At 64.6% G+C, this 111,609-nt stretch carries 108 protein-coding genes and 2 tRNA genes (2 of these 110 only partly in view); 54 read left to right on the top strand and 56 right to left on the bottom strand.

Features of this window, described 5'->3' with window-relative positions:
• The 5 genes from ACOYW5_RS19875 to ACOYW5_RS19855 form a co-directional block, all read right to left on the bottom strand.
• Positions 1 to 683, bottom strand: partial view of an outer membrane protein gene (locus tag ACOYW5_RS19875; protein ID WP_423066610.1) — the 5' portion only. The gene continues 472 nt to the left of window position 1, outside the view; only the first 683 of its 1,155 coding nucleotides appear in the window; it begins with the start codon at positions 681 to 683; its stop codon lies beyond the left edge, outside the window.
• Between the two features lie 391 nt (positions 684 to 1,074).
• On the bottom strand, positions 1,075 to 2,670 hold the full coding sequence (locus tag ACOYW5_RS19870; protein ID WP_423066609.1) for a peptide chain release factor 3: 1,596 nt from the start codon (positions 2,668 to 2,670) through the stop codon (positions 1,075 to 1,077).
• 121 nt (positions 2,671 to 2,791) lie between these two features.
• Positions 2,792 to 3,415, bottom strand: coding sequence for a hypothetical protein (locus ACOYW5_RS19865; RefSeq protein ID WP_423066608.1), 624 nt, complete (start codon positions 3,413 to 3,415; stop codon positions 2,792 to 2,794).
• Positions 3,416 to 3,588: 173 nt separating this feature from the next.
• Positions 3,589 to 4,260 carry an outer membrane protein gene (locus ACOYW5_RS19860; protein ID WP_423066607.1) on the bottom strand — a complete coding sequence of 224 codons (672 nt, stop codon included), beginning with the start codon at positions 4,258 to 4,260 and terminating at the stop codon, positions 3,589 to 3,591.
• A gap of 195 nt (positions 4,261 to 4,455) precedes the next feature.
• Positions 4,456 to 4,959 carry a winged helix-turn-helix transcriptional regulator gene (locus ACOYW5_RS19855; RefSeq protein WP_423069513.1) on the bottom strand — a complete coding sequence of 168 codons (504 nt, stop codon included), beginning with the start codon at positions 4,957 to 4,959 and terminating at the stop codon, positions 4,456 to 4,458.
• A gap of 125 nt (positions 4,960 to 5,084) precedes the next feature.
• Between ACOYW5_RS19855 and ACOYW5_RS19850 the strand changes: the two genes are divergently transcribed.
• Positions 5,085 to 5,630 (top strand): dihydrofolate reductase family protein, encoded by a 546-nt coding sequence (locus ACOYW5_RS19850; RefSeq protein WP_423066606.1) that lies wholly within the window; start codon positions 5,085 to 5,087, stop codon positions 5,628 to 5,630.
• 378 nt (positions 5,631 to 6,008) lie between these two features.
• On the opposite strand, the gene ACOYW5_RS19845 is transcribed toward ACOYW5_RS19850, so the two are convergent.
• The 5 genes from ACOYW5_RS19845 to cpdR form a co-directional block, all read right to left on the bottom strand.
• Positions 6,009 to 6,686, bottom strand: a complete 678-nt coding sequence (locus ACOYW5_RS19845) for an outer membrane protein (protein WP_423066605.1) — start codon at positions 6,684 to 6,686, stop codon at positions 6,009 to 6,011.
• 248 nt (positions 6,687 to 6,934) lie between these two features.
• Positions 6,935 to 7,630, bottom strand: a complete 696-nt coding sequence (locus ACOYW5_RS19840; protein WP_423066604.1) for an outer membrane protein — start codon at positions 7,628 to 7,630, stop codon at positions 6,935 to 6,937.
• A gap of 362 nt (positions 7,631 to 7,992) precedes the next feature.
• Positions 7,993 to 8,067, bottom strand: a tRNA-Val gene (locus ACOYW5_RS19835).
• Positions 8,068 to 8,149: 82 nt separating this feature from the next.
• A tRNA-Val gene (locus tag ACOYW5_RS19830) sits at positions 8,150 to 8,224 on the bottom strand.
• Between the two features lie 130 nt (positions 8,225 to 8,354).
• Positions 8,355 to 8,714 carry a cell cycle two-component system response regulator CpdR gene (cpdR, locus tag ACOYW5_RS19825; RefSeq protein ID WP_423069512.1) on the bottom strand — a complete coding sequence of 120 codons (360 nt, stop codon included), beginning with the start codon at positions 8,712 to 8,714 and terminating at the stop codon, positions 8,355 to 8,357.
• A gap of 244 nt (positions 8,715 to 8,958) precedes the next feature.
• On the opposite strand from cpdR, the gene ACOYW5_RS19820 reads away from it, so the two are divergent.
• From ACOYW5_RS19820 to ACOYW5_RS19810, 3 genes are all read left to right on the top strand, one after another.
• Positions 8,959 to 9,801 (top strand): N-formylglutamate amidohydrolase, encoded by an 843-nt coding sequence (locus tag ACOYW5_RS19820; protein ID WP_423069511.1) that lies wholly within the window; start codon positions 8,959 to 8,961, stop codon positions 9,799 to 9,801.
• Between the two features lie 441 nt (positions 9,802 to 10,242).
• Positions 10,243 to 11,049 (top strand): histidinol-phosphatase, encoded by an 807-nt coding sequence (gene hisN, locus ACOYW5_RS19815; RefSeq protein WP_423066603.1) that lies wholly within the window; start codon positions 10,243 to 10,245, stop codon positions 11,047 to 11,049.
• Between the two features lie 2 nt (positions 11,050 to 11,051).
• On the top strand, positions 11,052 to 11,393 hold the full coding sequence (locus ACOYW5_RS19810) for a hypothetical protein (RefSeq protein WP_423066602.1): 342 nt from the start codon (positions 11,052 to 11,054) through the stop codon (positions 11,391 to 11,393).
• Between the two features lie 3 nt (positions 11,394 to 11,396).
• Here the strand turns inward: ACOYW5_RS19810 and ACOYW5_RS19805 are convergent, their stop codons facing one another.
• Entirely contained in the window at positions 11,397 to 12,371 is a 975-nt protein-coding gene (locus tag ACOYW5_RS19805; protein ID WP_423066601.1) for an alpha/beta fold hydrolase, read from the bottom strand.
• Positions 12,372 to 12,779: 408 nt separating this feature from the next.
• Here ACOYW5_RS19805 and ACOYW5_RS19800 point away from each other — a divergent pair, with 408 nt between their 5' ends.
• The 3 genes from ACOYW5_RS19800 (at position 12,780) to ACOYW5_RS19790 (ending at position 14,726) form a co-directional block, all read left to right on the top strand.
• Positions 12,780 to 13,235, top strand: coding sequence for an Hsp20 family protein (locus ACOYW5_RS19800; protein WP_423066600.1), 456 nt, complete (start codon positions 12,780 to 12,782; stop codon positions 13,233 to 13,235).
• Positions 13,236 to 13,414: 179 nt separating this feature from the next.
• A complete protein-coding gene (locus ACOYW5_RS19795) occupies positions 13,415 to 13,804 on the top strand; it encodes a DUF4087 domain-containing protein (RefSeq protein ID WP_423066599.1) in 390 nt (129 codons plus the stop codon).
• Positions 13,805 to 13,946: 142 nt separating this feature from the next.
• The gene (locus ACOYW5_RS19790; protein ID WP_423066598.1) at positions 13,947 to 14,726 is read left to right on the top strand and encodes a DUF4239 domain-containing protein; all 780 of its coding nucleotides are present in this window, start codon (positions 13,947 to 13,949) and stop codon (positions 14,724 to 14,726) included.
• A gap of 10 nt (positions 14,727 to 14,736) precedes the next feature.
• Here the strand turns inward: ACOYW5_RS19790 and ACOYW5_RS19785 are convergent, their stop codons facing one another.
• On the bottom strand, positions 14,737 to 15,243 hold the full coding sequence (locus ACOYW5_RS19785) for a cupin domain-containing protein (protein ID WP_423066597.1): 507 nt from the start codon (positions 15,241 to 15,243) through the stop codon (positions 14,737 to 14,739).
• A 713-nt stretch (positions 15,244 to 15,956) separates the two neighbouring features.
• On the opposite strand from ACOYW5_RS19785, the gene gltB reads away from it, so the two are divergent.
• Genes gltB through ACOYW5_RS19770 form a run of 3 tightly spaced genes read left to right on the top strand, consistent with a single transcriptional unit; the run spans position 15,957 to position 22,379 of the window.
• Positions 15,957 to 20,597 (top strand): glutamate synthase large subunit, encoded by a 4,641-nt coding sequence (gltB, locus tag ACOYW5_RS19780; RefSeq protein ID WP_423069510.1) that lies wholly within the window; start codon positions 15,957 to 15,959, stop codon positions 20,595 to 20,597.
• Positions 20,594 to 20,950, top strand: coding sequence for a hypothetical protein (locus ACOYW5_RS19775; RefSeq protein WP_423066596.1), 357 nt, complete (start codon positions 20,594 to 20,596; stop codon positions 20,948 to 20,950). Before gltB ends, ACOYW5_RS19775 begins: the two co-directional genes overlap by 4 nt.
• Positions 20,951 to 20,960: 10 nt before the next feature.
• Positions 20,961 to 22,379, top strand: a complete 1,419-nt coding sequence (locus ACOYW5_RS19770; RefSeq protein ID WP_423066595.1) for a glutamate synthase subunit beta — start codon at positions 20,961 to 20,963, stop codon at positions 22,377 to 22,379.
• 92 nt (positions 22,380 to 22,471) lie between these two features.
• Here the strand turns inward: ACOYW5_RS19770 and ACOYW5_RS19765 are convergent, their stop codons facing one another.
• Positions 22,472 to 22,885, bottom strand: coding sequence for an organic hydroperoxide resistance protein (locus ACOYW5_RS19765; RefSeq protein WP_423066594.1), 414 nt, complete (start codon positions 22,883 to 22,885; stop codon positions 22,472 to 22,474).
• Between the two features lie 152 nt (positions 22,886 to 23,037).
• On the opposite strand from ACOYW5_RS19765, the gene ACOYW5_RS19760 reads away from it, so the two are divergent.
• Complete coding sequence (locus ACOYW5_RS19760; protein WP_423066593.1) at positions 23,038 to 23,496, top strand: MarR family winged helix-turn-helix transcriptional regulator; 459 nt, start codon at positions 23,038 to 23,040, stop codon at positions 23,494 to 23,496.
• Here ACOYW5_RS19760 and ACOYW5_RS19755 read toward each other — a convergent pair.
• Complete coding sequence (locus ACOYW5_RS19755) at positions 23,493 to 24,512, bottom strand: GlxA family transcriptional regulator (RefSeq protein ID WP_423066592.1); 1,020 nt, start codon at positions 24,510 to 24,512, stop codon at positions 23,493 to 23,495. The genes ACOYW5_RS19760 and ACOYW5_RS19755 overlap by 4 nt on opposite strands.
• Positions 24,513 to 24,636: 124 nt before the next feature.
• On the opposite strand from ACOYW5_RS19755, the gene ACOYW5_RS19750 reads away from it, so the two are divergent.
• Positions 24,637 to 25,074 carry a carboxymuconolactone decarboxylase family protein gene (locus tag ACOYW5_RS19750; protein WP_423066591.1) on the top strand — a complete coding sequence of 146 codons (438 nt, stop codon included), beginning with the start codon at positions 24,637 to 24,639 and terminating at the stop codon, positions 25,072 to 25,074.
• A 33-nt stretch (positions 25,075 to 25,107) separates the two neighbouring features.
• On the opposite strand, the gene ACOYW5_RS19745 is transcribed toward ACOYW5_RS19750, so the two are convergent.
• Genes ACOYW5_RS19745 through galE form a run of 3 tightly spaced genes read right to left on the bottom strand, consistent with a single transcriptional unit; the run spans position 25,108 to position 28,607 of the window.
• Positions 25,108 to 26,346, bottom strand: a complete 1,239-nt coding sequence (locus ACOYW5_RS19745) for a DUF459 domain-containing protein (protein WP_423066590.1) — start codon at positions 26,344 to 26,346, stop codon at positions 25,108 to 25,110.
• A 53-nt stretch (positions 26,347 to 26,399) separates the two neighbouring features.
• A complete protein-coding gene (locus ACOYW5_RS19740) occupies positions 26,400 to 27,611 on the bottom strand; it encodes a lytic murein transglycosylase (RefSeq protein ID WP_423066589.1) in 1,212 nt (403 codons plus the stop codon).
• 9 nt (positions 27,612 to 27,620) lie between these two features.
• The gene (gene galE, locus ACOYW5_RS19735; RefSeq protein WP_423066588.1) at positions 27,621 to 28,607 is read right to left on the bottom strand and encodes a UDP-glucose 4-epimerase GalE; all 987 of its coding nucleotides are present in this window, start codon (positions 28,605 to 28,607) and stop codon (positions 27,621 to 27,623) included.
• A gap of 93 nt (positions 28,608 to 28,700) precedes the next feature.
• Here galE and galU point away from each other — a divergent pair, with 93 nt between their 5' ends.
• The gene (galU, locus tag ACOYW5_RS19730; RefSeq protein ID WP_423066587.1) at positions 28,701 to 29,570 is read left to right on the top strand and encodes a UTP--glucose-1-phosphate uridylyltransferase GalU; all 870 of its coding nucleotides are present in this window, start codon (positions 28,701 to 28,703) and stop codon (positions 29,568 to 29,570) included.
• On the opposite strand, the gene ACOYW5_RS19725 is transcribed toward galU, so the two are convergent.
• From ACOYW5_RS19725 to ACOYW5_RS19715, 3 genes are all read right to left on the bottom strand, one after another.
• Complete coding sequence (locus tag ACOYW5_RS19725; protein ID WP_423066586.1) at positions 29,567 to 30,820, bottom strand: outer membrane beta-barrel protein; 1,254 nt, start codon at positions 30,818 to 30,820, stop codon at positions 29,567 to 29,569. The two genes, galU and ACOYW5_RS19725, sit on opposite strands and share 4 nt — an antisense overlap.
• A gap of 70 nt (positions 30,821 to 30,890) precedes the next feature.
• The gene (locus ACOYW5_RS19720; protein ID WP_423066585.1) at positions 30,891 to 31,337 is read right to left on the bottom strand and encodes an NfeD family protein; all 447 of its coding nucleotides are present in this window, start codon (positions 31,335 to 31,337) and stop codon (positions 30,891 to 30,893) included.
• Positions 31,338 to 31,361: 24 nt separating this feature from the next.
• Positions 31,362 to 32,339: an SPFH domain-containing protein gene (locus tag ACOYW5_RS19715; RefSeq protein WP_423066584.1), complete on the bottom strand. Its 978-nt coding sequence runs from the start codon at positions 32,337 to 32,339 to the stop codon at positions 31,362 to 31,364.
• A 159-nt stretch (positions 32,340 to 32,498) separates the two neighbouring features.
• Here ACOYW5_RS19715 and ACOYW5_RS19710 point away from each other — a divergent pair, with 159 nt between their 5' ends.
• Together ACOYW5_RS19710 and ligD (ACOYW5_RS19705) are read left to right on the top strand one after the other, a co-directional pair.
• Positions 32,499 to 33,365: a Ku protein gene (locus ACOYW5_RS19710; RefSeq protein WP_423066583.1), complete on the top strand. Its 867-nt coding sequence runs from the start codon at positions 32,499 to 32,501 to the stop codon at positions 33,363 to 33,365.
• 3 nt (positions 33,366 to 33,368) lie between these two features.
• The gene (ligD, locus tag ACOYW5_RS19705; protein WP_423066582.1) at positions 33,369 to 35,945 is read left to right on the top strand and encodes a DNA ligase D; all 2,577 of its coding nucleotides are present in this window, start codon (positions 33,369 to 33,371) and stop codon (positions 35,943 to 35,945) included.
• Between the two features lie 4 nt (positions 35,946 to 35,949).
• On the opposite strand, the gene hemH is transcribed toward ligD (ACOYW5_RS19705), so the two are convergent.
• The 3 genes from hemH to ACOYW5_RS19690 all read right to left on the bottom strand — a co-directional run bounded on the left by hemH (position 35,950) and on the right by ACOYW5_RS19690 (position 39,717).
• Entirely contained in the window at positions 35,950 to 36,969 is a 1,020-nt protein-coding gene (gene hemH / locus ACOYW5_RS19700) for a ferrochelatase (RefSeq protein ID WP_423066581.1), read from the bottom strand.
• An 84-nt stretch (positions 36,970 to 37,053) separates the two neighbouring features.
• Positions 37,054 to 38,787, bottom strand: coding sequence for a DUF1007 family protein (locus ACOYW5_RS19695; RefSeq protein WP_423066580.1), 1,734 nt, complete (start codon positions 38,785 to 38,787; stop codon positions 37,054 to 37,056).
• 30 nt (positions 38,788 to 38,817) lie between these two features.
• Positions 38,818 to 39,717 (bottom strand): LysR family transcriptional regulator, encoded by a 900-nt coding sequence (locus ACOYW5_RS19690; protein WP_423066579.1) that lies wholly within the window; start codon positions 39,715 to 39,717, stop codon positions 38,818 to 38,820.
• A gap of 112 nt (positions 39,718 to 39,829) precedes the next feature.
• On the opposite strand from ACOYW5_RS19690, the gene ACOYW5_RS19685 reads away from it, so the two are divergent.
• Entirely contained in the window at positions 39,830 to 40,297 is a 468-nt protein-coding gene (locus ACOYW5_RS19685) for a hypothetical protein (protein WP_423066578.1), read from the top strand.
• Between the two features lie 10 nt (positions 40,298 to 40,307).
• Here ACOYW5_RS19685 and modB read toward each other — a convergent pair whose 3' ends face one another.
• From modB to eda, 4 genes are all read right to left on the bottom strand, one after another.
• Positions 40,308 to 40,997 carry a molybdate ABC transporter permease subunit gene (gene modB, locus ACOYW5_RS19680; protein ID WP_423066577.1) on the bottom strand — a complete coding sequence of 230 codons (690 nt, stop codon included), beginning with the start codon at positions 40,995 to 40,997 and terminating at the stop codon, positions 40,308 to 40,310.
• Positions 40,998 to 41,009: 12 nt separating this feature from the next.
• On the bottom strand, positions 41,010 to 41,762 hold the full coding sequence (modA, locus tag ACOYW5_RS19675; RefSeq protein ID WP_423066576.1) for a molybdate ABC transporter substrate-binding protein: 753 nt from the start codon (positions 41,760 to 41,762) through the stop codon (positions 41,010 to 41,012).
• A gap of 67 nt (positions 41,763 to 41,829) precedes the next feature.
• Positions 41,830 to 42,198 carry a winged helix-turn-helix domain-containing protein gene (locus ACOYW5_RS19670; protein WP_423066575.1) on the bottom strand — a complete coding sequence of 123 codons (369 nt, stop codon included), beginning with the start codon at positions 42,196 to 42,198 and terminating at the stop codon, positions 41,830 to 41,832.
• A 181-nt stretch (positions 42,199 to 42,379) separates the two neighbouring features.
• Positions 42,380 to 43,015 carry a bifunctional 4-hydroxy-2-oxoglutarate aldolase/2-dehydro-3-deoxy-phosphogluconate aldolase gene (gene eda / locus ACOYW5_RS19665; protein ID WP_423069509.1) on the bottom strand — a complete coding sequence of 212 codons (636 nt, stop codon included), beginning with the start codon at positions 43,013 to 43,015 and terminating at the stop codon, positions 42,380 to 42,382.
• 141 nt (positions 43,016 to 43,156) lie between these two features.
• Here eda and nadA point away from each other — a divergent pair, with 141 nt between their 5' ends.
• Positions 43,157 to 44,212, top strand: coding sequence for a quinolinate synthase NadA (gene nadA, locus ACOYW5_RS19660; protein WP_423069508.1), 1,056 nt, complete (start codon positions 43,157 to 43,159; stop codon positions 44,210 to 44,212).
• Positions 44,213 to 44,243: 31 nt separating this feature from the next.
• On the opposite strand, the gene ACOYW5_RS19655 is transcribed toward nadA, so the two are convergent.
• Positions 44,244 to 45,038: a hypothetical protein gene (locus ACOYW5_RS19655; RefSeq protein WP_423066574.1), complete on the bottom strand. Its 795-nt coding sequence runs from the start codon at positions 45,036 to 45,038 to the stop codon at positions 44,244 to 44,246.
• A gap of 208 nt (positions 45,039 to 45,246) precedes the next feature.
• Here ACOYW5_RS19655 and ACOYW5_RS19650 point away from each other — a divergent pair, with 208 nt between their 5' ends.
• On the top strand, positions 45,247 to 45,618 hold the full coding sequence (locus tag ACOYW5_RS19650) for a YegP family protein (protein ID WP_423066573.1): 372 nt from the start codon (positions 45,247 to 45,249) through the stop codon (positions 45,616 to 45,618).
• A gap of 117 nt (positions 45,619 to 45,735) precedes the next feature.
• The gene (locus ACOYW5_RS19645; RefSeq protein WP_423066572.1) at positions 45,736 to 47,325 is read left to right on the top strand and encodes an L-aspartate oxidase; all 1,590 of its coding nucleotides are present in this window, start codon (positions 45,736 to 45,738) and stop codon (positions 47,323 to 47,325) included.
• Here the strand turns inward: ACOYW5_RS19645 and ACOYW5_RS19640 are convergent, their stop codons facing one another.
• The 3 genes from ACOYW5_RS19640 to ACOYW5_RS19630 form a co-directional block, all read right to left on the bottom strand.
• A complete protein-coding gene (locus tag ACOYW5_RS19640; protein WP_423066571.1) occupies positions 47,326 to 48,210 on the bottom strand; it encodes a c-type cytochrome in 885 nt (294 codons plus the stop codon).
• A 74-nt stretch (positions 48,211 to 48,284) separates the two neighbouring features.
• Positions 48,285 to 49,280: a carbohydrate kinase family protein gene (locus ACOYW5_RS19635; protein WP_423066570.1), complete on the bottom strand. Its 996-nt coding sequence runs from the start codon at positions 49,278 to 49,280 to the stop codon at positions 48,285 to 48,287.
• Positions 49,281 to 49,403: 123 nt separating this feature from the next.
• Positions 49,404 to 50,318, bottom strand: coding sequence for a helix-turn-helix domain-containing protein (locus tag ACOYW5_RS19630; protein WP_423066569.1), 915 nt, complete (start codon positions 50,316 to 50,318; stop codon positions 49,404 to 49,406).
• An 85-nt stretch (positions 50,319 to 50,403) separates the two neighbouring features.
• On the opposite strand from ACOYW5_RS19630, the gene ACOYW5_RS19625 reads away from it, so the two are divergent.
• From ACOYW5_RS19625 to ACOYW5_RS19600, 6 genes are all read left to right on the top strand, one after another.
• Positions 50,404 to 51,684, top strand: a complete 1,281-nt coding sequence (locus ACOYW5_RS19625; RefSeq protein WP_423066568.1) for an ABC transporter substrate-binding protein — start codon at positions 50,404 to 50,406, stop codon at positions 51,682 to 51,684.
• Between the two features lie 110 nt (positions 51,685 to 51,794).
• Positions 51,795 to 52,679: a carbohydrate ABC transporter permease gene (locus tag ACOYW5_RS19620; RefSeq protein WP_423066567.1), complete on the top strand. Its 885-nt coding sequence runs from the start codon at positions 51,795 to 51,797 to the stop codon at positions 52,677 to 52,679.
• Positions 52,676 to 53,548: a carbohydrate ABC transporter permease gene (locus tag ACOYW5_RS19615; protein ID WP_423066566.1), complete on the top strand. Its 873-nt coding sequence runs from the start codon at positions 52,676 to 52,678 to the stop codon at positions 53,546 to 53,548. The genes ACOYW5_RS19620 and ACOYW5_RS19615 overlap by 4 nt, the downstream gene beginning before the upstream one ends.
• 70 nt (positions 53,549 to 53,618) lie before the next feature.
• Complete coding sequence (locus ACOYW5_RS19610; RefSeq protein WP_423066565.1) at positions 53,619 to 55,628, top strand: aldo/keto reductase; 2,010 nt, start codon at positions 53,619 to 53,621, stop codon at positions 55,626 to 55,628.
• Between the two features lie 276 nt (positions 55,629 to 55,904).
• Positions 55,905 to 56,510: a TRAP transporter small permease subunit gene (locus ACOYW5_RS19605; RefSeq protein ID WP_423066564.1), complete on the top strand. Its 606-nt coding sequence runs from the start codon at positions 55,905 to 55,907 to the stop codon at positions 56,508 to 56,510.
• The gene (locus ACOYW5_RS19600) at positions 56,507 to 57,997 is read left to right on the top strand and encodes a TRAP transporter large permease (protein WP_423066563.1); all 1,491 of its coding nucleotides are present in this window, start codon (positions 56,507 to 56,509) and stop codon (positions 57,995 to 57,997) included. Before ACOYW5_RS19605 ends, ACOYW5_RS19600 begins: the two co-directional genes overlap by 4 nt.
• Before the next feature lie 105 nt (positions 57,998 to 58,102).
• Here ACOYW5_RS19600 and ACOYW5_RS19595 read toward each other — a convergent pair whose 3' ends face one another.
• Positions 58,103 to 59,206: a TRAP transporter substrate-binding protein gene (locus ACOYW5_RS19595; protein ID WP_423066562.1), complete on the bottom strand. Its 1,104-nt coding sequence runs from the start codon at positions 59,204 to 59,206 to the stop codon at positions 58,103 to 58,105.
• A gap of 214 nt (positions 59,207 to 59,420) precedes the next feature.
• On the opposite strand from ACOYW5_RS19595, the gene ACOYW5_RS19590 reads away from it, so the two are divergent.
• Genes ACOYW5_RS19590 through ACOYW5_RS19580 form a run of 3 tightly spaced genes read left to right on the top strand, consistent with a single transcriptional unit; the run spans position 59,421 to position 61,131 of the window.
• Positions 59,421 to 59,813, top strand: coding sequence for a hypothetical protein (locus ACOYW5_RS19590; RefSeq protein ID WP_423066561.1), 393 nt, complete (start codon positions 59,421 to 59,423; stop codon positions 59,811 to 59,813).
• A gap of 17 nt (positions 59,814 to 59,830) precedes the next feature.
• Positions 59,831 to 60,337, top strand: coding sequence for a sigma-70 family RNA polymerase sigma factor (locus ACOYW5_RS19585; RefSeq protein ID WP_423066560.1), 507 nt, complete (start codon positions 59,831 to 59,833; stop codon positions 60,335 to 60,337).
• Complete coding sequence (locus ACOYW5_RS19580) at positions 60,334 to 61,131, top strand: anti-sigma factor family protein (protein ID WP_423066559.1); 798 nt, start codon at positions 60,334 to 60,336, stop codon at positions 61,129 to 61,131. The genes ACOYW5_RS19585 and ACOYW5_RS19580 overlap by 4 nt, the downstream gene beginning before the upstream one ends.
• A 4-nt stretch (positions 61,132 to 61,135) precedes the next feature.
• Here ACOYW5_RS19580 and ACOYW5_RS19575 read toward each other — a convergent pair whose 3' ends face one another.
• The 3 genes from ACOYW5_RS19575 to ACOYW5_RS19565 all read right to left on the bottom strand — a co-directional run bounded on the left by ACOYW5_RS19575 (position 61,136) and on the right by ACOYW5_RS19565 (position 66,612).
• Complete coding sequence (locus ACOYW5_RS19575; protein ID WP_423069507.1) at positions 61,136 to 62,299, bottom strand: alpha-hydroxy acid oxidase; 1,164 nt, start codon at positions 62,297 to 62,299, stop codon at positions 61,136 to 61,138.
• Positions 62,300 to 62,354: 55 nt separating this feature from the next.
• Positions 62,355 to 63,527, bottom strand: a complete 1,173-nt coding sequence (locus tag ACOYW5_RS19570) for an alpha-hydroxy acid oxidase (RefSeq protein WP_423066558.1) — start codon at positions 63,525 to 63,527, stop codon at positions 62,355 to 62,357.
• A gap of 496 nt (positions 63,528 to 64,023) precedes the next feature.
• The gene (locus ACOYW5_RS19565; RefSeq protein ID WP_423066557.1) at positions 64,024 to 66,612 is read right to left on the bottom strand and encodes a heavy metal translocating P-type ATPase; all 2,589 of its coding nucleotides are present in this window, start codon (positions 66,610 to 66,612) and stop codon (positions 64,024 to 64,026) included.
• A gap of 82 nt (positions 66,613 to 66,694) precedes the next feature.
• Here ACOYW5_RS19565 and cueR point away from each other — a divergent pair, with 82 nt between their 5' ends.
• Entirely contained in the window at positions 66,695 to 67,120 is a 426-nt protein-coding gene (gene cueR, locus ACOYW5_RS19560) for a Cu(I)-responsive transcriptional regulator (RefSeq protein WP_423066556.1), read from the top strand.
• A complete protein-coding gene (locus tag ACOYW5_RS19555; protein WP_423066555.1) occupies positions 67,107 to 67,502 on the top strand; it encodes a GNAT family N-acetyltransferase in 396 nt (131 codons plus the stop codon). The genes cueR and ACOYW5_RS19555 overlap by 14 nt, the downstream gene beginning before the upstream one ends.
• 152 nt (positions 67,503 to 67,654) lie before the next feature.
• Here the strand turns inward: ACOYW5_RS19555 and ACOYW5_RS19550 are convergent, their stop codons facing one another.
• On the bottom strand, positions 67,655 to 69,127 hold the full coding sequence (locus tag ACOYW5_RS19550; protein ID WP_423066554.1) for an NAD-dependent succinate-semialdehyde dehydrogenase: 1,473 nt from the start codon (positions 69,125 to 69,127) through the stop codon (positions 67,655 to 67,657).
• Between the two features lie 115 nt (positions 69,128 to 69,242).
• Here ACOYW5_RS19550 and ACOYW5_RS19545 point away from each other — a divergent pair, with 115 nt between their 5' ends.
• The gene (locus tag ACOYW5_RS19545) at positions 69,243 to 70,151 is read left to right on the top strand and encodes an SMP-30/gluconolactonase/LRE family protein (RefSeq protein ID WP_423066553.1); all 909 of its coding nucleotides are present in this window, start codon (positions 69,243 to 69,245) and stop codon (positions 70,149 to 70,151) included.
• Between the two features lie 79 nt (positions 70,152 to 70,230).
• On the opposite strand, the gene ACOYW5_RS19540 is transcribed toward ACOYW5_RS19545, so the two are convergent.
• From ACOYW5_RS19540 to ACOYW5_RS19525, 4 genes are all read right to left on the bottom strand, one after another.
• Positions 70,231 to 70,452 carry a hypothetical protein gene (locus ACOYW5_RS19540; protein WP_423066552.1) on the bottom strand — a complete coding sequence of 74 codons (222 nt, stop codon included), beginning with the start codon at positions 70,450 to 70,452 and terminating at the stop codon, positions 70,231 to 70,233.
• Between the two features lie 164 nt (positions 70,453 to 70,616).
• Positions 70,617 to 71,015 (bottom strand): nucleoside diphosphate kinase regulator, encoded by a 399-nt coding sequence (gene rnk / locus ACOYW5_RS19535; RefSeq protein WP_423066551.1) that lies wholly within the window; start codon positions 71,013 to 71,015, stop codon positions 70,617 to 70,619.
• 273 nt (positions 71,016 to 71,288) lie between these two features.
• Positions 71,289 to 71,567, bottom strand: coding sequence for an acylphosphatase (locus ACOYW5_RS19530; protein ID WP_423066550.1), 279 nt, complete (start codon positions 71,565 to 71,567; stop codon positions 71,289 to 71,291).
• Entirely contained in the window at positions 71,567 to 73,120 is a 1,554-nt protein-coding gene (locus tag ACOYW5_RS19525) for a UxaA family hydrolase (RefSeq protein WP_423066549.1), read from the bottom strand. Before ACOYW5_RS19525 ends, ACOYW5_RS19530 begins: the two co-directional genes overlap by 1 nt.
• Positions 73,121 to 73,265: 145 nt before the next feature.
• Between ACOYW5_RS19525 and ACOYW5_RS19520 the strand changes: the two genes are divergently transcribed.
• The 11 genes from ACOYW5_RS19520 (at position 73,266) to ACOYW5_RS19470 (ending at position 83,391) form a co-directional block, all read left to right on the top strand.
• Positions 73,266 to 74,021 (top strand): GntR family transcriptional regulator, encoded by a 756-nt coding sequence (locus tag ACOYW5_RS19520; protein WP_423066548.1) that lies wholly within the window; start codon positions 73,266 to 73,268, stop codon positions 74,019 to 74,021.
• Positions 74,022 to 74,051: 30 nt separating this feature from the next.
• Positions 74,052 to 74,483: an RbsD/FucU family protein gene (locus tag ACOYW5_RS19515; RefSeq protein WP_423066547.1), complete on the top strand. Its 432-nt coding sequence runs from the start codon at positions 74,052 to 74,054 to the stop codon at positions 74,481 to 74,483.
• Positions 74,484 to 74,566: 83 nt separating this feature from the next.
• The gene (locus ACOYW5_RS19510) at positions 74,567 to 75,418 is read left to right on the top strand and encodes a fumarylacetoacetate hydrolase family protein (protein WP_423066546.1); all 852 of its coding nucleotides are present in this window, start codon (positions 74,567 to 74,569) and stop codon (positions 75,416 to 75,418) included.
• 139 nt (positions 75,419 to 75,557) lie between these two features.
• Positions 75,558 to 75,731: a hypothetical protein gene (locus ACOYW5_RS19505; RefSeq protein ID WP_423066545.1), complete on the top strand. Its 174-nt coding sequence runs from the start codon at positions 75,558 to 75,560 to the stop codon at positions 75,729 to 75,731.
• Positions 75,732 to 75,736: 5 nt separating this feature from the next.
• Positions 75,737 to 76,348 (top strand): disulfide bond formation protein B, encoded by a 612-nt coding sequence (locus tag ACOYW5_RS19500; protein WP_423066544.1) that lies wholly within the window; start codon positions 75,737 to 75,739, stop codon positions 76,346 to 76,348.
• A 45-nt stretch (positions 76,349 to 76,393) separates the two neighbouring features.
• The gene (gene chrA / locus ACOYW5_RS19495; RefSeq protein ID WP_423069506.1) at positions 76,394 to 77,557 is read left to right on the top strand and encodes a chromate efflux transporter; all 1,164 of its coding nucleotides are present in this window, start codon (positions 76,394 to 76,396) and stop codon (positions 77,555 to 77,557) included.
• Positions 77,558 to 77,805: 248 nt separating this feature from the next.
• Positions 77,806 to 78,549, top strand: a complete 744-nt coding sequence (locus ACOYW5_RS19490) for a FadR/GntR family transcriptional regulator (RefSeq protein ID WP_423066543.1) — start codon at positions 77,806 to 77,808, stop codon at positions 78,547 to 78,549.
• Between the two features lie 165 nt (positions 78,550 to 78,714).
• Positions 78,715 to 79,797 (top strand): sugar ABC transporter substrate-binding protein, encoded by a 1,083-nt coding sequence (locus ACOYW5_RS19485; protein ID WP_423069505.1) that lies wholly within the window; start codon positions 78,715 to 78,717, stop codon positions 79,795 to 79,797.
• Between the two features lie 67 nt (positions 79,798 to 79,864).
• Positions 79,865 to 81,409 (top strand): sugar ABC transporter ATP-binding protein, encoded by a 1,545-nt coding sequence (locus ACOYW5_RS19480; protein WP_423066542.1) that lies wholly within the window; start codon positions 79,865 to 79,867, stop codon positions 81,407 to 81,409.
• Positions 81,406 to 82,404 (top strand): ABC transporter permease, encoded by a 999-nt coding sequence (locus ACOYW5_RS19475; protein WP_423066541.1) that lies wholly within the window; start codon positions 81,406 to 81,408, stop codon positions 82,402 to 82,404. The genes ACOYW5_RS19480 and ACOYW5_RS19475 overlap by 4 nt, the downstream gene beginning before the upstream one ends.
• A gap of 9 nt (positions 82,405 to 82,413) precedes the next feature.
• Positions 82,414 to 83,391: an ABC transporter permease gene (locus ACOYW5_RS19470; RefSeq protein ID WP_423066540.1), complete on the top strand. Its 978-nt coding sequence runs from the start codon at positions 82,414 to 82,416 to the stop codon at positions 83,389 to 83,391.
• A 104-nt stretch (positions 83,392 to 83,495) separates the two neighbouring features.
• Here the strand turns inward: ACOYW5_RS19470 and ACOYW5_RS19465 are convergent, their stop codons facing one another.
• The gene (locus ACOYW5_RS19465) at positions 83,496 to 83,870 is read right to left on the bottom strand and encodes a RidA family protein (RefSeq protein ID WP_423069504.1); all 375 of its coding nucleotides are present in this window, start codon (positions 83,868 to 83,870) and stop codon (positions 83,496 to 83,498) included.
• Between the two features lie 307 nt (positions 83,871 to 84,177).
• Here ACOYW5_RS19465 and ACOYW5_RS19460 point away from each other — a divergent pair, with 307 nt between their 5' ends.
• From ACOYW5_RS19460 to ACOYW5_RS19440, 5 genes are all read left to right on the top strand, one after another.
• Positions 84,178 to 84,879, top strand: coding sequence for a DedA family protein (locus tag ACOYW5_RS19460; protein ID WP_423066539.1), 702 nt, complete (start codon positions 84,178 to 84,180; stop codon positions 84,877 to 84,879).
• A gap of 107 nt (positions 84,880 to 84,986) precedes the next feature.
• Positions 84,987 to 85,631: a DedA family protein gene (locus ACOYW5_RS19455; protein ID WP_423066538.1), complete on the top strand. Its 645-nt coding sequence runs from the start codon at positions 84,987 to 84,989 to the stop codon at positions 85,629 to 85,631.
• A gap of 53 nt (positions 85,632 to 85,684) precedes the next feature.
• Entirely contained in the window at positions 85,685 to 86,260 is a 576-nt protein-coding gene (locus ACOYW5_RS19450) for a tetratricopeptide repeat protein (protein WP_423066537.1), read from the top strand.
• A gap of 84 nt (positions 86,261 to 86,344) precedes the next feature.
• Positions 86,345 to 86,638, top strand: coding sequence for a GNAT family N-acetyltransferase (locus ACOYW5_RS19445; protein WP_423066536.1), 294 nt, complete (start codon positions 86,345 to 86,347; stop codon positions 86,636 to 86,638).
• Between the two features lie 120 nt (positions 86,639 to 86,758).
• The gene (locus tag ACOYW5_RS19440) at positions 86,759 to 87,769 is read left to right on the top strand and encodes a L,D-transpeptidase family protein (RefSeq protein WP_423066535.1); all 1,011 of its coding nucleotides are present in this window, start codon (positions 86,759 to 86,761) and stop codon (positions 87,767 to 87,769) included.
• A 33-nt stretch (positions 87,770 to 87,802) separates the two neighbouring features.
• Here ACOYW5_RS19440 and ACOYW5_RS19435 read toward each other — a convergent pair whose 3' ends face one another.
• Positions 87,803 to 88,411: an alpha/beta hydrolase gene (locus ACOYW5_RS19435; protein ID WP_423066534.1), complete on the bottom strand. Its 609-nt coding sequence runs from the start codon at positions 88,409 to 88,411 to the stop codon at positions 87,803 to 87,805.
• A complete protein-coding gene (locus ACOYW5_RS19430) occupies positions 88,412 to 89,356 on the bottom strand; it encodes a VOC family protein (protein ID WP_423066533.1) in 945 nt (314 codons plus the stop codon).
• A gap of 202 nt (positions 89,357 to 89,558) precedes the next feature.
• Here ACOYW5_RS19430 and ACOYW5_RS19425 point away from each other — a divergent pair, with 202 nt between their 5' ends.
• Positions 89,559 to 90,332: a siderophore-interacting protein gene (locus ACOYW5_RS19425; protein WP_423066532.1), complete on the top strand. Its 774-nt coding sequence runs from the start codon at positions 89,559 to 89,561 to the stop codon at positions 90,330 to 90,332.
• A 76-nt stretch (positions 90,333 to 90,408) separates the two neighbouring features.
• Here the strand turns inward: ACOYW5_RS19425 and ACOYW5_RS19420 are convergent, their stop codons facing one another.
• Positions 90,409 to 91,170, bottom strand: coding sequence for a TIM barrel protein (locus ACOYW5_RS19420; protein WP_423066531.1), 762 nt, complete (start codon positions 91,168 to 91,170; stop codon positions 90,409 to 90,411).
• 15 nt (positions 91,171 to 91,185) lie between these two features.
• Entirely contained in the window at positions 91,186 to 92,493 is a 1,308-nt protein-coding gene (gene pncB, locus ACOYW5_RS19415; protein WP_423066530.1) for a nicotinate phosphoribosyltransferase, read from the bottom strand.
• Positions 92,494 to 92,667: 174 nt separating this feature from the next.
• Here pncB and ACOYW5_RS19410 point away from each other — a divergent pair, with 174 nt between their 5' ends.
• The 4 genes from ACOYW5_RS19410 to ACOYW5_RS19395 all read left to right on the top strand — a co-directional run bounded on the left by ACOYW5_RS19410 (position 92,668) and on the right by ACOYW5_RS19395 (position 97,851).
• A complete protein-coding gene (locus tag ACOYW5_RS19410) occupies positions 92,668 to 93,438 on the top strand; it encodes an SDR family NAD(P)-dependent oxidoreductase (RefSeq protein WP_423066529.1) in 771 nt (256 codons plus the stop codon).
• Complete coding sequence (locus tag ACOYW5_RS19405; RefSeq protein WP_423066528.1) at positions 93,435 to 95,150, top strand: DUF6311 domain-containing protein; 1,716 nt, start codon at positions 93,435 to 93,437, stop codon at positions 95,148 to 95,150. The genes ACOYW5_RS19410 and ACOYW5_RS19405 overlap by 4 nt, the downstream gene beginning before the upstream one ends.
• A gap of 94 nt (positions 95,151 to 95,244) precedes the next feature.
• Positions 95,245 to 96,396 (top strand): mandelate racemase/muconate lactonizing enzyme family protein, encoded by a 1,152-nt coding sequence (locus tag ACOYW5_RS19400; protein ID WP_423066527.1) that lies wholly within the window; start codon positions 95,245 to 95,247, stop codon positions 96,394 to 96,396.
• 249 nt (positions 96,397 to 96,645) lie between these two features.
• A complete protein-coding gene (locus tag ACOYW5_RS19395) occupies positions 96,646 to 97,851 on the top strand; it encodes an ROK family transcriptional regulator (RefSeq protein ID WP_423066526.1) in 1,206 nt (401 codons plus the stop codon).
• 3 nt (positions 97,852 to 97,854) lie between these two features.
• Here the strand turns inward: ACOYW5_RS19395 and ACOYW5_RS19390 are convergent, their stop codons facing one another.
• The 5 genes from ACOYW5_RS19390 to ACOYW5_RS19370 all read right to left on the bottom strand — a co-directional run bounded on the left by ACOYW5_RS19390 (position 97,855) and on the right by ACOYW5_RS19370 (position 103,729).
• Complete coding sequence (locus ACOYW5_RS19390; protein WP_423066525.1) at positions 97,855 to 99,249, bottom strand: xylulokinase; 1,395 nt, start codon at positions 99,247 to 99,249, stop codon at positions 97,855 to 97,857.
• The gene (locus ACOYW5_RS19385) at positions 99,246 to 100,178 is read right to left on the bottom strand and encodes an ABC transporter permease (protein ID WP_423066524.1); all 933 of its coding nucleotides are present in this window, start codon (positions 100,176 to 100,178) and stop codon (positions 99,246 to 99,248) included. Before ACOYW5_RS19385 ends, ACOYW5_RS19390 begins: the two co-directional genes overlap by 4 nt.
• Positions 100,175 to 101,662, bottom strand: a complete 1,488-nt coding sequence (locus ACOYW5_RS19380) for a sugar ABC transporter ATP-binding protein (protein ID WP_423066523.1) — start codon at positions 101,660 to 101,662, stop codon at positions 100,175 to 100,177. The genes ACOYW5_RS19385 and ACOYW5_RS19380 overlap by 4 nt, the downstream gene beginning before the upstream one ends.
• 2 nt (positions 101,663 to 101,664) lie before the next feature.
• On the bottom strand, positions 101,665 to 102,594 hold the full coding sequence (locus tag ACOYW5_RS19375) for a sugar ABC transporter substrate-binding protein (RefSeq protein ID WP_423066522.1): 930 nt from the start codon (positions 102,592 to 102,594) through the stop codon (positions 101,665 to 101,667).
• A gap of 88 nt (positions 102,595 to 102,682) precedes the next feature.
• Positions 102,683 to 103,729, bottom strand: coding sequence for a malate/lactate/ureidoglycolate dehydrogenase (locus tag ACOYW5_RS19370; protein WP_423066521.1), 1,047 nt, complete (start codon positions 103,727 to 103,729; stop codon positions 102,683 to 102,685).
• Positions 103,730 to 103,900: 171 nt separating this feature from the next.
• Between ACOYW5_RS19370 and ACOYW5_RS19365 the strand changes: the two genes are divergently transcribed.
• A complete protein-coding gene (locus ACOYW5_RS19365; protein ID WP_423066520.1) occupies positions 103,901 to 104,962 on the top strand; it encodes a LysR family transcriptional regulator in 1,062 nt (353 codons plus the stop codon).
• Between the two features lies 1 nt (position 104,963).
• Here ACOYW5_RS19365 and ACOYW5_RS19360 read toward each other — a convergent pair whose 3' ends face one another.
• The 4 genes from ACOYW5_RS19360 to ACOYW5_RS19345 form a co-directional block, all read right to left on the bottom strand.
• Complete coding sequence (locus ACOYW5_RS19360; RefSeq protein ID WP_423066519.1) at positions 104,964 to 105,851, bottom strand: siderophore-interacting protein; 888 nt, start codon at positions 105,849 to 105,851, stop codon at positions 104,964 to 104,966.
• Positions 105,852 to 106,016: 165 nt separating this feature from the next.
• Positions 106,017 to 106,790, bottom strand: coding sequence for an exodeoxyribonuclease III (gene xth / locus ACOYW5_RS19355; RefSeq protein WP_423066518.1), 774 nt, complete (start codon positions 106,788 to 106,790; stop codon positions 106,017 to 106,019).
• Positions 106,791 to 106,796: 6 nt separating this feature from the next.
• Entirely contained in the window at positions 106,797 to 107,438 is a 642-nt protein-coding gene (locus tag ACOYW5_RS19350) for an alpha/beta fold hydrolase (RefSeq protein ID WP_423066517.1), read from the bottom strand.
• Complete coding sequence (locus ACOYW5_RS19345) at positions 107,438 to 108,517, bottom strand: tetratricopeptide repeat protein (RefSeq protein WP_423066516.1); 1,080 nt, start codon at positions 108,515 to 108,517, stop codon at positions 107,438 to 107,440. The genes ACOYW5_RS19350 and ACOYW5_RS19345 overlap by 1 nt, the downstream gene beginning before the upstream one ends.
• A 113-nt stretch (positions 108,518 to 108,630) precedes the next feature.
• Between ACOYW5_RS19345 and ACOYW5_RS19340 the strand changes: the two genes are divergently transcribed.
• Positions 108,631 to 109,044: a hypothetical protein gene (locus ACOYW5_RS19340; RefSeq protein WP_423066515.1), complete on the top strand. Its 414-nt coding sequence runs from the start codon at positions 108,631 to 108,633 to the stop codon at positions 109,042 to 109,044.
• A 7-nt stretch (positions 109,045 to 109,051) separates the two neighbouring features.
• Here the strand turns inward: ACOYW5_RS19340 and ACOYW5_RS19335 are convergent, their stop codons facing one another.
• Positions 109,052 to 109,954 (bottom strand): Ku protein, encoded by a 903-nt coding sequence (locus ACOYW5_RS19335; protein WP_423066514.1) that lies wholly within the window; start codon positions 109,952 to 109,954, stop codon positions 109,052 to 109,054.
• A 9-nt stretch (positions 109,955 to 109,963) separates the two neighbouring features.
• A protein-coding gene (gene ligD, locus ACOYW5_RS19330) for a DNA ligase D (RefSeq protein ID WP_423066513.1) crosses the window boundary here: on the bottom strand, positions 109,964 to 111,609 show its 3' portion. 823 nt of this gene lie beyond the right edge of the window; 1,646 of the gene's 2,469 nt are visible here — the last part of the coding sequence; its start codon lies beyond the right edge, outside the window; its stop codon occupies positions 109,964 to 109,966.

The raw sequence follows: 111,609 nt of genomic DNA, 5'->3' as shown, positions 1-111,609 counted from the left end.
GTCGTGTTCGTCTCGGTGGTAATCGTACCCGTCGTCGAAGTAACCGTCGTCGTGTAGCTCGACGTCGTCGGGTACTCGATCGTGGTCGAGTCGTTGATCACGGTCGTCGTTTGGAAGGTAGTGAAAGTCGCCGTGTAGAGCGACGTCGTCGTAGTCGCGCCGCCGGTAACCGTAGTGGTGTTGGTGTAGGTCGAATAGCTGACCGACTCGGTCGTCAGGTACGTCGTGACGATCGTCGAGTAGTAGGTCGTGCCGTACGTGCTGGTGTACAGCGTATCGGTCGAAGACGTCGTGAAGGTTACGTCACCGCTCTCAACGAACGTGGCTTCCGATTTGAACGGGCCGCTGGTGATGCTGGCTTCGATACCGAACAGGAAGTTGTCCATCTGCTGGTTGAAGCCGACGCTGCCGAAGACACCGAAACCGGAAACCGCGCCCGGGAAGTCGGTGAGCGTGCCACCGCCGAGGATCGGCTCATAGCTGTCCGTGGTCACGCCGGGAGGAAGGATCGGGGTATTCCAGATCTCGTTCTCCGGGTCGTCCCACGACAGCGTGCCGCCATCGAAGCCGCCGCCGCCGGCAACGCCGACGCCAACGTAGAAGCCAGACCAGTCAAAAGCCTGAGCGTAAGCTGCCCCTGCTCCACCCATCAGGACGGTAGAGAAGGCAGTCGTTACGAGCAAAGCACGCCGCAAACGCATTTCGGATAACCCCCGGAAGAATCTCTCGATGCAAGGTAGCCATGTTCGAGAAACAATCTCAAGCGCCGCAGCCACATGTATGGCGAAATGTGGGTATCGTTGCGAATTGGCAACATAGGCAAGTGTCGCCGAGGTCTTGTGGAGTCGCTCTTCTAGCTTAGGCAAGCATAGAGCGCGCGGGGGTCTGCCGAGGACTCGGCGGCAAGACGTAACCGCGCCGAAGTACCGAAAAAATGCCAGTCCGACCCGAAATCCGGCCCCCGCCCCGTTTTCGGCCGGCCCCGGCCGAGTCTGGCGTCGCCGAATACCTCGACGTCCAAACACCAGCGCCGGCAAGCACTTGCCGTCGCAAGTCGGTGCCATCGGGCTCGGGCTAATGCCGTTCCTTGGTGGTGTGGAAAACAATCGCCGGGTAGTCGCGCTGAGCCCGGGCCAGCCACCAGGCCGACTGGGCGAGGTAGACCGGATCTCCATACTTGTCCTCGGCCATCTCCAGCTTGTTGGTGGAGATGAAGCGATCGAGTTCCTTCTTGTCGTCCGCCGTGATCCAGCGGGCCAGCTCGAAATTGATCGCCTCGAAGCTGATCGGGACATTGTATTCGGAGTTGATTCTCGACTGCAGCACTTCGAGCTGAAGTTGCCCCACCACGCCGACGATATAGTCGGCGCCGACCATGCGGCGGAAGATCTGTGCAACGCCTTCTTCGGCCAGATCGGACAGGGCCTTGGCCAGTTGCTTGGCCTTCAGCGGGTCCGTGAGTCGGACGCGCCGGATGATTTCGGGCGCAAAGTTCGGAATACCCGTCACCTTGATCTGCGCACCCTCGGTGAGCGTATCGCCCACGCTCAGCGCGCCATGGTTGGGAATGCCCACGATGTCGCCGGCCACCGCCTCTTCAGCCAGTTCGCGGTCGTGGCCAAAAAAGAACATCGGGTTGGAGACGGCCATGTCCTTGCCCGTCCGCACGTTCTTTAGCCGCATGCCGCGCTTGAAGGTACCCGAACTCAGCCGGACAAAGGCGATTCGGTCGCGGTGATTGGCGTCCATGTTGGCCTGCACCTTGAACACGAAGCCCGAAACCTTCGGGTCGTTCGGCTCGATCGGCTTCGGCTCCGCCGGCTGCGGCCGCGGTTCCGGCGCCCAGGTGCCGAGCGCCGTCAGCATCTCGGGCACGCTCACCGATTTCAGCGCCGAACCGAAGATCACCGGCGTCAGGTGGCCGGCGAGATAGATCTCGTGGTCGAACTCAGGGAAGCCGGCGCGTGCCAGCTCGAGGTTCTCGAGGCTGGCCATGATCACCGGGTCCATGGCGAACTCGTTGTCGCGGCTCAGGTCCTCGACCTTGCTGAACGTCTTCCACACCTCGCCGTTCGGCCGCTTCACCACGCCCGCCGTCAAGTCGACGATGCCCTTGAAGTCGACGCCGCCGCCCAGCGGCCACACCACCGGCGACACGTCGAGCGCCAGCGTCGAGGCGATCTCGTCGAGAATCTCGACCGGGTCCTTGCCCTCGCGATCCACCTTGTTGGCGAAGGTGATGATCGGGATGTCGCGCAGCCGGCACACCTCGAACAGTTTCAGCGTCTGCGCCTCGATGCCCTTGGCGACGTCGATCACCATGATCGCCGCGTCGACAGCCGTGAGCGTGCGGTAGGTGTCCTCGGAGAAGTCCGAATGGCCGGGCGTATCGAGCAGGTTGAAGGTCAGCCCCAAGTGCTCGAAGGTCATCACCGACGAGGTGATCGAGATGCCACGCTGCCGCTCGATCTCCATCCAGTCCGAACGCGTCGCCCGCTGGTTGGCCCGATGCCGCACCTGCCCCGCCTGCTGGATGGCGCCCGACGACGCGAGCAGCTTTTCGGTCAGCGTGGTCTTGCCGGCGTCCGGGTGCGAGATGATCGCGAAGGTCCGGCGCGTCTGGTAGGGCAAGAGTTTGGCGGCCGGCGCGGCCGAAGTCAGGGCGGTCATGGCAACAATCGGGATGAGGGAAGCCGGTACATAGTCGTTTGCGGCCCGATTGCAAAGCGGGCCGGCGCGCTGCCGGCCGGCCTGCCTTGCTGGCTCCCGCCGGGCGGCGGGGAGACCTGGATCACAGCGCCATGCGGCAGACGACCGGCACGGTGTATGCCGTGTTGTCGTTGTGCGGCTCGATCCCGCCACCCGACTCGTGCTTGCCCTTCTTGTTGTGGGCCTTCGAGTCGGCGAAGGCGGTGAAGTAGACGAACGCCAGCGCCTGGGTCTTGCGGTCATTGGCCAGGACCTGCGCCTTGGTCTTGCCCGCTGCGACCATCTTCTTGAGGTTGGCGTCGCACGCTTCCTTCGGCGTGGTCATCCACTTGACCTCACCAGGCTTGGCCCAGAATTCATGGCTCTTGCCATAGACGTCCCAGCCTTCCGACTTGCCTACGTCCTTCTGGAAGAAGGTAACGCCCTTCAGCCCGTGGATCGCGACCTTCCAGACACGATTCTGGCCGCTAGCCTTGGCGAACACACGAACCATGAACTTGTGCTTGGCCGGCTCGGAGCCGGTATAGCCATTGGCGTTGGAGCTGACATAGATCGGCGCCAGGTCGATGCCCTCCGACACGATATCGACCTTCGCCATGTTGCTGCCCGCCTGTGCCGGAGCAATTGCCAGCAACGGCAGGGTAGCGAAAGCGAGTGTGATGATGGCCAGCTTCGAAAAGCGACCAAGATGAGTTCCGCCAAGCATGATTTTCTCCCTCGAGCGGTTTCAGTGATTGGGGAGTTCATGCCGGACTGGCTGTGAACCCGCGGTGGCGCGGGCATTCAGCGGGGATTAATGCAAGAACCCCGGTCCGGACAAAAAGGAACGGCCGCCCCCGGGGGGAGCGGCCGTTCGTTGTCCATGCTTGGACAGCAAGCTTAGAACTTGAAGTTCACGCCGGCAGTAAGCGCGTGAGTGGTGAGCGACAGGTCGGTATCGGTCACGAGCTCGTAGGTCGCGCTGCCATAGTCCGAGTAGCGGTACTGCAGGTCGACCGACAGGTTCTCGGTCGCGGCCACTTCGACACCGCCACCGGCGGTCCAGCCGAAGTGCATCTGGCCGCTCTCGTTGCCCGCCTCGTTGGCGGTGACGCCGGCAACGGCCACACCGGCCGTGAGGTAGGGCATGAACATGCCGCCGTCGAAGCCGGCACGGCCACGCAGCGAGCCCGTCCAGTTCACGTCGACATCGAGGTCGGTCGGAGCCGGCTCGTAGCCGCTCATGTTCGACCAGGCGACATCGCCGGCAGCGCCGAGGACGAAGCCCGGGGCAACGGTGAAGTTGGCGCCGAGCGTGGCGCCGACGAGGAAGCCGTCAGCGGCTAGCTTGTCGTCGTCGAGCAGGAAGCCGCCGTCGTCGTCGAGGACGGTGCCCCAGCCATAGCCGAGGAAGCCGCCGATATAGGCGCCGTCCCAGCCGCCGGCCGGGCTGGAATAGCCGCCGCCATAGTTCGGGGCGGGAGAATTGACGAGCAGGTCGGCCGCCTGCGCACCCGAAACAACGGAAAGCACAGCCACGCCGGCCAGCAAAGTGAGAGAGAAACGGTTCATGATGTGCCTCCAAAAAACACGAGGGAACACGGGGTTGGTGCCCGCATGAATCGAATCCAAATTGCAAACAACTGGTTTACGCGGCGGTAACCGTCAGGGTTTGGTTAACACTTGGTTGGTCGGGTTGGTTAACGCGGGGGACGGGCAAAGGACCGAAGCTCTTCGTAGCCGGCAATTTCACCCGCAAGTCCGGGACTAAGCGCTCGCCGCTGCTTCAGCCGCCATGGTGGCCTCGTAGGCCACCTGCATCTTTGCGAAGGCCGATACCTCGGGCTGCGGTGCGCCCAGGTGGATATGCCGCAACTCATCCATGAACTCGGACCAGAGTTGCGGGCCGCCGTCTTCGAGGACTTGCGCACCCGTTGCGAGATCCGCCGCCGGGCGCGTGTGACGCAACCCCCAGCTGCCCATGACGGCCATCAGCGGGACCAGTTCGATCGCCTTCTCCGTCAGGCTGTAGACAACCCGCTGCTTGTGGCCTGGGTCTGCACAGCGCGTCAGAAGACCGTTGGCCGTCAGGCGCTTGAGGCGGTCCGCGAGAATGTTGGACGCAATCCCCTCGATGCTTTCCGTAAGATAGGACCGAAAGGTGCGGCGCCGGCCACCGAACATGCTGTCGCGCAGGATGATCAGGCTCCAGCGGTCGCCGAAGGTTTCCAGCGTGTTGTTGATCGGGCATCCCGCGCGTCGGTAACTCATCGCATCCATCCGCCAAAACCGGTTGCAAAATAGGGGTGGTTTCTGCCTCAGGCGCACTGTTAGCACAGTGCCCGGCGCAAACGAACGCGGTCCTTTCGGATCGCCGCCGATCGAGGAACCAGCGCATGGCCAGACTCATATTCGGATTGATGCAGTCGATCGACGGCTATGTCTCCGGCCCTGAAGGCGGGCCCGGATTGCCGATGCCGGATGACGTGCTGACCGGCCACTTCAGCGAGCAATTGCGCGGGTTCACCGGCAGCCTCTACGGCCGGCGCATGTACGAGATCATGCGGTATTGGGACGGAAAAGAGGCGGATCAGGACGAGGCCGGGCGCGAGTTCGCGGCGGCCTGGCGGGCGAAGCCGAAATGGGTCGTCTCCCGCACCCTGAAGTCGGTCGGGCCGAACGCAACGCTGGTGGACGGCGATCTCGAAGGCTTCGTCAGGGCACTGAAGGCCGAGCACGAGGGCGATGTCGAAGTCGCGGGACCCGAGCTGGCGGCAGGCCTGGCTGAGCTCGGCCTGCTCGATGAGTACCAGCTCTACATCTGCCCGGTGGTGCTGGGTGGCGGCACGCCCTTCTTCCACCGCCCCCGGCCGCCGCTTCGGCTCGTCGCCAGCGAACGGATCGGCGCTGACACAATCAAGCTGACCTACATTCCCGCCTGAGCCCGCGGGGGCAAGAAAGAAGGGCCGCCCTGAGGCGACCCTCCCCGATTTCGCTGGTTGTCGAAGAAGTCCTTTGCCCTCAAAGGGCTAGAAGCCTTCGATCAGGCCAGAGGCTGCTCCGAACTGCCGGAGACTCCAAGACCCTTCGAAACCATCGATTTCTTGTGAGACATTGGATCACCTCCTTCGTGCTGGTTGAACATGACGCTAACGTGGCCCCGTTTGGCGCCGATGACAAGGGCCCGCGCGCAACAGTCACAGATGAACCGCACGCGGTGGGTGGGTTGCCCGCGCGCGACACCGGCGCACGAAAAACCCCGCCGCGGCTTGCGCCGGGCGGGGCCTGAAATTACCGCGATCGAGTGATCGCGGACCGGATCAGAACCGGAAGTTCACGCCGGCGGTGACCGCGTGCGACTTCAGGGCGAAGTCGTAATCGGTGCCGTTCAGGTCGTACGAGGCCGAGCCGAAGTCGCTGTAGCGGTACTGCACGTCGAGCGAGATGTTGTCGGCAACGGCGAACTCAACGCCCGCGCCGGCGGTCCAGCCGGTGTGGACCTGGGTGTCCGAGTAGTCGTTGGTCGTGTCGGTGACGGTGTTGTTGGCAAAAGCCACACCGGCGGTCACGTAGGGCAGGAACGCACCGGCGTCGATGCCGAGACGACCGCGGACGCTACCGGTCCAGTCGGTGTTGTATTCGACACCGTCGGTGGTGTTCTCGCCGTTGATGTCGGACCACGCCACGTCGGCGACGATACCGGCGACCAGCGCCTCGGAAACCGTGAAGTTGTAACCGGCGGCCACGCCAGCCTGCCAGCCTTCACCTTCGTACTCGGTGTCGGCGCCGGCGAGGAAGTAGTTGTCCTCGTCGGTGAGGGTGCCCCAGCCGTAACCGGCGAAAGCGCCGACGAACAGGCCGTCCCAGTTACCCGAGGTGTCGACGATGCCGACGGGAGCCGGGGCCGGCTCCGAGATGATGAGGTCGGCAGCGGAGGCTGCGGAAACCAGAGATACACCGGCCACACCGGCCAGCAGAGCGATTGCAAAGCGATTCATAAGAGTCTTCTCCAAGAGAGGGAGCCTGTCCCGTGAGAGCAGGTGGGCTGTCGCCTAGACCCAAACAATGGCGAAAGCGACCTTTCCGATCCCGGAAAGTGTCTCTGGCAAGGCTCTTGGAGGGAGTCGTAGCTTTCGCGCCACACCTGTCCCTGGGGTGGCAATTTCAAGGCGCAAATGGGGAATTTTAGAGAAATCAACCCCGCCCGGCGAACCGGACGGGGCTGACTTTGGAAACTTGGCGGCGATCAGAAGTGGAAGTTGACGCCAACCTTGAAGGTCGTGAACGACACGGAGTTGTCGTAGTAGGTCACGCCGTTGTCGAAGTCGGTGTCGGTCGCGGCGAGATCATGGAACAGCACTTCGCCCTTGAGCGATACGTTGTCCGTGACCAACGCCTCGGCGCCAACACCGGCGACCCAGCCGAACCGCGTATCGGTGACCGTGTCGGTATCGCCGCTCCAGTCGTCATCCACCCACTGCGAGACGCTGGCGAAGGCCACACCGGCCGTTGCGTAGAGCAGGATGGAGTCGAAGGCGAGACCGGCGCGAGCCCGCAGCGTGCCGACCCAGTCAACATCGGTGTAGACCCAGTCGTCGCTGATGTCAGAGCTGTCGCCCGAGATATCGGCCCACGAGATGTCACCCTCGATACCGAGCACGAAGCTATCCATCTGGAAGTTGGCGCCAGCCTGGACGCCGCCCAGCCAACCGGAAAGATCGTAGGACTCGTCGAAGTAATCCCAGAAGTCGTCGTATTCGCCATCTTGGGTGCCCCAGGCGCCGCCGACGCTGGCGCCGATGTAAGCGCCGTTCCAATCGCCGACATCTACGATGCCGATCGGAGCTTCCGGCTCTTCAATGATCAGGTCCGCAGCGTATGACGCGGATGCCAGACCAAAGGTGAGGGCCGTAGCCGCCAATAGAGAAGTCGTGAGTCTCATGTTTGCCTCCTACACGTTGGACGACAATCAACCATGCGGACGCCCGGGAATCGAGCGGATTCCGCCCAGTAATCGCCGTGATCCACGAAGTGTTGCTCCGATGCATCAACCGACGTCGCCGTCCGCTCGGAAGAATCTTCGTGGCAACTCAAGACAGTATCGTCGGTGAATACCAAAACATACGCATACGTTTACGGCGCCGTGAACTGAGGCGCGACTTGGGCAGGCGGGGCGGCGATTGCCGCAAATGGCCCCCCCCGCGGTCCCGGCGATTTGATCTGTGCCATGAAGCACCGACTTGCGGCCCGCTGAAAAGCAGAGCCCCCGGCCGCCGTATGGCGCCAGGGGCTCGTTTGTTCGGATGGTGGGTGCGACAGGGATTGAACCTGTGACCCCCGCCGTGTGAAGGCGATGCTCTCCCGCTGAGCTACGCACCCATCCTCGGGGCCGCCGTGGGGCGGAATTCGGTGCCGGAAAGTGCCGGCGGCTGAAGGACTTGATGGTCCTTCTGGCAAGGGATGGTGGGTGTAACAGGGATTGAACCTGTGACCCCTACCATGTCAAGGTAGTGCTCTCCCGCTGAGCTATACACCCATCACTTCGCCATCAACGCCGAGCGCTGCCCGCCGTTGCGAGCGGGGATAGACCATAAAACCGCTTTGTGGGTCAAGGGTCAATTCCGGGGTGGGGAAAAGGCCCGGAAACAGGCCGGAATCTGCTCCGATCAGGCCGCCAGCAGCCGCTCGACCTCATGCACCAGGTCCTTGAGGTGGAAGGGCTTCGACAACACCGAGGCATCCTTGGGCGCGTCGGTATCGGGGTTGAGCGCCACCGCGGCAAAACCGGTGATGAACATCACTTTGAGGTCCGGATCGAGTTCGGTGGCGCGCCGCGCCAGCTCGATCCCGTCCATCTCCGGCATGACGATGTCGGAGAGCAGCAGCGAGAACGGCTCCTCGCGCAGCCGCTCGTAGGCGGACTTGCCATTGTCGAACGAAACCACGTCGTAGCCCGCCGTCTTCAGGGCCCGCGTGAGGAACTGGCGCATGTCGTTGTCGTCTTCGGCCAGCAGGATACGCTTCATCATGTCCTCGTTCGGTCCCGTCCCCAGCATTCTGCCGGCAATCTAGTCCGTGATGTTTAATGCAAGTTTTCTCGATCCGAAACGGGTACCGCCGAAGTGTGAACATCCACCCTTCGGGCTTATGGACAATCGCAAGGCGGCGCGGCAGAGTGACGCTATGTGACAGCGCTTCGGCGCTGAAGGAGACCAGGTGCAGTCCGACTATTGGGACAGGCCAGCTTTCGAGACCATCCGGCCGCGCCGGATGATGGCCCCGCTGGTATTTAACTCTGCCCATTCCGGCCGCGACTACCCGCAGCGCTTCCTCGACATGACCCGGCTCGACCACCTGTCGATCCGGCAGTCTGAGGATGCCTTCGTCGACGAACTGTTCGCCCGCGCCCCACACCTCGGTGCCCCACTGATCCGCGCGCACTTCCCGCGCGCCTATCTCGATGTGAACCGCGAGCCGTGGGAACTCGACCCGACCATGTTCGTCGAGCCGCTATCCGAGCGGTTCAACACCACCAGCCCGCGCGTCGCGGCGGGGCTCGGCACGCTCGCCCGGGTGGTGGCCGAGAACAAGCCGATCTATCGAGAGCGGCTGACACTGGACGATGCGCGCATGCGCATCGAGGGCATCTACCAGCCGTATCATGCCACCCTGCAGCGGCTCCTGACCGAGGCGCACAGCGCTTTCGGCCTCGCCGTGCTGATCGATTGCCACTCGATGCCGCGCCTGTCGCGGTCGGGTGACCGGCTCGGCCCCGATATTGTTCTCGGCGATCGCTATGGCACCACCTGCTCGCCGCTCCTCGCCGATGTCGCCGAGATGATCTTTGCCGGCGCCGGCCTCCGCGTCGCCCGCAACCGCCCCTATGCTGGCGGCTTCTGCACCCGCACTTACGGCCGCCCGCAGCACGGCGTCCACGCTCTGCAGATCGAGATCAGCCGGCACCTCTACATGAACGAGGTGACGCTCGAGAAAAACGAGGGCTTCGCCGCCATGCGCCAGCTCGTCGACCGGCTGCTGGCCACGCTGATCGGCCTCGACACCGCCGTGTTGGTCCCGGCGGTTCCCGCGGGGGAGAGATACGCGGCGGAGTAGCCGATGCTGCGCGGAACAGCAGTCGCCCGACACAGACTCGGTGTCATCGCTGCGAAGGCAGGATTCATCTCACCGCCCGCGCCAGCCGATGGTTGGATCCTGCCTTCGCAGGGACGACAGCCGGTAGGACGCAGAAATATCGGAGAAGCACGCCCCCAGAAAAACGGGCCGCCGGAGCGGCCCAGTCAAGGGAGGAAACGATTGGCAGCCAGTCACCTAGGCCCAAGTCGCGGCGAAGGTTTCGAGCCGCCCATCCATCATGCACCTACCGGATTGAACTGATTTGCCTCCCAGAACAAGGCAAGCAAAAGTCATCAACAGGGAATCTGGGGCTCTGTTGCAAAAATGACTCATGACTGTCACACACTATTCGGCGCGGACAGTGATACATCGCAGCTAATGTGCTGTGAAACATAAACAAAAGCTGGCGCGGGGGCCGACATGACCGATACTTCTCTTGGCGGGCTAGACACCGAACTGGTGCGCCGCACGCTGCTCGATGCGGCCGAAATTGCGGCAGAGCGCACCCTGCCCCGCTTCCGCTCGGGCCTCGCCGTCGACAATAAGCTCACCGACGGCTTCGACCCGGTCACTGAGGCCGACCGCGAAGCCGAACGCGCCATCCGCGAACTGCTCGGCGCCCGTTTCCCCGAACACGCCATTATCGGCGAGGAGTGGGACGACAAGGAGGGCAGCGGCCGCTTCGCCTGGATCATCGATCCGATCGACGGCACCCGCGCCTTCATCACGGGCGTCCCCGTCTGGGGCACGCTTGTCGGCCTCACCGTCGACGGCGAGGCGGTGGCAGGCCTCATGGCCCAGCCCTTCACCGGCGAGATCTACCTGAGCCTCCCGGGCGAGGCGAGCTACTACCGCGCCTTTGACAAGGAGCCGCTGCGCACCTCGAAGGTGACCGAGCTCAAGCATGCCAAGCTCACCACCACCTCACCCGACCTATTCGAGCGCGACGGCCTCGTCGAGCCTTGGAACCGGCTGCGGAAAAAGGTGCTGACCACCCGCTACGGCCTCGATTGCTATGGCTATGCCCTGATGTCTGCCGGCCATATCGACCTCGTGGTCGAAGCCGGCCTCAAGGATGTCGACATCTGCCCGCTGATCCCGCTGATCGAGAATGCCGGCGGTGTCATCACCACCTGGGACGGCGGCCGCGCCGAGCGGGGCGGCAACTGCGTTGCGGCGGCAACACCGGAACTGCATGCCGAGGCGATGGCGGTGCTGCGGCGCTGATCATGCCGAGCCGGGCCTACGAGCTTTTCCTTGAGGCGATGCGCCAGCGGCAGCAGGTCACCTGCACCTATCGCGGCAAGCGGCGGGAACTCTGCCCGATCATTCTCGGTCACACCGGCGGAGCGGAGAAGGCCCTGACGTTCCAGTTCGCCGGCGAAAGCTCCACCCAGCCTCCGCCGGGTGGAGAGTGGCGCTGCCTGACGCTTGCCGATGTCGGCAGTGTTGAACTGCGGGATGGCTCCTGGCATGCGGGTGCGGGACACAGCCTGGCCCAGACCTGCGTCACCGAGGTCGACTACGACGTCAATCCGCAGAGCCCTTACGCTCCACGCTATCGGCTCTAGCGCTTAGGTGCTCTGCTCGGTCACGAACGCATCGAACGCCGCGAACACCTGGCCGCGGATCGAGTCGTTTTCCATGAACATCTCATGCCGGGCGCCTGGCACGACCAGGTGCCGCCCGCTTCGCATCCGCAGCCCCAGTGTTTCGATCGCGTGGGTCGAGACGATCTCGTCCTGTGCGGCCGCGAGCATCAGCACCGGGATGCGGACGGCACCGGGGAACTCGTCGGTCGCCGCGCCCGCCATGGCCGCGAAGGCCGAGGCAGCCCAGCGCAGGGTGGGCGAACCGATGATCAGGTCAGGCCGCGCCTTCAGCGCTTCGCTGCTGCGGGTGAAGCGCCTGACGTCGGAAGTCAGCGGGTTGCCGGCAAAACTCTGCTCGGTCTGTGCCTTGTCGCCGCGCCGGCCGATGGGCAGCCGCCCGAGCCCGAGATTGGCGAGCGTGCCGGTCAATCGCGCCATGCCGGCCATGCTGAGCGGTTGGCGATCGAGCCCGACCATCGGCGCCGAAAGGAAGATGCGCTCGAACATCATGCGATCGCGGATGCCGGCGTAAAGGCTCGCGAGCCCGCCCATCGAATGGCCGACGAGATAATAGGGCGCCGGGCAATCGGGTAGAAGCACCGAGGCGTGGAAGGACCTGAGATCCTGCCAGTAGTCGTCGAACCGTCTGACATAGCCGAGCCGCGGATTGCCGATCAACCGCTGGCTGCCGCCCTGCCCGCGCCAGTCGAAGGTGGCGACGGCAAAGCCGCGCGACTGGAAATCGGCGACGGTCTCAAAGTACTTCTCGATGAACTCGCAGCGCCCCTGCACGAGGCAGATCGTGCCTCGCGGCGCCCCCGGCCCCTTGGCAAAGGTGGCATAGCGCAACCGCACCTTGTCGGCGGTCTCAAAATACCCGACGCGCGCCCCCTCCGGCACCGGATTGGATGGCACTACGGCCAGGGAGGGTCCGCTGGGGTCGACAATGGCGTTCATGCGCGATTCCGTGGGCTCGTCCCTGCTCTTACTGGATTCCTGCCCGCCGGACCATTGCGGCGCACGCTGAGAAAACAGAAAAGCCAGCGCCTCGTTCGAGGCACTGGCTTTCCTGTGATGGCCGCCTTGCGGGGGGCGGGTGAAGGCGGCTCATTCGGTGTGCTCTGCAGCAGACAGTAAGCACAGTCCCGCTTATAGGACCGACCGTCTGAACCGGTATTGATTGGCACATTCATCTTCGGTTCATCGAGCTGAACAGGCCCCTTGAACCCCGCCATTCACTCCCTAAATCAATGCTGTTCGCCGGGGATGCCCCCGGGAACCGGGACACCCGGGAATGCTGTTTGCCCAATTGGGGAGCATGCATGGGACACCCGAAAGCCACGTTGCTCAAAAGGAGAATGTGAAATGGCTGCCTACGATTTTTCCCCCTTCTATCGCTCGACCGTCGGCTTCGACCGCGTCTTCAATCGCCTCGACGCCCTCGTCGGCCAGGAGGCCAAGTCCTACCCTCCCTACAATATCGAGAAGACCGGGACTGACTCCTTCCGCATCTCGATCGCCGTAGCCGGCTTTGCCGATGGCGACATCGCCATCGAGACCAAGGAGAACAACCTCGTCGTGAAGGGCGCCAAGGCTCCTGAGGGCGAGGACAAGAATCGCGAGTTCCTGCATCGCGGCATTGCCGAGCGCGCTTTCGAGCTCCGCTTCCAGCTGGCTGACTATGTCGAGGTCGCCGGTGCGAACCTCGAGAACGGCCTGCTCCACATCGAGCTGAAGCGCGAGATCCCCGAGAGCAAGAAAGCCCGCCAGATTCCGATCGCGGCCGGCACTAAGACGATCGAGGACAAGTCGGTCAACTAACCTACCGTCACGAACGTCCTGGGAAACAACCGGGCGGTCTGTTGACCAGGGAGACGGAACAGGGGCGTGGTTCGAAAGAACCGCGCCCTTTTCATTTGCACGAAACTGTACGGCGGGCGCTCACTTGCCGGAATGACCCGAGGATGCTGTTCTAGCTGAAGTTCTTCCGGAGCGTCGCCATGCAGAGATCGACTGCCGCAGTCGCCGTTGCTTTTCTTGCCCTGTCGCTATCCGCCGCGCAGGCCCTTGCCGCCGAAATCCGCTGCGGCTGGTACTGGAACCCCACCCCCGGCAACCTGTGGCTGATGGACAAGGATGCCACCTGGACCATCACCTCGCAGGGCGATGCCGACGGCGAGGGCGCTAAGGGCATCGAGAATGCGCCCGATTTCGATGACAAGCAGTTCGACGAAACCAACAACCCGGGCAGCGGCTACGGTTATGGCTGCGCCTGCATGAGCGTCACCACGGACAAGGCGACCGAACGCATCACCGAGATCTTCTCGGGTGACACCAAGCCCCTCGCCACCTGCGAGGCGGACAAATCTCTACCCAAACCGCAGGATTGAACCGGCGTCACTTGAAGGACCCAACCCTGATCGCTGCCCAGTTGCGTGAGCCACCTCGATTAGCGGCCGTACGGGCACCGAGAGATGGACAGCCGACAACCACTGGCGCTACCAAGACGCGACCGACTTCGGGGGCCTGCCGATGATCGTGCTTACGCAGATGCCGCTCTGGCTGTCCGGCCTGTTGCTGGTGGTGATCCCCACCGTGCTCGCCATGGCCATGATCTTCCTGATCCGCCGCGCCGCGCCGCTCGAACTGCTGAGCGGGAACAATGAGGTCGCGGGCTTCAAATTTGCCGTGGTCGGCGTGCTCTGCGCCGTGCTTCTCGCCTTCGCGGTCATCGTCGTCTGGGAACGCTTCAGCGAGACCGAGGGCCAGGTGGCGACCGAAGCCGGTGCCTCGGCGACGCTGTATCGGCTCGCCGACGGCCTTGCCCCGCCCGCAGGTCCCGCCATCCACATCGCCATCACCGGGTATCTCGAAAGCGTCGTCGGCGAGGAATGGCCGGCCATGGAGCGCGGCGAGGAGAACGCCGGCACCACCCGTACGCTCGACAGCCTCTATGCGACGGTTCTCGCCCTGCAGCCGGCCAACGATCGCGAAAGCGCCGTCCTCGAAGCGATGCTGACCCAGCTCAACATCCTGACCGAAGCCCGCCGCGCCCGCCTCGTCGCCACGGTGGGCATCGTGCCCGGCGTGCTGTGGGTGGTGCTGTTCGGCGGCGCCGTGGTCACCATCGGCTTCACGTTCTTTTTCGGCGCCCGCAGCGTCCGCGCCCAGTCGCTGATGACCGGCATCCTCGCCCTGCTGATCTGCTCGGGCCTGCTGGTCATCGTCGCCATCGAATATCCCTTCACCGGCGACGTATACGTTTCGCCGGAGTCTATCGTGAAGGTGCTGGATGACTTGAAGGGAAGCTGAAGCGCGGGGCCTACTTCCGCGTCCCTGCCCTTGCGTTGCCGTCATGCGGGCCGAGCACATGCTTCGGGGCATCGTCCCAGGCCCGGTTGCGGCGGCGGAAGACAGCCATGCGCTCGGCGTGGAGCGGATAGTAAAGCTGGTTGCCCTCGACCTGGTGCTCACCAACGATCAAGAGGTGAACGTCGGAATCGGAGTTGTTGAGGAAACTGTGGGCGATGCCCGTGCCGGCAAGGAAACCGACGCCGTCACCAGGGTTGAGCGGGTGCAGCACGCCGTCGATCCAAACATCCGGCGTACCCTGCAGAACGTAGACAAACTCCTCCTCTTTGCTTTCGGCATGCGGGTGCGAAGAGCGGTTTCCCGGCGGAAGAATCTCGAGGTTGATGCCGATCCGCTCGAGCCCGAAGTGCGGGCCGAAGCGGGCGCCCTCGCCTTGCATGCCTTCAGGAGCACGCTCGTGCGGCTTCAGCAGTTCGCTGTAATGCGCGATGAACGGCGGACGCTTCGTTTCGGCCATGCCCTGCTCCTCCAAGCGGACGCACATTGCCGAACACCGACGGCATTGTCGACGGCTCCGCCGGGTTTCATCCGCCGAAACCACGGAGATGTCTCGTGAATCCTCCCCACGGACCCGGCGCGACCTCGGAGGAGAACCGCGCGGTCTCCTATCATCCCGAGGCCTGCTTCAGGCCAGGCCCACCGATTTCCCATGGCTTCCGGGCCTGCATTTCCTATACTTTGCCTATTCCGCATCTCCCAAGTCCTACGCCCATCTGTCACAAGACGGCAAAAAAGTGTCCCTTGCCGCTTGCTCGCAGTTTGGAATTATGCAAATGTAGGCTTGATAGGACAGTACGTCTGTCCAATTTCGTGAGCGGCCGGTCTCCCCGGATGCGTTTCACACGCCGATCCGGCTGGACCGCTTGTCGATAGCGGAAACGGAGGGGTGGGGCCTTATCGAGCCCGAATGAGCGGCCATTTGGATGCAGAGCCGCTCCCCACTAAAGGATTGCGCACTCGGATTCGAGCCGTACACTGAGGGGTACGACTGGGGGCCGAAGGCGCGTCGAAAGGAACTCACACCGGAGACTGGTTCTCCGGCCATGAAGACGACTGCAACAGAGGACTTTGCAAATGGCTGACGCACGGAACGGATCGATGTCACATCCCGTCACGGAAACCGCCATTCGCAAAAACGACGGCTACCGCACCGACCTACCTACAGGCGTAATGCGCCCGCAGGCCGAGGGTCTCTATGACCCGATGCGCGAGATCGATGCCTGCGGCGTCGGCTTCATCGTCAACATGAAGAACACCCCGAGCCAGAAGATCGTCCAGAACGGTCTCGCCATCCTCGAGAACCTCGAGCATCGCGGTGCCGTGGGCGCCGACCCGCTGATGGGCGACGGCGCCGGCATCATGGTGCAGATCCCGCACAAGTTCTTCGCCAAGGAGAGCGCTCGCCTCGGCTTCCACCTGCCCGAGAAGGGCCGCTATGCCGTCGGTTTCATCTTCATGCCGCAGGACGCTGACCTGCGCCTCAAGATGGAACGCGTCGTCAACAAGGTGATCGAGGACGAGGGCCAGACCGTCATCGGCTGGCGCGACGTGCCATCCGACAACTCGTCGCTGAGCAAGGACCCCGAGATCGTCGCCACCGAGCCCTGCCACCGCCAGGTGATCATCGGCCGCGGGGACGGTGTCGAGGACGAAGAGGCGTTCGAGCGCAAGCTTTATGTCATCCGCAAGGTGATGAGCTCGAAGATCTTCTCGGCCTTCGAAGGCAAGCCGAACGACTTCTATATCGTGTCGATGAGCTGCCGGACCCTGGTCTATAAGGGCATGTTCCTTGCCGCCCAGCTTGGCGCCTATTATCAGGACCTGCACGACCCGGACTTCGAGTCCGCGCTCGCACTCGTCCACCAGCGCTTCTCGACCAACACCTTCCCATCCTGGCGGCTGGCGCACCCCTACCGGTTCGTCTGCCACAACGGCGAAATCAACACCGTGCGCGGCAACGTCAACTGGATGGCGGCCCGGCAGGCTTCCGTCTCGTCGCCGCTGTTCGGCGCCGATATTCAGAAGCTGTGGCCGATTTCCTATCCCGGCCAGTCGGATACGGCCTGCTTCGACAACGCGCTCGAGTTCCTGATCCGCGGCGGCTATTCCCTGCCCCACGCGGCGATGATGCTCATCCCCGAGGCCTGGGCGGGCAACCCGCTGATGGATGAGGACCGCAAAGCCTTCTACGAGTATCACGCTGCGCTGATGGAGCCGTGGGACGGCCCGGCCGCCATGTGCTTCTCGGACGGCATCCATATCGGCGCGACGCTCGACCGCAACGGCCTGCGTCCGGCCCGCTATCTCGTCACCGAGGACGATGAAGTCGTCATGTCGTCGGAAGCCGGCGTGCTGCCGATTCCGGCGGCGAAGATCAAGAAGAAGTGGCGCCTGCAGCCGGGCAAGATGCTGCTGATCGATTTGAAGCAGGGCCGCATCGTCTCCGACGAGGAGATCAAGGCTGAGCTCGCGACCGCACGTCCCTACAAGCAGTGGCTGGGCCGTACCCAGATCGTGCTCGAGGAACTGCCGGCCGTGCATTTCGAGCCCAAGACCTCGGACGTGCCGCTGCTCGATCGCCAGCAGGCCTTCGGCTACACCCAGGAAGACCTGAAGCTGATCCTGCCGCCCATGGCCGCCACCGGCCAGGAAGCGGTCGGCTCGATGGGCACCGATACGCCGATTTCAGCGCTCTCGAACAAGTCCAAGCTGCTCTATTCCTACTTCAAGCAGAACTTCGCGCAGGTGACGAACCCGCCGATCGACTCGATCCGCGAAGAGCTGGTGATGAGCCTCGTCTCGTTCATCGGGCCGCGGCCGAACGTGCTCGACCTCACCGGCGGTAACAGCCGCCAGCGACTCGAAGTGCGCCAGCCGATCCTGACCAACGAGGATCTCGAAAAGATCCGCGCCATCGGCGGCATGGAGGACAACCCGTTCCGTTCCAAGACGCTGGACATTACCTATCCGGTGTCGGAAGGCGCCGACGGGATGAAGAAGGCGCTCGACCAGCTGTTCTCGGATGCCGAGATGGCCGTCCACTCGGGCGACAACATCATCATCCTGTCGGACCGCGCCATGAGCCGCGAGCGGGTGGCGATCCCTGCCCTGCTGGCGACCGCCGGCATCCACCATCATCTGATCCGCAAGGGTCTGAGGACGTCGGTGGGTCTCGTGGTCGAGACGGGCGAAGCGCGCGAAATCCACCATTTCTGTGCTCTCGCCGGCTATGGCGCCGAGGCGATCAACCCCTATCTCGCGTTCGAAACGCTGGCCGCCATGAAGGGCGACCTGCCGGGCGAACTCGATGCGGACGAGATCATCTACCGCTACATCAAGGCGATCGGTAAGGGCATCCTGAAGGTCACGGCCAAGATGGGCATCTCGACCTATCAGTCCTATTGCGGCGCGCAGATCTTCGACGCGGTCGGCCTCTCGACTGACTTCGTCTCGACCTACTTCACCGGCACTGCGACGACCATCGAAGGCGCCGGCCTCAAGGAGATCGCCGAAGAGACGGTGCTGCGGCACCAGGAAGCCTTCGGCAACTCGCCGGTGCTCGAGGACGTGCTCGATATCGGCGGCGACTATGCCTTCCGCCAGCGCGGCGAAGCCCATGTCTGGCGCTCCGAAACCGTCGCGAACCTGCAGCACGCCGCCCGTGGCAACGCCCGCGACAAGTACCGCGAGTTCGCCCGCCTCGTGAACGAGGTCGAGGACAAGTACGTCACCATCCGCTCGCTTTTCCGCATCAAGAAGGCGGACGAAGAAGGCCGTGCACCGGTTTCGCTCGATCAGGTCGAGCCGGCGGTCGAGATCGTCAAGCGCTTCTCGACCGGCGCCATGTCCTATGGCTCGATCTCGCTCGAGGCCCACACGACACTCGCCGTCGCGATGAACCGCATCGGCGGCAAGTCGAACACCGGTGAAGGCGGCGAGGAGCCGGATCGCTTCAAGCCGCTGCCCAACGGCGACAGCAAGCGCTCTGCCATCAAGCAGGTGGCCTCGGGGCGGTTCGGCGTGACGACGGAATATCTCGTCAACTCCGACATGATGCAGATCAAGATGGCGCAGGGTGCCAAGCCCGGCGAAGGCGGCCAGTTGCCCGGCGACAAGGTCAACGAGACCATCGCCAAGGTGCGTCACTCGACCCCGGGCGTCGGCCTCATCTCGCCGCCGCCGCATCACGACATCTATTCGATCGAAGACCTGGCCCAGCTGATCTTCGATCTGAAGAACGTCAACCCGACGGGCCAGGTGTCGGTGAAGCTCGTCTCGGAAGTCGGCGTCGGCACCGTTGCCGCCGGCGTTGCCAAGGCGCGCGCCGACCATGTCACCATCTCGGGCTACGAGGGCGGCACGGGTGCATCCCCGCTGACTTCGCTCAAGCACGCCGGCTCGCCCTGGGAAATCGGCCTCGCCGAGACCCAGCAGACGCTGGTGCGCAACAAGCTCCGCAGCCGTATCGCGGTGCAGGTCGACGGCGGTGTCCGCACCGGCCGTGACGTGGTGATCGGCGCCCTGCTCGGTGCCGATGAGTTCGGCCTCGCCACCGCGCCGCTGATAGCAGCCGGCTGCGTGATGATGCGCAAGTGCCACCTCAACACCTGCCCGGTTGGCGTCGCCACCCAGGACCCGGTGCTGCGCGCGCGCTTCACCGGCAAGCCCGAGCACGTCATCAACTACCTCTTCTTCGTCGCCGAGGAAGTGCGCGAGCTGATGGCCGAGATGGGCTATACGAAGTTCGAGGAAATGGTCGGGCAGATGCAGATGCTCGACAAGACCGAGGCCATCACCCACTGGAAGGCCAAGGGGCTGGATTTCTCCAAGCTCTTCCACAAGCCGTTCGCGGCCGAAGGAGTGGGTATCACCCACACCGAAGGCCAGAACCATCCGATCGACAAGGTGCTCGACCGCCGGCTCATCGCCGCTGCCCAACCCGCGCTCGATCACGGCACCCCGGTCAAGATCGTCGAGGCCATTACCAGCGTCGATCGCTCGGCCGGCGCCATGCTCGGCGGTGCGGTGGCCAAGCGCTATGGCCACGCAGGCCTCGCGGAAGACACCATCGCGATCTCGCTGACCGGCACAGCCGGCCAGGCCTTCGGCGCCTGGGCCGCGCGCGGCATCTCCATCGACCTCGTCGGTGAGGCCAACGACTACGTGGGCAAGGGCCTCTCCGGCGCGCGCCTCGTCGTCCGGCCGCCGGAAGAGCGTGGCTACGTGCCCGAGGACTCGATCATCATCGGCAACACTGCCCTCTATGGCGCCATCACCGGTGAGTGCTACTTCCGCGGTGTCGCCGGCGAACGTTTCGCTGTCCGCAACTCCGGCGCCATCGCGGTTGTCGAAGGTACCGGCGACCACGGCTGCGAGTACATGACCGGCGGCGTTGTCGTCGTGCTGGGCAAGACCGGCCGCAACTTCGGCGCCGGCATGTCCGGCGGCGTAGCCTACGTCCTCGACGAGGACGAGAGCTTCGAAAGCCGCTGCAACATGGCGATGGTCGAGCTGGAGCCGGTCGTCGAAGAGGAACGCCTCAATGGCCGCGACTTCGGCCACCACGGCGACCTCGAAACCATGGGCGTGGTCGAGATCCTGCACGACCTGCAGCGTCGCGATGCCGAGCGGCTCTATCAGCTGATCCTGCGCCACAAGAGCTTCACCGGCTCGTCGCGCGCCAACCATATCCTCTCGAACTGGGACGAGTACCTGCCCAAGTTCCGCAAGGTCATGCCGACCGAGTACCGCAAGGCACTCCAGAGGATGGAAAAGGCCCGTGAGGCGGCGCAGCAGGTGGCGGCGGAATGAACGTGATGACACGCAACGCACTAAGCGCTGGCTTGCTGCTGGCGGCCGCCTTCGCCGGTTCTCCGGCGCTGGCCGCTGGCAAGTACCACGTGATCGAACTGACCTTCGAGTCGCGCTGGGGCAAGCCGATCGTGCTGCATTTCATGCCGCCCGGAGGCTTCAGCGCGAAAGCCTGCAAAGCATCGTTGCAGCCAGCGATCGCAGAGTTCAGCCCCAACCTGAACAAGGCATTCGAGAAAAACTACGGCACCGGCGTAGAGGGCTGGAGAAAGGCCAAGTTCATCAAGGGTGAGTGCCCTGGGCTGGATAGCCCCGGCGGGCAACTTTTCAAGTTGAAGCTTTCAGGACAGTAGGGAAGCAAAAATGGGCAAGATCACTGGCTTCCTCGAGATCGATCGCGTCGACCGGGACTACCTCCCGATTGCCGAGCGGCTGAAGAACTACAACGAGTTTACCATTCCTCTGGGCGACAAGGGCACCCGCGACCAGGCGGCGCGCTGCATGGATTGCGGCATTCCGTACTGCCATAACGGCTGCCCGGTGAATAACCAGATCCCGGACTGGAACGACCTCGTCTACAAGGGCGAGTGGCTGAAGGCGCTCAAAAACCTTCATTCCACCAACAACTTCCCGGAATTCACCGGCCGCATCTGCCCCGCCCCGTGCGAGGCTAGCTGCACGCTGAACATTCCGGACACCCCGGTGAACATCAAGTCGATCGAATGCGCCATCGTCGACAAGGGCTGGGAACAAGGCTGGATCACCCCGCAGGTCAATCCGCAGAAGACCGGCAGGAAGGTTGCCGTCGTCGGTTCGGGCCCTGCCGGCATGGCCGCGGCGCAGCAGCTGGCTCGCGCCGGCCACGATGTGCATCTCTATGAAAAGGCGCAGCAGATCGGAGGCCTGATGCGCTACGGCATCCCGAACTTCAAGCTCGACAAAACCCAGATCGACCGCCGCGTCGCGCAAATGGTCGCCGAGGGCGTGGTGCTGCACACCGGCGTCAATGTCGGCAAGGACATCACCGTCGAGGAGCTCGCCAGCCAGTATGACGCGATCGCCATGGCCGGCGGCGCCGAGAAGCCGCGCGACCTGCCGATCCCGGGTCGCGAGCTCGACGGCATCCACTTCGCCATGGATTTTCTCAGCCAGCAGAATCGCCGCGTCACCGGCGAGCCGCTGAACAACGTCAACCCGATCCTCGCCGGCGGCAAGCACGTCGTCGTCATCGGCGGCGGCGACACCGGTTCGGACTGCATCGGCACCTCGAACCGCCAGGGCGCGCTTTCGGTCACCCAGATCGAAATCATGCCGGCGCCGCCCGAGAAGGAGAACAAGGAGCTCGTCTGGCCGAACTGGCCGCTGAAGATGCGGACCTCCTCCTCGCAGGAAGAAGGCGTGGAGCGTGATTTTGCTGTCGCCACCATCAAGTTCGATGGCGAGAACGGCAAGGTCGTCGGCCTCCAGTGCGCCCGCGCCGACGAGAAGTTCCAGCCGATCCCGGGCACCGAGTTCGTGCTCAAGGCCGATCTCGTGCTGCTCGCCATGGGCTTTCTCGGTCCGGTGCAGGAAGGTCTCGTGCAGGAAGCCGGCGTGGCGGTGGACAAGCGTTCGAACGTCATGGCCGACACGGTGAAGTACCAGACCAGCCGCGAGAAGTTCTTCTCGTGCGGCGACATGCGCCGCGGCCAGTCGCTGGTCGTCTGGGCCATCCGCGAAGGCCGGCAGTGCGCCCGCTCGATCGACGAATGGCTGATGGGCAAGACGGACTTGCCGCGGTAGGCGGTGGACGGAATGAAATACGAAAGGGGCGCCTCGTGCGCCCCTTTGCTTTTGCGCGGCAGGCACTTGCCTTGGCTGGCCCGCCCTAAGCCTCAGACCAGGTTGATCTCGACCGGAATGTTCCCGCGCGTCGCCTTGGAGTACGGGCAGGTCTGGTGCGCCGCCGTGACAATCTGCTCGGCCGTCTCGCGATCGAGCCCCGGCAGGCTCACATTGAGCCGGGCGCGCAACGAGTAGCCCTCGCCATTCGAGACGAGATCGACTTCCGCGTCGACAGTCCGCTCGGCCGGCAGCTTCACCTTCAGCTGCTGCGACACCGCGCTAATGGCGCCGAGGAAACAGGCCGACCAGCCGGCAGCGAACATCTGCTCGGGATTGGTGCCGTTGCCGAAGCCGGGAGGCGACAGCTTCACATCGAGCGCGCCGTCGGAGCTGCGAGCGGAGCCATCGCGGCCGCCGATAGTGTGGGTGTGGGCAGTGTAGAGGGTCTTGTCGAGCTGGTTCATTCCGGGTCTCCGTTAGGTTGCAGGCTTGGCAGCCGGGACTGCCGCACCCATTTAGTTATTGCAATAATCATTACGGCGTGACTTGTTTCATAAGTCCAATCGCAGTACAAGCAAAAAGTTATCGCGATAACGATTCTTCACGGAGCAGCCCCATGGCCGCCGATCAGCGCAAGGACGACGCCCCCCTCGCCGACTTCATGTGCTTCGCCATCTACTCGGCGAACCTCGCCTACTCGCGGGTCTATAAGCCCGTGCTGGAGGAGCTCGGCCTGACCTACCCGCAATACGTGGCGATCGTCGCCCTGTGGGACGAGGACGAGTTGACCGTCAAAGGCCTGAGCGACAAGCTGTTTCTGGAACCGAGCACGGTTACGCCGATGCTGAAGCGCCTGGAGGCAATGGGCTACGTGACCCGCACCCGGGGCGTCGACGACGAGCGCGTCGTCCGTGTCCGGCTGACCGAAGCCGGCCGCAAGCTGCGCGAAAAGGCCTGGGGGCTATCCAAGATCACCTTCAAGGCTGCCGGCCTCAGCTTCGACGAGTTCCGCATCCTGCTGCGCGGCATCACCAACCTCAGGACCAACCTCGTCAGCGCAGCCAACGACGCCTAGACCCGCGCCTCCGGCCTCAAGTGCCGGCGCCGATAGGCCGATGGCGTTGTGCCCACCAGCTTGCGGAACAGGTGCCGGAACGCCGAGGGCTCGGAGTAACCCACCTCGGCCGCAATGGCATCGAAGGCCATATCGGTCGTTTCGAGCAACTGCTTGGCTTCCTCGATGCGCATCGTCTGCACATACTCGAGCGGCGACTGCCCGGTCGCCTTCCTGAACCGGCGCAGGAAGCTGCGCTCGGTCAGCCCGGCCTCCGCCGCCATCAGCGCCACCGGGTTCGGATCCGCATAATTGTCCGCCGCCCAGATCTGCGCCGCCGCGATCATCGAGTCTTCGTGCTTGCGGCCCACTGTCAGCGCCGCGAACGGCAGTTGCCCGTCGACATGCCAATCGAGCAGGAACAGCTTCGACAGCCGCCGCGCCTCCTCGGCACCGGCGATACGCCCGACGAGATAGAGCAGCAGGTCGTGCCAGGACGAGAACCCGCCCGTGGTGATCAGCCGGTGCCCTTCGCCTGCCATCACCAGTACCCGCTCCTTGCGGATGGTGATGCCCGGATGCCGCGCCTTGATCGCCTCGCAATAGCCCCAGTGCGACGTCGCCTCCTGCCCTTCGAGCAGGCCGGTTTCGCTGAGCAGCACCGAACCGGAGCATAGGGAGGCGACGATGGCCCCGTCGTGGTAGCTGTCGCGCACCCAATCGGCGACGGCGGCAAACGAGTTCGGCAGCGGCTTCCACGGATCGATCGCCAGTTCCGGGATCATCACGATGTCCGGGTGGGGGAAGTCATCGAAGGAGCCGTGCGGAGTGATAGTGACGCCATGGATATCCTGGTACGGCTGGCCGTCGAAGGTCACGAGCCGCGGCAGGAAGCGGGGCATGCCTGGCGCCTCGCTATGCAGCAGCTCCCACAACCTCCCGACGGCATAGAGCAGATCCATGATGATGAATGTGCCGGCTGTCCCCGTCTCGGGGGTCGCTACAATCGTGGTGAGCAGCGGTCGTGGCGCGTCCATGGGCTGTCCGGATGTCCGATTTGAACCGTTTTCGTCGGAAACCAGCCTATCAGCATCGCGGCGCACAAACTAGATCACGGGTCCATCGGCAGCGACCCGCTGTCACAACCCCAAGGACCTCAAGATGATCAAGACTCGCCTCCTCCTCGCCCTCGCGGCGACCATCACGCTCTCCGTCTCGTCCGGCTTTGCGGCGGAGCCGTCGGCTGAAGCCGCCTACAAGGACATCGAAGCCACCCTCGGCGGCGTGCCGAGCCACTTCAAGGGCTACCCGCAGTCGGCCGTTGCCGGCGCCTGGGAGATGACCAAGGGCCTGCTGATGGGCGAGACCAACTCGCTCGAGCCCAAGGTGAAGTCGCTGATCGCCGTGGCCGTGGCGGCCCAGATCCCGTGCCAGTACTGCGTCTGGCTCGAAACCAAGTCAGCTAAGTCGGCTGGGGCCACCGATGCCGAAGTGTCCGAGGCCGTGGCGCAGGCCGCCTACGTCCGCCACTGGAGCACCGTGATCCACGGCCTCCAGATCGACTTCGATACCTTCAAAGCCGAATTCGGCGGCGAATGATCGACCGGCGCCCGGCTTCGACCGGGCGTACCCCTACCGCCCGGTCGGATTCTCGACCTTGCCGACGCCAAACGCATCGGCGCGGCCGACCGGCGCCTCGAGCATCTGAGTGATATCGAAACCGACGGTGGCAAGACCCACCGACTCCGCGCTGACCAACTCATTGGCGCGGCGCGTGGCCCCGGTAAGTGGGATCACCGCACCTGCGACTTCCAGCAGCTTCATCTGGCCCAGCCCCTGATAGGGCGGCCGAAGCATCAGTTGGGCGTCGGTGCCGAACAGCGGATCGGCGACTTCGATGCCCACCGTGCCGCCGCCGCGATAGTAGTTCTTGAGGCTCTGGCTCACATAGAAGGCCAGCTTGTCCGCGCCAGCCGACGAGAAGTGGATGCCGTCATCCTTGCGCATGCGCACCTGGTTACCGTTGAGGTCGGGTCCGCGCGAGGTGTAGCCGCCCTCCTCGGTGGCGAACTTCTCGTAGATGTCGAGGAACTCAGCTCCGCCCGAGAACGCCGCCAGCCGCTGGATCTCGTTGACCTGGATCATCGCCTTGCCAAACTTGGGCGCCTCCATCGGCGGCAGGCCGATCCAGATCACCGGCTTGTTGGCGGCGCGCAGCGCGCGCACCACCCCCGTGACTCGCGCCGAATATTCAGTGGTCCATTCCGGCGTCAGCGAGCCGTAGCTCTCGCCGTTGAGCCGCATCTTCTGCCGGTCGTTGATACCGATGATGATGATGGCGATATCGAACGTATTGGCCGTGATCTGTTCGTTGATCTTGGTCGGCCAATCGAAGAAATCCGGCCGCACGAAGCTCGATGAGCCGACGCCCTGGACGATCACCGCGAGGTTCGGATCCTCGGCATAGAAGCGCTCGAGTGCATTGCCGACATCGGTAGCCATCGAGTCGCCGAACACGGCGAGCCGCGTCGCCCCTGGAGCCTTCTCGATCTTGGGCTTGGGGGGCGGCAAGGCGGCCTTCTTGACCGACTTCTTCACCGGCTTTTCGACCACCGGTGCCTGCTCTTCCGGCTCGGGATCGCCGAACAGCATATCCATCAGCGTACGCCGTTTCCGGCGCGGCGGCGGCTGCTCTTCCTGCGCCACCACCAGCCTGCCATCATCGGCAGCAGCCGTGATCGCGGGAGCCAGCTCCACTGTCTCGCGTGCGAACGTGAACGCCGTCAGCGTATCGGTCAGCACCAGCGCCGCGATGATGGCGCCGCCGATCCCGAGCATCCAACGGTTGGTCTTGTTCTGCATGGCAGGCATTTAGCCCATCCAACGGGTCGAATTGAAGACCGCTCTCGACAATTCTACCGGCTTCAGCGCGCTGCCGCCGTGAGCTCTTCGTAGCTGTGCAGCGTGATGAACCCGTCCGCCACCTCACCCTTCGATGCCTGGAACTTGGCGTAGGCCGCCTGGCTCACCGGCCCGATCCGCCCGTCCACCAGCCCCTCGTAGAGACCGAGCTTGATCAGCGCCTCCTGGATCGCCCTGCGCTGCTCGAGGTTGGGGAATTTCGTGTCCCGCGGCCAGGCCGTGACGAACGCGCCACGGCCCTTCAGCCTGTCCTGGAGATGTGAGATCGCCATCGCGTAGCTGTCGGAGAAGTTGTAGCCCTTGAGGACGAGATAGTTGTTCGTCATCAGGAATTTCGGTCCCTTCGCCCCCGTCGGCGCGTAGAGGAACACCGGGATCGAGGTGTCGTCGAAGTCAGCGCCGCCGACCCGCCCTACGCCGAGATCGGCAAAGAACGAGATGGGCCGCAACTGGTCGCGCGTCGCCAGCAGATAGTCGAACCCATCCGGCACGACGACCTCGTAGCCCCAGTCGAGGCCCGGCTTGTAGCCGAGGCCAAGCAGAAACTCCGCGGCCGTCGCCAGAGCGTCTGCCAGTGAGTTTTGGAGGTCGATAGCACCGTCGCCATCGCCGTCCGTGCCGTATTTTATAACGTTGGTAGGGTTGACCTGAAGATGCCCGATGGCGCCTGCCCAGCTGCCGACGAGCTGGGTAGCATCAAGCGGCCCGCGTTGGACCAGAAGCAGCGCTGCGATCAGGTCCGCCGTGTCGCCTTCGAGCCGAACGCGCCGTTGGTGCACCAGGGTTGCGAGCGATGGGATGATCGGGCGGATGTACTGCGGATCAGCCAGCACGCGACCGTAATTGGTCTCGATCCCCCAGATCGATGCGAGCAGGTAGGGATCGACGCCGTATTTCTCCCCGATGGCCGTCAGCAGCGCCTGGTTTGCCGCGATCGATTCCTTGCCCTTGCCCATGCGCCACTCGGTGACGCGCTTGTCGATATAGTCCCACAGCGGGGTCGTGAACTCGGGCTGCGAGGTGACCAGCTCCGGCACTTTCTCATCGGCGGTCAGGCCATACATCGCCTTGGCATAGGTTTCGTGGGTGACACCAGCGGCCACCGCCGTCGCTTCGAAGTTCTTGATGAAGGACTCGAAGCTCTCGACCGGCTGGGCGAACGCCGGCGAGGAGAGACCGAGGAGCGCGAGGAGGACGGCGAGCTTGCGTTGCATGGCGAATCGCTACCTGTTCCGTGTGGCTAAATAGCGCTCCCATGTCAGCGCCGCGTCAACGATCTCCTTGAGATCATCGTGCGCCGGCTTCCAGCCCAGCACCTGCCGCACCTTATCGGCACGCGCCACGATCGAAGCTGGATCACCGGCCCGGCGCGGCTCCTCGACCACCTTGAAGTCGACACCGGAAACCGCCTTTACCGTCTGGATCACCTCGCGCACCGAAAAGCCGCGGCCATAGCCGCAGTTCATGGTGATGGAAGCGCCGCCGCCGCGCAGGTAGCCGAGCAGAAGTGCATGCGCCTCGACGAGGTCTGTGACGTGGATGTAGTCGCGCACGCCGGTGCCGTCGGGCGTCGGAAAGTCGGTGCCGAAAATGCCCATCTGCGCCCGCTGCCCGAGCGCCGCCTGCGAGGCGACCTTGATCAGGTGCGTCGCGGTCGGCGAGGACTGGCCGCTGCGCCGCTTCGGATCGGCGCCGGCGACGTTGAAGTAACGCAGCACGCCATAGGTCAGCGGACGCGCCGCCGCGACGTCCGCCAGCATCAGCTCGGTCATCAGCTTACTCCGCCCATACGGAGATTCCGGCATCAGCTGAGTGGTCTCGGCCACCGGCTCCAGCCCGGCATTGCCGTAAACTGCAGCGGTCGAGGAGAAGATGAAGTGCTTCACCCCACCCGTCACCGCCGCCTCGATCAGGTTGCGCGAGGTCGCGGTGTTATTGGCGTAATATTTGAGTGGATCGGCGACCGATTCCGGCACGACGATCGAGCCTGCGAAATGGATGATGGCCTCGATCTTGTGCTTGGCAATGACCTTGCCAACCAACACCATGTCGCCGGCGTTGCCCTCGACGAGTTTGGCGCGATGATCGATCGCCCAGTCAAACCCCGTGGTCAGGTTGTCGAGCACCACGACCGTCTCGCCCGCATCACAGAGCCGCAGCACCATGTGGCTGCCGATATAGCCCGCGCCGCCGGTCACCAGCACTGCCATAATAAACCTCAAACTCAGTTTAGATCCCGACGCTAGCGGCGAGGTGCTAAGAACGGCTTACTCCCGCCTGCTGACAATCTTCCGGAGCCCATCTTGCCCAGACGCGTACGGACTGCCGTGTTCCCTGTTGCCGGCCTCGGGACCCGCTTCCTGCCAGCCACCAAGGCCATGCCCAAGGAAATGCTGACGGTTGTCGATCGTCCGCTGATCCAGTATGCGGTCGACGAAGCCCGGGAAGCCGGGATCGAGCACCTTGTATTTGTCACCGGCCGCAACAAGGGCGTGATCGAGGACCATTTCGATCGCCAGTTCGAACTCGAGCATACGCTCGAGATCCGCGGCAAAACCGAAGCGCTGGCCGAACTGCAGCAGGATTTGCCATCTGCCGGGCAGACCAGTTTTACCCGCCAGCAGGAGCCGCTCGGGCTGGGTCATGCCGTCTGGTGTGCCCGCGAACTGGTGGGTGACCAGCCGTTCGCGCTGCTGCTCCCCGATATGGTGTTCAAAGCCAAACCCGGTGTGCTCAAGCAGATGATGCAGACCTATGAAGAGACCGGTGGCAACATCGTCGGGGTCGAGGAAGTCGATCCAAACGAGGTGTCGAGCTACGGCATCGTGGCACGTGGTTCGGGGCCGGACTCGGGCTTCCGCATCACCGACATGGTGGAGAAGCCGAAGCCAGCGGACGCCCCGTCGAACCTGTTCATTTCCGGCCGCTACATCCTGCAGCCCGAAATCTTCTCACTGCTCTCGGAACAGACGCGTGGGGCTGGAGGCGAGATTCAGCTGACCGACGCGATGCAGGTGCTGATCCGGAGCCAGGACTTCACCGGGGTGAAGTACGACGGCAAGGTCTTCGACTGTGGCAGCAAGCTCGGGTTCCTCACCGCCAACGTGGTCTTCGCGCTGGACCGCCCGGACCTCGCCGATGCGTTCCGCAAGGAGATCCGCTACCTCATCTAGCGGTGGAAGCGCACTCCGACCGTCACCTGATGCTCGTCGGTCGCGGGCGCCGGCGTCGTTTCGCTGCGCTCGAAGCTGTAGTCGGCCGTGAGGTCGGTGTGCTCGTTGAGCAGATAGTCGGCGCCCACGCCGACGCCCCAGCTGCTCTCCTTCGTGTCGATGCCTTCGTAGCCTGCCGTGCTCCAGTCGGCACTGGCGCGGAGCCGCAGCCAGGGGTTGAGCTGATAGCTCAGCGCGCCCGTCGCAGCGTATTCGAGCTTGGCCGTTGCCCCGGAGGTCGTGCCCGGCGACGAGATCGCGGTGGTGAGCTCCCCGCTCAGCGTCAGAGTCTCGTTCGGCCGGAATGTGGCCTTGGCGCCGTAGAGCATGGCCGCGAAATCATCGAGCGTATCGTCGACGAAGTCCCGATAGCCCCAGCCGATCGAGCCCTCGAGCTCGAGCACATCGCTTGGCTTGAAGGTGAGGCCGGCGCGGGTCGCATAGGTCACGTTGTCGAGCTTCACCAGCAGGGTCGGCGACGCCACATCATACTGCTCTGCGTCCGCCCCGCCATCGATGAAGGCCACTAGCCCCGGCGTCAGCTTGTACCCGAGCCGCGCGCCCGTGCCCCAGGTCGTGGTGTTCTGGAACTCGTTGCTCGTCGTCGAGGCGTCGTCATAGGTGGTCTCGCCGAACACGTCGCGTCCGGCACTGCCGCGCAGCTCGACCACGAACGCCCCGAGATCGCGGCTGGCGCTCGCCTCGGCATTGGCCGAGATCTCGAGCGGCGACGTCACCACGTTGACCGGCAGGTCGGAATCACTTGGATCGTCCTGCGAGACGGTGAGATCGACCCGCCCCTCGAGCGTCGTCAGCTCGTCGAGATCGTAGCGACCGCCCGCTGTGGTCGCGACCGAGCCGATGCGCGGGTCGCCCTCGAGTTCGTGGCTGATTTCGCCGGAGACGCCGAGATTGTAGCCGCCGCGAATGGTTTCCTGCTGCAGCGAAAATTCGGGCAGCGCCACGACCTCATAGGTAGGTCCACTCCCGCTGCCATTATCGCGAACCCCACCGCGAAGGCCGACGCTCCAGTCGAACTGGAATGGCGGTCCATACTCGTCCGGCGGGTTGGGCACGCAATAGCTGCACTCGGTCCCCTCGGGACCAAGCAGCACGTCATTGCTGAAGTCCGATCCGTCGCCCGCAAAAGCGCGGCTGCAGAGCGCCAGCGCAAGCGCGCCCGCCGTGATGCCGGCTCTGCGTGAGGACATGATTGAGCCACCGTCGGCGCGAAATAAACGTCAACGAACCCTTGCAGCTTATGGTTAAGGAAGGCTTGCCTCAGGCCGCTTCGACCGACAGCTCTGCCCCGTCCGCATCGACGATCCGCACCTTCACGCCGGCCGCAAGATCGGGACCGGTGATCCGCCAGGTCGTATCGTCGAGGTTCAGCCGGCCGACCCCGTCCTGGATCGGCTGCTCCAGCACCACCTCACGCCCGATATAGCGTCGCGCCCGCTGGTTGAGGAACGGCCGGTCCGAAACCGGACCCGGGCCGCGGACGCGCAGCCACAACCAGATGGCCACAAGCGCGAGCACGCCGAAGATCACGAACTGCAGCGGCCAGAAGATCGTGACGAACAGCGACAGCAAACCCGTCACCATCGCCGCGGCACCGAGCCAGACCAGCACGCCGCCGGGCACCACCAGCTCGAGCCCGAGCAGGATCAGCCCGGCCACGATCCACGACCACGCTCCGTTCTGGCCGATGAACTCGATGATCTGCATGTGCCCCTCCTCGCTCCCTAAGCATCAGGTGGTCGACGGCGGACGGCCGCTTACCGGCCGCGTTGCCGGCTTCTCGCCACCGAAGGTTTCCCGGGCAATCTCGGCGATACCGCCGATGGCACCGATGACGCTCGCCGCATCCACCGGCAGCATCAGCACCTTCTGGTTCGGCGACTTGGCAAGGCTTTCGAGCGCCTTGATGTAGTTGTTGGCGACGAAATAGTTGATCGCCTGCACGCTGCCCGCGGCGATGGCGTCCGACACCACTTCGGTGGCCTTGGCTTCGGCCTCGGCCGAACGCTCACGCGCCTCGGCATCGCGGAACGCCGCCTCGCGCCGGCCCTCGGCTTCGAGCACCTGGCTCTGCTTTTGGCCTTCGGCCTGCAGGATCGCCGCCTGCCGCTTACCCTCGGCTTCGAGGATCAGCGCGCGCTTCTCGCGTTCCGCCTTCATCTGCCGGCCCATCGATTCGACAAGGTCCTTGGGCGGATCGATATCCTTGATCTCGATGCGGGTGATCTTGAGACCCCATGGGCTCACCGCCGCATCGACAACGCGCAGCACCCGCGTGTTGATCTCGTCGCGGTGGCTGAGCAGCTCGTCGAGGTCCATCGAACCCATCACCGAGCGGATATTGGTCATCGTCAGGTTGAGGATACCGACCTCGAGCTGCGCCACTTCATAAGCAGCGGCCGCGGCATCGAGGATCTGGTAGAAGGTGACGCCGTTCGCCGTGACCGAGGCGTTGTCGCGCGTGATCACTTCCTGGTGCGGCACGTCGAGCACCTGCTCCATCATGTTCATCTTCTTGCCGACATTGTCGACGAACGGGATGATCAGGTTGAGGCCCGGCTTCAGCGTGCGGATGTACCGCCCGAAGCGCTCGACCGTGTAGTTGTAGCCCTGTGGCACCACCTTGGCGCCGGCGAACAGCACCAGCACCGCCAGCACGCCCAGCGTCAGCAGCGTGATGCTCAGCCCGTCGAGTTCCAGAAAGTCCATCCCCAACCCCTTTGCTACGCCCGGCCCATGCTTTGACATGTATGTGCCGTTCGGCATGGGCGCAACAATGCCGCTCGACTATCCGCAGTTGTATGACAGCGGGAACGTCCCGTGGCGCAATGCCGTTGAACGACAAGCAATCGTTCGCGAGTTGAAACCATGCCCGCCGGAACACGCCCCATCTGGAAAGGCCAGTTGCGACTGTCGCTCGTTTCGATCCCCGTCGAGATGTTCACTGCGACCAAGTCCGCCGGCAAGCCGAGCTTTCGTCAGATCCACGAACCCACCGGCAAGCCCATCCATTACGAGAAGGTCGTCGATGGCGTCGGTCCGGTCGACCGCGACGACATTCGCAAGGGTTTTGAGTACCAGAAGGGCGACTACGTCCTACTGACCGATGACGAGATAGACGCGGTCAAGCTCGAGACGCGGAAGACGCTGGAGCTGGTGCAGTTCGTCGACGAGGACGAAATCCCGCCGCTCTATTTTGACACCCCTTACTATCTCGCGCCCGCCGACGAGCTGGCCGAAGATGCCTTCCGCGTCGTCCGCGATGCCTTGCGCAAAGCGAAAAAGGTCGGGCTCGGCCAGTTGGCACTGCGCGGCAAGGAGTACCTCGTCTCGATCAAGCCATGCGGCAAGGGCCTGCTGCTTGAGACGCTGCACTACGAGAACGAGATCAAGAAGTCCGACAGCTTCTTCTCGGACATTCCGGCCAAGTCCGCCGACGACGACCTGCTCGAGGTGGCGACCGCCCTGATCGAAAAGAAGACCGACACCTTCGACATCGGCAAATTCAAGGATCACTACAACACCGCCCTGCGCGAACTGATCGACCGCAAGCTGAAATCGAAGACCGGCAAGGTCGCCGTCGACGAGGACAAGCGCCCGCGTGGCGACAATGTCGTTGACCTGATGTCGGCGCTGAAAGAGAGTCTCGAAGGCGGCAAGTCCGCACCAGCGAAGAAGCCAGCGGCGGCACGAAAACCGGCAGCCAAGACGGCTCCGCGCAAGAAGGCGAGCTGACCGATGCCCGCCTCACCCCAGGACCAGCTCAGGACCTACCGCGCCAAGCGCGACTTCTCGAAAACCGCAGAACCCTCCGGCACGAAGGCGAAGCGTGCGGCCAAGGACACCCCGCTCCGGTTCATCGTGCAGAAGCACGACGCCACGCGCCTGCACTACGACTTCCGCCTCGAACTCGACGGCGTGCTGAAAAGCTGGGCCGTCACCAAGGGCCCGTCGACCAATCCCGCCGACAAGCGCCTCGCCGTCCGTGTCGAGGACCATCCGCTCGACTATGCCGACTTCGAGGGCACCATCCCCGAAGGCGAATATGGCGGCGGCACGGTGATGCTATGGGACGAGGGCACCTGGGAGCCGATCGGCGACCCGCACGAAGGGCTCGATGACGGCGACCTCAAGTTCAGTCTCAGCGGCAAGCGCATGAAGGGCGAGTGGGTGCTGGTCCATATGAAGGGCCGCGACAACAAGACCCGCAACGGCACGCGTGAGAACTGGCTGCTGATCAAGCATCGCGACGACTACGCCACCGACACGGATGGCCTCACCGAGAAGTTTACCACCAGCGTCGAAACCGGTCGCGACCTCGACGGCATCGCCAAGGGCCTAAAATCGCGAAAGAAGGCGGCATCGAAGACGCCCAAAGCGCAGGTCTGGACCAAATCCGGCGCAGTCGCGCTGCCAGACTTCCGTGAGCCGCAGCTGGCGACATTGGTCGAGAAAGTGCCCGCCGGCGACGAGTGGCTGTTCGAGACTAAGTTCGACGGCTACCGCTGTATCGCCGCCGTCGCGGGGCCCGAAGTCCGCCTCTATACCCGCAACGGCAACGACTGGACGGAGCAGTTCGGCAACCTCGTCGAGCCTCTGTCAAAGCTGACCAACGGCTCCGCCCTGCTCGATGGCGAGATCTGCGCTTTCAAGGACGGCCGCACGGACTTCTCGACGTTGAAGGACGCGCTCTCATCGGGTGGCGCACTAACCTTTTTCGCCTTCGACCTGCTGGAGCAGGACGGCGAGAACCTCGAAAAACTGCCACTGACCGAGCGCAAGGCCCGTCTTGAAAAGCTGCTGGGCAAGCCGAAGAAGACTAGCCCCATCCAGTACTCCGATCACGTCCGTGGCCACGGTCAGGAAGTGTTCGATGCCATGTGCGAGGCGCGGGGGGAAGGCGTGATTGCCAAGCTGGCCGACGCGCCGTACCGCCATGAGCGCACGAAATCCTGGCTCAAGATCAAGTGCACCAACCGGCAGGAATTTGTCATCGCCGGCTGGCGGCCATCCGACAAGCACAAGGGGTTCGCCTCGCTGCTGCTCGGCACCTGGGAGCACGACAAGCTGATCTATCGCGGACGCGTCGGCACCGGCTTCACCGAAGCGAGCGCCGCCGAGCTGCAGGCCGAACTACACAAGCGGGCGCGCAAAACTCCCGCCTTCGAAACCGTGCCGCGCGACGTCGCTCGTCGCGCCAGATGGGTCGAGCCGGAACTCGTCGGCGAGGTCGATTTCGCCGAGTTCACCCCCGATGGTCACCTGCGCCACCCCGCCTTCGTCGGCCTCCGCAAGGACAAGCCGGCGCGCCAGATCAAGCTCGAAACTAAGGCGCCGGCCAACGAGGCGACAAAGTCGAAACGGCGGGCTAAGCTCAAATCCATGCAGCTGACCAATGACATGGGTGTCGAGATCGCCGATCGCCGCAAGGTGCGGCTGACCAGCCCCGACCGCCCCGTGCTGCCGGACGCGACGGTCACCAAGGCGCAGCTCATCGCCTATTACGACGCCGTCGCCGAGCGCATGCTGCCCCATATCGAGAAGCGTGCCCTGAGCCTCGTCCGGGTGCCACATGGGAGCAAGCCCTTCTTCCAGAAGCACGACACCGGCGGCTTCCCCGATACGATGAAGCGCGTCGCCATCGAACTCAAGGAAAGCGAGCGCGAGGACCATTTCTACGTCACCGACATCGAAGGCGTGATGGCCGGCGTGCAGATGTCGACGCTCGAATTTCACATCTGGGGCAGCCATATCGACACGCTGGAAAAGCCCGACCGCATCATCTTCGATATCGATCCGGACGAGGGCCTCGACTTCAAGCGGGTGAAGGAAGCAGCGGTCCACATTCGCGATGTGCTCGGCGAATGGGGGCTCGAGAGCTACCCCATGGTCACCGGCGGCAAGGGCATCCACGTCATCGCGCCGCTGAAGCCAGTCACCGAATGGCCGCTGGTCAAACTGTTCTGCCGCACCTTCGCGCAGCGGCTCGAGGATAACGAACCCGACGACTTCACCGCCAATATCCGCAAGGTCGAGCGCAAGGGCCGGATGTTCGTCGACTATCTGCGCAACGAGCGCGGCGCGACGGCTGTGGCGCCATTCTCGACCCGCGCCAAGGCCGGCGTGTCCTGCGCGGTGCCGGTGGGCTGGGATGAGCTCGACGCGATCAAGGCGGCGAACCAGTTCGTTATCGGCGCGGCGGCGGAACGGGCGAACGAGCAGGACCCGTGGCCCGACTACTTCTCGCTCACCCAATCGATCACCAAGGGGATGGTCGAGGCGGTTGCGGGGCCGTTAAAGGATTTGAAGCTGTAGCGCCTCAAACCCACCCCGCCAGTTCCTTGCGGATCACCGACTCCAGCATCTGCATCCCCAGCTCGCTGTCGTTGAGGCACGGGATATACGCATAGCGTTCGCCGCCGGCGTGCTCGAACTGCTCGCGGCCGGTGATGGCAAGCTCTTCCAGCGTCTCGATGCAATCGACCGAGAAGGCCGGCGACACCACGGCTACACGCTTCATCCCCAGCCCCGGCAGGGCTTCGAGCGTCTTGTCGGTATAAGGCTGCAGCCATTCCGTCGGCCCGAAGCGGCTCTGGAACGTGACCCTCAGTTTCTCTTCGGCCCAGCCCAGGTGCTCGCGGACCAGCCGGGTCGTCTTGAGACACTGGCAGTGATACGGATCCCCCTTCTCCAGATAGAGCTTGGGCATGCCGTGATAGGAAGTGAGGATCACGTCCGGCGTGAAATCGAGCTTCGCCACACCATCGGCAATGCTCTGCGCCAGCGCCTCGATATAGGCCGGCTCCTCGAAATAAGCCGGCAGCGTGCGGATGGCCGGCTGCCAGCGGATGTCGCGCAGGGCGTCGAACGCCTTGTCGTTGGCGGTAGCCGTGGTCGTCGCCGAATACTGCGGATAGAGCGGCGCCAGGAGGATCCTCTGGCACCCGGCCGCCTGCAGCGCCTCGATGCCCGACTTAGTCGAGGGGTTGCCGTAGCGCATCGCGAATTCGACGACGATGTCCTTGCCCAGCCGCTCCTGCAGCTTGGTCGTCTGGTTGCGGGTGATCACCCGCAATGGGCTGTCGCCGGCCTGATAGTCCCAGATGCGCTTGTAGTTCACCCCACTCTTCTGCGGCCGGGTGCTCAGCACCACGCCCTGCAGGATCGGCTGCCATAGCCATTGCGGCGACTCGATCACGCGCGGATCGGACAGGAACTCGCTGAGGTAGCGGCGGACGGACCAGTAGTCGGTGCCGTCCGGCGTGCCCAGGTTGAGCAGGAGTACGCCGACGCGCGGTGTGCTGATCGGCGGGTGGCCCGGGGGAAGTGCGGATGCCATGAGTGGCCTATGCGATAGGAGCGTTTGGCCGGCACCATAGTCGGGGATGCCTCGAACACAAGTGCAAGTGTGTCGCGGCGGCCTCTAGAGGCTGGCGAGCAGCAGCAGCGCGCCGAACAGGAACACGATCACGGCGCCTACCAGTTCGGCCCACCAGACGATCCGCTCGCCCGCTCCGCCGACGCCGCCCAGATAGCGCTGCGCCGCACCTTTGGCGCTGACGGCCACGATGGCCAGCGTCGCCACGGTGATCGCCGTGCCCAGGCCCATCAGGAACACCGCAGCGATCCCGGCCGGCAGTACGCCCTGGCTCAGTGCGAAAACGAGGACGATCAGCGCCCCCGAGCACGGCCGGATGCCGACGCTGAACACCACGCCCAGTTGCTCGCGCCAATCGCCGCCGGTCTGCTCCGGCGTCACCACGTGGTGGTGCGCGTGGTCGTGGTCATGGTCGTGATCGCCATGGTCGTGCCCATAGTGCGGATCGCCAGGCGCGCGCCCATAAGCATCGAGTGCCGGTCCGCCCGCCGGCTGCAACGCCGACTGAAAGGCGAAGCGCTGGCCCCGCTCCGCGATCAGCGCATGTGGTGCTTCATCGGCATGGAGATGCTGATGCGCCTTGGCCGTGAGATCAGGGGCATGCGAATGTGAGTGGCCCCAGCCGAAGATCTTGCGCGCGATCAGCCAGGTGCCGAGCAGCGCGATCATCGCGTAGGACGCCCTGTCGATCCAGCCGACGGCATTGTCCATCACCGCGCTCGACAGTCCGAGGATCGCCCCCGCGACGCCGACGAACACCACCGCTACCAGCGATTGCAGCAGCGCCGCCGCAAAGCTCAGCGCCACGCCGCGTTTGAGCTGTCGCTCGTTGGCCAGCATGTACGAGCCGATCACCACCTTGCCGTGGCCCGGTCCTGCAGCGTGGAACACACCATATAGAAAGCTCAGCCCGCCGAGGATCCAGAACGCGTTCCAGTCGGTCTTGAGCTTCGCCAGCGCCGCCGTGAGGCTGAGGTAGAACTGCTCCTGCGCCACCACCAGCCAGCCGAGTGGGCCGGTGCGCGAAATCTTGAACCCCGGCTCGGGTGGCGGCCCGCCGACTGGCATCGCCGGCTTGGTCTCCGCCACTTGGGTAACGGCGTCGAGCGCGGTCGCAGCTGCCGGTGCCGAGGCCTCAGCCGAACAATCGAGAACAATCGCCCCCTGCGTCCCGCGCACTGCGGTTTCGAGGTCGGGCGGAAGCTTGGTGACATCCGGCCCCAACTGGAACAATCGCTCCTGCAACTCGGGCGACATCTCCCGCGGCGGCTCGAGATGCAGGTTGCAACCGGCAGGGGCGTTCTCGAGCGTAACACCGCCGTCGCGTAGCGTGATCGCCACGTAGTACTCGGGATCGGCGATGGCGATCTCGAGCCTGTCCTTGATGCGATAGGGCGCCTGCGGCTCGATACCGAACGTCAGCGTCGACCGATTGTTTTCGAAGACGAACTTGGCGTCGTCCATCGAGGCGAAGGGCAGGCTCGCGGCATTGTTTCCGGCCGAGGTGTAGAAGCCGTATTGGGCAAGACCCTTGAGGTTCTCGTCCGCCAGCTCCTGCATCTCCTCCGATGAGGTGATCCCGTCCCCATTGGTGTCGAGGCCCTGGATTTGCCAGACCGAAAAGGCCTCGTCGAAAGTCCAGCTGTTGCGGATCGCCGTGAGCTCACCGGCGTCATTGAAGACGAGCACCGCCTTGGCGTCGATGAAGATGTGCGGGTGCGCCTCTGCAACGCCCACAAGTCCGAGCATCGCGGCGGCCGCCAGCGCCAGCTTGCGCATCACCATTCTCATCGGCGCCCTACCCCGTCCCTACTTCACCGGGTTGTCCGCGAACCAGGCGACCAGATGGTCGATCAGCGCCCGGACCTTGCCCGCGAGGTGCCGGCGGTGCGGATAGACGGCCTGGAGGCTCGGGCCTTCCGGCATCCGGTCTTCGAGCACGCGCACCAGCCGTCCCTCGGCGATGTGTGGGTCGGCGAGGTAGGTCGGCAATACGGCGAAGCCAAGGCCGGCGAGCGCCGCCTGCATCGCCGCCACAGGAGAATTTACCCGGGCCGGCCCCGCGACGTGCACCGTCAGCGGCTTGCCATCCTCGATGAACCGCCATGAACTGTGCGAGGGAATGTTGGTATCCAGAATGCACGGCATGTTCCGCAGCGCCTCGCCCGATTCCGGAAGGCCGACGCGCTTCACCAGTTCGGGCGAGCCGCAGATGACATGCCGCATGTCGGCGATCTTCCGGGCGATCAACGAAGAGTCCGCCAGCGTCGAGATGCGCAGCGCCACGTCGACGCCTTCCTCGACCAGATCGACGTAGCGATCCTCGAGTCTCAGATCGACCGAGACCAGCGGGTTCTTGGCCATGAAGGCGAAGATCGCCGGCGCCAGCGTCGTCTCGCCGAGATTGCGCGGCGCCGACACCCGCACCATGCCGCGCGGCTCGGCCGTCTGGTCGGAGATGGTGGCATCGAGATCGTCGAGCTGCTGCAACAGCTGGCTCGCCTCGCGGTAGTACGCCTCGCCCGCCTCGGTGAGGCTCAGTTTCCGCGTCGTGCGATTCATCAACCGCACCCCGAGATAATCCTCGAGGTCGGTCACGTATTTGCTGAGCAGCGCCTTGGAGCGCCCGTGCTGGCGCGCCGCCGAGGAGAAGCCGCCGGCGTCGAACACCTGCACGAAGGCGCGGATACGGGCGAGGTCCTGGCTCATCGTGTCACCGAAAAAGTGTAAGTTGAGCGTCCACTCGCACGCATAAGTCATCCGCGCTGGGTGAACAATGCCGCCTATTGGTCGTTTGTGGATTAACGATAGGATGGGAGCCATGTCGCTCGAACCCGTCACGCAGTCTATCTATCCACCCATGACCAAACCCGAAGCCCGCTCAACGCTTTACAAGCTGATCGAAGCCGGCCAGCTGGCGCACAAGGCGCTGCTGGTGCCGCTGCTCGATCGCGGCCTCGAGCCGGGCGACGATGCCGTGATCTTCGTCCTCCACGCCGAACTTGGCGCCAGCGAACAGCGCCTTGCCGACGAACTCGGCATCGGCACCGATATGCTGCAGCCGCGGCTCGACCGGCTGATCGAGCGCGACGTCGTCGCCCGCCAGGCCATCGGCCCCGACCTCGCCCCCGGCTTCGCCCTCACCGAACGCGGCGAACGCATCCGCGAAGTGCTGGCCGCGAACTGGGAACAGCTCGAAGAAGCGCTGTTCGCCGATCTGACCGACAAGAAGCGCAAAGGTTTGAGCAAGGCACTGAAGCGGTTCGTGGAGCTGCTGCGGCTGGCTTGAGGCCGCCCCCTCAGTTCACCCCCGCAATCCGCCCGGCCCGCCTGTCGATCAACATCACCGCCGTAATCACCACGAACGCGAACAGCACCATTCCGCCCGCCAACGCGTGCGCCTTGTCCCACTCCAGCCGTTCGACGAAATCGTAGATGGCCATTGAGACGAGCTTGGTCTCGCCGGGAATATTGCCGCCGATCATCAGCACCACGCCGAACTCGCCGACGGTATGCGCGAAGGTGAGGATGGCGCCGGTGAGATAGCCGGACCGGGCGAGCGGGATCACCAGCCGGAAGAACGTCTTCCACCGCCCTGCCCCGAGGGTCGCCGCCGCTTCCAGCGGCTCGTCGCCGATCGCCTCGAAGGCGGTGCGCAGCGGTTGCGTCATGAATGGCAGCGAGTAGATGATCGAGGCGATCACCAGCCCCTCGAACGAAAAGGCCAGCGTCCGCGCACCCCACAGCGGCGCGATCAGCCCGCCCGGACCGTAGGGCCCGAAGGCCAGCAGCAGATAGAACCCGAGTACCGTCGGCGGCAGCACCAGCGGCAACGACACGATCGCTGCGACCGGCGCCTTCCAGGCCGATTGCGAACGTGTCAGCCACCAGGCGATCGGCGTGCCGACCACCAGCAAGATGACCGTGACGATGAGCGCAAGCGTGAGCGTCAGCCCGACCGGCTGCGCGATCTCAGCGGCGCTCAACATCGATCACTGCCTTCATCCGGCCGAGCCCACCTCGTAGCCGTATTTCTCGATGATGGCCTTGCCCTCCCCGCTCTGCAAGAACTCGAGGAAGGCCTTCGCCGCCTGATTGGCCTCACCCGCTTTGGTCAGCACCGCATCCTGTAGGATCGGTGCATAAAGCTCTGCCGGCACCCGCCACACCTCTGTCGCCGGCTTATCGATCACCTGGCTCAGGGAGACGAAACCGAGCTCGGCATTACCCGACTCGATGAACTGCAGCGCCTGCGAGATATTCTCGCCGGTGACGATCTTGCCCAAGACCGCTTCGGTCAGCCCCAGCTTCGCCAGCGCCTCGACCCCGGCCGCACCGTAAGGCGCAGTCTTCGGATCGGCGACCGACAGGTGCTGGAAGGCGTTGGACTTGAGCACCGCCTCGCCATCGGTCACATCGATCGAAGGCGAATAGAGCACCACCTTGCCGACGGCATAGGTGAACACCGTACCATCGACGGCAAAGCCCTCGGCAACGGCCTGCGCCGGGCGCTTGTTGTCCGCCGACAGGAACACCTCGAACGGCGCCGCCTGCGAAATCTGGGTGTAGAGCTGCCCGGTGGCACCGAAACTGAAGGTCACCGTGCCGCCGGTCCTGGCAGTGAAGGCCTTGCCGAGCTCTTCGGCCGGCCTGGTAAAGTTCGCCGCAACCGCGACACTCACCTCTGCCGCCAGGGCCGGAACACCCACGAGCGCGGTCAGGCCAAGTCCGAGCAGCAGGGAAATGCAACGCATGCTATGCCTCGATATATCCACGCGGGTATATCGAGGTTGTGGCAAAGGCTCATACCGACAGCAAGCGTTATTTTCGTTCAGGTATATCGGCATGAAGCCGGGCCAGTGCTTCGACATCCCGCGCAATGGCGCGACGCGTCGCCTCCTGCATGCCGCGATAGCGCTCCAGCACTTCGCGACCGGCCTCGGTAAGGCTCGCACCCTGCGCATTGCCGCCGCGCGAGGCTTCGACCAGCGGCGCGCCAAACCCCTCGTTGAGCGCCTGCACCAGCCCCCAAGCCCGCTTGTACGACATCCCCATGCGCTTGGCCGCCTCGGAGATCGAGCCGGTCTCGGCAATGAACTCCAAAAGGTCGGCACGGCCGGGCCCGATGTAGAACGTCTCGCTCAGGGTGATGCGGAGATGGGAGAGGCCGAGTTTCAGTTCTTTCGCCATGTTGCCACTTCCGCCTGGTGCGCTACTTGCACATCGCACGGGTCCACGGGTCAAGCCCGCTGATGACGACTGAGAGGATTGGTGAGGATGGACGAGGAGGCGGTCTGGACTGTCGCAAGAAAAGAAGACCGTCATCCCCGGGCTCGACCCGGGGACCCATCTCTCCGCTCGAACAGATCGCCTAGCCCCTGAGCCCCGCCGCTTCCCGTGCCAGCATCTCGATTCGCTTCCAGTCCTTCGCAGCGATCGCATCGGCCGGCATGATCCACGAACCGCCAACGCAGATCACATTGGGCAGCGCCAGGTATTCCCTAGCCTTGACCATGTCGATACCGCCCGTGGGACAGAAGGTGATGTCGGCCAACGGCGACGCGTAGGCTTTCAGCACCTTGACCCCGCCCAGCGCCTCGGCCGGGAAGAACTTCAGGAACGAGTAGCCATGCTCCGACGCCGTCATCGCCTCGGTCGGGGTACCGATGCCCGGCAGCAGCGGGATCTTGTGCTCCTCGGCGGCCTCGAGCAGACGCGGCGACGCACCCGGCGACACCATGAACTGGCATCCGGCATCGACCGAATGCCCCATCTGCAGCGGCGAGCGCACCGTGCCCGAGCCGACCACGGCGCCCGGCACCTTGGCCATCTCCTCGATCACCTGTAGTGCATGCGGCGTCCGCAGCGTCACCTCGAGGACCGGCAAACCGCCTGCGACCAGGGCTTCGGCGAGGGCACGCGCTGTCGACACGTCGTCATGCACGATCACCGGGATCACTGGTGCCAGCGAGAGCGTCTGGCGAAGGGCGGCGGCATCCTGCGGCATGGTGATCCTCGTGTGGAGCTTGATGTCGGCGAGAGCGTTAGGCACTTGCAACGTCGCGATCAAGCCAAATGATCACATTGAAATAGCGCCCGTTCGCCCTTAAGTCTCCCGGGTTCTTGGAGGGACGACGCAGTGCAGCAGATCAACGCACTCACCCCGCTGGAGGAGGCTCGCGCCATCCTCGCGGACAGCTTCGACCTCAAATACACCAAGGCCGTCGAGCGCGTTACGGCGCGCACCTACGACAAGCTCAGGGATCGCATCCCCGAAATCGAATGGCCCTTCTATGCCCCGCTGATCCTGCAGATCAACCGGCTGAAAAAGCAGAAGGATGCGGTCATCCTGGCGCATAACTACCAGGCGCCGCAGATCTATCACGGCGTCGCCGATATCGTCGGCGACAGCCTGCAGCTCGCCATCGAGGCGACCAAGGTCAAACAGTCGGTGATCGTCCAGTGCGGCGTGCACTTCATGGCCGAGACGAGCAAGCTCCTCAACCCCAAGAAGACCGTGCTGATCCCCGACAGCCGCGCCGGCTGTTCGCTGGCGAGTTCGATCACGCCGGAGGACGTCATCGCCATGCGCGCCCAGTATCCGGGCGTGCCGGTGGTGACCTACGTGAACACCTCGGCCGCCGTGAAAGCGGTCACCGATATCTGCTGCACCTCGTCCAACGCTGCCGACATCGTCAACGGCATCAAGGGTGACACCGTGATCATGATCCCCGACCAGTATCTGGCGCGGAACACGGCCAAAAAGACCGGCAAGAAGATCATCACCTGGGCCGGCTCCTGCGAGGTGCACGAGACCTTTACCGCCGACGACATCGCCGAACTCCGCCACGCTTATCCGACGGCCAAGATCATCGCCCATCCCGAGTGCCCGCCCGAGGTCATCGACGCCGTCGATTTCGCTGGTTCGACCGCCGCGATGATCGACTACGTCAAATCAACCAAGCCGCCGCGCGTGGTGATGGTCACCGAGTGCTCGATGTCGGACAACGTCGCGTCGGAGACCACCGGCGTCGATTTCCTCCGCGGTTGCAACATCTGCCCGCACATGAAGCGCATCAACCTCGAGAACATCCTGTGGTCGCTCCATACCATGACCGAGGAAGTAACGGTGGCCCCCGAGCTCATGGCCCCGGCCCGCGCCGCCGTGCAGCGAATGATCGATTTCTCGAAGAAGAGGGACTGATCCACCTCCACCGGCCGTCGGTGGTGTTGGCCTAGTCCCGATCGAATATGTTGGCCCGGTGATAGGCGACTGCCTCGCTATCGGGCCAGAATGATGGCTCCTCGGCGAGGCTCAGCTTCCCCGATGGCAACAGTCGCTCCCGAAACTCCGGATCGATCAGTCGCTCCGAGACCAGGAAGCCGAGACTAGGGCCCAGCGCCATGTGCCCGTGCGTCCAGGCGTGTTCCGCCTCGGCCACCATCGGCAGGTAGTTGCGCACGTGCAGTTGCCCGCCCAGTTCGCGCGGCCGAAGAGCGACGACCCGCAAGTCAGGATGCGGCCGCGTTTCGCTAGGCTCGAACTGTGCCCCCGTGAACACGCACCTGTATTTCCAGCGCAGCAACACCCGGTCGTGGACTTTGAGGTAGGCGTCGATCGCGTTCTGCCTGTCGACGGCGAACACCGCGTTTGCCTCGGCTAGCGCCTGCGCGCCGATATCGGCAGCAGTCGCCAGGTGTAGGATTTCCTCGAACCGCGCGTCCTCGAGCGACAGGTTGCGCCGTACGCCGGGATCGCGCACCTCACCCTCCGCATCGCTCGGAACCGGCACCGCAAAGGCCCTGTAGTCGCTGAGTGTCAGCCGATTGAAGCCCGCTGCCGCGTGCTCAAGCACCAGAGCCCGTCCACTTCCCATGAACAACACCAGGTTCCCGGCGCGCTGATAGACGATGATCGTCTCGCCAAAGGCACGCTGGGCGACCTGCCCGGCGCGCGAGGTAATGCGGAAGCTCACCCGGTCCGGACCGAGTTGCCTCTCCTCTTCCACTGCCAGTGCAAGCTTTGCCACCGACGCCCCCGCTATGGAGCGAGCTTAGTGGCATGTACGCAGTAGAGTCTACGTAGTCATCCCATTGGGACAAATGTGACCGGATCAACAAGATAAGGCCAATCAAGTGCATAGGCGACAATGTGTATTGCACCGCCCCCCAGTCGCGCTAACCTTGCCGTTACGGGCCGCTACTTTCCACCCGCCCGCAACCGAGGGGTCAAGCGTCGTGCCTCACAGCTTCAAGATCACTTCCGCCAAGGGCGGACAGTTTGTTGCCAAGTTCGTCTACAACGCCGAAACCATCTTCTGGTCCGAGAACTACGCCGGCAAGGACAGCGCCAAGAACGCCATCGCCTCGCTGAAGAAAAACGCCCCGGGCGCGGCCGTGGTAGACACCAGCAAGGGCGAAGACGGCGGCAAGGGCTATCGCTTCGAAATTGCGGCGTCCAAAGATGGCCAGCATTTCGTGCGCTTCGTTGCCTCCAATAACGAGACCATGGTGCGGACCGAAACCTACAAGTCGAAGTCGAGCGCCAAGAACGCCATCGAATCGCTTAAGAAGCGCGCGGCGGCAACGCCGATCGTCGACGAGGCCTGATAGAAGAGCCTCCAGAAGCGCTTTCAGGAAAAGTTGCAGACTTTTCCGCTTCGAAGGCGCGGCAAATCGAGTACTTGGAGCGTTGCACCGCTTGGTGAAATGCTCCAGGGAGGGGCCATGACTTTCACTGACAACGTGCTCAACGCCGACGGTGCCCTTATCGTCGGCGCGGGCCTTGCCGGCCTATTCTGTGCGCTGAAACTCGCGCCGCGCCCGGTCACGGTCATCTCGCCCAAGCCGCTCGGCGCCGGCGCATCCTCGGCCTGGGCCCAGGGCGGCGTCGCCGCCGCAGTGGGTGAAGGCGACAGTTCCCACGCCCACGCCGTCGATACCGAGATTGCCGGTGCCGGTATCGTCGACCCGGATGAGGCGGAGTCGGTGACGGCGGAGGCCGCGGCCCGCATCGAGGACCTCGCCCGCTGGGGCACCCCCTTCGACCGCGACGAGCTCGGCCACTATGTTCTTTCGAAGGAAGCCGCACATTCGCGCAACCGCGTCGTCCGCGTCGAAGGCGACCGTGCCGGCTACGCCATCATGCAGGCCATGATCGCCCAGGTGCGCAAGACGCCCTCGATCCGCGTAGTCGAGGGCCTGACAGTCGTCGATCTCGCCCGCGCCGATGGCCGCATCATCGGCGTCTACGCCCGAAAACTCGGTGATCGCTTTGGCGAGCCTATCCTCGTCCGCGCCCGCGCCACCGTGCTGGCGGCCGGCGGACTCGGCGGCCTCTACGCCGTCACCACCAATCCACCCGGCGTTCGCGGCCACGCCATGGGCATGGCTGCGCGGGCCGGCGCGCTGATCGCCGACCCCGAATTCGTGCAGTTCCACCCCACCGCCATTGCCACCGGCGCAGACCCGGCCCCGCTCGCCACCGAGGCCCTGCGCGGCGAAGGCGCCACCCTCGTCAACGACCTGGGTGAGCGCTTCATGCTCGCCGTGCACAAGGACGCCGAACTGGCCCCGCGCGACATCGTCGCCCGCGCCAACTACCGGCAGATCAAGGCCGGCCGGAAGGTCTATCTCGATACGCGCGAGGCCATCGGCGCCCGCATCCTCACTGCCTTCCCGACGGTCGCCAAATACTGCGCCGATTTCGGCATCGACCCGGTCACCCAGCTCATCCCGGTGACCCCCGCAGCGCACTACCACATGGGCGGGGTGAAAGTGGACGAGCGCGGCCGCACCTCACTCCCCGGCCTCTGGGCCGCCGGTGAATGCTCATCGACCGGTCTCCACGGCGCCAACCGACTGGCCTCGAACTCCCTGCTTGAAGCAGTAGTCTACGGCGCCCGCATCGCCGCCGACATCTCCGGTCTCGAGCCACTGCGCGCTCCGCTCGCCCCCTTCGCCGGCATCGAGTGGAACGAAGCCGAGGGCGAAGCCGTCGAGGAGCGTCTCCGCAACCTGCAGGCCGTACAGGAACTGCGTCGGGTGATGACCGATCTCGTCGGCGTCGAACGCAACGCCGCCGATCTCCGCACCGCGCTTCGCTCGATCGCCGAACTCGAAAAGACGGCGCAGGGCGTCACGCGCTCGTTCCTCAACATGACCACCTCGGCCACTCTCGTCGCCGCCGGAGCCCTGCAGCGCGAGGAAAGCCGCGGCGGCCACTTCCGTACCGATTTCCCGGAGCCAAGGCCCGACTGGGCCCACCACACCGAGATGACGCTGGACCAGGCATTGACGATCCGCGCCGGGGCGTGACTACTCCACGCCGAGCAGGTAGCTCGCCACCGCCTCGCGGTCCGCATCTGTCCAATGCGACGTTCCGTCGGTGATCACTTCGCCCATGGCGCTGCCGAGTACGTCGAAATCCGGTGTGAACCCATCGCTCAGAGCGCTGGCCAGCGACGTGACGTCGTAGCCACGCTCGGTCAACTTTTCCGCCAGCAGCGATGGCGCCTTGCCGCCTACGCCACCTGCCGGGTTGCCGCTGAGTTCCTTGCCCGTCTCGATCGCGCCCAGAAGGTTGCGCGGCGAGTGGCACATGACGCAGTGCCCTGCACCTTCGACGAGGTAGCGCCCGCGGTTCCATTGTTCCGAGTGCGATGCGTCGGCTTCGTAGCGGCGGGGCGCGAAGAACAGGTTCTTCCACCCTGCCAGAACCAGCCGGATGTTGAATGGGAATGACAGCTCATGCGGCTTTGCCGGCGTCGTAACTGGCGGCACTTCCTGCAGCGCCGCATAGAGGTCGGCAATGTCCTGGTCGCTCATCAGCGTATAGTGCTGATACGGGAACACCGGATAGAGGTGCCCCTGCGGCCCCTCGCCGTCACTCATGGCTTTCGCGAACTGCTCGATCGTCCAGCTGCCGATGCCGACGGTCGGGTCCGAGGTGATGTTTGGCGCGTAGAAGGTGCCGAACTGCGTGGCCAGCGCCGGCCCGCCGCCCAGTTCTGCAACACCGTTCTTCTTGTCCGTATGGCAAGTGATGCAGTCGCCGAGCCGGATCAGGTACTGCCCGCGCGTGACATCGCCAACGAGCGTCAGGTCGCGGGCAGGGCCAGTCACCGGCCGGAGGAAATAGATCGCCGCGCCCACCCCAACGGCGAGCACCACGACCACCAGCAGCCAGGCCCAGAACCGCATGCGACGCTCTCCCATTGGTCGGCCGGAGTTGAGCAGAGGGCCGGTAGCCCAGCAACTGACGAGCCTGTGAGCACCTAGGCGGTCGCAAGCACGGCGTCGACCTCGGCGCGTGTCGGCGGCACGCAACCGAAATGCCGGCAATTGAGCCCCGCCACCACCGCGCCGAAGCGCAGAACCTCGCGCAGCGCCGCGCCATCCAGCCCCCGCAGCCCGTCGCGATTCAAGACGCCCCGCTCGTTGAGAATGGTCAGTATGCCCGCCATCAAGCTATCGCCAGCCCCGACGGTGTCGCCGAACGGCACCGCCGGATAGAGCTCGGCCACGGCCGAGCCTGCCTTAGTGAAGGCGCGGCTGCCCTGCTCACCGAAAGTCACGACAACCAGCCCCATGTTCGGGCGGGACAGGAAATCCTCGACATACTTCTCGACCAGCGAGTCGATCTCGGCCTCGCTGAAATCCTCGGCCTTGACCGCCTTGTTGCGCTCCAGCGCCCCGAGATCCTCGATCGACACCTTCACCAGGTTGACGATATCGAGGAACGCACTGAGCCGCGCCTTGTAGCCGGCAAAGTCCGGCACCAGCGACGGCCGCACGTTGGGGTCCATCGACAGCGTCGCCCCGCGCCGCGCCGCCTCTTTGGCCACGTCCATCCACACCGCGGCGTCTTCCGGCTCGATCGGGCAGAACCCGCCGACCTGGAACACCTCGAGCCTGTCGGGCAGCGCCGCGATCATCCCCTCGCGCGTGAAAGCGCGGTCGGCGTTGCGGTAGAAGCCGTATCGCGCGCTCTTCTTGGCGTCGAACGTCACCACCGCCAGTGTCGTGTAGGCATCGACCCGATCCCGGAGCAGCGGCTTCACCCCCGCCTCGGCCAGCGGCCCGAGCAGATAGGTGCCCAGTCCGTCCGAACTGATCGGGCACAGGAACCCGGTCTCGTTGCCGAGCTTCGATAGCGCGATGGCGCAGTTGTAGGGCGAGCCGCCTTGATGCGCGACGAGCTTGATGGTGCCATCCGCCCCGACCGGCTCCGAAATGAGATCGATCAGGCTCTCGCCACCCACTACGAACACCAATCATCCCCCGCATTAGAGCGCTTTCAGGAAAAGTTGCAGACTTTTCCGGTTCGAAAGCGCGACCACCCATCTACTCGCGCTTGGTTACAATGCCGGTACGCGGGAGTTCAAGCCAGATGACTAGGACGCCAGCGCGTCCGACGAGAGCACTGGCATGTCGCGCGCATCGCGGCGGAAGTCGGAGGGCGACATGCCGGCGATCTTGCGGAACGATTTGTTGAAGGCGCTGAGCGAGCCGAAGCCCGATTCCATCGCCACCCGCAGCACGTTAGCATCCTCGCGCAGCAGCAGCGCCTGCGCATAGCTGAGGCGGAGGAGGCTCACATATTCGTTGAGCGTCATGCCGGTCGAGCGCTTGAAAATGCTCATGGCGTATTTGGGGTGCAGGTCCGCCGCCGCCGCGATATCCACCGAGTCGATGTCGTTGAGGAAGTTCTCGGCGATGAAATCGCACATCCGCCCGACATTGCGGGAGGACTGCAACTCCGCGCTGTCCTGCTGCTGGTCCAGCGGTCGCGCATTGCCCACCACTTCATAAGGATCGAACCGGACCCGCTCAAGCCGCAGCAACAGCTCATTGACGGCATGCTGCGCCTTCACCGGGTCGCCGGAGCGCACATACTCGTTCCAGCGCGCGAAATTCACGGGGTCGGAAGCGTCGGTGGCGTCAGTCAGCAGCGTCGCACCTTGCATCAGCCGGTGCGGGATGTCCTCGGGCAGCCGCAGGCGGAAGAAATGCATCAGCGGCAGGTGCCCACCGGCATAGACCGCGTCGTCGCTCAGATCGTCCATGAAGTGCGGCAGGCCGCCCCAGAACAGCACCATCTGCCCGGCCTTGAGGCTCAGTTCGTGCGTATGCATGCGGTAGTGCACGCTTCCCGAGACGATGTAGTTGACCTCGACCTGCGCGTGCCAGTGCGGCTTCACCATCACCAGCGGCGCTGCATGGAACATCATCAGGTTGGTCGGGTGGCTCTCAACGCCCGTCGGGTTCGGCTGATAGACGGGACGCACCTTACTTTCCGCCAAGTCCATGTTCCCTTTGTCGGCGACACACCACTTTCGTCGCATATTCTAACCACGCTTGCCCAAGGTGAGCCAAATGAAAAGGGAGGACTACATGACTACCATCGCATCGCGGTGGCGCCACGCGCTCGCCATTGCCGCAGCCGCCGGCGTCTCCATGCTCACCATGACGGCCGCCATGGCTGTCGATGTCAACGTCTGGGCCTGGGACACGAACTTCAACGGCGCCGCCATGAAGGAAGCCGCGTCGCGCTATGCCGTCTCGCATCCCGATGTGACCATCAAGATCGACGACGCGATGCAGCAGGAGGATATCCGCCAGAAGCTGCAGACCCAGCTGCTCGCCGGCGACACCACCGGCCTGCCCGATATCGTGCTGATCCAGGACGACGTGGCGCAGAAATACCTGCAGTCCTTCCCTGGCGCCTTCGTGCCGCTCTCGGACTCGATCGATATGACCCAGTTCGCGCCCTACAAAGTGAAGGCCGCGACCTATGACGGCAAGTCGTACTCGCTGCCCTTCGACTCGGGCGTTACCGGCCTCTTCTACCGCGCCGACTATCTCGAGCAGGCCGGTTACAAGGCCGCCGACCTCCAGGACCTGACCTGGGACAAGTTCATTCAGGTCGGCAAGGACGTGAAGGCCAAGACCGGCCACAACCTGATCGCGCTCGACCTCAACGGCGGCGGCCTCATCCGCATCATGATGCAGTCGGCCGGTGCCTGGTTCTTCAACGCCGACGGCAGCCTCAACATTCTCGACAACAAGCCGCTGAAGGCCGCGCTCGAGACCTACGCCAAGATCTGGCAGGCGGACATCGTCAAGCCGGTCTCCGGCTGGACCGAGTTCACGGGTGCGTTCACCTCCGGCGAAACCGCTGTTGCGCTCAACGGCGTCTGGATGACCGGCACGATCAAGTCGCAGCCTGACCAGGCCGGCAAGTGGGGCGTCGCTCCCATTCCCAAGCTCGAAGGCGTCGATGGCGCCACGGGCTACTCGAACGAAGGCGGCTCGAGCTGGTACGTGCTCTCTTCGGGCCCCGGCAAGGACGCCGCCATCGACTTCCTCAAGACGATCTGGGCGACCGACGTCGACTTCTACCAGAAGATCCTCGTTGGTCAGGGCGCGTTCAGCACCTGGCTGCCGGCCTCGGCGGGCGATGCCTACAAGGCGTCGGACGACTTCTTCGGCGGCCAGCCGGTGTGGGCGAACTTCTCCGAGTGGCAGGCCAAGATTCCGAGCATCGACTACGGCATCTTCACCGCCGAAGTTGACTCGGCGGTCGTGGCCCAGCTCCCGACCATCACCCAGGGCGGCAGCGTCGACGACGCTCTCAAGGCCATCAACGACCAGGCCAGCCAGCAGATGCAGTAACGGGTTCGGAGGCGGGCGGCACGCACCGCCCCTCCTCCCATCCGGCGGCCGCACCCCTTGCCGGGGCGCGGCCGGTAGCTGTTCTGTAGTCGCCTGTCGGGGGAGTTGGCATGGCAAACGAAAGACTTAGCCGCACCGAGCAAATCACCGGCTGGACGTTCATCGCGCCCGCCCTCGTGCTGCTCGGCATCTTCATGCTCTATCCGATCCTGTGGTCGCTCTGGATGAGCTTCCAGGTCGGCAAGGGGATGAACTTCAGTTTCGGCGGCTTCGCCAACATCATCCGCCTGACCAAGGACCCGATCTTCATTCGCGCCCTGGTCAACACACTGACCTTCCTCGTTGTGCAGGTACCGATCATGATCGGCCTGGCGCTGCTGGCGGCAGTGGCGCTGAATGATCCGAAGCTCCGCTTCCGCGGCTTTTTCCGCACCGCGATCTTCCTGCCCTGCGTCACCTCGCTGATCGCCTACTCGACCCTGTTCAAGTCGATGTTCGCCACCGATGGCATCGTCAACAAGATGCTGATGGGACTGTGGATCATCCAGGAGCCGGTCCACTGGCTGCAGGATCCGTTCTGGGCCAAGGTCCTGATCATCATCGCCATCACCTGGCGCTGGACCGGCTACAACATGGTGTTCTACCTGGCCGCGCTGCAGAACGTCGACCGCTCGATCTACGAGGCCGCCCGCATCGACGGCGCCTCGGGCTGGCACCGGTTCTGGTACATCACCGTGCCCATGCTGAAGCCGGTGATCCTGTTCACCACGATCATCTCGACCATCGGCACGCTGCAGCTCTTCGACGAGGTCAACAACATCACCCAGGGCGGGCCATCCGACTCCACGCTGACCCTGTCGCTCTACATCTACAACCTGACCTTCAAGTTCATGCCCAGCTTCGGTTACTCCGCCACCGTCTCCTGGGTCATCGTGCTGCTCGTCGCCGTCCTGAGCTTCCTGCAGTTCATCGTTGCACGGGACCGCAGCAAATGACCGATCAAGCTCTCCCCCTCGCCACCTCCCGGATCGAGCGCCGCACGCGCTCGTTCAACTTCCCGCATCTCATTGGCCGCGGCGTTACCTACCTGTTGCTGAGCCTCGCGGCTTTCGTCTCGATCTTCCCGTTCTTCTGGATGGTCGTCGGCGCCACCAACCGCTCGGTCGATATCGGCATCGGCAAGGCAACGTTCGGTGACCAGCTCTTCGTCAACGCCGCCAACTTCTTTGCCACCGTCGACGCGCCGCGCGTGTTCTGGAACTCGGCCTTCATCGCCCTTGTAGGTACCGTGCTGACGCTCGCGATCTCATCGCTCGCCGGCTACGGCTTCGAGATGTTCAGGAGCAGGTTCCGTGAGCGCATCTTCGCCCTCATGCTGCTGCTGCTCTCGATCCCGTTCGCGGCGCTCATGGTGCCACTGTTCGTGATGATCTCACAGTTCAAGCTCGTCGGCACTGTCGCGGCAGTGGTGCTGCCCGGCATCGCCTCGATCTTCATCATTTTCTACTTCCGCCAGGCGACGAAGGCGTTTCCGGGCGAGTTGCGCGACGCGGCGCGGGTCGACGGCCTCAACGAGTGGCAGATCTTCTTCTACATCTACCTGCCCACCATGCGCTCGACCTACGCAGCGGCGATCATCATCGTTTTCATGGCTAACTGGAACAACTACCTCTGGCCGCTGATCGTACTGAACAAGCCCGAGCAGAAGACGGCAACGCTCGTCATCTCGGCGTTGACCTCGTCCTACACGCCCGATTTCGGCATGATCCTGTTCGGGACCATCCTCGCCACACTCCCGACCCTCATCATCTTCTTCCTGCTCCAGCGCCGCTTCGTCGAAGGCATGCTGGGCGCGGTGAAATAGCGACCAACAGCCAATTGCTTCGGTGGCGGGAATCGCTGCCGCTGGGGCCCGATTTCCTGAGGAGAGTATAATGACCATCTCGGCCCCCATTCGCTGGGGTATCATCGGCCCGGGCGCCATCGCCAAGGACTTCCGGCGCGGCGTGCTTGATTCCAAACTCGGCAAGCTCGAGGCCATCGCCACGCGCAATCCGACGAAGGAAAGCCTCAAGACCGATTTCCCCGAGGCCCGCATCCTCGATGGCTATGACGCGATCCTCACCGATCCCAATGTCGACGCGATCTACATCGCGACGCCCCACACCGGCCACGCCGAATGGGCCATCAAGGCCGCCGAGGCCGGCAAGCATGTTCTGATCGAAAAGCCGATGGCGCTGAGCGCCTTCGAGGTCGACGCAATCCTTCATGCCGCCAAGAAGGCCGGCACGTTCGCAGGCGAAGCCTTCATGTACCGGCTGCACCCGCAGACGCAGAAGCTGTGGGAACTGATCAACTCGGGCGCCATCGGCGAAGTCCGCTTCATCACGGCCAGCTTCGGCTTCCAGATGGGACGCTTCATCCCCGAGCATCGGCTGTTCGCCTCCGATCTCGCCGGCGGCGGCATCCTCGATGTCGGCGGCTACCCGGTCTCGTTCGCCCGCTTCGTCGCCGGCGCTGCCGCGGGCAAGCCCTTCCTCGATCCGATCAAGGTCGTGGGCTCCGCCACCCTCAACGCCGAAGGTACCGACAACCTCGCCGCCGCCGTGCTACTGTTCGAGAACGGCATCACCGCGCAGGTGAGCTGCGCCATCATGGCCAACCTCGAAAATGTCGGCCGCATCATCGGCTCGGAAGGCACGATCGAAGTGCCGGCCTTCTGGTTCGCCAACGGCGACCGCGCCGGCGGCGAGGGCAAGATCGACATCATCCGCAAGGACGGTTCCCGCGAGACCGTCAGCGTCGGGAAGCAACGCCACCTCTACTCGTTCGAGGCCGACGCCGTCGCCGAAGCCATCCTCGCCGGCAGGCAGGAATTCTCCGCCCCCGGCATGACCTGGGCCGACAGCCTCGGCAATGCCCGCGTGCTCGACAAGTGGCGCTCCGACGCCGGCATCGAATACTCCGTCGAAAAGTCAGTGAAGCGCGTCACCACGCTCGCTGGCCGACCGCTGAAATCCGGCGGCACCGTGATCCCCAAGCGCACCATCCCGGGCGTGCAGAAGCCGGCATCGGCCGTGGCGCTGGGCTTTGAGGATTTCCGCACCTTCGCTTCGGGCGCCATTCTCCTCGATGCCTTCTTCGAGCGCGGCGGCAATGTCTTCGACACCGCTTTCATCTATGCCGGCGGCTACACCGAGAAGCTGTTTGGCGAGTGGCAGAAGTCGCGCGGCGTGCGTGAGCAGGCTGTGGTGATCGGCAAGGGCGCGCACAGCCCGCTGGTCTATCCGGACGTGATTTCGAAGCAGCTGACCCAGTCGCTCGACCGGCTCCAGACCGACTATGTCGATGTCTACTTCATGCACCGCGACAATCTCGATGTCCCCGTCGGCGAGTTCGTCGACGCCATGGATGCCGAAGTAAAGAAGGGCCGCATTCGCGGGCCGTTTGGTGGTTCGAACTGGACCCGGGAGCGCTTCGACGAGGCCATCGCCTATGCCGACAAGCACGGGAAGCAACGTCCGGGCGCCCTCAGCAACAACTTCGCGCTCGCCGAAATGCTGGACCCGATCTGGGCCGGCTGCGTCACCTCTTCGACCGACGAGTGGAAGGGCTGGCTGAAGGCCCGCCAGATCCCGAACTTCTCCTGGTCGAGCCAGGCCCGCGGTTTCTTCACCGACCTCGCCGGCCGCGACAAGCGCGACAACGAAGAGATGGTCCGCGTCTGGTACAACGACCGCAACTTTTCCCGCCGCGACCGTGCCGTGGAACTTGCGCAGAAGCTTGGCAAGAACCCCATCCACGTCGCCCTCGCCTATGTGCTGGCCCAGGACTTCCCGTCCGTCCCGCTCATCGGCCCGCGCCGCCTCGCCGAACTGGACGACAGCATGAACGCCTTCGACATCAAGCTGACACCCGAACAGGTGAAGTGGCTGGAGGCGTAAGGACATAAGCCGGCAGACGGCCCCCCTCCCATCCTCCCCCACAAAGGGGGAGGTGCCCTGCCGGTTCACCTGGCACGATCGAAGACCAAAGCTCGACTCTTCACCTCCCCCTTTAGGGGGGGAGGCCGGGAGGGGGCCGTCTGCCCACGGCAATCCCGCAGCCCCAGTCTCCCCTTCACAACCCACCCCCACCGCGCCATTCCGGTTGACGCCAACCCGCCCACGATGCAGCTTCCCATTAGACCGGCAACGTCCGGTTCGGGAGGCCACCCTCGTATGCAGTTTGCCTTGCGCATCACGCGCATCATCGACGAAATCAGCCGTCGCGTCGGCCTTGTCGCCGTCTGGCTGGTGTTGATCTCTTCCCTCATCAGCGCCTTCAACGCCATCTTCCGCTACTCGATCAGCGGCATGATTTCCCTCGAGCGCAGCTATGGCGGCGGTGTCTTCGGCGGGCTCGTGTCGTTTTACACGCAGTACTCGAACGTCTTCTCCGAATCGGTCTGGTACGCCTTCGGCGGCATGGTGATGCTGGGCGGTGCCTGGACGCTGAAGGTGAACGAGCACGTCCGCGTCGACCTGCTCTATGGCGCCATCTCCGAACGCGCCCGCACCTGGATCGACCTGCTCGGCGGGCTGTTCTTCCTGCTGCCGCTCTGCATCCTGTTGATCTGGTTCACCTGGCCCTGGTTCATGCAGGCCTGGACGCAGAACATCATGTCCAATGCCGCCGGCGGCCTGCCGCGTTGGCCAGTCCGCCTGATGCTGCCGCTCGGCTTCGGCGTCTTGATGCTGCAGGGCATCGCCGAGATCATCAAATGCATCGCGGCGCTCACCACCAACTACCACCGCGAATTCGCCTACGAGAAGCCGCTGCAATGATGGACTTCATCCGGGACAACATGGCCCCGATCATGTTCGGCGGCCTCGTGCTGTTCCTTGTCATCGGCTACCCCGCGGCCTTCTCGCTCGCCGCGATCGGCCTCTTCTCGGGCCTCGTCGCCATCGAGCTCGGGTTGATCGAGCCGAGCTTTCTCGGCAACCTCACCTACCAGCTCTATGGCGTCCTCTCGAACGAGCTGCTGCTCGCCATCCCGTTCTTCACCTTCATGGGCGTCATCCTCGAGAAATCCGGCCTCGCCGAGGACCTGCTCGAAGGCTTTGGCCAGCTCTTCGGCGGCGTGCGCGGCGGGTTGAGCTATGCCGTGATCATCGTCGGCGCCATCCTCGGCGCCATCACCGGAACCGTCGCCGCTTCAGTAATCGCCATGGGCCTGATCTCGCTGCCGGTGATGATGCGCTACGGCTACAATGTACGCCACGCCACCGGCGTCATCGCCGCCTCGGGCACCATCACCCAGTTGATCCCGCCGTCATTGGTGCTGATCGTTCTTGCCGATCAGCTGCAGCGGTCCCCTGGCGAGATGTATATCGGTGCGACCGGCGCCTCGATCCTCCAGGTCCTGCTGTTCATGGGCTGGGTCTTCATCCTTTCGATCTTCCGGCCCAGCCACGTCCCGGCCCTGCCGCCCGAAGCCCGGACCCTACGCGGCTGGCCGCTCTGGTCCAAGATCATCCGCGGCATGGTCCCGAGCCTCGCGCTGATCTTCGTCGTCCTCGGCACCATCCTCCTCGGCCTCGTCACCCCCACCGAAGCCGGCGCCATGGGCGTCGTCGGCGCCATCGTCCTCGCCTGGTTCAACCGCCGCCTGAGCTGGAGCCTGATGTGGGAGGGCATGACCTCGACAATGCGGCTCACCGCCATGGTGGTGTTCATCCTCCTCGGCGCCCGCGTCTTCAGCCTTGTCTTCCAGGGCGTTGGCGGCGGGCATTGGATCGAGGACCTGCTCTCGCACCTCCCGGGTGGCGTGGTCGGCTTCCTGATCTTCGTCAACGTCTTCATCTTCGTCCTGGCGTTCTTCCTCGATTTCTTCGAGATCGCCTTCATCGTCCTGCCGCTCCTGATCCCGACGGCGAACGCGCTCGGTATCGACCTCGTCTGGCTCGGCGTCATGATCTGCGCCAACATGCAGACCAGCTTCATGCACCCGCCCTTCGGCTTCGCCCTGTTCTACCTGCGCGGCATCGTGCCCCGCGACAAGGTGAAGACCCGCGACATCTACCTCGGCGCGATCCCATGGCTGGCGCTGCAACTGATCCTCGTCGGCGCGCTGATCGCCTTCCCCGAGCTCGTCACCTTCTTCCTCGACAAGGCGCCCGAGGTCGACCTCGACACGGTCGAGATCGTGCTGCCCTCGCAGGCCTCGCCCAACGCGGTGCCGCCCACCTTCGAAGCGCCACCGCCGCCGAGTTTCGGTGCTCCACCGGCTCCTGCTTTTGAAGCTCCACCGCCACCGAGCTTCAACTGAGGTAATGGCCGGACTGCTCTCGCGACCCCACCAGCCGCCATCCCAGTGGTGGGAAAGCGAAAAGGGCCCGGCGAACCGGGCCCCTCTCATTCGATCTGCACAGCCTCACAGCTCGTTGGCGCGCTGTTTGGCCTGCTGGAATGCATCGAAGTTGAGCTCGGCGATCTGGTTCCACAGGTAGTGGTCCTTGCGGAAAGCCTTCAGCGACTCCCAGATCTTCTTGAAGTTCGGGCTCGACACTTCGAACTCGGCATAGGTCGCTTCGGCCGCCTGAAAGCTCGCTTCCATGATCTCGCCGCTGAACGGCCGCAGCTGGGCCCCGGCGGCCACCAGCTTCTTGATCGCCGACGTGTTCACGTAGTCGTACTTGGCCAGCATATCGTTGCTGGTCGCCTGGCAGGCCGTCTTCAGCAGCGACTGGTACGAAGCCGGCAGCTCGTTGAACTTGGCTTGGTTGAACAGGGCGTGGACGGTCGGACCGCCTTCCCACCAGCCGGGATAGTAGTAATACGGCGCGACCTTCTGGAAGCCGAGCTTTTCGTCGTCATAGGGGCCAACCCACTCCGCCGCGTCGATCGTGCCCTTCTCGAGTGCGTTGTAAATTTCGCCACCCGGCATCGGCGTGGGGATGACGCCGAGCTTAGTGAGAATCGCGCCGGCAAACCCGACGCGCATCTTCAGGCCCTGCAGGTCCGCGACCGAGTTGATCTCCTTGCGGAACCAGCCGCCCATCTGCGCGGCGGTGTTGCCGCACGGAAAGCCGGTGATGCCGTAGCTGGCGAAGAACTCGTTCGACAGCTCGAGTCCGCCGCCGTGGTAGTACCAGGCGCTCATGCCGCGGGCATTGAGCGAGAACGGGATGGCCGAGAGCGCCGCCCAGGCGACGTCCTTGCCCGAAAAATAGTAGCCGACAGTATGCGCGGCCTCGACCGTGCCTGCCTGCACCGCATCCACCACCTCGAACGGCGGCACGATTTCGCCGGCGCCGAACACATCGATGGTGAAATTACCATCGGTGGCTTCGGACACGTACCTCGCGAGCGTTTCGCCGCCGCCATAGATCGTATCAAGGCCCGGCGGGAACGAGGAAGCGAGGCGCCAGCTGACCTTGGGGGTCGACTGCGCGATCGCCGGGGCAGCAAGGGCCGTAGCGGCAGCGGTGCCGGCAGCGACAGCGCTGGCCGACTTGAAGAAGTCACGTCTCTTCATACGATGGGTCCTCCGAGTGGCTTTTTGGCCGGGCCGTAGTCCGGCCTTAGGGCGCTAGATGAACAGGCCGGGGCCCGCCTGTCCATCCACGAGGCCGATCTCTTCCATCAACTTCCAAAATTGTTCGCGTCCACAATGGAATAAGGCCGCAACGCCGGTGTTGATCTCTTTGCCGCCGGACCAACGCCGGCGCCCATGCAATGGAGGACGAACCATGAAGCTCGCATCCGTGTTCGGCATCGCCGCACTCGCCCTGCTGGCCAGCAGTGCCTTCGCCGAGGATTACGTCGGTGGTGCCATCAAGACGGCCGAGATCGGCGGCAAGGAAGTGCTGACCGACGCCAAGGGCATGACCCTCTATACCTTCGACAAGGACGCGCCCGGCGTCACCAACTGCTACGACAAATGCGCCGTGAACTGGCCACCGTTGCTCGCCGCTGCGGATGCGGCAGCCGAGGGCGACTTCACTCTCGTCGATCGCACCGACGGCACCAGGATGTGGGCCTACAAGGGTTGGCCGCTCTATCTCTGGATCGAAGACGTGGCGCCCGGCGAGACCAAGGGCGACGGTGTCGGCGGCGTCTGGCATACTGCGGTCGAGCAGTAAGAGAACGCCGCACCTACATGGACTTCCTGGACGAGATCGAAGCGAGTGTGCCGGCCCTTCGCCGCTACGCACGGGCATTGACCCGCAACCCCGATCGCGCCGACGACCTCGTCCAGGATTGTCTCGAACGGGCCATCCGCAAGCGCAACCTCTTCGCCCCCAGCGGCCCGGTGCAGGCGTGGCTGTTCCGCATCCTGCTCAACATCTGGCGCAACGACCTTCGCTTCGAGCGCCGCCGTGGAGACCAGATCCCCATCGACAGCCTGATTGCCGAACCCTCTGTTGCCCCGGCCCAGCCGGGCCGCATTGCCCTCTCCGAGATGTCGCGCGCCATTGACCGGCTGCCCGACGACCAGCGCGAAGCGCTGCTGCTCGTCGTTCTCGAGGGCCTGAGCTACCGCGACGCCGCCGGTATCCTCGGCATTCCCGACGGCACCCTGATGTCCCGCCTGAGCCGCGCGCGCCTTGCGCTGCGCACATTGACCGGCTCTGGCGAGGAGCCGAGATTGAGGTCAATCAAATGATCAACCTCGCACCCATCTCCGAGACCGATCTCCACGCCTATATCGATGGCCAGCTGACGCCCGAGCGTGCCGCCGAAGTCGAAGCTTGGCTCGCCGAGCGCCCCGACAAGGCCGCCGAGGTTGCCAATTGGCAGCGCCAGAACGAGGCGCTCGAAGCCCTGTTCGATCCGGTGGCCGGCGAAACCGTGCCGTCGCGCCTCGATCCGCACCTCATCGCCCGCTCGCGGCCCGTTGTGCGCACGCGCTGGCCGCAGATGGCCGCCGCCGCGCTGGTGCTGCTGGCCCTCGGTGGCGCGATCGGCTGGGCCGGCCGCAACTTCATCGGTCCGAACGAGCGCGAAGAGCTGATCGCCTTGGCCGTCTCGGCCCACGCCCTCTACGTCAAGGAGAACCGCCACGCCGTGGAGGTCGCCGCCGCGACCGACCTCGACCACATGGTCTCCTGGCTCTCCAACCGCGTCGAACGCCCGATCAACCCGCCCGATCTCGCCGAGGACGGCTTCACCCTCATCGGCGGCCGCCTGCTGCCCGGCTACGAGGACGAGACCGGCCCGGCCGCTCAGTTGATGTACGAGAACGCCGCGAGGGAGCGCGTCACCGTGTTCATCACGTCAGCCCTGCCCGGCGGCCAGAAGGACCGCGAGTTCACCACCCGCGACAATCTCGATGCGTTCTACTGGGGCAACGACAAGATCACCTGCACGGTGGTCGGCGACCTGCCCGAGGATCAGATGAAGGCGGTGGCGCGCAAGGTTTACCAGCAGTTGACCTGGCGGCCCGACGGCGCAGCATGACGTCTCAGTACCCTTGCCGCTTCAGCAGCTCGTTCGAATAGATGTTGTGTGCGCCGACATTTTTGGCGTCACGCTCGCCCATCAGGGCCATGGTCACATCCATCTCCTTGTTGATGATCTGCAGTGCCCGCGTGACGCCCGCCTCGCCCCCTGCCCCGAGCCCATAGAGCATCGGCCGACCGATCAGCGTCCCCTTGGCGCCCAGCGCGAGCGCCTTCAGCACATCCTGGCCGGATCGGATGCCACCATCGATGAGCACCTCCGTCTTGCCGCCGACGGCATCGACGATCTCCGGCAGCACCCGGATCGTGGACGGCGCGCCATCCAGCTGCCGCCCGCCGTGATTGGACACGACCACAGCGTCGGCGCCGGCCTCGATCGCACGCCGGGCGTCATCCACGTCGAGGATCCCCTTGACGATCAGCGGCCCATCGAACCGCCGGCGCAGCCAGCGGACCTCGTCCCAGGTGACGCGCAGGTCGAACTGTTCCGCGATCCATGTGGAAAGCGAACTCAAATCGCTGACCCCCGTCGCGTGGCCCACGAGATTCGCGAAGGTGCGGCGTTTCGCGCCCAGCATACCAAGGGCCCAGCGCGGCTTGCGCATGACCTCGGCGAGGAAGCGTGGCGTAATCTTGGGCGGCGCCTTCATGTTGTTGCGGATATCGGCATGGCGCTGCCCCAGAATCTGCAGGTCCATGGTCAGGATCAGGGCAGAGCAGCTGGCCGCCTTGGCCCGGTCGACGAGCCGTTCCATGAACGCCTTGTCGCGCAGAGTATAGATCTGGAACCAGAACGGCTTGCGGCTTGCCTCGGCCACGTCCTCGATCGAACAGATACTCATCATCGAGAGGATGTAGGGGATACCGAACTTCTCGGCGGCTCGCGCCGCCTTGATCTCACCGTCGGCAATCTGCAAGCCGCCGATGGCGGCCGGGGCGATCGCAACGGGCATCGCGACCGGCTGACCGACCATTGTACTGGCGAGGCTGCGGTTTTCGAGATCGACCGCCACGCGCTGACGGAAGCGGATTCGCGCGAAATCGCTCTCGTTCTCGCGGTATGTTTGCTCCGTCCACGAACCGGAATCCGCATAGTCGAAGAACATGCGCGGCACACGACTGCGAGCTTGCCGCTTTAGGTCATCGATCGTCAGTGCTGCACTCAATCCGCCCATCTCCCCCTCCTCCTCGAGGGCTGACGGCAGAGGCGTTGCTCCTATCCTAGTACCCCTGCCGCTTCAGCAGTTCGTTCGAATAGATGTTGTGTGGGCCAATATGGTGGATATCGCGCTCGCCCATCAAGGCCATGGTCGTATCCATTTCCTTGTTGATGATCTGCAGCGCGCGGGTCACCCCAGCCTCGCCGCCGGCACCGAGGCCGTAGTTCATGGCGCGGCCGACGAACGTGCCCTTGGCACCGAGCGCCAGTGCCTTCAGCACGTCCTGGCCCGAGCGGATGCCCGAATCCATCAGCACTTCGGTCTTGTCACCGACCGCATCGACGATCTCGGGCAGCACCCGGATCGAGGACGGAGCACCGTCCAGCTGCCGGCCGCCATGGTTGGAAACGATAATGCCGTCCGCACCGTGCTCGACCGCGAGCCGCGCATCCTCGGGATCGAGAATGCCCTTAACCACCACGGGGCCGCCGAAGCGCTTCTTGATCCAGGCGATGTCCTTCCAGTTGAGCGTGAGGTCGAACTGGGTGGCCGTCCACTTGCTCAGCGAGGAGAGATCGACTGCCTCCGAAACATGCCCGGCGATGTTGCCGAAGGTGTAGCTCTTGGATTGCAGCATCCCGAACGCCCATGCCGGCTTGGTCGCCAGCTCGAGCAGGAATTTCGGGGTGATCGGCGGCGGCGCCTTGAGGCCGTTGCGGATGTCCTTGTGGCGCTGGCCGAGGATCTGCAGGTCCATCGTCAGCACCAGCACCGAGCACTTGGCCGCCTTGGCGCGATCGATCAGGCGCTCAATGAAGGCGCGGTCGCGCATCACGTAAAGCTGGAACCAGAATGGCTGGGTCGTCCCCTCGGCAACCTGCTCGATCGAGCAGATGCTCATGGTGGACAGCGTGAAGGGAATGCCGAAGGCCTCGGCTGCCCGAGCCGCCTTGATCTCGCCGTTCGCGCTCTGCATGCCGGTCGAGCCGACCGGGGCGATCGCCACCGGCATCGAGACGGGCTGGCCCATCATCGTCGTCGCAAGGTTCCGGTTTTCGAGGTTCACCGCCACGCGCTGGCGCAGCTTGATCTTCTCGAAATCCGTCGTGTTCTCGCGATAGGTGCTCTCGGTGTAAGCGCCGGAATCGGCATAGTCGAAGAACATCTTCGGCACGCGGCGCCTGGCGGCCTTCATCAGATCTTCGATGGTCAGATACTTGTCGAGATTGGCCATTTCCGCCCCGGAACTGCAGTTGGCCGCTTTCTAGGCCGCTGACATGTCAGTGGTCAATGCGACGAAGGTGATTGCGCGCGCAACGTCACGCCCGGCAGCCGTTCGGCTCCGGGTTATTGATGGCGGGGGACCGGCGCGGTTTTCGGCCACGCGGTTAGTCCGCAAATGAAACGGCCGTCGCCGCGCCGGTCTCGATCGGAAATGAGTCAGACCTGGGGGATCCAAGGAGCATGCCCCCACCGCTCCTCTCGTCCACATTGCTGTGTCGGAGCCTGGATGGGTGGTTGGTTGTCGGTCCCACAAACCCGCCACGGCACGACTGCCGTGACTTCCGATATCCCACCACCAATCGTTCGTCGCGAGCGCCCGCCCGTGGTTGGACGGGGAGCAGGATAAGGGCGGACGGAGAGTGCGGGGATAAGAATCTCATCGCGCACGCTGTCCCCCGGCATGGCGGGTGGTCTGAGGTCCAGTGTATCCCCGGGCTTCGTGGGGTTTACAACCTCACCCCATTCAGCCGCAGCGCATTGGCAATCACGCTCACCGAACTCAGCGCCATCGCCGCCGCCGCGATCATCGGCGACAGCAGCCACCCAGTGAGCGGATAGAGCACGCCCGCCGCGATCGGGATCCCCAGCGCATTGTAGCCAAACGCGAACAGCAGGTTGAGCTTGATATTGTTTAGCGTTGCCTTGCTTAGCCTGCGCGCCTTGACGATGCCCGACAACTCGCCCTTGAGCAGCGTAATCCCGGCGCTCTCGATCGCCACATCCGCGCCCGTGCCCATGGCCACGCCGACATCCGCCGCCGCCAGTGCGGGTGCGTCATTCACGCCATCGCCGGCGAACGCCACGGACTTGCCCGCCGCCTTCAGCTCCTCGATCAGCGTATGCTTGTCCTCGGGCGTCATGCCAGCCTTGACGTCGCTCAGGCCGAACTCGCGCCCGACGGCCTCGGCCGTGCCCTTGGCATCGCCGGTCGCCATCACTACCGAAACACCATCCGCTCGTAGCGCCGCGATGGCTTCCTTCGCCCCATCCTTGATCGGATCGGCCACGGTCACGACACCGATCGCAGTGCCATCATGCGCCACGAGTATCGCGGTCTTGCCCGATGCGGCCTGCTGCTCGACCAGCGCCACAAGTTTGTCATCGACCGCGATGCCCTGGTCCTTGAACAGGCGGACATTGCCCATCAGCGCCAGCTTGCCGCCGACATTGCCCTTGATGCCGCGCCCGGTCAGCGAGGTGAAGCTTTCCGCCTCGTAGACCCGCGCGCCGCGTTTTTCGGCACCCACCACGACGGCATGCGCGATCGGATGCTCCGAGTGCTTTTCGAGCGCCGCTGCGACGGCGAGCACAAATCCCTCGTCGACGCCCTTCACCGGGATTACCTGGTCGAGCGTCGGCTTGCCCTCGGTGAGCGTACCAGTCTTGTCGACGATGAGCGTATCGATGCGGGCAAAACCCTCGAGCGCCTTGGCGTCCTTCACCAGCACTCCGGCATGCGCCCCACGCCCTGTGGCGACCATGATCGAAATCGGCGTCGCCAGCCCGAGTGCACATGGGCAGGCGATGATCAGCACGGAGATCGCCGCGACGATCGCCTCGGCCAGCCCCGGCCCCCAGATCATCCACGCGCCGAACGCGACGATCGCGATCACCACGACCAGCGGTACGAACCAGTTCGCTACCTGGTCGGCCAGCGCCTGGATCGGCGCACGGCTGCGCTGTGCCTTCCCGACCAGTTCGACGATCTGGCTGAGCCGCGTCTCGCTGCCCACCCGCGTCGCCTGCATGACGAAGCTACCTTCGCCATTTAGCGTGCCACCTGTCACCGCCTCGCCCTTCAGCTTCTCGACCGGCACGGGCTCGCCCGTCAGCATCGATTCATCGACGAACGACTGGCCTTCCAGCACCTCCCCGTCGACCGGCACGGCTTCGCCCGGCCGAACGCGCAGCCAGTCGCCCGCCCGCACATCCTCGATCGGCACCTCGATATCCTTGCCGTTCGACACCTTGCGCGCCGTCTTCGGCGCCAGGTTCAGCAGCGCCCGGATCGCCTTGCCGGTCGCATCGCGAGCCCTGAGTTCCAGTACCTGCCCGACGAAGACCAGGGCCACGATCACCGCGGCCGCCTCGAAATAGACCGGCGGCTTGCCCGACATATGGGTCATGCTCATCGGGAAAATCCCGGGGAACAGCACCGCCACCACCGAGAACAGATAGGCCGCGCCGACGCCCAGCCCGATCAGCGTCCACATGTTGGGCGAGCGGTTGACCAGCGAGTTCCAGAAGCGCCGGAAGAACGGCCACGCCGCCCATACCACCACCGGCGTCGCAAGGATCAGCTCGAGCCAGCCCGAAACCTCCTCGCCAAGCCACTCGCGCACCGGAATCCCGACCATCCCGCCCATCGCGAGCACCAGGATCGGGATCGACAGCGCCGCACTCACCCACAGCCGCCGGGTGAAATCGATGAGCTCCGGGTTCGGCCCGTCGTCGAGCGATGCCACCATCGGCTCGAGCGCCATCCCGCAAATTGGACAATCCCCCGGCCCATCCCTGACGATCTCGGGGTGCATCGGGCAGGTCCACTTGGTGCCCTTGGGCACCGTTGCCGGATCAACCGGCGGCCCGCCGTAATCATGTCCATGGTGGTGATGATGGTGGGCATGATCGTGCCCGTCGGCCGCAGGCTGGCCGGAGGGGGCAACACTGCCCTCGGTCATTCCCGGCAACACGAACGGCGTGACGTTGAGATACTTTGCCGGATCGGCCTCAAAGCTCTTCAGGCACCCCTCGCTGCAGAAATAGTAGCGCGTGCCCTCATGCTTGAGCATGTGCCGGGCAGTCACCCGATCCACCTGCATGCCGCAGACGGGATCGGTTGCCTTCAGGTACTTCTCCGGTTCCGCCTCGAACTTCGTCTTGCAGCCAGCCGAGCAGAACCCGATCTCGCGCCCTTCATGGGTCGTGCGATGCGACGTCTTCGCCATGTCGACGGTCATGCCGCAGACCGGGTCGCGGGTCACCGCGTTCGCGGGGGCGCCATGCGAGTGATTGTGATGAGCGTGCGTGTCCATGTGCCGGTCCTACCTTATCGACCCTTGTTCTGCACCTTCCCATCATGGTAAGGTCAAGCCCATTGTTCAGATAGGTGCTCACATGCAGATCGGCGAGGCCTCGAAGCTCACCGGCGTCTCCGCCAAGATGATCCGTCACTACGAGTCGATCGGCCTGATCCCCTCGGCCGACCGCCGCGACAGCAACTATCGCGATTATGGCCACCACGACGTGCACCGGCTCGGCTTCATTCGCCGAGCCCGCGACCTCGGCTTCTCCATCGACCAGATCCGGGACCTCCTGAAGCTCTGGGGCGACACTCACCGCTCGAGTGCGGATGTGAAGGCACTGACCGAGGGGCATATCGCGGAGCTAGAGCAGAAGATCCGCGCCCTCGCCGAAATGCGCGACACCCTCGCCAACCTCGCCGACGCCTGCGACGGCAACCACCGGCCCGATTGCCCGATCATCGACAGCCTGGAAGGCAAGCTGGTCAACCTGCACACCCCCCGCCATGCCGCCGAGTGAGATCGAGTACCGCCTCGACCCCTTCCCCGCCGACGCCGATCTGGCCCGCATCTGGGCAGGCGCGTGGGGCAACCCATGGTCCGGCAATATCGGGAAGATCCTCCCGCGTAGCCTTGTCCACGTCTGCGCCTATGACGCCGGCGAATTGATCGGCTTCGTCAACGTCGCCTGGGATGGCGGCGTGCACGCCTTCCTGCTCGACACCACCGTCGCCCTAAGCCACCAGCGCCGCGGCATCGCCCGCGAGATGGTGCGTCTTGCGGCAGAGGCTGCAGGCAAACGCGGCGCACAGTGGCTGCATGTCGACTACGAACCGAAGCTGGATGGATTCTACAAGGCCTGCGGGTTTCGGCCGACTTTGGCGGGGCTGCTCAAACTCTAGGGCCGTAGTCTGCCGCTCCACCACCATCCGGGCTTCGCCCACCTTCTCCCATCGAGGGAGAAGGCCAACCCGCGGGTGTTTCAGTCAGGCCTTCTCCCCCTGTGGGAGAAGTTGCCCGAGGGCGGATGATGGGCGAGCCCCACGCCCCCAGCTCAAACGCTCAGGCACAAGTACTTGATATCGAGATAGTCCTCGATTCCGTACTTGCTCCCCTCGCGCCCATGCCCCGATTGCTTCACCCCGCCGAACGGCGCGAGTTCCGTCGAGATCAGCCCGGTATTGATCCCCACCATGCCGTAGTCCAGCGCCTCGGCCACTCGAAACACCCGGCTCAGATCCTTGGCATAGAAATAGGACGCCAGCCCGAACTCGGTCGCGTTGGCGAGCTCGATCACCTCGTCCACGGTCTCGAACCTGAACAGCGGCGCCAGCGGCCCGAACGTCTCCTCGCGCGCCAGCACCATTTCGGCGGTCGCATCGGCGACTATGGTCGGCTCGAAGAATAGCCCATCCTTGCGTTTGCCGCCGGTGAGCAGCCGCCCGCCCTTCCGCAGCGCATCGGTCAGGTGCCGTTCGACCTTTTCGACCGCCTTCTCGTCGATCAGCGGCCCCGTGGTAACCCCCTCACCGAAGCCATCGCCTACCCGCAGCTTCTCCACCGCCGCCGTAAGCTTTGCCGCAAACGCGTCATAGACGCCGGCCTGCACATAGACCCGGTTGGCGCAGACGCAGGTCTGCCCGTTGTTGCGGTACTTGCTCACCATCGCCCCATCGACCGCCGCATCGAGATCGGCGTCGTCGAACACGATAAACGGCGCGTTGCCGCCGAGCTCCAGCCCCAGCCGCTTCACCTGGTCCGCCGCCTGCCGCATCAGGATGCGCCCGACCTCGGTCGAGCCGGTAAAGCTGATCTTCCGCACCACCTCGTTGGAACAGAACTCCTTGCCGAGATCGGACGAGTGCGTCGACGGCAGCAGGTTGAACAGCCCGCCCGGCAGCCCGGCCCGCTCGGCCAGCACTGCCAGCGCGATCGCCGAGAGCGGCGTCTCGGCCGCCGGCTTGCTCACGACGGCGCACCCGGCCGCCAGCGCCGGCGCCATCTTACGCGCCAGCATCGAGTTGGGGAAATTCCACGGCGTGATCGTCGCCACCACCCCCACCGGCTGCTTGATCACGATGATCCGCTTGTCTTCCTGATGGCCGGGGATGGTGTCGCCATAGGCGCGCTTGGCCTCCTCACCGAACCACTCGACATAGCTAGCGCCGTACAGCACCTCGCCCCTCGCCTCCGGCACGGGCTTGCCCTGCTCCGCTGTCATGATCGCCGCGAGATCGTCGGCATTCGCGACCATCAGGTCATAGAGCTTCCGCAGCACCGCCCCGCGCGCCTTGCCGGTTTTCTTCTCCCACGCGCCCTGTGCCGCTTCGGCCGCCGCGATCGCGAGCTTGGCTTCCGCCACCCCGCAATTCGGCAGCACCGCCAGCACCTTGCCGGTCGATGGGTTGGTCACCTCGAACGTCGTGCCGTTCTCCGCCGTCTCAAGCCATCTTCCCCCGACATAGGCGGCCGCTTTCAGCAGCGACTTGTCCTTGAGATGGGCATTGAGTGCGTCGGTGATCGGCATCGTAATTCTCCTTGAGGCGGAAGCACTGCACCTCGCCGATACTCAACGCAAGTGGCCTTGCCCGGCTCCGAATCTTCCGATTGGATGCGCCGCAACAAGCGGGAGGGCATCAGCAATGGCCGGCATCTACGAGCGTCACGAAAAGGAATTCGGACACCTGATCCAGGGGAGCGCCAAGCTCGAAACCCTGTTCTCGGACTGTCGCTGGGCCGAAGGCCCGGTCTGGTTCGGCGATGCCAATCAGCTGGTCTGGTCCGATATCCCCAACAACCGCCTGCTGCGCTGGACGCCCGATGGCGGCGCCTCGGTGTTCCGCCACAACTCGAACTACATCAACGGCAACACCCGCGACCGCGAAGGCCGGCTCGTCTCCTGCTCGCATGGCGGGCGGAACGTTGTCCGCACCGAGCTCGACGGCACGATCACCGTCCTCGCTGACCGTTATGAGGGCAAAAAGCTCAACGCCCCCAACGATGTCGTCGTGAAATCTGACGGCACGATCTGGTTCACCGACCCCGGCTACGGCATCCTCTCCGACTACGAGGGTTTCAAGGGCGAGTTCGAGCAGGCCGGCTGCTATGTCTTCTGCCTCGATCCGGCCACCGGCTCCCTGAAGGTCGTGGTCGACGATTTCGTCCGCCCCAACGGCATCGCCTTCTCGCCCGACGAGTCGATCCTCTACGTCGCCGACAGCGGCTACAGCCACGGCGAAGACCTGCCCCGCCACATCCGCGCCTTCGACGTCCGCAGCGATAACACTGTCGCCAACGGCCGGGTGTTCCTCACCACCGATGTCGGCCTGCCCGACGGCTTCCGCCTCGACGACCGCGGCAATATCTGGACCTCCGCCGGCGACGGCGTCCATTGCTTCAACCCGTCCGGCGTCCTGCTCGGCAAGCTCCAGACGCCCGACGGCGTGGCAAACGTCGAATTCGGCGGGCCCCGCCGCAACCGACTGTTCATCTGCGCCACGCAGAGCCTCCACAGTATCTACCTCGCCGTGAACGGCGCGCGGCGGCCGTAGCCTCTTGATCCTCCCCCGCATGGCGGGGGAGGGGGACCAGCGAAGCTGGTGGAGGGGGCGACGAAAGGCGCCGTCTCCCTCACCGCATCCGCGGCACTAGCCGAACCACGTTGCCGAGCCGCTGCCGCACCACTGCCCGCGGCGGCACGCTCGTCGTGCGCACCGCATCGGCGAACCAGTCGTCCTCGACGAAATCGATGGTGTTGGAGCCAAGGTCGTAACGGATGGCCAGGGCCTGGCCGGTGGTCGAGCGCATGCCGGTGAGATCGGGCATCTGCGCGTGGGCACGTTGCTGGGCCATCTGAGCCTCCGAAGTGCTGGCGGCATCCGGGCCGCAACGTTTGATTAACCATAACCGATGCAACGCATGTGTCGGTTGGTCCGCACAATTGTGACAGCCCAACCGACTGAAATACATAGCGAATATGGTACAACGTCGAAGCGAGCCGACGCTGGGCTCGCGAATCAGGCGCTGACCGATAGCACCATCAGCACATGCCTGTGCCCGTCGCGGCCCTCCCAGGTGATGGATTGGCCGACATCGAGGCCGATCAGCGCCGTGCCCACCGGGGTCAGCACCGAGATCTTCCCCTCGGCAATGTCGGCATCCGCCGGATAGACCAGGGTGACCGTCCGCTCGGGTCCATTGTCGGGCCGGTAGGTCACGGTCGAGCCCATACGCACCACGCTCGCGGCGAGCTTGGTCTCGGGCACGACGCGGGCGCGCTCGATCTCGTAGAGAAGATCGTCGGCGGCGTCCGATGAGTGCCCGCTGCCTGCGAGGGCCAGGGCGATGAGTTTGCGATGGTCGGCCTCACTGAGGACGATCTTCGGCTTGAGGTCGAAGCGACGCAACGATTGCATCGTGAATTCCTTTCTAATGCGAGCGTCGGCAGAGGGCTTGAGCCCGCGACAACTCGCGTGAATGAGTGGATTGGCGCCTTGTAACCGGCCGAGCGAAATTCCGCCTGGGTCCGGGAAATCCCCAGACCCGGCGGCGCCTCAGGCGCAGGTCATGGGGCTACAGTCCTGCGACCGGGGTTTCCCGGCGCGGTACCACAACAGTAATGGTCGCGAAGCAAGACATGTCTGTGAATATGGGGATGCCGCCGCCAATGTCAAATCGGCGGCACCAACTCAAGCCGTCGGTAGCGCGGAAAACCCCTCGGGCATCGGCCCCTCATAGGGCGCCGTGCGCACATCGGTTACCGCAGCGGCGGGCGGGCCGGCATTCAGCTCCATGAGGATGTGCTGGATCTCCTGCTCCGCCCCGGCGAACACCGCTTCGACCGTGCCGTCGCGCCGATTCCGCACCCACCCGTCGAGGCGAAGCGCCTGCGCCTCGCCGACGACGAATGCGCGAAATCCTACGCCCTGCACCCGTCCAGTGATGATCACATGGACGGAGCGCCGCATCAGAACGTCGCGCCGATCTGCCAGGGAACGAATTCGTTGTCGCCATAGCCGAGGAGCTCGGACTTCGACTTCTTGCCCGAAGCCACGGCCAGGATTTCGTCGAAGATCTCCTGCCCTTTTTCCTCGAGCGAGCCGCCCTCGACCACTTCGCCGCCGTTGATATCCATGTCGTCGAGCATCTTGTGATAGATGTCCGAATTCGTGGCGATCTTGATCGATGGCGTCGGCTTGCAGCCATAGGCCGAGCCGCGACCGGTAGTGAAGCAGAGAATATTCGCCCCGCCAGCCACCTGGCCGGTCGCCGATACGGGATCGTATCCGGGCGTATCCATAAAAACGAATCCCTTCTCGGTCACCGGGTCGGCATAATGATACACGGCATTGAGCGGTGTTGTACCGCCTTTCGCCGCTGCGCCTAGAGATTTCTCCAGAATTGTTGTCAGCCCGCCAAGCTTGTTGCCCGGAGACGGGTTGTTGTTCATCTCCATGTTGTTGCGCTCGGCATAGTCTTCCCACCAATGGATGATATCGATGAGCTTCTCACCGACCTCGCGTGTCTTGGCGCGACGGGTGAGCAGATGCTCGGCACCATAGATTTCAGGCGTTTCGGAGAGAATCGCGGTGCCGCCATGTCGGACGAGGATGTCGGCCGCAACCCCCAGCGCCGGGTTGGCGGTGATCCCCGAATAGCCGTCCGAGCCGCCGCATTGCAGTGCCAGCATCAGTTCCGACGCCGGCTGCGTCGTGCGGGTTGTATTGTTGACGACGGGAAGCATCGCCTTCACCGCCTCGACGCCGGCCTCGACCGTCTTCTTGGTCCCACCCACTTCCTGGATGGTCATCGTCCGGAACGTCTCGTTTTCGGTGACGCCGTAGGCTTCCTTGAGCCTCGGGATCTGGAACCCTTCGCAGCCGAGCCCGACCATGATCACCCCGCCCATATTCGGGTTGGTCGCATAGCCCCAGGTGGTCTTTTTCAGCGTATCGAAGATCACGCCGCGATAGTCGATCACGCAGCCATTGGCCTGCTTCAGCGCAACGATGCCATCGATGTTCGGGTAGTCGTCGAGAATGCCCGAGCGCTCGATCTCGCGCGCGATGAAACCCGCAACCGTCGTCGAGCAGTTCACCGAGGTGAGGATGCCGACATAGTTGCGCGTTCCCACCTGCCCGTTGGCCCGTTTGAACCCCTGGAACGTCGCCTGCTGCCCCTCGGGCACGAAATCGACCGGCACGATACCTTCGCCAAAGGCGTAGTCGCGCTCGAACGCGCCGTGATCCTCGCCGATGGTGACGTTGTGCTCATGCATCCATTCGCCGGCCTGTACGCCATCCTTGGCAAAGCCGATGACCTGCCCGAACTTGACGATCGGCTCGCCCGCCGCAATCGCCCGCACCGAGAACTTGTGCCCCTTTGGCACCCGCTTGGTCGTCGTCACCCCCTGCGGCGTGTCCGTACCCACGTCAAGATTGATCAGCGCCACGGCGACGTTGTCGCTGGCGTTTAGCAGCAGCGTTCTTGCGGCGGCGGGGCGGGACATGACGTCGGACATCGGAGGGGCTCGTGCAAATGGGGCTTCGGGGCTCGCACTGCCGTAAATCCTGTGGCGCTCACGCTTGCCGGCTTGCGGCGGAAAAGCGCGCGGGCGACAAGCAGGTGCGATTGAATTGCTCCGGCAGTACAACTAACATGTTAGCATGAAGCTCGACGCAAGTCCCTACCCTTTTCTCGTTGCACCCGCGGCGCCGACGCGCGGCAACGTCACCGTGTTCGTCACCGACACGCTCCGCCAGGCTATCGTGCAGCTCGATCTGAAACCGGGTGAAGTGATCGACAAGGGCGCCATCTGCGACCGGCTCGGCGTTTCCCGCTTCCCAGTCTCCGAGGCCCTGGCGCGGCTGCAGGCCGAAGGGCTCGTCGATATCCTGCCCCAGCGCGGCTCTACCGTTTCGCTGGTCCGCATCATCGACGTGCTGGAATATATGCTGATCCGCAAGGCGCTCGAGGCAGAAGCCGTGCGCGTCGTCACCGGCAACCATTCCGACGAACTGGTCGAGACGCTGCAGCGCAACATGAGCTACCAGCGCGCCGCGGTGGATATCGACGATCGCAACGGCTTCCACGAGCGCGACCTCGAGTTCCACGACATCATCTTCGGCGACATGCGCTTTTCCAAGGTGAAAGGCGTCATCGAGAACACCCGCGCCAATCTCGACCGGGCCCGCCGCCTGATCCTCAGCCCGCGCCGGCTGAGCGTCACGCTCAACGAGCATCAGAACATCCTCGACGGCATCGTCGCCAACGATGCGCCCGCCGCCTCCGGCGCCATGCGCGCCCATATCGACTCGGTGATGGCCGAGCTCATCACCTTCGCCACCGACCACGCCGAACTTTTCGCCGACGGCGACATGCTGCGCGAAGACCCCGCCTACGCCGCCTTTCCGTTCGGCTGAACGGCAACAAACACTCGAGGGAGAACGACAATGCTCAAGGGGATTCCCCCAATCCTGGGGCCTGACCTGCTCTATGTGCTGCGTGCCATGGGCCACGGCGACGAGATCGCCATCGTCGATGCCAATTTCCCCGGTGACAGCTCCGGCCCGCAACTGATCCGGCTCGATGGCCTCAGCGCCACCGACGTGCTCGATGCCGTGCTCACGCTGATGCCGCTCGACACTTTCGTCGACGACCAGGCCTTCGGCATGGAAGTGGTCGGCGATCCCAAGAAGCGGGAAGCAACGCACAAGGAATTCGACAAGCTGATCAAGAAGCACGAGCCGGGAATGAAGCTGTCGATGCTCGAGCGTTTCGCCTTCTACGAGCGCGTCCACGGCGCCTTCGCCATCATCCAGACCGGCGAGCGCCGCCTCTACGGCAACGTACTGCTCAAGAAGGGCATCGTCAGGCCCGACTGACCCCCCGAACGGATTCGACCATGGTTGGCCTCGACTCCATGCCGGGCCGGCCCTATGCCTCTGCCCAAATTGAGGAGCATCCCATGAAACTTCTGCGCGTCGGGTCCAAGGGCTCGGAAAAGCCCGCCATCCTGCACACCGATGGCACCTACCGTGACCTGAGCTCGGTCGTCCCCGACATCAATGGCGCCAGCATCGGCGCCGAAGGGCTGGCGAAGATCGCGGCCACCGACCACGGCAGCCTGCCTGTGCTCGACAAGTCCTCGCGCATCGGCCCCTGCGTGGGCAATGTCGGAAAGTTCATGTGCATCGGCCTCAACTATGCCGACCACGCCGCCGAAACCGGCGCCGCGATCCCCGAGGAGCCGATCCTGTTCATGAAGGCGACCAGCTCCATCATCGGCCCGAACGACGATGTCGAACTGCCCAAGAACACCCTGAAGCCCGACTGGGAAGTCGAGCTGGGTGTCATCATCGGCAAGACCGCCAAGTACATCGACGAGAAGGACGCACTCGATTACGTCGCCGGTTATTGCGTCGTGAACGACCTCTCAGAGCGCCACTTCCAGACCGAGCGCGGCGGCCAGTGGACCAAGGGCAAGTCAGCCGACACTTTTGGCCCGATCGGCCCCTGGCTCGTCACCAAGGACGAAATCAAGGACGTCCAGAACCTGAAGATGTGGCTCGAAGTCGACGGCCACCGCTACCAGGACGGCTCGACCAAGACCATGATCTTCGGCGTCGCCAAGATCGTGTCTTACCTCAGCCAGTTCATGAGCCTGCAGCCGGGCGACGTGATCACCACCGGCACCCCGCCGGGCGTCGGCATGGGTATCAAGCCGAACCCCGTCTGGCTCAAGCCGAACCAGACCATGCGTCTCGGCATCGAAGGCCTCGGCGAACAGCAGCAGAAGACCTACGCCTACGCCGGCTAATCCCGTTACAGTGATCTACTGCCAAGCGCCGCCCACGGGGCGGCGCTTTCATTTTGTGCGCTTCAATCCACGGCGAATGGACAACTCCCGCGAAACCGGCAACTACTTGCGAGACACATGAGGGAGGGGACTACCTGTCATGATGGCACTGATCTTCGCCGCGCTGGTTGTTGCCTTCGCTTTGGCCTGGTTCAGGCGGCCGGGTTGGGCCCGACTTGCGGTCGGCCTCTGCCTCGCCCTCTCCATCGGCCTGTTCCTGTGGGAAATCTGGAGCCCGCAATACGGCTTTGAAATGCCGTGGCTGCAGGGGTGAGCGCGATGAGCTTCGACAACGCCTCGCCCGAAACCCACCGTCTCCTCGCCTGGGCCAACTACGCCTTCCTCCTCGCCATGATGGCGGTGATCGCGCTGATTCTCATCGCCGCCGCCGTCATGCAATACGCTTTCGGCGAACTCCCCTGCCCGCTCTGCCTGTTGCAGCGCGTCGCCATGCTCGGCATCTGCTTCGGCATCCTGCTGCAGTTCCGCAATGGCTTCTCGTACCAGAACACCGGCATCTCGATCGGCTTCGCGCTCTTCCTGCTCATCGTCGCCGAGCGCCAGACACTCCTCGATATCTATCCGCGCCCCGGCCACGCCTATATCGGCAGCGCCGTCTTCGGCCTCCACATGCCGGTCTGGTCGATCATCATCGCCCTCGTCGTTCTGATCGCCTTCGCACTGAAGCTCGCCATCCTCGGCGGCGACCGCCGTCTCGAGACCACGACGGTGTCCACCTTCCCGCGCCTCGCCGTGGCGGCTACGGCCGTCGGCGCCATTGTCGTCGCCCTCGCCGTCCTCAACTTCGGCTCGGTGATCGTCCAGTGCGGCATCAACGAGTGCCACACCATGGGATACCAGCTCCTCGGCTACACACAGCCTGCCAGCTGATCGCCCGACTTGATTGTGACGCGCCGCTCCGGCAGCAAGCATCGCATGCAGCGCGGCACCCCCACCGAAGTCTTCCTCGCCTTCCTCGGCCTTGGGCTCACCAGCTTCGGCGGCCCAGTCGCCCATCTCGGCTACTTCCGAACCGAGTTCGTCGAGCGCCGGCGCTGGCTCGATGATGCGGCCTATGCCGATCTGGTCGCGCTGTGCCAGTTCCTGCCCGGTCCCGCCTCGAGCCAGGTCGGCATCGCCATCGGCAAGCTCCGCGCCGGCTATTGGGGCGCCATCGCCGCCTTCGTCGCCTTCACGGCCCCCTCGGTCATCCTGCTGCTCGCCTTCGCCTTCGGCGCTACCCGCCTTGCGGGACCCTTGGCCGACGGGGCGCTCCACGGCCTCAAGCTCGCCGCTCTCGCGGTCGTCGCGCAGGCCGTCTGGGCCATGTCGCGATCGTTGACGCCGGACTGGCGTCGCCGTCTCCTGGCGCTCGCGGCCGCCGCGATCGTGCTGCTGCTACCGGGCGCCCTGGTCCAGCTCGGTATCATCGCACTGGCGGCGCTCGCGGGCTACCTGCTCGCCCCGCGCTCCGGTGCCCCGAAATTCCGGCCCGATCACACCGGCCTCGCTTTCCTTGTCGCCTTCGCGGTCCTGCTCGTCGCCCTGCCGCTGCTGTCGCTCACCGGCAACGGCGCCGCCGTTATCGCCGAGAAGTTCTACCGCACCGGCTCGCTCGTCTTCGGCGGCGGCCACGTCGTCCTGCCGCTGCTCGAGGCCGAACTGGTGCCGGGCGGTCTGATCGACCGCAACCTCTTCCTCGCCGGCTATGGCGCGGCCCAGGCTGTCCCGGGGCCCCTCTTCTCCTTTGCCGCCTATACCGGCGCGCTGCTGAACATCCAGCCCAATGGCCTTCTCGGCGCCCTGCTCGCCCTCGGCGCCATCTACCTGCCGTCGTTCCTGCTTGTCTTCGGCACGCTGCCCTACTGGCAGGTCCTGCGCGCCGAAACTCGCCTCCGCGGCGGCCTCGATCTCGCCAACGCCGCCGTCGTCGGCCTGCTCCTTGCCACCCTCTACGATCCGGTATTCCTGACCAGCGTGAGAGGTCCGCTCGACCTCGCCTGGGCCTCGGCTGCTTTCGCCCTGCTGATGCTGCGAACACCACCGTGGATCGTCGTTATCGCCAGCGCCGCCCTCGGGTTGCTCCTCAGCGCTACGTGACCCCGGCCGTCGTTTTTTGCTCCGGATCGTCGTCACAAACTAACATGTCAGTCCGCTTGTTTTTCCAAGCAGTTACCGGGATGTAATCGTTCTCACGGATGTATTTGTCATACCAGTTTGCTGGATTTCGTGATATCGACCACCATTTCACACTATTGACAGCCGAAATCTGGATAATTACGGTCCCGCTGGTCTTACAAATGTAAGGCCGAGGGGGTTATTTACATTGATGTCGAGGCGATCCGGTCATGACGGCCAGGAGTAATGTCGTTCGGCTGGGCGTAGGCGGTGGTGGGCGGAGGAAATCCGGCGCCGCCATCCACCTGACCGACTCTGCCGTCGAGACGCTGGTGGTCCAGATCAAGGCGCTGATCGACAAGCGCGGCCTCGTCGTCGGCGATCCGCTCCCGTCCGAACGCGAGCTCGGCGACATGTTCGCGTCGAGCCGCACCACGGTGCGCGAGGCCATGCGCATCCTCAAGGCTTACGGCGTCGTCGACGTACGGCCCAAGGTTGGCGCGGTCATCACCGACCGGCGCATGGACGCCGTGTTCGACCTCTATTCGTTCAACACGCTGGAGCTCAACCGCCAGACCTATCTCGATACCCAGTCCTTCCGCGAACTGATCGAGGTCGGCTCGGTGGATCGGCTGATCGAGCGCTTCCAACCCACCGATATCGTCGAGCTGCGCGAGATCAACGACGCCATGCGCGATGAAGCCCACCTGCCCACCGCCGCGCGGCACGACTTCCATTTCCACCTCAAGCTGGTCGGCATGCTTGCCAACAAGCAGGTGCTCGAAATCTACCGCATCATGCAGCCGGTGATGCTCAAGATTATGGAGACGGGCGTCGCCCGCATGAAGTCGAACGGCATGAATTTCGACGAGCACGGCGCCATCGTCGACGCGCTCGAGAGCCGCAACCGGCTCGCCTACCAGTACCGCATGAGCCAGCACCTCGAAGCGGGGCTGGCGCTGTTCAAGGAGTAGCAGGATTTGGCGTTGCCCCCGAGGGCACGCCGATAGGGGCAAGGCCCCGACGATGACCGAGCAAGTCCCGAGGGAGGACCGGACATCGAGAGAGTACTTCAACGTTCTCTGGGAGGAGAAGAAATGAAGTTGTTCAAGGCTACCGGGCTCGCCATCGCGGCCCTGATGTTGACCACCGCCGGCGTGGCTCTCGCTGAGCCGGCCGTCGTATCCGGCCCGGCGACCGACCCCGAATGCCACGTCCCCTGGGCCGCCGATACCCAGTTCTTCCAGTTCCCAGCCAAGACCGGACCGTTCCGCGTCGCGCTGGCCAACGGCTATATCGCCAATACCTGGCGCATCCAGATGATCCAGACGGCCAAGGCCTACGCGTCCCAACCCGACGTCGCCGCCAAGCTCAAGGAGTTCAAGGTCGTTTCGACCGGTGAGGACGTGGCGGCCCAGATCGCCGCGATCAACAACTTCATCGACAGTGGCTACGACGCCATCGTCGTCAACGCCCAGAACCCCACGGCGTTTGCGCCCGTGATCAAGCGCGCCAAGGAAGCGGGCGTGATCCTCGTGGCGTTCGACAACATCCTCGACACCACGGACGCCATCAACGTCAACGTCGACCAGAAGGGTCTCGGCGTGCTCTGGGGCAACTGGCTGGTCAAGCACATTCCCGAAGGCGGCAAGGTCCTTGAAGTGCGAGGTGTCGCCGGCACCTCGGTCGATACCGATCGCCACAACGGCGTTCAAGAAGCGCTGAAGGCCTCGGGCAAGCCCTTCGAGATCGTCGAAGTGGTCGGCAAGTGGGATGACGGCACGGCCCAGAAGGCCACCGCCGACGCCATCGCCGTGCACCAGAAGTTCGACGGTGTCACCGTACAGGGCGGATCGACCGGCACCATCCAGGCGATGCTCGATGCCGGCCACGCCATGGTGCCCGTTGGCGGCGAGACCGAGAATGGGTTCCGCAAGTTCTGCGGCGCCAAGGCCGGCGAAGGCCTTGTCTGCTCGTCGGCGGGCACCGGCCCGGCGCAGGTCGCCGTGGCCATCAAGACCGCTATCGATGCGCTCGAAGGCAAGATCGTACCGCAGTCGGTGAAGCTCCCCCTCGCCATCGTCGAGGACCCGGACTTCAAGGACGGTGAGAACTTCTACTCGGACCAGTCGGACAACTTCTTCGTCGGCAACGCATTCCCCACCTGCGGCATCAATTTCACTGCCCAGGAAATCATGGGGCAGAGCAAGGACGACCAGTAACAACGGCGGACCGCAACGCCGCGGGGAGCAATCCCCGCGGCGACCTTACATTCCTTGGGAAGTTCACATGGCCGACCACGTCCCGCTCTTCCGCATGGAAGGGATCTCGAAGCGCTACGGCGGCGTTCGCGCGCTCGAAAACGCCGATCTCAACGTCGAAGCCGGCCGCGTCCACGCCATCCTCGGCGAGAACGGCGCCGGCAAATCGACGCTCATCAAGATCATCTCAGGAGTGGTGCAGCCCGACGAAGGCCGCATGCTGCTCGACGGCCGGCCGGTGAATTTCCGCGACCCGGCCGCGGCGAATGCCGCCGGCATCGTCTGCATTTTCCAGGAGCTCTCGCTCATCCCCGACCTCTCGGTCGCCGACAACATCATCGTCTCCGCCCCGCCCACCCGCTTCGGCATGATCGACCGGCGCGCGCAGCGCCGTCTCGCCGAACAAGCGCTGGAGCGCGCAGGCGGCGCCGACATCCACCCGGCTGCGCTGGTCAAGGACCTGCCGCTGAGCCGCCGCCAGATCATCGAGATCGCCAAGGCGCTCGCGCGCAAGCCGCGCCTGCTGATCCTCGACGAGGCCACCTCCGCACTCACTGCCGCGGACGTCAAGACCGTGTTCGAGGTGCTGAAACGCCTCCGCGGCGAAGGCATCGCGCTCCTCTACATCTCGCACCGCATGCACGAGATCGCCGAACTCGCCGACGACTGCACGGTGTTCCGCAACGGTCGCAAGATCGCGACCTATGTCGCCGGTACCAGGACCGACAATGAAGTCGTCGAGATGATGATCGGCCGCGAGTACCACCACGTCTTTCCGCCAAAGCCCGAGCCAAAACCGGCCACCGCCGCCCCCGTCCTCGAGGTGAAGAATCTCACCTGGTTCCCGCGCCTCAACGGCGTATCGCTGACCGCCCGCGCCGGCGAAGTCGTCGGCCTCGGCGGCCTCGATGGCCAGGGCCAGCGCGAACTGCTGCTCGCCCTGTTCGGCGTCCTCCGCGGCACGAGCGGTGACATCCTGATCGACGGCAAGCCGACCGCGCTCAACTCCCCCCGTGCCGCCAAGGCCGCCGACATCGGCATGGCCCTGATCCCGGAGGATCGGAAGACCGAGGGCCTGATGCTGCCGATGTCGGTGCGCGACAACCTAAGCTTCGCCGCCCTCTCCCGCCTGTCGAAAGGCGGCATCATCGACAGTAGCGGCGAGCGCCAGGCCATCGATGACGTCATCAAGCTCCTCGCCATCAAGACCGACGGCACTTTGGTGCCGGCCGGATCACTCTCCGGCGGCAACCAGCAGAAGCTGGTGATCGCCAAGTGGCTGATGCGCAATCCCCGCATCATCCTCCTCAATGATCCGACCCGCGGCATCGATGTCGGCACCAAGCAGGAGCTCTACGCCCTGCTTCGCCGCCTCGCCGATGCCGGCGCGGCCATCATCCTCTACTCGACCGACTACGACGAGTTGATCGGCTGCTGCGATAAGGTGCTGGTGATGTATGACGGCGCCATCAAGCGCACGCTGGTCGGACCGGAGATCACCGAGCGCGCCCTGATCGCCAGCGCCCTCAACCTCGACATGACGGAGGCGGGGTCCGCCCCGGTTCACGCATGAAGGCGGGAATTGGAGAATCGCGCTTCTGGTTCAACGAACAGCGCGGCACCCTGCTCGCGCTCGTCATCTTCATCGCCATGTTCACCTTCTACGTGATGAACCATCCGGCCGGGTTCACCGCCAACGTGGTGCAGACCGCCGCCAACAAGGGCGTGCTGCTGGCGCTGGTCGCGATGGCGCAGACCTTCGTGGTGCTGACCGCCGGCATCGACCTATCGGTCGGCATGGTCTTCATCCTCTGCAACTGCCTTGCCTCCTACGTCCTCGTCGGCTCGCCACTGATGGTTGCCGGTGGGGTGCTGGCGGTCGTCGCAACTGGCGCCATCTGCGGCGCCATCAACGCCGCCATCGTCATCTGGGGGCGCCTTCAGCCGATCGTCGCGACCATCGCCTCGGGCGCCGTATTCTTCGGCATCGCCCTGTGGCTGCGTCCGTTCCCCGGCTCCGATCCCGCCTTCTCGGCCGATCTCGCCGACGCCCTCACCGGCAAGGTTTTCGGCCTTGTCCCCGCGAGCCTCATCTTCCTCGCCGCGACAGTGATCCTCATCTGGATCCCGTTCCGCCGCTCCGTCCTCGGCCGCACCGTCTACGCCATCGGCTCGTCCGAGGTCGCCGCCTACATGTCGGGCATGCCGATCAAGCGGGCAAAATTCCTCGCTTACGTCCTCTCGGGCGTCTTCGCCGCCTTCGCCGGGCTCTACCTGACCTTCTTCACCTATTCCGGTGAGGCGTCGGCGGCCAATGGCAACACCTACACGCTCTATTCGATCGCGGCGGTCGTCCTCGGCGGCGTATCGCTGTTCGGCGGTCGCGGCAGCGCCATCGGCGCCATTTTCGGCGCGCTGGCCTTCCGCGCTATTGGCGACCTGCTCTTCGTCTTCGAGATCGATCCGCTCTGGCAACCGCTGTTCCAGGGGATCGTCCTCGTCCTCGCAGTTTCCGTCGGTTCGGCGCGCCTGTTCCAGGTGCGCAACCGGCTCGACCTTTTCGGCTGAGACCCAGATATGACCGATACCACCGCCCAAACCCCCGGCCGTCCCTGGCGCCAGCGCGTCGACCTCCCGGTCGTCACCGCCTTCGGCTGCATCGTGATCCTGCTCGCCATCGGCAGCCTCTATTCGCCGAACTTCCTCTCGCCCGAATACCTGCTCCAGCAGCTGAAAGTCGGCGCCTTCCTCGGCGTCATCGCCACCGGCATGATGCTGGTGATCCTGCTCGGCCAGATCGACCTGAGCGTGCCATGGACGGTGACGCTCGGCGCCATGATGGCCTCGGCCGCCGTATCATGGGGACCAATGGGCGAGACCTTCGCCATCCCCTTCGGCGTCCTCTGTGGCCTCGCCATCGGCCTCATCAACGGCATCGGCGTCGCCTACCTCCGCATCCCCTCGATGATCATCACCCTCGCGGTGAATGCCGTCGCGCAGGGCCTGATGGTCGCCTATACTGGCGGCTTCGCCCCGCAGGATTCCGCCTCGTCAGCCATGAAGGTCCTGGCCGCGCAATCCACCTTCGGCGTCCCGCACGCCGTGATCGTCTGGGTCGTGGTCGGCGCCCTCGCCGTCTTCATGCTCACCCGCACCACCTTCGGCCGCTACGTCTACGGCATCGGCAACAAGGAGGTCGCGGCCTACCTCTCGGGCGTCCCGACCCAGCGCGTAGTGATGATCGCCTTCGCCCTCTGCGGCGGCCTCGCCGCCTTTGGCGGTGTGCTGCTTGCGGGCTATGCCGGCAAGGCGGCGCAGTCGATGGGCGACGCCTACCTGCTCCCCGCCATTGCAGCGGTAGTGCTCGGCGGCACCTCCATCCTCGGCGGCCGCGGCAGCTACCTCGGCACCGTCGCCGGCGTGATCCTGATTACACTCCTGCAGTCGATCCTGTCGGTGATGCAGATCGCAGAATTCGGCCGCCAGATCATCTACGGCGTCGTGATCATCGCCATGCTGCTGCTCTACGGGCGAAGCTCGAGGGTGAACGGGTAGAGGGGCGGGAAGTGGAGATGGTAGAACGTAGGACCAAGATCGCGCATTTCTCTGCCTTCTAGTTTCTAGTTTCTAGCTTCTACCTTCTAACTTCTACTTCCTACTCAAGGCCGCCGCGCCACCAGATCGATCTCGACCAGCGCCCCAACCGCCAGCCCGGTCACCCCCACCGTCGTCCGCGCCGGCAGCTTTCCCGCCTCGAAAAAGCTCGGCCACACCGCGTTGAGCGCCGCATAGTCGCGCTGGAACTCGGTCAGGTAAATCCGCGCCATGGTCACGTGCTCGAGCCCGAGCCCGACCCCGCCGAGGATGATCTTCAGGTTGTCGAACACCCGCCGTGTCTGCGCCTCGATTCCCTCGGGCAGCGGCGCGTCGGGCGCCGCCGGATCGGTCGGCATCTGGCCGGTGACGAACACCCATCCATCCGCTTCGACGGCATGGCTGAACGGCGCGACCGGCTCCGGTCCGGCCGAGATCATGTGGTGGATAGGCAGCGGCATATTCACATCAACTCCCCCAAGAGCGTTTGCAGGAAGAAGCCTGTCCTCGCCAAGGCGGGGATAGCAGACTTTTCCGCTTCGCACCGCGACAAACGAAGCAGCCACCCGCTACGACAGCGAGTCGGCGGGGCATCATACGCCCCGTTCACGCACAGTTCATGCCTTGCCCGTCAAATAGCCGCAATGCCCGCGCCACTGCCGGGCTGGCGGCAAGGCGCCGTTCGTGACACGCTCACGGCTTGGGGGACGCGCTGCAGTGGGCGCGACGGAGCTGATCTAGGACCTTATGTTCGAGTTTTTCCACGATATCTCCGCTTGGCTCGAAATGATCCTCGAGGGCATTTCCAGCAATTTTTGGCTCTCGCTGGTCTTCATCTTCCTCGTCTGTGTCGGCGAAGCCGTCTTCATCCTCGGCCTGCTCGTTCCCTCGCTGCCCATTTTGCTGCTCACCGGTGGCCTCATCGCCCAGGGCAGCCTGCCCTTCTGGCCGATCTTTTTCGCCGCGGTCGCCGGCGCCATCATCGGCGACGCGATTTCCTACACCGTCGGCTTCGCCCTCAAGGACCGCATCCGAACGGTCTGGCCGTTCAAGCACCACGTCGGTCTCATCGAAAAAGGTGAGCTCTTCTTTGCGAGGCACGGCGGCAAGGCGATCTTCATCGGCCGCTTCATTACCGGCGTGAAGGCCGTGATCCCCGGCGTCGCCGGCATGATGGGCATGTCCTATCGCCACTTCTCGGTGATCAACGTGATCTCCGCCTTCGTCTGGGCCGCCGCGCACATCCTGCCCGGCATGCTGCTGACCGGATGGCTCAAGTCGATCGGACTGAGCCTCGAGCTGGTGATCATCGTCGGCGCCCTGGTCCTCACCGTGCTCTTCGTCCTCCTCCACTTCTGGAAGAAGATCCTGCTTGGCGTCGCACCCTTCCTCGGCGACTTCGGCCGCTCGCTCCAGGCCCGCTTCGGCAAACCCGAGGCCGGGCACTAGCAGGAGCGTTTCCAGGAAAAGTTGCAGACTTTTCCGGTTCGGAAGCGCGACCACCAAGACGGCGAACCGTCACGTAGTTCTCACATCGCTGCGCTAACCTCGCAGCGATGCTTGAAATCTTCACCGCGCTGACCGGCTGGCTCGAGATGCTGCTCGAGCAGCTCTCGGGCAATATCTGGCTCGCCCTTCTCTTCATCTTCCTGATCGCCGCAACCGAGGCCGTATTCATCCTCGGCCTCTTCATCCCCTCGACGCCGGTGCTGCTGCTCGCCGGCGGGCTGATCGCCGATGGCCGGCTGCCCTTCTGGGAGATCTACCTCGTCGCGGTGTTGGGCGCCGTCGTCGGCGACGCGATTTCCTACACGGTCGGCTACTGGCTCAAGGACAGCATCAAGACGGTCTGGCCCTTCCGCAACTACCTCCACCTCATCGATCGGGGCGAAGCCTTCTTCGCCCGCCATGGCGGCAAATCCGTCTTCATCGGCCGCTTCATCCCCGGGGTGAAAGCCGTGGTCCCGGGCATCGCCGGGATGTTCGGCATGGATTATCGGCGCTTCTCGATCATCAACGTCACCTCCGCCTTCGTCTGGGCCGCCGCCCATATCCTTCCCGGCATGCTGCTCTCGGCCTGGCTCCGCTCAATGGGCCTCAGCCTCGAATGGGTCATCCTCATCGGCGCGGCAGTGATCGTCGTCCTGCTGCTCATCGCCCACAACTGGCACCGCCTGCTGCGCTCCGGCGCCACGCACTGATTGCACGAACTGCTGACTTGCACCGCGCCCGATCGAGGCGGAATATCCAGGGCATGCGCACCCTGGTTCGAGCCATTCTGGTCGCGTCTCTCCTCGCCACCGTACCGACGTCGCTCACTGCCTTTGCGCCGGCAATGGCCGATGAAGCCACCGAACGCGCCGCCGCGCTCGACGCCCTTTTCAGCCAGCTCCGCGACGCCCCCGATGCCGCATCGGCACAGGCAATCGACAACCAGATCTGGGCCTTCTGGACCACCCCCGCCGATCCCGATCTCGCCAGCCGCATGCGCGAAATCCTCATCGCCCGCAGTATCGGCAAGGTCCCGACGGCCCTCGCTCTGCTCGACAAGCTCGTCATCGATTTTCCCGATTATGCCGAGGGCTGGAACCAGCGCGCCACGCTCTACTACGTGATGGGCGATTTCGACCGCTCCATCGCCGATTGCGCCAAGGTGCTCGAACTCGAGCCGCGCCATTTCGGCGCTCTGTCCGGCCGCGCCCTCATGTACCTGCAGCTCGGCCAGCGAGCCCTGGCGCTCAAGGACATGGCGGCGGCCCTTGCCATTCACCCCTTCCTCAACGAAGCCCAGCTTTTCCCCGAACTCGCGCGGCCCATGACGCATGTCTGACGTGCGTCCACCGCCCTATGGGCAGGCAACCCACGATCCCATATCAGGGTTGTGGACGCGAAAAATCGATCCGAAAGGCTTTCCATGTCCGAGCAGTTTACCGTCAAGCACGAAGAGAACGGCAACCGTGGCCGCTACGTGATCTATCTCCCGGATGGCTCGGAAGCCGAGATGACCTATTCGCGCCAGGACCCCACGACCATCATCGCCGATCACACCGGCGTGCCGCCGCAATATCGCGGCCACGGCATTGCCGAGCAGCTGGTGAAGACGGCGATGGAGCACGCCCGCTCGACCGGCGGCAAGATCGTCCCCGTCTGCTCCTACGTCGTCGCCCAGTTCCGCCGTCACCCGGAATGGGCCGACCTGCGGGCCTGAGGCCGAACCGGAGCGGAATTTAGTCAAATACTAACCATGTTGCGTGGCCGCACGATGCTGTGACGCAACCATGCGGCCTTGAGCGCGCTTGATTCCCGGAGCCGAAAGGAACCGGAATCCATGCGCAGAAGCGCCCTCGCCTTTGTCGCCTTCCTCGCTGCCGCCCCGGTCGCGGCGCAGGAGGTTGCGCCCGCCACCGCGCCGCCGCTCACCGTGGATGCGATCAACGCCGCTGATCTCGCGACCATCCCGGCGCAATACGTCGCGACGACCGACGATGACGTCGCCGAACGCCAACCCGATCCTGCCGTTGTCCGACTGCAGGTGCTGCTCGATCGCGCCGGTGCCTCACCCGGCGTGATCGACGGCTTTGATGGCGACAATGTCAGGAAGGCGGTCGTCGCCTTCGAACTTATGCTGGGCGTGCCGACCGACGGCGTGCTCGATCCCGATATCATCGCCGCCCTCGAAACCGGTGACCCCGTCATCGGCGAGTATCAGGTTACCCAAGATGACGTCGACGCCATCGGTCCCGATATCCCCACCGACTATGCCGAAATGGCGACCCGCGACTTCCTCGGCTACACCTCACTGGGCGAAGAGCTGGGGGAGCGCTTCCACATGACCCCCGATCTGCTCGCTGCCATCAACCCCGGCGCCGGCTTCGCTGCTGGTGACCATGTCTACGTCGCCGCCTACGGCCCGGATCGCACCGGCGAAGTCGCCCGCATCGAAGCCGACAAATCCCTGCGGCAGGTCCGAGCCTACGACGCGGCCGGAACGCTGCTCGTCGCCTACCCCGCCACTATCGGCTCCGAGGACAATCCGTCGCCCTCAGGCTCCCACATAGTGGAGGGCGTCGCGCCGATGCCGACCTACACCTACAATCCCAAGGTCAACTTCCAGCAGGGCGACAACACCTCGGTGCTCACGATTCCGCCCGGCCCCAACGGCCCCGTCGGTTCGATGTGGATCGACCTCAGCGAACCCACCTTCGGTATCCACGGCACGCCCGAACCATCCAAGATCGACAAGACCGGCTCCCACGGCTGCGTCCGCCTCACCAACTGGGACGCAAACGAACTGGCCAAAATGGTGAAGCCCGGCGTGCCGGTGGATTTCGTCGGCTAGAAAAGAATTGGGGCGCCAGCGGCGCCCCAATTCCTATGCGTTCAGCCAGTCCCGTACTGCCAGCAGCTCTTCCCGCCGGATCTCGTGCCCGCCTTCGTGCCAGAACACCGTCGTCTCGGCGCTCTGCTCCTTGAAATAAGCCGCGAGCAGTTCCGCCGAATGTACTGGCGCGATCGGATCCCGCCGGCCGGCCGTGATCAGCACACGCTTGCCCTTCAGCCCCGGCTGCGGCTTGGGCGTGAACGGGATCAGCGGATGCATCAGCACTGCCGCGTCGAACTGCTCGGGCGACTCGAACAGCACCGAGGCCAGGATGTTCGCCCCGTTCGAATAGCCGAGCCCAAGGCTCTGCCCGGCATCCCCGCGCTTCGCAGCAACGAAGCCAGCGAGCTTCTTCGTCGCCCGCGCCAGGTCCGCCATATCGTAACGGCCTTCGCCGACGCGCTTGAAGTAGCGCAGCGCCCCGCCTTCCGACACGTCGCCCCGCACGCCGATCCGGCGCGCACCGGGCTTCAGCTCGGCCGCGAGGTCGGTGAACTGATGCTCGTCGCCCCCCGTGCCGTGGAACAGGAAGAAGGCCGGCGCGTCGGGTGACGCGCCGGGAATGTCGATGAAGTCGTAGCTGTCGATAACCTCGGCCATTTACGCGGCCTCCTTTTCCTCGAGCGGCTGCAGATGCTCTTCGAGCGCACTCCGCAGATGCTCGTGCTGGCGGGGCAGCTTCAGGCTCTCGCCCAGATGCGCCGTGTCCTCGTCCCGATCGAAGCCGGGCTCGTTGGTCGCGATCTCGAACAGCACGCCACCGGGAGTGCGGAAGTAGATCGCCCAGAAGTAATCCCGGTCGATCACCGGCGTCACCTGGTAGCCCGTATCGAGCAGGGCCTTCCGCACCTCGAGCTGAGCCGCGCGGTTCTCGACCGCGAACGCCACGTGATGCACCGAACCGGCACCGAGCCCGGCATAACCGGCATCGGGCAAAACCTCGAGGTCAATGAAGTCGGCGCCATTGCCGCCGGGCCGGACCAGCCGCTTCACCCCATCACGGGTCTCGGCATTCTCGTAGCCCATGAACTTCAACAGCTCCTCGGTCGCCCCGCCGTCACGCAACCGCAGCGACACCGAGTCGAAGCCTCGGATCGCATGCTCGGCATCAACACCGTTGCCGGTCCACGGCACGCGCTTGTCATTGGCCGCTTCGACCAGCGCCATCGCATCGCCTTCCGAAGCCCGGAAGTTGAGCTGCTTGTTGCCAAAACTCTCGACCAGTTCGACGTCGCCGGTACGATCGGCCGCCAGCCGCTCCTGCCAGTAGCCGAGCGAGCCATTGGGCACGGAGAATACCGTGCGCCCGACTTCGCCCGTGCCGGGACGGCCCCGGGCAATATGCGGGAACGGGAAATGCGTCATCACCGTGCCGGGCGTGCCGACCTCGTCACCGTAATAGAGGTGATAGACGTCCGGCGCGTCGAAATTGACGGTCTGCTTGACCCGGCGCAGGCCGAGGGTCTTGGTGAAAAAGTGGTTGTTCTCGGCTGCATCGCGCGCCATCGAAGTGACGTGGTGCAATCCCTTGATCTGAGTAAGCATTGCTGCCTCCATATGCCGGCGTCCCTACCGGCCTTTGTCTCGGTACCGGCCCATGCCGGTCGCTTCGGCACTAGAGATAGGCGAGCCGCTCCAGCACGAATAGCGCACCGCCCGCGCAAGGGATCGTTCGTCATGAGAGAACAATCGCCTCTTGCCGCGAGTTCACTTGACCACCCCGCGTACCCGACGCTAAAACTTGAACATGGAAGTCATAAATAGAACCATCGAGCGCGTTCGCCTCGAAACCCGCACGCGCCTGCTTACCGTCGCGTCCATCACCGACATCACCCCGCACATGCGCCGCATCCGGCTGAGCGGCCCCGACCTCGAGGGCTTCCAGTCCCCCGGGCACGCCGACCACATCAAGGTCTTCCTGTCCTCCGATGGCAAGCCGCTGCCGCGCCCCGAGCGCCGGCCCGAGGGCACGGCGCGCCCGTTCATGCGCGACTACACCCCGCGCTATTTCGATCCCGTCGCTCTGACGCTCGATCTCGATTTCGTCCTCCACGGCGATGGCCCGGCCTCGACCTGGGCAGCCAATGCCAAGATCGCCGACCCGCTCGTGATCGGCGGCCCCCGTGGTTCCCTCATCGTCCCCGATGCCTTCGACTGGTACCTGCTGGTCGGCGACGAAACCGCCCTCCCCGCCATCGGCCGCCGCATCGAGGAACTGCCGGAGGGCAAGCCGGCGATCGCGGTGATTGAGGTTCCCGAGGCCGCGGACGAGCAGCATTTCGAGACCAGGGCTCCTGTCGAAATCTACTGGGTCCACCGCAACGAGTTGGAAGCCGGGGCGCAGAACATGCTGCTCCCCAAGGTCGCTGGCCTCGAACTGCCCCAGGGCGAAGGCTATGCCTTCGTGGCCGGCGAAGCCGAAATGAGCAAGGCGCTCAAAGCCCACCTCATCGATCGCGGCCTCAACCCCGAATACATCCGCGCACCCGGCTACTGGGTGAAGGGTGAAGCTGGGGACTGAACCGATCGTTCCGCGCCTGCCGCATGGGTCCCTGGGTCAAGCCCGGGGACCCAGCGATCTCGCCGCATGCGCCGGGCTAGGCCCCAACCGTCTCCCGAAACCGCAGCGTCTCCACCGTTGCCGCGCCCGGCTTATATTCGAGCCCGATCAGCCCGACATACCCCTGCTTTTCCAGCCAGTCCAGCCGGTCGACATAGTCCAGCCGCCCGCTGCCCGGCTCGCCGCGACCCGGCGTATCGGCGAGATGCACGTGAATCACCCGGTCCAGCCGGCCATCCAGCACCTCGATCTCCTCGCCCATCACGGCCGCATGGTAGATATCGTACAGCAGCCGGATTTCCGGCCGCGCCACCTCGTCGACGATATCGAGCCCTTCCTCGGTCGAGGTCAGGTAGTAGCCCGGATGGTCGACGCGGTCATTGAGCGGCTCGAGCGCCAGGATCACCCCGGTCCCCTCGAGAATCTTCGCCGCCTCGCCCAGCACCTTGACGATCGCCGCATGCTGCGCCGAACGCGCCACGCCCGGCAGGAAATCCCCCGCCTGCGCGATCATCACCTTGGTGCCCAGCGCCTGCGCCGCGGCGAGCGAGGTCCGAACGCCCTCCAGGAACCGCTCGTGCACATCCGGATTGGTCAGCGGCGCAATCGGCTCGCAGAGGATCCCGGCCAGCGTCAGCCCGGTCTCGTCGAGCGCCTGCCGCACCGCCGCCTGGTCCTTGTTGGAAAAGCGCCAGAACTCGACCGCCTCCAGCCCCGCTGCCTTGGCAGCGCGGATGCGATTGGCGACGTCGGGTTCTTCGGTGGCGAACAACCACTCGATGCAGGCGGAATAGCGCATAAGACCTGATACCCTTTAGACGGTAACCTTGTGCGACACCCGGCCCTTGTCGCCGAAAATCTTGATATAGCGCCGGATCTCGGCGGCATCCCCGGTCGCTTTCTCCGGATTGTCCGAGAGCTTGACCGCCGGGCGCCCATCCGCCTCGCTGACCTTGCAGACCAGCGAGATCGGCTCGAGCTGCGGGTTCGGATGCGGTGAGCTCCCGGCGAAATCGTTGGTAAGGTTGGTGCCCCAGCCGAAGCTCATCCGCACCCGCCCGTGGAAGTGGTGGTACGCCTCTTCGATCATGTCGACGTCGAGCCCGTCCGAGAAGATCAGCAGTTTGTCGCGCGGATCGCGCCCGTGCGCCTTCCACCACTCGATGATCCGCTCGCCACCCGGGATTGCCGGCGCGCTGTCGGGCCTGAAGCCCTTCCAGTCGGCCACCCAGTCGGGCGCATCACGCAGGAACGCATCGGTGCCGAACGCATCGGGCAAGACGATGAGCAGGTTCCCGCCGTAATAGCTCTCCCAATCCTGCAGCACCTGGTAGGGGGCTTCCCGCACCGCCCGCTCGTTGGGCGCGATCGCCGCCAGCACCATCGGCAGCTCATGCGCATTGGTACCGAGCGCCTCGAGGTCGTTGTCCATGGCCAGCAGCACGTTCGAGGTGCCGGTGAACACCTCAGGCCCCAGCCCTTCCTTCAGCGCTTCGACGCACCAGCGCTGCCACAGGAACGAGTGCCGCCGCCGCGTACCGAAATCCGAGATGCGCAGGTCCGGCAGCATCTTCAGCCGCTCGACCTTCTCCCACATCCTCGCCTTGGCCCGCGCATAAGTGACATCGAGCGTGAACGGCCCATATTCCTTGAGGGCCGACCGGCTGCGCAGTTCGTTGATGATCGCCAGCGCCGGGATCTCCCACATCGTGGTGTCGATCCACTTGCCGGGAAACTCCAGCAGGTACTGCCCGTCGCGCTTTTCGAGTTGATATTCGGGGAGGCTGTAACCCTCGAGCCAGCGCAGGAACTCGGGCGAAAATATCTGTCGCGAGCCGTAAAAGCTGTTACCCGCCAGCCAGATCATCTCCTTCTTGGAGAATTTCAGCGTTCGTGCATGGTCGAGTTGCGCCCGCAGTTCACCCTCGTCGATCTCGTCCGCCAGCCGCACCGAAGTCTTGCGGTTGATCAGTGAGAAGGTGGCGTCGACCTTGGGGTACAGCCCCCAGATCATCTGCAACATCAACAGCTTGTAGAAATCGGTGTCGAGCAGCGACCTTACGATCGGGTCGAGCTTCCACGTATGGTTGTACACCCGCCGTGCAATATCGGTCGTCGGCATCGCGCTTCCCTTAACCCGCCGGACTCCTCTAGGCGGAACCGTCACAAAAGGGAAGAGGCATCCATCGGCAAATGACGATGGAGCGTAGCGCGCAGTGGCCGGCCTGTGCCCAACGTCTCCCTTCCCACCTCCCCCGCCGGGGTGCTCATATCCGCCGAAAAAGGGGAGGACCACATGCAACGCGTACTCGTCACCGGCGCCGCCAAAGGCATTGGCCGCGCCGTCGCCGAAGCCTTTGCCGCCGAGGGTGCCAGGCTCGTCCTGATGGATGTCGACGCCGCCGGCCTCGATGACGCGGCCGCCACGCTCAAGTCCAAGGCCGCGGCGATCGAACTGAGCCCCGGCTCCGTCGCCAGCCTCGACGACTGCACCCGCGCCGCGGCACTCGCGCAATCGGCCTTCGGCGGCCTCGACGTCCTCAGCCACAATGCCGGCATCCAGACCTACGGCAACCTCGAGACCACCGACGAGGCTCTGTGGAATCGGACCCTCGATGTGAACCTCAAGGGCGCCTTCTTCATTTCCAAGGCGACGATCGGCCTGCTTAAGGCGTCCCGCGGCAACATGGTGCATATCTCGTCGGTGCAGGGCATGGCCTCGCAGGCCGGCGTTACCGCCTACTCCGTTTCCAAGCACGGCCTCATCGGCCTCGTCCGCTCCATGGCCGTCGACTACGCGCCCTACGGCGTGCGCGTGAACGGCATCGCCCCCGGCTCGGTCGATACCCCCATGCTCCGCACCTCGGTCGCCGCAGCCGAAAACCCCGAGGCAGTGTGGGCCGAGATCAACGCCATGCACCCGCTCGGCCGCAGCGCCGAGCCGCGCGAGATCGCCAGCGTCGTGGTCTTCCTCGCCTCGGACAACGCTTCCTTCATCACCGGCGAGGTAATGAAGGTCGATGGCGGCATGCGCGCCAGATTGGGTGGATCGCCGAAGACCGAATGAGCGTAACGGGGACTGCTGAGCAGCAACGGCCCGCCCGGGTCAAGCCGATCGCGCCGGCCACCGCCGTTGCCGAAACGCCGGCCATCGTCCCCGCCATACTCATTGGGCTCATCGCCTTCGTCATCGTCCGAGGCTTCGCCCCGCTCGACCCCACCAATATACTCTGGCTCGACGAGCGCGACCGCGCCATGCACACGCTCGGCTGGTGGTGGTTCGCCATGGCTCCGTGGGGCTGGCCGCCCGGCTCGAGCCCGCTCAACGGCCTCGAGCTCGCCAACAGCGTCGGCCTATCGGATTCGCTGCCGCTCTTCGCCTTCCCGTTCAAACTCTTTGCCCAATGGCTGCCCGAGCGCTTCCAGTACTGGGGCTATTGGGAACTGCTCTGCTTCGTCCTCCAGGCGCTGTTCGCCGCGCTCATAGCGCATGAGCTGAAACTCAGCCGCCCGATCGCACTGATCGCCGCCATCTTCTGCGTCTTCCAGCCCGCCTTCCTGATGCGGCTCGACGTGCACATGGCGCTCGCCGGCCACTGGACCATCCTCGCCGCCATCTGGCTCTATCTCCGCCGGCCCAACCCTTTCTGGGCCTGGCCGCTGATGCTGGCGACGGTGTCAGCCATCCACGGCTACCTGCTGGTCATGGTCTTCGCCATCTGGGCCGCCTCGCTTCTGTCGCGCCTGTGGCAGCGGCAATATCGCGTGGCACCCCTTCTCGCCGAACTCGCCCTCACTGGCCTCGGCATCGCCACCGTCCTCTGGGCCGCCGGCATCTTCATGGTCAGCTCGGTCGAGAGCCTCGGCTTCGGCCAGTTCCGCATGAACCTGATGGGGCCGTTCAACCCGGCCTTCTTCCAGCTCATCGTTCCCGGCGTGAAGGTGAACGGCTTTGAGTGGGAAGGCGTCAACTACATGGGGCTGGGCATTTTCGTGCTCATCGCCGTCGCGCTCGTGTCGCTGAAGCCTCGCAACCTCAAGGGCATCTTCGGCCGGCGCTGGCTCCCGCTCGTCCTCGCCGTGGTCGGCATGGCGGTGTTCGCCCTCTCCAACCGCGTCGCCCTAGGCACCTACGAGCTTTTCACCATCCCGCTGCCCGAAGCGCTCGAAAAGTTCTTCACCATCTTCCGCAGCTCCGGCCGGATGTTCTGGCCGCTCGGCTACCTGATCATCTTCGGCGTGCTGGTGCTCGTCGCGCGCCAGACCCGCCCGGTCGTCGCGCTTACCATCGCCTGCCTCGCGCTGGGCCTGCAGCTCGCCGATATCCAGAAGGGCCCCCGCGCCCTCTATATCAGCCCGGAACGTACCGGCACCGAGTGGCGCACGCTCCTGACATCGCCGGCCTGGGCCGCGCTCGCCCCGCACTATCAGCGCGTTCGTGCCCTGCCGGTGATGAACGAGGGCCCGCACTGGCGCGAGCTCAGCTACTTCGCAGTCACGAACAAGCTCCCGACCGACGCGATCTATCTCGGCCGCGTCGACAAGTTCGCCCTGGCCGATGCCAAGGCCACGGCCGAGCAGGCGCTCGAGACGGGCAGCTTCGACAAGGGCGCCATTTACGGCCTCACCAGCAAGTTCGCCGCCCGCGTCCTCAGAGTCATGGGCCCCGACGATATCCTCGCCCCCATCGATGGCCTCGTCCTCTTCGCCCCTGGCGGCCGCCCCATCCTAGAAGCCGCCGGCATCCACCTCTCCCCCTTCGTCGACGTGCGGTACTGAGGGCCTATCCCCTCGTCGCATTGACTCCACCATTCCATTCGGTGCCCCTTTCCACCAATGCGCGAGGAGGGAACCGCGCTCGAGGGAGACAATTGTGAAGATCACTGCCATCAAGCCGTATGCCGTCTGGGTCGGCATCCGGAACCAGCTGCTCGTCAAGATCGAGACCGACGAGGGCGTCTTCGGCTGGGGCGAGAGCGGCCTGTCGGGCCGCGAGAAGGCCGTCGTCGGTGCCATCGAGCACTACACCGAGTTCCTCGTCGGCATGGATCCGTTCAAGATCGGCCACATCTGGCAGCTGCTCTATCGCAGCCAGTATTTCGAAGGTGGCCGCGTGCTGCAGGCGGCAATCTCCGCCATCGACATCGCCCTCCACGACATCAAGGGCAAAGCCCTGGGAGTGCCCGTCTACCAGCTGCTCGGCGGCAAGGTGCGCGACAAGATCCCGACCTTCGCCACCACCTCCGGCGAGCCCGGCCCCGAAATGATCGAGCAAGCCAGGATGCTGATCGCGCACGGCTGGACCGCCATGCGCCTCTCTCCCTCCGGCCACAGTGAGCAGATCTTCGAGCCCCGCGAGCACATCGGCAAGACCGCCAAGTGGATGGTCAAGGCGCGTGAAGAGCTCGGCGAGGACGTCGTCCTCGGTATCGACTATCACCATCGCCTCTCGGTCGGCGAAGCAGCGAGCTTCTGCCAGAAGATGCCGTCGGGGACCCTCGATTTCCTCGAGGAGCCCATTCGCGACGAGACGCCGGAAGCCTACGAGTCGCTCCGCACCCTCACCGACATCCCCTTCGCCATCGGCGAGGAGTTCGCATCGAAGTGGCAGTTCCTGCCCTACATCGAACGCGGCATCCATCAGTTCAACCGCGTCGACGTCTGCAATGTCGGCGGCCTGACCGAATCCATGAAGGTCGCCGGCTGGTCCGAGGCGCATTACGTCGACATGATGCCCCACAACCCGCTCGGTCCCGTCTGCACGGCCGCCACCGTGCATTTCGCCGCCGCAGTCCCCAATTTCTCCTGGCTGGAAACCCGCTCAAGTCCGGCCGAAACGCACCTCGGCTTCGACAATTCGGAGTTCTTCCCCGTCCAGCCCCGGCTCGAGGGCGCCCACTATCCGGTCAGCGATGCACCCGGCCTCGGTGTCGAGGTCAACGAAGAGCTCATCAAGCAGCAGAGCTTCAAGTACTGGCAGGCTCCCATGCTCCATCGGCGCGATGGCTCAGTGACTAACTGGTAGCAGGCTGGAGCGCTTTCGGGAAAAGGCCTGTCCTCGCGAAGGCAGCGATTGCAGACTTTTCCGGTTCGAAAGTGCGACAACTCAGAGACCGGTGCATGCGAGCGTTTCAGCCAAACGGTCGCATGCTCTACCGGGTTGACCACGGACTTTAGTCGCCATCTATTACCGGCGGACGCAGGAATCACGCTCGAGCCCAATTTGCTGGGAATCGGCGTTGCTTGCGTCCGTCCAGGTGAAGGGGCGAGAGCGTTGGCGGATTTCTTCGAGCCGGCTGAGCGGGGCGTGCAGCATGCAAGTTTGCGCGCCGCCAACCGTCGCGCGGTGCTGACTGCCATTGCCTTCAACCAGGGCTTGTCCAACGCCGATCTCTCCCGGCGCACCGGCCTGGCGCCGCAGACGGCCTCGGCCATCGTCACCGAACTCGAGGACGATGGGCTGGTAACGCGCGGCGAAGTGCTGCGCGGTCGCCGCGGCCAGCCGGCCACGCCGCTGTTTCTCGATTACAACGGCGCCTACAGCATCGGCTGCGAAATTTCCTGGCGGCACATCGACATCATGCTGGTCAATGTCGGCAGCCAGGAGATCGGACGGTATCGCCGCGACTATGCTTATCCCGATGCGACGACGATCGTCGACGAAGCCGCCCGGACCATCGCGGGTCTCGTCGCCGCCCTCGATGCCAAGGCCCAGGCCCGCATCGCCGGCATCGGCCTTGCCACACCGAGCCACTTCGGCGAGCTTGTTACACTGGTCGGCGCACCGGCCGAACAGGTTGCCGCATGGACAGATCTCGATCTTGCCACCGCCCTCGAGGCCGCAACCGGCCTCCCCACCACCTGGCTCAACGACGGCAACTGCGCCTGCTTCGCCGAGATGGTGTTTTCGCCACCGCCGCGGCCGTCCAACCTCGTGCACCTCTTCGTCTCGACCTTTCTCGGCGCCGGTATCACCGCCGAACACACCCTGCGCGAAGGCCCCACCGGCAATTCCGCCAATCTCGGTTCGATGCTGGTAAACGGCCATGATGGCCGCCGCGCGCTCGGCCACGATCTCGCCTCCACCGTCGCGCTCGGCAACCGGCTCGCCACGGCCGGCATCACGCTGCCGGTCGGTAGCCCGACCGAGTGGCCCTGGGCCGAGTGGGAGCGGTACGTTGCTCCCTGGCTCGATGAAGCCGGCTCGGCAATGGCCGAGATCATCTACAACACTGCCGCGGTGGTCGAGCTCGACCAGGCCATCATCGACAGCGCCGCTCCCGCCGAGATCGTCGACCGCCTCGTCGCCGCCACCGAACTGAGCCTCGCGACCCTTGCCCGCGTCGGCGTCAAGCTGCCGCGCCTCGTTGCCGGCAAGCTCGGCAACCGCGCCGCCCCGCTGGGCGCCGCCCAACTCACTATGTTCCGCAAGCACTTCTCGCGCGACCTGAGCGACATGCTGGCCGCCGAGGAGGGCTAAGCCTTACCGCGCCAGCTCGCGCAGCATACCGGTCGCCTTGGCGAACGCCGCCGCCTGCCGTGCGATCCGCCCGGCCCGCCCCGGCCGCGGTTCATAGACGCGCCCCGCTGCCGCCGCACCCACACCGAGCCCAAGCGCCTTCGCCGCGATGCGATACGCGCCGAGGCTCGCCGCCAGCACCGGATGCTCGGGCACCGTCACTGTTCGCCCCAGCACATCGGCAAAGATCTGCGGCCAGATCGCACTCTTCGCCCCGCCGCCGACCAGATAGACCGGCCCCCGTGCACCCATCGCCTCAACATTGGCGGCAATGGCGAACGCCACGCCTTCGAGCGCCGCATAGTAGAGTGCCCCCTGCCCGTCACTCGCCGACACATTGGCGAAGCCGGCGCGCAGCTCGAGATCGACGAATGGAGTTCGCTCACCGTTGAGGTAAGGCAGGAACAGTACGCCGCCTGGCGCTGCGTCCGCAGCGACGGCGATGCGCTCGGCCTCAGCCAGCGACAGGCCGAGCGTCTCGCGCGCCCACTGTGCGGCGGCCCCCGCAGAAAAGATCGGAGCGGCCTCGATCAACCCGCCATGAAGCGGATGAGCAAGCCTGTAATAGGGCCGCGGCGCACGTTCGGTCACGCCGGTCACCCCGGCAACCCAGCCGCTCGTACCCAGGTAAATGCTGACTTCGTCCGGCCGTTCGGCGCCACTGCCGATTGTGGTGGCTGCCGCATCGCCGCAGCCGTTTAGCACCGGGATCCCTGGCGGCAGACCAAGAGCTTCTGCGGCCTCCGCCGTGAGCCCTCCGAGCACCGCTTCTGCCGGCAGGATCGGCGGCAATATCCCGACATCGAGACCAAGCAACAGAACCAGCTCTTCTGCCCAGTCGCGCGTGCCGATATCCATCAGCCCGGTCGTGCTGGCACAGCTCGCATCGGTCGCGACGACACCGGTCAGCCGCAACGCCAGATAGTCCTTGGAACCAGGCAGTGCCCACTGCCCGCCGCCGGACCCGAGGGCCAGCAGCTTGAACGCCGTCATCAACGGCCGTGGCGCGTTGCCGAGAATGGCTGTGGCCCCTGCCGCATCGAGTCGCTGCTCGAGAGCATCAAAGGCCTGACCGCCGACCGGGTCGGAATAGAGGGCAGCATCCGCTTTCGCCTTGCCGTCGCTATCGACTGCGATGAGATTCTCCATCATCCCCGTAAGCGAGATTGCGCCGATGCCATCGAGCGGCAGGCGCCGGACGGCCTCCATCGTCGCCCGCCACCAGTCCTCGGGTGCCCGCCGGTGGTGCACCGGCGCCGCCGGATAGCCCGCATCGGTCGTGGCCAACACTGTACCGTCGCCGGCAAACACCGTCGCCTTGAGCGCCGAGCTGCCGCAGTCGAGCACCAGCACGTTCATTTGGCCCGCCCCACCCGCCGCACCAAAACCGCGACGAGGATCACCACCCCCGTCATGATCTTCTGCACGAAAGGCTCGACCCCGACGATAGTCATGCCGTTGACCAGCACGCCGGTGATCGCCACCCCCAGCAGCGTTCCCGCCACCGTCGGCGCGCCCGTCGGCGACGCCGTCGTGCCGATAAACACCGCCGCATAGGCCGGCAGCAACAGCGGCTCGCCCATTGTGTGCTGTACGCTGCCCAATCGCGCCGCAAGAAGCAGCCCGGCCAGCGCCGACAACCCGCCGGCAATGGCGAAGGTCACGATCACATCGCGCACGATCGGCAGGCCCGCCAGCCGCGCCGCCTGCGCATTCCCGCCGATGGCGCGAAGCCGCCGTCCGAACTCGGTTTGTGTCAGCACAAACGCCGCCACCCCGAGCACCAGGAGGATCCAGAACCCGAGCACCGGAATACCCAGCACATCCCCCCGGGCCAGCCCCTTGAACGCATCCGGCACCGATTGGAACAGGCTCTGCCCGCCGCTGAGCCCGAACGCAAAGCCCGACAGAATCGTCCCCAGCGCCAGCGTCGCGACGAACGATGGTACGCCGAACCGCGCGACGAGAACGCCGTTCGCTGCGCCACCGACAATACCCACGAGCAGCGCCAGAGGCACCGCCAGCCACACGTCAAAACCCTGCCCGAACAGCACGAAGCAGATCACGGCTGCGAGCGATGCCGAAAACCCGACCGAGAGGTCGAACTCCGAAATCGTCATCACCAGCGTCGCCGCCGTCGCGACAATCGCCAGCGTCGCCATCTGCTGCACGAGGTTGAACACATTGGCCGGCGAGGCAAACGCCGCCGGCGAGGCGATCGAAAAGCCGACGCACAGCAGAACGAACGCCAGCAGCGTGCCGAAACGGTTGAGATTGGTGCGGTTCACGCCGCCTCCCTCGATTGCGCAGCAGCCGACAGCGCCTCGGCGCTCGCCTCCGCCCGCGAGAAAATTCTGACGATCCCGCCATTGCGGAACACTGCGATCCGGTCACCCAGCTCCAGCGCCTCGTCGCGATCCGATGTCGAGACCAGCACCGCGTTACCGTCCGCCGCGATCGCCCGGATGATGTCCTTGATCGTCGCCTTGGCCATCACGTCGACGCCCTCGGTCGGCTCGTCGAGCAGCATCACTTTCGAGTGCCGGTTGGCCCAGCGCGAAAAGATCAGCTTCTGCTGGTTGCCGCCCGACAGCGTCCGCGCCAACTGCGACGGGTCGCGATAGGCAAGCGACACCCTCTCCGCCGCGACAAGGAACTCGTCGCGCTCTGCCTTCTGATCCGGCACCGGCAACCAACCCATCCGCCGAAAGTGCGACAGCAGCGGCAGCGTCTTGTTGAACACGAGGTCGAAATCGAGGAATAGCCCGCTCCGATGCCTGTCCGCGGGCACGCACGACACCCCCCGGGCAATCGCCTCGCGCGGACTGCGCGGGGCATAAGCCTCGCCCTCGATCCGCATCGTCCCCGCCCACGGGATCGCGCCCCAGACCGCATTGAGCAGGCTCGACCGGCCGGATCCCGCCAGCCCATAGAGCGCCATCACCTCGCCCGCATGCACATCGAGCCCCGCCGGCCGTGTGAGATCGCCAGCGGTGAGCCCGGCTAGCTCGATCACCTTCGGCGCCCTCATATCGGTCGCCCGCGTCGAACGCTCCACCGCGCTGCCGCCCATCGCCGCGATCAACGCCTCGGGCTTCACCTCGCCTGCCCCGAACGAGGCGACGATCCGCCCATCGCGCAGCACCACGGCCGAGCCGCAGAAATCCGCGATCTCGTCGAGGCGGTGGCTGACCAGGACGATCGAGGTGCCTCGTTCCCGCGTGCGCCGCAGCACCTCGTAGAACCGCTCGGCATCCTCAGCCGGCAACGCCGCCGTCGGTTCGTCCAGAATGAGGATGCGGCCGCGATCGGCAATTGCCCGCAGCAACCGCACGAACTGCCGCTCGGCCGGCGGCAGGAACATCACCGGCTTATCGAGATCGAGTTCGGGCGCGATATCCCGCGCCACCTCGGCAATGTGCGCCCGCATCGCCTTGCGGTCGATCATCCCACGCCGCCGCGGATACTCGCGGCCAAGATAGCAATTCTCCACCGTATCGAAGCCCCGCACCAGCGGCGCATCCTGGTGGATCACCCGAGTGCCCGCGACATACGCATCGTGTGCCGAATGGAACTGCACCACCTGCCCATCGATGCGGATCTCTCCCACATCGGGCCGCTCGGCTCCGGCGATGATCTTGATTAGCGTCGACTTGCCGGCCCCGTTCGGCCCCACGAGCCCGAGCACCTCGCCCTCATCGAGGGCGAGGCTCACATCGTCGAGCGCCTGTGTGGCGCCGTAGCGCCGGCTGATCCCCCTGAGCGACAGCAAGGTCAGTTGCAGGTGACGCCGAGACTCTCGCGGGTGATCAGCTCGACCGGCGCATAAAGCTCGTCCGCCTCAGGCGGGCCACCGGCGAGAATGGTGTTGAGCTGCGTCGCCGCGATATTGGCCATTTCGCCAAAGCCCTGTCGAACCGTGCCGACATAGGCCGTGCAGCCCTTGATCAGCTCGATCGCCTGCGGGTTGCCGTCGATGCCGGCGATGATGATGCCCTTGCGGCCCGCTGCCTCGATGGCGAGGTTGGCGCCAATACCCGGTTCATCCCAAGCGGCCCACACGCCGTTGATCGCGCCGTCGCCCGGATTGGCGAGCAGCAGCGCATCCATGGCGGCGCGGCTGTCGTCGATCTGGCCCGGCACCTGCACATAGTGCTCGCCCACCTGCTTGATCTCGGCATTGGCCTTCAGCGCATCGTCGAGCGCGATCTCGCGCTGGTGCACGCCCGGATGCGCCGAGTGGAAGAAGCGCACTATGTTGCCCTTGCCGCCGAGCTGCTCGAACAGGAACGTGCTCATCGTCTGGCCCAGCACATAGTTGTCCGAGGTGACGTTGAGCGAGGTCGAAGCGTTCTTCGCTCCGTCGATGGTCACCACCGGGATGCCGGCGGCCTTGGCCTTGTCGACCTGGTCCTGGATCTGCGCCGGATCGACCGAGACGAGCACGATCGCATTGACTCCACCGGTGGTCGCGTCCTCGACGCGGCCCGCAAAGGCGCCCATGTCGCCTGCGGTGTCGACCACGTCGACGGTCCACTGGTACTCAGCCGCCTTGGCCTTGAACGCCTCGATCATCTCACCGGTCGCGGTCGCCGCGAGGAACGGGGTGATGACCGACACCTTCTCGCCAGCGGCGAGGGCAGCCGGCGACACGCCGAGCGCGAGGGTTGCCGCGAGCCCGAGCGCTGCGATGGTCTTGAACATGGTACTACCTCCTGAGAATTCCGGTCGCGACATTATCGGCGCCGCCCCGGCGCGCAAAGCCCTGCCGACAAGGATTCCGTCCGGCCGCTCAGCCTGCGAGAAAGCCGCCGAGCCCCACATCGCGCGCCGATGCTTCCAGCTGGTCGAGCGTCGCTGCATCGATCGGAATACCGCCCGCGACCCGCTCCTGCTTCGAGGTCAGCTCGGGCTGCCCCGGCAGCTGCACCCCACCCTCGGACGTCACCCAGCCAAGCACCGCCTCCAGCTCTTCGGCGAACAGTCCGGCCGTCCCCAGCCGCTCCGGCGAGACAATCACTGAGAACATCGAGTTGATCACGGTCCCTTTCCCCGGCCCCACATGCTGCGTCGGCGCTCCGACCAGCGCCGCGCCGAGCAATTCGCAGGCCAGCATCATGCCCCAGCCCTTGTGCTCGCCGAACGTCGTCAGCGCCCCCGGCGGATTCTCGAACAGTTTTCCAGGATCGGTCGTAGGGTTACCGGCGCTATCCAGCAACGCCCCCGGTGGGATCGGCACACCCTTGTTATGCGCCACCCGCACCTTGCCCGAAGCCAGCGTGCTTGTCGCGAAATCCACCACCACCGGCGGCAGGCCGTCGCGCGGGAACGCCGCCGCGAACGGATTGGTCCCGAGCCGCGCCTTGGTCCCGCCGAACGGCGCGACGATCGCCCCGGCGACCACGTTGACGAAATGCAGCGACACCATCCCCGCCGCCGCGCACTGCTCGGCCCAGTGCCCGATGCGGCCGATATGGTGGCTGTTGCGCAGGCTGACGATCGCGCTGCCCTCGTCCCTGGCGCGCTCGATGCCCAGCACCATCGCGTCATGCGCCATCACCTGCCCGGCGCCGAGACCTGCATCGCAGATCAGCATCGCACCGGTGTCGATGGCGACACTGAGCTTCTGGTTCAGCACTAATCCCTTGAACCGCCGGCTGCGCAGGTACATCGGCACGACGCCGACGCCATGCGAGTCATGCCCGCGCAGGTTCGCCTCGACCAGATGCTCCGCAATCAGCTGCGCCTCGCGCACATCCGAGCCCGCAGCGCGGAACACGGCCACAGTGCTCGCCTGCAACTGCTCCCACGGAACATTGGTGTAGCTCGGTTCGGACATATCGTGTGGTCTCCCGGTCGTCGCATACTAGCCGCGGCGGCAGTGGATACTTGGTTCGGCGTTCCAAAACACCCCCACTTTCGGTGCGATGGCCGTGCTATCAATGCATTGCATAGGCCATCCGACTCGAGTTGCGGTTCAGTTCTCGATCCGCACAGCAGGAACGAGCTCATGACCCACGACGAAAGCAGCCTCACCGACGATCTCGACGCCTTGCTCGAACGCGCCGACGTCACTCCGCCCCGGCGCGCCCGACGGGCTGAAATTACCTTGCACCAGCTTCGTATCTTCCGGGCCGTCGCCCACTACGAGACGCTGACCCGCGCCGCCAAGCACCTCGGCCTCGCGCAGCCCTCGCTGTCGCAGCAGCTCGCGAAACTCGAATCGACCGTCGGTGCCCGCCTCTTCCGCCGCCACGCTTCCGAGATGGCGCTGACCGAAGCCGGCATCTTCCTTCTGCCCAAGGCCGAGCAGATCTTGCGCGGCATGCAGGATCTCGAGGACGGCCTGACCCGCTTCTCCGGCGGCCAGCGCGTCACCCTCCGCCTCGCTGGCGTCAACTCCGTGCTGCGCGTCGTCCTCCCCACCGCCGTCACTGCCGTGCAGGCCAAATTCCCGGAAGCCGATTTCGACATCCAGGAAAGCGCTCCCGGCGACATCCTCGAAATGCTCTACAGCCGACGGGTCAATATCGGCCTCCTCGCCGCCAACTCGGTCGCCGAAGCCGGCGTCGGCTTCATGCAGGTGCCGGTGATCGAGGACCCCTACGTCCTCGTCGTACCCGAAGGCCTCGATCTCGACGGCGTACGCTGCATCGACGAACTGCGGCCCGACGAAGCAGCCGTTCTGAGCCGCTCGATCCAGTTCATCTTCGGTACCCAGCACGCCAAGCGCGTCGCTGATTGGTACGATCATATGCTGCCCGAGCATCGCGTCGTCGCCCAGTGCCGCAGCTTCGAGGTGGCGCTTGGGCTCGTCCGTGCCGGGTCCGGCATCTGCTTAGCTCCGGCGCTTTCGACCATCAGCGGCGGCTCTTCGCTCGACGGCGTCCGGCTCTATCGCATCAATGCCGAATCCCGCCGTATCGTCGCGCTCGTCGCCTCGCAGTACCGTCGGCAGGAGCCCTATCAGAGCCTGATCGAGGCGCTGCAAACCGCTGGATCACAGCTCGTCTTGCCGACGATTCGCGCTACCCCGCCGTTCCTCGACCGGCCCTCTCTCTCCGATTTCTAGGCTAGAGCCCGAACTTCTCCATCACCGCCTCGACCTCGTCGGTCACGTCCTGCTCGTCGCGCCCTGAGCGCCAGAGGTCGTCGATCTGCTTTTTCACCGCCGGGTCGAGCGCTTCCCAGTTGCGCTCCCACTCGGCCAGCTTGTCGGTCCAGTAGCCGGTGATCGAATAGCGCGTTGCCGGCCACTTCAGCTCGTGCCGTAGGTACTTCCGGATCGGCCTCACGGTCTTGGCCTCCGACGCCACCCACACATAGACCGAACGATCGGTCGGGAACGTCATCGACTTGACCGCGTCCTCGAGCCGGCTCGCCGCGATGCCGTTGCCGGCGCCATGGAGCCACACGATCTTCAGCTTCGCCCTGGTCTCGAACACCTGCTCGTGGCTCTTGTCCGGCACCTCGACGATCGCCCGCGCCTCGACAGTCTCGCTGAGCCCTTCGAGCAGGCGCCCCAACGCCGGCAGGCCCGTCGCATCGCACACGAACAGCTGCCAGTCGGCATCCGCCGGTGCCTCGTAGATCGGGAATGGCTCTCGCAAGACGATCTCGTCGCCGGGCTCGGCCGCCTGCGCCCATTCGCTTGCTCGACCATTTTCATGCACCACAAAATCGAGGTCGATCTCGCCGTCGCGGAAATAGCGGATGGTGTAGCACTCGCAATGCGCCGGCTTCTTGCCCTCGGGATATTTCCAGAAGCCCTGCGCATCGACCTCGGGCAGCACCAGTTCGCCGGTCTCGGGGTCGGGGAAGAACAGCCGCACGTATTCGTCGCCGACCCCGGTGGTTTTCAGCGCCTTGATGTCGTCGCCGCCCAGCGTCACCCGCACCATGCCCGGCGTCACCATCCGGCGATTGAGAACCGTACCCTTGATCAGCTTCAGCGGCGCCATACGTCGAACCCATCGCTCTAAACAACGGGTACTGCGCTACTAATTTTGACAACAGCAGTCAACTTATAGGTTGGGCTGGATGCCTCTTGGCCCTCCCCCGCAGGGCGGGGGAGGGGACCAGCGAAGCTGGTGGAGAGGCGGCCAAGCGAGCAGTCGGCATACCTCTCAAACGTCCAGCGTAATCCAGACCGGGGCGTGGTCGCTCGCCCCTTCCCTACCGCGCACGTCCCTGTCGATGCCGGCGCCTTTCAGCTTCCGCACGAGGCCCTTCGAGATCAGGAGATGATCGAGCCGCAGCCCCGCGTCGCGTTCCCAGCGGTTCCGCATATAGTCCCAGAACGTATAGAGCGTCTCATCCGGGAAGCGCTTCCGCAGCGCGTCGGTCCAGCCTTGCGCGAGCAAGCGCGCGAACTGCTCCCGCGGCCCCGGCTGCACCAGCGCATTGTTCTTGTACGACGTCGTCACATAGATGTCGCGCGGCTCCGGCACGATGTTGAAATCGCCCGCGATCACCACCGGCAGGCCACTGTCGAACAGCTCCGCCGCATGCACGATCAGCCGCTCGCCCCAGCTCAGCTTGTAGTCGAATTTCGGCCCCGGCTGAGGGTTGCCGTTCGGCGCGTATAGGCAGGCGATCACCACCCCATTCACCGCCGCCTCGATATAGCGCGCCTGCCTGTCCTCGGGATCGCCGGACAGCTCGTCCGCCGTCAGCACCGGCTCTGCCCCCCGTGCAAGGATGGCGACGCCGTTCCAGCTCGCCTCGCCGCGCCACACCGCGCCATAGCCGGCATTGGCCAGCGCCGTCGCCGGAAACTGGATGTCGCGCGCCTTCAGCTCCTGCAAACACACCACGTCCGGCTTGGCCTCGGCCAACCACGCCAGCAGGTTGTCGAGCCGACGGTTGACGTTGTTGATATTGAACGTGGCGATCTTCAAAGCGGGTTACGGCGCGATGCGCCCGACCCACGCGGTGACACTATCCGCCACGGTCTTCAGGTGATCGGCCGTCGAGAAGCCGGAGATCGCCTTCCGCGGTTTGAGGTCATGGTCGCCATCTTCGAGCCACTTCACCTCAATCTGCGGCGACAGCCCATAGGTCGCCACTTCGTCCGGCACGCCGAACTCGTCCCGCGTCCCCTGGCAGATCAGCGCCGGCGTCTTGAGCCCGATCAGGTGCTTGGTGCGCAACTGCGTCGGCCGCCCCGGCGGGTGGAATGGATAGCCGAGGCACAGCAGCCCCGCGACCCGCCCCGCCTCGAACTCTGCGTCGGCGATCATGCTCGCCACCCGCCCGCCCATCGACTTGCCGCCGATGATCAGCGGCCCATCGGTCGGCCCGAGATCGTCGATCGCCGCGACATATTCCACCATCACCGTCTCGGCCTTTGGCGGCGGCTTCCGTGTCCCCGTGCGCCGGCCCGCCATGTAGCCGAACTCGAACCGCGCAACTCGGTATCCGGCCGCCGCCAGCGCCTTGGTCGTGGCGTTCATCGACGCCGAATCCATCGGCGCCCCGGCGCCATGCGCCAGCAGGATCGTCACCCGAGCATCCTCGGGACCGTCGAAGAGAAAATCCGTCGACATCAGCCTGCCGACTTCCGCAACTGTGCGTCGGCATAGGCGATACCCCGCGCCGCCGTCCGCGCCCACTCCGAATTCTGGTCGAGCTCGAGATAGCGCACCCACCAGCGCCGCGCCTGCGCCAGCTCGCCGGCGTCATACTCGAGCGTCGCGAGATTGTAGACCGCATCGGCATAGTCCGGATCAATCTCGATCGCCCGGCTCAAATGCTCGCGCGCCGGCCCGATCTTGCCTTCCTCGCGCAGCAGCCCGGCATAGTTGAACCACGCCTCGACGAACTCCGGGTCTCGCTTGATCGCCTGCATGTACGAGGCCGCGGCATCCGAGTTGTCGTGGATCGCCCTGAGGCAGTTACCCCGGTTATAGGCGGCCACGGAATCGCTGGGGTCGATCGCGAGGCAGTGCCCGTAGAGCACCGCCGCCTCGGCAAACAGCCCATTGGCCTCCGCCGCCTCGGCCAGCTCGAAATACTGCTCGGACTCGTCCTCGACCGGCGCCAGCGGCAAGATGCGCTGTCCATCCAGTTCCGCCCGATCGTCGCCGAACAGCGCATGGATGCGCTTGGGACCGCCAGGATGCAGCGACATCGCCGTCAGCGATTGCACCGGCCCCGACCGATGCACCGATCGCGCAATCGCCCCCCAGGTCGCACCGCCGGCGAGCAGCCCGGCGTACTTGCGCGACAGGATCAGGTCGCGGAACGAGTACGGCTCTGTGTGATGCTCGAACGCATCGAACAGCACGAGCAGGTCGAACGCCCGCGCCTCGAGCTTGGATTGGTCGAGCAGCGACTGCCGGCTGAGGTTCGATTGCTCGGGCGCCGACAGCAGTCCCAGCAGCCGCAGGAACCCGTTCTCGCTGATCAGCGCCGCGCCGCTCTCGCGCAGCGCCGCCACCTTGGCCTCGATCTCGGCATCGGAAAGCTTGTCGAGCAGCGTTTGCCCCAGCACCAACGTGCTGGTATGCCGCGTATTACCACGCCGCAGCCGGCTACCCTTGGTCGCCAGCGCCCGCGCCGCCAGCCGTCGCGGAAACGCACTGAGCGCTCCCACGATGCCGATGGTGCTGTCCGCTTTCCGCATCAGGCGATTCTACGGGTCACGTGGGTGATTTGCCAGTAGCGAGAAAAGAATGACTCGGGGAGTGACATCGGAACTCTGGCTTGCGATTTCTTTAGCGAAAACAGGGGGATCTCTTGTTCCGTTGGATCGTCGCACCAGGCCTCCTGAGCCTTACGTTTGCAGCGAGCAGTGCTGCCGATGAAATTGTTTCGATCGATCGCTTTTGCGCTGACGAGACGTCCCATCAGATTGTGTTCCTGCCCGAGGCGACGATCGCGCATACTGATGAGTATGCGCTCGAATGGGCGGCACATAGAAAACTGGAAGTGTTCTTGGAGGACGAGCGGGTGCGCGTGTTTATCACTCCACCATTCGAACCCGCCGACGCAGCCGCCGTGATTCTGGTTGGAGAGATGTCGATGTTCGTGTCGATGGTGGCCCACGCCGAATGCCCCATTGGAGCAACTCGCACACCGATAAGCGTCAGCGTAAAGGGCATAGCCGTCGTCCAGACCGACCACGGACCTGATTTCGCGAAGACACCGTAGCCCGATACTAAGCCTTCTTCCGCGCCGTCCCCGACTTCGCCGCAACCGCCTTCGAAGCCTCGACCGCCTCCTTCAGCGTCGGCTTCTTCGCCGCAGGCTTCGCCGGCTCGGCCTTGGCCTTGCTCGGCGCCGCCGGCTTGCTCTGGCTCAGGCTGGCCTTCAGTGCATCCATGAGGTTGACGACATTGCCGCGCTCCGGCGCCTGGGCGATGATCGGCTTGTGGCCCTTGAGCTTCTCGCGGATCATTTCCATGAGCGCGGCCTCGTAGCGATCCTCGTAATCCCTAGGATCGAACTGCTTGACCTTCTGCTCGATGAGCTTTTCGGCCAGCTGCAGCATCTCCTCGTCGGGCTTGCCGACGGGGATATTGCCAAAATACTCGGCCGTGCCACGCACCTCGTTCGGGTTGCGCAGCGTCGTGACGAACATGCCCGTCTCGCGCGCCCCGATGGTGATCACCCGCTCGCGGCTCGACATCACGAGGCGTGCAATGGCGAGTTTGCCCGACCGGCGCATCGCCTCGCGCAGCACCACGAACGTCTCTTCCGCCATCGCCCCATCCGGCGCCAGGTAATACGGCGCATCCTGGTAGATGACGTCGACCTCGTCCTCGTCGACAAAGGCCTCGATGTTCATCGTGTGGCTGGATTCGATCCGCACCGCCTCGAGGTCGCTCTCGTCGATGATGACGTATTGCTTGTCCTCGTACTCGTAGCCCTTGACGAGGTCGGACCGCTCCACCAGACCCAGCTCCGGGTCCACCGGCTTCATGTTGATCCGGTTATGCGTGTCCTTGTGGAGCTGGTTGAAAGTAATGCGCTCCGACGCGGTCGTTGCCGGAAACATCTTCACCGGGCAACTCACGAGACTGAGCTTGATATAGCCCTTCCAACTTGCTCTCGGTGCCAACGTCGCCTCCTACGCGCGCGTACTACGTCCAGCCTTTGACAATGCAGGCAGATCACGAGCGGACTCGTTAATCTCGGCCCACGGATCGCCGGTCGTGGTTAACAATCCTGGAAGCGTAGAATAGTTCAGATCGACGGGAGCGTCGATGCTCTCGAGGTCCCGCCAGTCGAGCGGCGTCGAGGCCGGCATGCCCGTCCGCGCCCTCAGCGAATAGGGTGACACCGCAGTCGCACTCCGCGCATTTCGATGGATATCAATAAGGATCCGGCGCTTGCGGTTCTTCTCCCCGATTACCGTGACGAAGGTGTCGGGCGCGGTCTTCGCCAGCACCGCTGCGATCTCGCCCGTCGCGGCATGCACCTGCTTCCAGGTGAGCTTGGGCTTGATCGGTACGACGAGGTGAATGCCCTTGCCGCCCGAAGTTTTGACGAACGGCACTACGCCCATCGCCTCCAATTCGCCCTTCAGATGCACAGCCGCCTCCACCACCTCCCGGAACTCGATTCCCTCGCCGGGATCGAGGTCGAACGTCACCCGGTCCGGCTTCTCGAGATGGGTGAGATGCGTGCCCCAGGCGTGGAACTCGATCACTCCGAACTGCGCCAGCGCGAGGTATCCCTTCGCATCCTCGACCGTCAGATAGGTCTTGTCCTCCTCGTCAGAGTTCTGCGTCTCGAACACGTTGATCGATGCCGGCATGCCCTTGAACGCGTGGCGCTGGAAGAAGCAGTCCTTGACCATTCCCGTCGGGCAACGGAACAGCGACACCGGCCGGTTGAACAGATGCGGCAGCATGAAGTCGCCCACCGCCGCGTAGTAGACCGCGATGTCAAGCTTGGTCGGCCCGCTCTTCCCCAGCACCCGCCGCGTCGGATTGGTGATCGAGATCGAGGCGAGGTCGGCATCGGTGATCAACCGCTTGCGCGGCGCCGCCGACGCGGTCAGTTCAGCCTCGCCGTGCAATCCCTTGAACACCGCATGTCGCAGCATCCCGTCGGTCGTGCGGTTGGCGAAGTGCACATGGCAGCGCAGCACCGGCTGCACCCAGATGATGTCCTTGGGTGCCCCGTCGAGCTTTAGCGTCGCATCCCGCAGCGGCTCCAGCCGGCGTAACAGCTGCCCGAGCATCGCCGCATCGAACCCAGTCCCGACCTTGCCGCGATACTGCAGGTCATCCCCGACCCATTCCGCCAACGCCAGCGACGCCAGCCCCTCCGCCCTATCCGACACGGTATAACCTGCTATGACAAAGTCGCCGGTGTTGAGCGCCTTGATCTTCATCCAGGTCGTCGTGCGCCCCGATTGGTAGGTCGCATTGGTCCGCTTCGAGACGATGCCCTCGAGTCCCATCTCGGACGCCCGCTCGTAGAGCCCCTCGCCATCGCCGTCGACATGGTCGCTGAACTGGATCGCCGAGCGCCCGCTGACATGCCCGCCCAACACCTGCGCCAGCAGCTGCTTGCGCGTCACCAGTCCCACCCCCCTCAGGTCGTAGCCGTCGAGATAGAGCAGGTCGAACGCATAGAAGTGGAGCTTGCTCCCCGCTCCCTCCGACAGCGCGTCCTGCAAGGCTGCGAACCGTGAGATGCCTTTCTCGTCCAGAACCACGATCTCGCCGTCGATGATCGCCTGCTTGACCGGCAGCTTGGCGAACT

The sequence above is a fragment of the Devosia sp. CN2-171 genome (assembly GCF_049354815.1).
In the GTDB taxonomy this organism is placed as follows: Bacteria; Pseudomonadota; Alphaproteobacteria; order Rhizobiales; family Devosiaceae; genus Devosia_A.
Note: the sequence above shows the minus strand (reverse complement) of the source record. Positions and strands in the feature narration are given on the sequence as shown.

Coding starts and splice junctions, on each gene's coding strand:
- ACOYW5_RS19510 (WP_423066546.1), top strand. CDS start 74,567: ATGAAACTTCTGCGCGTCGGGTCCAAGGGCTCGGAAAAGCCCGCCATC.
- gltB (WP_423069510.1), top strand. CDS start 15,957: ATGCGCCCGCAGGCCGAGGGTCTCTATGACCCGATGCGCGAGATCGAT.
- ACOYW5_RS19765 (WP_423066594.1), bottom strand. CDS start 22,885: ATGAACCAGCTCGACAAGACCCTCTACACTGCCCACACCCACACTATC.
- ACOYW5_RS19445 (WP_423066536.1), top strand. CDS start 86,345: ATGTCCGAGCAGTTTACCGTCAAGCACGAAGAGAACGGCAACCGTGGC.
- ACOYW5_RS19595 (WP_423066562.1), bottom strand. CDS start 59,206: ATGAAGAGACGTGACTTCTTCAAGTCGGCCAGCGCTGTCGCTGCCGGC.
- ACOYW5_RS19820 (WP_423069511.1), top strand. CDS start 8,959: ATGATGGCCCCGCTGGTATTTAACTCTGCCCATTCCGGCCGCGACTAC.
- ACOYW5_RS19520 (WP_423066548.1), top strand. CDS start 73,266: ATGAAGCTCGACGCAAGTCCCTACCCTTTTCTCGTTGCACCCGCGGCG.
- ACOYW5_RS19440 (WP_423066535.1), top strand. CDS start 86,759: ATGCGCAGAAGCGCCCTCGCCTTTGTCGCCTTCCTCGCTGCCGCCCCG.
- ACOYW5_RS19515 (WP_423066547.1), top strand. CDS start 74,052: ATGCTCAAGGGGATTCCCCCAATCCTGGGGCCTGACCTGCTCTATGTG.
- ACOYW5_RS19435 (WP_423066534.1), bottom strand. CDS start 88,411: ATGGCCGAGGTTATCGACAGCTACGACTTCATCGACATTCCCGGCGCG.
- ACOYW5_RS19750 (WP_423066591.1), top strand. CDS start 24,637: ATGATCAAGACTCGCCTCCTCCTCGCCCTCGCGGCGACCATCACGCTC.
- ACOYW5_RS19755 (WP_423066592.1), bottom strand. CDS start 24,512: ATGGACGCGCCACGACCGCTGCTCACCACGATTGTAGCGACCCCCGAG.
- ACOYW5_RS19625 (WP_423066568.1), top strand. CDS start 50,404: ATGACTACCATCGCATCGCGGTGGCGCCACGCGCTCGCCATTGCCGCA.
- ACOYW5_RS19360 (WP_423066519.1), bottom strand. CDS start 105,851: ATGGCGCCGCTGAAGCTGATCAAGGGTACGGTTCTCAATCGCCGGATG.
- ACOYW5_RS19605 (WP_423066564.1), top strand. CDS start 55,905: ATGCAGTTTGCCTTGCGCATCACGCGCATCATCGACGAAATCAGCCGT.
- ACOYW5_RS19865 (WP_423066608.1), bottom strand. CDS start 3,415: ATGCTTGGCGGAACTCATCTTGGTCGCTTTTCGAAGCTGGCCATCATC.
- chrA (WP_423069506.1), top strand. CDS start 76,394: ATGCAGCGCGGCACCCCCACCGAAGTCTTCCTCGCCTTCCTCGGCCTT.
- ACOYW5_RS19480 (WP_423066542.1), top strand. CDS start 79,865: ATGGCCGACCACGTCCCGCTCTTCCGCATGGAAGGGATCTCGAAGCGC.
- ACOYW5_RS19640 (WP_423066571.1), bottom strand. CDS start 48,210: ATGCGGTTCTGGGCCTGGCTGCTGGTGGTCGTGGTGCTCGCCGTTGGG.
- ACOYW5_RS19345 (WP_423066516.1), bottom strand. CDS start 108,517: ATGCGGAAAGCGGACAGCACCATCGGCATCGTGGGAGCGCTCAGTGCG.
- ACOYW5_RS19615 (WP_423066566.1), top strand. CDS start 52,676: ATGACCGATCAAGCTCTCCCCCTCGCCACCTCCCGGATCGAGCGCCGC.
- ACOYW5_RS19375 (WP_423066522.1), bottom strand. CDS start 102,594: ATGTTCAAGACCATCGCAGCGCTCGGGCTCGCGGCAACCCTCGCGCTC.
- ACOYW5_RS19685 (WP_423066578.1), top strand. CDS start 39,830: ATGTCGCTCGAACCCGTCACGCAGTCTATCTATCCACCCATGACCAAA.
- ACOYW5_RS19470 (WP_423066540.1), top strand. CDS start 82,414: ATGACCGATACCACCGCCCAAACCCCCGGCCGTCCCTGGCGCCAGCGC.
- cpdR (WP_423069512.1), bottom strand. CDS start 8,714: ATGAAGCGTATCCTGCTGGCCGAAGACGACAACGACATGCGCCAGTTC.
- ACOYW5_RS19430 (WP_423066533.1), bottom strand. CDS start 89,356: ATGCTTACTCAGATCAAGGGATTGCACCACGTCACTTCGATGGCGCGC.
- ACOYW5_RS19545 (WP_423066553.1), top strand. CDS start 69,243: ATGGCCGGCATCTACGAGCGTCACGAAAAGGAATTCGGACACCTGATC.
- ACOYW5_RS19645 (WP_423066572.1), top strand. CDS start 45,736: ATGACTTTCACTGACAACGTGCTCAACGCCGACGGTGCCCTTATCGTC.
- ACOYW5_RS19785 (WP_423066597.1), bottom strand. CDS start 15,243: ATGGCCGAAACGAAGCGTCCGCCGTTCATCGCGCATTACAGCGAACTG.
- ACOYW5_RS19365 (WP_423066520.1), top strand. CDS start 103,901: ATGACCCACGACGAAAGCAGCCTCACCGACGATCTCGACGCCTTGCTC.
- ACOYW5_RS19740 (WP_423066589.1), bottom strand. CDS start 27,611: ATGCAACGCAAGCTCGCCGTCCTCCTCGCGCTCCTCGGTCTCTCCTCG.
- modA (WP_423066576.1), bottom strand. CDS start 41,762: ATGCGTTGCATTTCCCTGCTGCTCGGACTTGGCCTGACCGCGCTCGTG.
- ACOYW5_RS19745 (WP_423066590.1), bottom strand. CDS start 26,346: ATGCCTGCCATGCAGAACAAGACCAACCGTTGGATGCTCGGGATCGGC.
- ACOYW5_RS19850 (WP_423066606.1), top strand. CDS start 5,085: ATGGCCAGACTCATATTCGGATTGATGCAGTCGATCGACGGCTATGTC.
- ACOYW5_RS19580 (WP_423066559.1), top strand. CDS start 60,334: ATGATCAACCTCGCACCCATCTCCGAGACCGATCTCCACGCCTATATC.
- ligD (WP_423066582.1), top strand. CDS start 33,369: ATGCCCGCCTCACCCCAGGACCAGCTCAGGACCTACCGCGCCAAGCGC.
- ACOYW5_RS19805 (WP_423066601.1), bottom strand. CDS start 12,371: ATGAACGCCATTGTCGACCCCAGCGGACCCTCCCTGGCCGTAGTGCCA.
- ACOYW5_RS19600 (WP_423066563.1), top strand. CDS start 56,507: ATGATGGACTTCATCCGGGACAACATGGCCCCGATCATGTTCGGCGGC.
- ACOYW5_RS19870 (WP_423066609.1), bottom strand. CDS start 2,670: ATGACCGCCCTGACTTCGGCCGCGCCGGCCGCCAAACTCTTGCCCTAC.
- ACOYW5_RS19370 (WP_423066521.1), bottom strand. CDS start 103,729: ATGTCCGAACCGAGCTACACCAATGTTCCGTGGGAGCAGTTGCAGGCG.
- ACOYW5_RS19695 (WP_423066580.1), bottom strand. CDS start 38,787: ATGCGCAAGCTGGCGCTGGCGGCCGCCGCGATGCTCGGACTTGTGGGC.
- ACOYW5_RS19800 (WP_423066600.1), top strand. CDS start 12,780: ATGGCTGCCTACGATTTTTCCCCCTTCTATCGCTCGACCGTCGGCTTC.
- ACOYW5_RS19540 (WP_423066552.1), bottom strand. CDS start 70,452: ATGGCCCAGCAACGTGCCCACGCGCAGATGCCCGATCTCACCGGCATG.
- ACOYW5_RS19725 (WP_423066586.1), bottom strand. CDS start 30,820: ATGTCCTCACGCAGAGCCGGCATCACGGCGGGCGCGCTTGCGCTGGCG.
- ACOYW5_RS19500 (WP_423066544.1), top strand. CDS start 75,737: ATGAGCTTCGACAACGCCTCGCCCGAAACCCACCGTCTCCTCGCCTGG.
- ACOYW5_RS19715 (WP_423066584.1), bottom strand. CDS start 32,339: ATGGACTTTCTGGAACTCGACGGGCTGAGCATCACGCTGCTGACGCTG.
- ACOYW5_RS19485 (WP_423069505.1), top strand. CDS start 78,715: ATGTTGACCACCGCCGGCGTGGCTCTCGCTGAGCCGGCCGTCGTATCC.
- galE (WP_423066588.1), bottom strand. CDS start 28,607: ATGGCAGTGCTGGTGACCGGCGGCGCGGGCTATATCGGCAGCCACATG.
- ACOYW5_RS19840 (WP_423066604.1), bottom strand. CDS start 7,630: ATGAGACTCACGACTTCTCTATTGGCGGCTACGGCCCTCACCTTTGGT.
- ACOYW5_RS19790 (WP_423066598.1), top strand. CDS start 13,947: ATGATCGTGCTTACGCAGATGCCGCTCTGGCTGTCCGGCCTGTTGCTG.
- ACOYW5_RS19465 (WP_423069504.1), bottom strand. CDS start 83,870: ATGATCTCGGCCGGACCGGAGCCGGTCGCGCCGTTCAGCCATGCCGTC.
- ACOYW5_RS19350 (WP_423066517.1), bottom strand. CDS start 107,438: ATGTCGACGGATTTTCTCTTCGACGGTCCCGAGGATGCTCGGGTGACG.
- ACOYW5_RS19845 (WP_423066605.1), bottom strand. CDS start 6,686: ATGAATCGCTTTGCAATCGCTCTGCTGGCCGGTGTGGCCGGTGTATCT.
- ACOYW5_RS19590 (WP_423066561.1), top strand. CDS start 59,421: ATGAAGCTCGCATCCGTGTTCGGCATCGCCGCACTCGCCCTGCTGGCC.
- ACOYW5_RS19410 (WP_423066529.1), top strand. CDS start 92,668: ATGCAACGCGTACTCGTCACCGGCGCCGCCAAAGGCATTGGCCGCGCC.
- ACOYW5_RS19855 (WP_423069513.1), bottom strand. CDS start 4,959: ATGAGTTACCGACGCGCGGGATGCCCGATCAACAACACGCTGGAAACC.
- pncB (WP_423066530.1), bottom strand. CDS start 92,493: ATGCCGACGACCGATATTGCACGGCGGGTGTACAACCATACGTGGAAG.
- ACOYW5_RS19460 (WP_423066539.1), top strand. CDS start 84,178: ATGTTCGAGTTTTTCCACGATATCTCCGCTTGGCTCGAAATGATCCTC.
- ACOYW5_RS19630 (WP_423066569.1), bottom strand. CDS start 50,318: ATGGACTTGGCGGAAAGTAAGGTGCGTCCCGTCTATCAGCCGAACCCG.
- eda (WP_423069509.1), bottom strand. CDS start 43,015: ATGCCGCAGGATGCCGCCGCCCTTCGCCAGACGCTCTCGCTGGCACCA.
- ACOYW5_RS19860 (WP_423066607.1), bottom strand. CDS start 4,260: ATGAACCGTTTCTCTCTCACTTTGCTGGCCGGCGTGGCTGTGCTTTCC.
- ACOYW5_RS19620 (WP_423066567.1), top strand. CDS start 51,795: ATGGCAAACGAAAGACTTAGCCGCACCGAGCAAATCACCGGCTGGACG.
- ACOYW5_RS19585 (WP_423066560.1), top strand. CDS start 59,831: ATGGACTTCCTGGACGAGATCGAAGCGAGTGTGCCGGCCCTTCGCCGC.
- rnk (WP_423066551.1), bottom strand. CDS start 71,015: ATGCAATCGTTGCGTCGCTTCGACCTCAAGCCGAAGATCGTCCTCAGT.
- ACOYW5_RS19405 (WP_423066528.1), top strand. CDS start 93,435: ATGAGCGTAACGGGGACTGCTGAGCAGCAACGGCCCGCCCGGGTCAAG.
- ACOYW5_RS19770 (WP_423066595.1), top strand. CDS start 20,961: ATGGGCAAGATCACTGGCTTCCTCGAGATCGATCGCGTCGACCGGGAC.
- ACOYW5_RS19455 (WP_423066538.1), top strand. CDS start 84,987: ATGCTTGAAATCTTCACCGCGCTGACCGGCTGGCTCGAGATGCTGCTC.
- ACOYW5_RS19690 (WP_423066579.1), bottom strand. CDS start 39,717: ATGAGCCAGGACCTCGCCCGTATCCGCGCCTTCGTGCAGGTGTTCGAC.
- ACOYW5_RS19530 (WP_423066550.1), bottom strand. CDS start 71,567: ATGCGGCGCTCCGTCCATGTGATCATCACTGGACGGGTGCAGGGCGTA.
- hisN (WP_423066603.1), top strand. CDS start 10,243: ATGACCGATACTTCTCTTGGCGGGCTAGACACCGAACTGGTGCGCCGC.
- ACOYW5_RS19610 (WP_423066565.1), top strand. CDS start 53,619: ATGACCATCTCGGCCCCCATTCGCTGGGGTATCATCGGCCCGGGCGCC.
- ACOYW5_RS19475 (WP_423066541.1), top strand. CDS start 81,406: ATGAAGGCGGGAATTGGAGAATCGCGCTTCTGGTTCAACGAACAGCGC.
- ACOYW5_RS19810 (WP_423066602.1), top strand. CDS start 11,052: ATGCCGAGCCGGGCCTACGAGCTTTTCCTTGAGGCGATGCGCCAGCGG.
- ACOYW5_RS19760 (WP_423066593.1), top strand. CDS start 23,038: ATGGCCGCCGATCAGCGCAAGGACGACGCCCCCCTCGCCGACTTCATG.
- ACOYW5_RS19550 (WP_423066554.1), bottom strand. CDS start 69,127: ATGCCGATCACCGACGCACTCAATGCCCATCTCAAGGACAAGTCGCTG.
- ACOYW5_RS19525 (WP_423066549.1), bottom strand. CDS start 73,120: ATGTCCGACGTCATGTCCCGCCCCGCCGCCGCAAGAACGCTGCTGCTA.
- ACOYW5_RS19490 (WP_423066543.1), top strand. CDS start 77,806: ATGACGGCCAGGAGTAATGTCGTTCGGCTGGGCGTAGGCGGTGGTGGG.
- ACOYW5_RS19390 (WP_423066525.1), bottom strand. CDS start 99,249: ATGAACGTGCTGGTGCTCGACTGCGGCAGCTCGGCGCTCAAGGCGACG.
- ACOYW5_RS19710 (WP_423066583.1), top strand. CDS start 32,499: ATGCCCGCCGGAACACGCCCCATCTGGAAAGGCCAGTTGCGACTGTCG.
- ACOYW5_RS19570 (WP_423066558.1), bottom strand. CDS start 63,527: ATGGCCAATCTCGACAAGTATCTGACCATCGAAGATCTGATGAAGGCC.
- ACOYW5_RS19450 (WP_423066537.1), top strand. CDS start 85,685: ATGCGCACCCTGGTTCGAGCCATTCTGGTCGCGTCTCTCCTCGCCACC.
- hemH (WP_423066581.1), bottom strand. CDS start 36,969: ATGGCATCCGCACTTCCCCCGGGCCACCCGCCGATCAGCACACCGCGC.
- ACOYW5_RS19425 (WP_423066532.1), top strand. CDS start 89,559: ATGGAAGTCATAAATAGAACCATCGAGCGCGTTCGCCTCGAAACCCGC.
- ACOYW5_RS19505 (WP_423066545.1), top strand. CDS start 75,558: ATGATGGCACTGATCTTCGCCGCGCTGGTTGTTGCCTTCGCTTTGGCC.
- ACOYW5_RS19670 (WP_423066575.1), bottom strand. CDS start 42,198: ATGGCGAAAGAACTGAAACTCGGCCTCTCCCATCTCCGCATCACCCTG.
- ACOYW5_RS19720 (WP_423066585.1), bottom strand. CDS start 31,337: ATGCAGATCATCGAGTTCATCGGCCAGAACGGAGCGTGGTCGTGGATC.
- ACOYW5_RS19555 (WP_423066555.1), top strand. CDS start 67,107: ATGCCGCCGAGTGAGATCGAGTACCGCCTCGACCCCTTCCCCGCCGAC.
- ACOYW5_RS19795 (WP_423066599.1), top strand. CDS start 13,415: ATGCAGAGATCGACTGCCGCAGTCGCCGTTGCTTTTCTTGCCCTGTCG.
- cueR (WP_423066556.1), top strand. CDS start 66,695: ATGCAGATCGGCGAGGCCTCGAAGCTCACCGGCGTCTCCGCCAAGATG.
- modB (WP_423066577.1), bottom strand. CDS start 40,997: ATGTTGAGCGCCGCTGAGATCGCGCAGCCGGTCGGGCTGACGCTCACG.
- ACOYW5_RS19775 (WP_423066596.1), top strand. CDS start 20,594: ATGAACGTGATGACACGCAACGCACTAAGCGCTGGCTTGCTGCTGGCG.
- ACOYW5_RS19565 (WP_423066557.1), bottom strand. CDS start 66,612: ATGGACACGCACGCTCATCACAATCACTCGCATGGCGCCCCCGCGAAC.
- ACOYW5_RS19420 (WP_423066531.1), bottom strand. CDS start 91,170: ATGCGCTATTCCGCCTGCATCGAGTGGTTGTTCGCCACCGAAGAACCC.